Origin of the sequence: Flavobacterium flabelliforme (genome assembly GCF_017948675.1) — a bacterium.
In the GTDB taxonomy this organism is placed as follows: domain Bacteria; phylum Bacteroidota; class Bacteroidia; order Flavobacteriales; family Flavobacteriaceae; genus Flavobacterium; species Flavobacterium pygoscelis.
Window position 1 is genome coordinate 576,714 of record NZ_JAGFBU010000001.1, and the last position, 115,343, is coordinate 692,056.

The 115,343-nt window shown below is 32.2% G+C and carries 100 protein-coding genes and 5 tRNA genes (2 of these 105 cut by a window edge); 46 read left to right on the plus strand and 59 right to left on the minus strand.

Annotated elements, in window-relative coordinates:
* Positions 1–242, minus strand: the beginning of a protein-coding gene (locus tag J3S90_RS02505; protein WP_210644506.1) for a polyprenyl synthetase family protein. Its footprint begins 736 nt before the window's first position; the window shows 242 of its 978 coding nt (coding positions 1–242); its start codon is at positions 240–242; its stop codon lies off the left edge, out of view.
* Between the two features lie 193 nt (positions 243–435).
* On the opposite strand from J3S90_RS02505, the gene J3S90_RS02510 reads away from it, so the two are divergent.
* The 3 genes from J3S90_RS02510 to J3S90_RS02520 are packed head-to-tail and all read left to right on the plus strand — an operon-like array spanning position 436 to position 6,039.
* Positions 436–3,525 carry a SusC/RagA family TonB-linked outer membrane protein gene (locus J3S90_RS02510; RefSeq protein WP_210644508.1) on the plus strand — a complete coding sequence of 1,030 codons (3,090 nt, stop codon included), beginning with the start codon at positions 436–438 and terminating at the stop codon, positions 3,523–3,525.
* A gap of 10 nt (positions 3,526–3,535) precedes the next feature.
* A complete protein-coding gene (locus tag J3S90_RS02515; RefSeq protein WP_188048793.1) occupies positions 3,536–4,945 on the plus strand; it encodes a SusD/RagB family nutrient-binding outer membrane lipoprotein in 1,410 nt (469 codons plus the stop codon).
* A gap of 11 nt (positions 4,946–4,956) precedes the next feature.
* Positions 4,957–6,039, plus strand: coding sequence for an alkaline phosphatase family protein (locus tag J3S90_RS02520; RefSeq protein ID WP_210644511.1), 1,083 nt, complete (start codon positions 4,957–4,959; stop codon positions 6,037–6,039).
* 87 nt (positions 6,040–6,126) lie between these two features.
* Here J3S90_RS02520 and rlmN read toward each other — a convergent pair whose 3' ends face one another.
* A complete protein-coding gene (gene rlmN, locus J3S90_RS02525) occupies positions 6,127–7,170 on the minus strand; it encodes a 23S rRNA (adenine(2503)-C(2))-methyltransferase RlmN (protein WP_188048795.1) in 1,044 nt (347 codons plus the stop codon).
* A gap of 81 nt (positions 7,171–7,251) precedes the next feature.
* Here rlmN and J3S90_RS02530 point away from each other — a divergent pair, with 81 nt between their 5' ends.
* A complete protein-coding gene (locus tag J3S90_RS02530) occupies positions 7,252–7,893 on the plus strand; it encodes an O-methyltransferase (RefSeq protein WP_188048796.1) in 642 nt (213 codons plus the stop codon).
* A gap of 90 nt (positions 7,894–7,983) precedes the next feature.
* On the opposite strand, the gene J3S90_RS02535 is transcribed toward J3S90_RS02530, so the two are convergent.
* The 8 genes from J3S90_RS02535 to J3S90_RS02570 all read right to left on the minus strand — a co-directional run bounded on the left by J3S90_RS02535 (position 7,984) and on the right by J3S90_RS02570 (position 14,874).
* On the minus strand, positions 7,984–8,556 hold the full coding sequence (locus tag J3S90_RS02535) for a phosphatase PAP2 family protein (RefSeq protein ID WP_210644513.1): 573 nt from the start codon (positions 8,554–8,556) through the stop codon (positions 7,984–7,986).
* Entirely contained in the window at positions 8,556–8,957 is a 402-nt protein-coding gene (locus J3S90_RS02540; protein WP_188049495.1) for a Sec-independent protein translocase subunit TatA/TatB, read from the minus strand. Before J3S90_RS02540 ends, J3S90_RS02535 begins: the two co-directional genes overlap by 1 nt.
* A gap of 110 nt (positions 8,958–9,067) precedes the next feature.
* Positions 9,068–11,311, minus strand: a complete 2,244-nt coding sequence (locus J3S90_RS02545) for a M1 family metallopeptidase (RefSeq protein ID WP_188048798.1) — start codon at positions 11,309–11,311, stop codon at positions 9,068–9,070.
* A 62-nt stretch (positions 11,312–11,373) separates the two neighbouring features.
* The gene (locus J3S90_RS02550; RefSeq protein ID WP_188048799.1) at positions 11,374–11,877 is read right to left on the minus strand and encodes a DUF6702 family protein; all 504 of its coding nucleotides are present in this window, start codon (positions 11,875–11,877) and stop codon (positions 11,374–11,376) included.
* A complete protein-coding gene (locus tag J3S90_RS02555; protein ID WP_210644515.1) occupies positions 11,874–12,620 on the minus strand; it encodes a hypothetical protein in 747 nt (248 codons plus the stop codon). The genes J3S90_RS02550 and J3S90_RS02555 overlap by 4 nt, the downstream gene beginning before the upstream one ends.
* 71 nt (positions 12,621–12,691) lie before the next feature.
* A complete protein-coding gene (locus tag J3S90_RS02560) occupies positions 12,692–13,453 on the minus strand; it encodes a hypothetical protein (protein ID WP_210644517.1) in 762 nt (253 codons plus the stop codon).
* Entirely contained in the window at positions 13,440–14,168 is a 729-nt protein-coding gene (locus J3S90_RS02565) for a carboxypeptidase-like regulatory domain-containing protein (protein ID WP_317192518.1), read from the minus strand. Before J3S90_RS02565 ends, J3S90_RS02560 begins: the two co-directional genes overlap by 14 nt.
* On the minus strand, positions 14,158–14,874 hold the full coding sequence (locus tag J3S90_RS02570; RefSeq protein ID WP_236023872.1) for a hypothetical protein: 717 nt from the start codon (positions 14,872–14,874) through the stop codon (positions 14,158–14,160). The genes J3S90_RS02565 and J3S90_RS02570 overlap by 11 nt, the downstream gene beginning before the upstream one ends.
* 185 nt (positions 14,875–15,059) lie before the next feature.
* On the opposite strand from J3S90_RS02570, the gene pepE reads away from it, so the two are divergent.
* On the plus strand, positions 15,060–15,767 hold the full coding sequence (gene pepE, locus J3S90_RS02575) for a dipeptidase PepE (RefSeq protein ID WP_210644521.1): 708 nt from the start codon (positions 15,060–15,062) through the stop codon (positions 15,765–15,767).
* 150 nt (positions 15,768–15,917) lie between these two features.
* Here the strand turns inward: pepE and J3S90_RS02580 are convergent.
* Positions 15,918–15,990 (minus strand) — tRNA-Gly (locus J3S90_RS02580).
* A 41-nt stretch (positions 15,991–16,031) separates the two neighbouring features.
* Positions 16,032–16,104, minus strand: a tRNA-Gly gene (locus J3S90_RS02585).
* A 171-nt stretch (positions 16,105–16,275) separates the two neighbouring features.
* On the opposite strand from J3S90_RS02585, the gene J3S90_RS02590 reads away from it, so the two are divergent.
* Positions 16,276–16,725 (plus strand): GNAT family N-acetyltransferase, encoded by a 450-nt coding sequence (locus J3S90_RS02590; protein WP_210644523.1) that lies wholly within the window; start codon positions 16,276–16,278, stop codon positions 16,723–16,725.
* 227 nt (positions 16,726–16,952) lie between these two features.
* Here the strand turns inward: J3S90_RS02590 and J3S90_RS02595 are convergent, their stop codons facing one another.
* Positions 16,953–17,675 (minus strand): murein L,D-transpeptidase catalytic domain family protein, encoded by a 723-nt coding sequence (locus J3S90_RS02595; RefSeq protein ID WP_210644524.1) that lies wholly within the window; start codon positions 17,673–17,675, stop codon positions 16,953–16,955.
* A 187-nt stretch (positions 17,676–17,862) separates the two neighbouring features.
* On the opposite strand from J3S90_RS02595, the gene J3S90_RS02600 reads away from it, so the two are divergent.
* The 3 genes from J3S90_RS02600 (at position 17,863) to gpmI (ending at position 24,456) form a co-directional block, all read left to right on the plus strand.
* Positions 17,863–20,256 (plus strand): DUF5916 domain-containing protein, encoded by a 2,394-nt coding sequence (locus J3S90_RS02600; protein WP_210644527.1) that lies wholly within the window; start codon positions 17,863–17,865, stop codon positions 20,254–20,256.
* Between the two features lie 124 nt (positions 20,257–20,380).
* Complete coding sequence (locus J3S90_RS02605) at positions 20,381–22,798, plus strand: DUF5916 domain-containing protein (RefSeq protein WP_210644528.1); 2,418 nt, start codon at positions 20,381–20,383, stop codon at positions 22,796–22,798.
* A gap of 140 nt (positions 22,799–22,938) precedes the next feature.
* Positions 22,939–24,456: a 2,3-bisphosphoglycerate-independent phosphoglycerate mutase gene (gene gpmI, locus J3S90_RS02610; protein WP_210644531.1), complete on the plus strand. Its 1,518-nt coding sequence runs from the start codon at positions 22,939–22,941 to the stop codon at positions 24,454–24,456.
* 169 nt (positions 24,457–24,625) lie between these two features.
* Here the strand turns inward: gpmI and J3S90_RS02615 are convergent, their stop codons facing one another.
* A complete protein-coding gene (locus tag J3S90_RS02615; RefSeq protein WP_236023873.1) occupies positions 24,626–25,813 on the minus strand; it encodes a DUF445 domain-containing protein in 1,188 nt (395 codons plus the stop codon).
* 212 nt (positions 25,814–26,025) lie between these two features.
* Here J3S90_RS02615 and map point away from each other — a divergent pair, with 212 nt between their 5' ends.
* The 5 genes from map to pruA all read left to right on the plus strand — a co-directional run bounded on the left by map (position 26,026) and on the right by pruA (position 31,336).
* Positions 26,026–26,844, plus strand: a complete 819-nt coding sequence (gene map, locus J3S90_RS02620; RefSeq protein WP_188048810.1) for a type I methionyl aminopeptidase — start codon at positions 26,026–26,028, stop codon at positions 26,842–26,844.
* Positions 26,844–27,614, plus strand: a complete 771-nt coding sequence (locus J3S90_RS02625) for a class I SAM-dependent methyltransferase (protein ID WP_210644535.1) — start codon at positions 26,844–26,846, stop codon at positions 27,612–27,614. The genes map and J3S90_RS02625 overlap by 1 nt, the downstream gene beginning before the upstream one ends.
* Before the next feature lie 78 nt (positions 27,615–27,692).
* Complete coding sequence (locus tag J3S90_RS02630; protein ID WP_210644537.1) at positions 27,693–28,949, plus strand: type IX secretion system plug protein; 1,257 nt, start codon at positions 27,693–27,695, stop codon at positions 28,947–28,949.
* A gap of 81 nt (positions 28,950–29,030) precedes the next feature.
* Entirely contained in the window at positions 29,031–29,417 is a 387-nt protein-coding gene (gene apaG, locus J3S90_RS02635) for a Co2+/Mg2+ efflux protein ApaG (RefSeq protein WP_188048813.1), read from the plus strand.
* Between the two features lie 290 nt (positions 29,418–29,707).
* Entirely contained in the window at positions 29,708–31,336 is a 1,629-nt protein-coding gene (gene pruA / locus J3S90_RS02640) for an L-glutamate gamma-semialdehyde dehydrogenase (RefSeq protein ID WP_188048814.1), read from the plus strand.
* Positions 31,337–31,483: 147 nt separating this feature from the next.
* Here pruA and rsmG read toward each other — a convergent pair whose 3' ends face one another.
* Complete coding sequence (gene rsmG / locus J3S90_RS02645; protein ID WP_210644539.1) at positions 31,484–32,113, minus strand: 16S rRNA (guanine(527)-N(7))-methyltransferase RsmG; 630 nt, start codon at positions 32,111–32,113, stop codon at positions 31,484–31,486.
* A 105-nt stretch (positions 32,114–32,218) separates the two neighbouring features.
* Between rsmG and J3S90_RS02650 the strand changes: the two genes are divergently transcribed.
* The 5 genes from J3S90_RS02650 to J3S90_RS02670 all read left to right on the plus strand — a co-directional run bounded on the left by J3S90_RS02650 (position 32,219) and on the right by J3S90_RS02670 (position 38,875).
* Positions 32,219–33,310 carry a fatty acid desaturase family protein gene (locus tag J3S90_RS02650; RefSeq protein ID WP_188048816.1) on the plus strand — a complete coding sequence of 364 codons (1,092 nt, stop codon included), beginning with the start codon at positions 32,219–32,221 and terminating at the stop codon, positions 33,308–33,310.
* A gap of 103 nt (positions 33,311–33,413) precedes the next feature.
* A complete protein-coding gene (locus tag J3S90_RS02655) occupies positions 33,414–34,601 on the plus strand; it encodes a pyridoxal phosphate-dependent aminotransferase (protein ID WP_188048817.1) in 1,188 nt (395 codons plus the stop codon).
* Positions 34,602–35,026: 425 nt separating this feature from the next.
* A complete protein-coding gene (locus J3S90_RS02660) occupies positions 35,027–36,100 on the plus strand; it encodes a type I restriction endonuclease (protein WP_210644541.1) in 1,074 nt (357 codons plus the stop codon).
* Positions 36,101–36,276: 176 nt separating this feature from the next.
* On the plus strand, positions 36,277–36,735 hold the full coding sequence (locus tag J3S90_RS02665; protein WP_188048819.1) for a ferritin-like domain-containing protein: 459 nt from the start codon (positions 36,277–36,279) through the stop codon (positions 36,733–36,735).
* A 271-nt stretch (positions 36,736–37,006) separates the two neighbouring features.
* Positions 37,007–38,875 (plus strand): peptidase U32 family protein, encoded by a 1,869-nt coding sequence (locus J3S90_RS02670; protein ID WP_210644543.1) that lies wholly within the window; start codon positions 37,007–37,009, stop codon positions 38,873–38,875.
* A gap of 122 nt (positions 38,876–38,997) precedes the next feature.
* On the opposite strand, the gene J3S90_RS02675 is transcribed toward J3S90_RS02670, so the two are convergent.
* Positions 38,998–39,801, minus strand: coding sequence for a hypothetical protein (locus J3S90_RS02675; RefSeq protein WP_210644545.1), 804 nt, complete (start codon positions 39,799–39,801; stop codon positions 38,998–39,000).
* A 175-nt stretch (positions 39,802–39,976) separates the two neighbouring features.
* Here J3S90_RS02675 and purT point away from each other — a divergent pair, with 175 nt between their 5' ends.
* Positions 39,977–41,137 carry a formate-dependent phosphoribosylglycinamide formyltransferase gene (purT, locus tag J3S90_RS02680; protein ID WP_210644547.1) on the plus strand — a complete coding sequence of 387 codons (1,161 nt, stop codon included), beginning with the start codon at positions 39,977–39,979 and terminating at the stop codon, positions 41,135–41,137.
* Positions 41,138–41,139: 2 nt separating this feature from the next.
* Positions 41,140–41,457 (plus strand): DUF6370 family protein, encoded by a 318-nt coding sequence (locus J3S90_RS02685; RefSeq protein WP_210644549.1) that lies wholly within the window; start codon positions 41,140–41,142, stop codon positions 41,455–41,457.
* A gap of 39 nt (positions 41,458–41,496) precedes the next feature.
* Here the strand turns inward: J3S90_RS02685 and J3S90_RS02690 are convergent, their stop codons facing one another.
* The gene (locus J3S90_RS02690; RefSeq protein ID WP_210644552.1) at positions 41,497–43,140 is read right to left on the minus strand and encodes a hypothetical protein; all 1,644 of its coding nucleotides are present in this window, start codon (positions 43,138–43,140) and stop codon (positions 41,497–41,499) included.
* A gap of 214 nt (positions 43,141–43,354) precedes the next feature.
* Between J3S90_RS02690 and fabD the strand changes: the two genes are divergently transcribed.
* The gene (fabD, locus tag J3S90_RS02695) at positions 43,355–44,227 is read left to right on the plus strand and encodes an ACP S-malonyltransferase (RefSeq protein ID WP_210644554.1); all 873 of its coding nucleotides are present in this window, start codon (positions 43,355–43,357) and stop codon (positions 44,225–44,227) included.
* 87 nt (positions 44,228–44,314) lie between these two features.
* Here the strand turns inward: fabD and J3S90_RS02700 are convergent, their stop codons facing one another.
* The 4 genes from J3S90_RS02700 to J3S90_RS02715 form a co-directional block, all read right to left on the minus strand.
* Positions 44,315–44,632, minus strand: coding sequence for a hypothetical protein (locus J3S90_RS02700; RefSeq protein WP_188048826.1), 318 nt, complete (start codon positions 44,630–44,632; stop codon positions 44,315–44,317).
* Entirely contained in the window at positions 44,620–44,805 is a 186-nt protein-coding gene (locus tag J3S90_RS02705) for a hypothetical protein (RefSeq protein ID WP_188048827.1), read from the minus strand. Before J3S90_RS02705 ends, J3S90_RS02700 begins: the two co-directional genes overlap by 13 nt.
* 90 nt (positions 44,806–44,895) lie before the next feature.
* On the minus strand, positions 44,896–45,909 hold the full coding sequence (galE, locus tag J3S90_RS02710) for a UDP-glucose 4-epimerase GalE (protein ID WP_210644556.1): 1,014 nt from the start codon (positions 45,907–45,909) through the stop codon (positions 44,896–44,898).
* Between the two features lie 27 nt (positions 45,910–45,936).
* Entirely contained in the window at positions 45,937–47,097 is a 1,161-nt protein-coding gene (locus tag J3S90_RS02715; protein ID WP_394369398.1) for a DegT/DnrJ/EryC1/StrS family aminotransferase, read from the minus strand.
* A gap of 200 nt (positions 47,098–47,297) precedes the next feature.
* On the opposite strand from J3S90_RS02715, the gene J3S90_RS02720 reads away from it, so the two are divergent.
* The 4 genes from J3S90_RS02720 (at position 47,298) to J3S90_RS02735 (ending at position 51,597) form a co-directional block, all read left to right on the plus strand.
* Positions 47,298–48,539 (plus strand): 3-deoxy-D-manno-octulosonic acid transferase, encoded by a 1,242-nt coding sequence (locus J3S90_RS02720; RefSeq protein ID WP_210644560.1) that lies wholly within the window; start codon positions 47,298–47,300, stop codon positions 48,537–48,539.
* Entirely contained in the window at positions 48,526–48,972 is a 447-nt protein-coding gene (locus J3S90_RS02725; RefSeq protein ID WP_210644562.1) for a GNAT family N-acetyltransferase, read from the plus strand. Before J3S90_RS02720 ends, J3S90_RS02725 begins: the two co-directional genes overlap by 14 nt.
* A gap of 23 nt (positions 48,973–48,995) precedes the next feature.
* Positions 48,996–51,170, plus strand: a complete 2,175-nt coding sequence (locus J3S90_RS02730; RefSeq protein ID WP_210644564.1) for a S46 family peptidase — start codon at positions 48,996–48,998, stop codon at positions 51,168–51,170.
* 193 nt (positions 51,171–51,363) lie between these two features.
* Positions 51,364–51,597 carry a hypothetical protein gene (locus tag J3S90_RS02735; protein ID WP_188048833.1) on the plus strand — a complete coding sequence of 78 codons (234 nt, stop codon included), beginning with the start codon at positions 51,364–51,366 and terminating at the stop codon, positions 51,595–51,597.
* Between the two features lie 163 nt (positions 51,598–51,760).
* Here the strand turns inward: J3S90_RS02735 and J3S90_RS02740 are convergent, their stop codons facing one another.
* From J3S90_RS02740 to mutS, 4 genes are all read right to left on the minus strand, one after another.
* Entirely contained in the window at positions 51,761–52,108 is a 348-nt protein-coding gene (locus tag J3S90_RS02740; protein WP_188048834.1) for a DUF1508 domain-containing protein, read from the minus strand.
* Between the two features lie 270 nt (positions 52,109–52,378).
* Positions 52,379–52,464, minus strand: a tRNA-Leu gene (locus J3S90_RS02745).
* 11 nt (positions 52,465–52,475) lie between these two features.
* Positions 52,476–52,551 (minus strand) — tRNA-Gly (locus J3S90_RS02750).
* A gap of 148 nt (positions 52,552–52,699) precedes the next feature.
* Positions 52,700–55,306, minus strand: coding sequence for a DNA mismatch repair protein MutS (mutS, locus tag J3S90_RS02755; RefSeq protein WP_210644566.1), 2,607 nt, complete (start codon positions 55,304–55,306; stop codon positions 52,700–52,702).
* 167 nt (positions 55,307–55,473) lie between these two features.
* On the opposite strand from mutS, the gene J3S90_RS02760 reads away from it, so the two are divergent.
* Positions 55,474–55,926, plus strand: coding sequence for a DUF1573 domain-containing protein (locus J3S90_RS02760; RefSeq protein WP_188048836.1), 453 nt, complete (start codon positions 55,474–55,476; stop codon positions 55,924–55,926).
* A 69-nt stretch (positions 55,927–55,995) separates the two neighbouring features.
* Entirely contained in the window at positions 55,996–56,544 is a 549-nt protein-coding gene (locus J3S90_RS02765) for an RNA methyltransferase (RefSeq protein ID WP_210644568.1), read from the plus strand.
* Between the two features lie 22 nt (positions 56,545–56,566).
* Here J3S90_RS02765 and folK read toward each other — a convergent pair whose 3' ends face one another.
* On the minus strand, positions 56,567–57,703 hold the full coding sequence (gene folK, locus J3S90_RS02770; RefSeq protein WP_210644570.1) for a 2-amino-4-hydroxy-6-hydroxymethyldihydropteridine diphosphokinase: 1,137 nt from the start codon (positions 57,701–57,703) through the stop codon (positions 56,567–56,569).
* Between the two features lie 136 nt (positions 57,704–57,839).
* Here folK and sppA point away from each other — a divergent pair, with 136 nt between their 5' ends.
* Positions 57,840–59,600: a signal peptide peptidase SppA gene (sppA, locus tag J3S90_RS02775; RefSeq protein ID WP_210644572.1), complete on the plus strand. Its 1,761-nt coding sequence runs from the start codon at positions 57,840–57,842 to the stop codon at positions 59,598–59,600.
* Positions 59,601–59,787: 187 nt separating this feature from the next.
* Positions 59,788–62,415: an AsmA-like C-terminal region-containing protein gene (locus J3S90_RS02780; RefSeq protein WP_210644574.1), complete on the plus strand. Its 2,628-nt coding sequence runs from the start codon at positions 59,788–59,790 to the stop codon at positions 62,413–62,415.
* 54 nt (positions 62,416–62,469) lie between these two features.
* Here J3S90_RS02780 and J3S90_RS02785 read toward each other — a convergent pair whose 3' ends face one another.
* The gene (locus J3S90_RS02785; protein WP_188048841.1) at positions 62,470–63,264 is read right to left on the minus strand and encodes a DUF2797 domain-containing protein; all 795 of its coding nucleotides are present in this window, start codon (positions 63,262–63,264) and stop codon (positions 62,470–62,472) included.
* 221 nt (positions 63,265–63,485) lie between these two features.
* Here J3S90_RS02785 and J3S90_RS02790 point away from each other — a divergent pair, with 221 nt between their 5' ends.
* A complete protein-coding gene (locus J3S90_RS02790) occupies positions 63,486–65,012 on the plus strand; it encodes a GH3 auxin-responsive promoter family protein (RefSeq protein WP_210644576.1) in 1,527 nt (508 codons plus the stop codon).
* Positions 65,013–65,068: 56 nt separating this feature from the next.
* Here J3S90_RS02790 and serB read toward each other — a convergent pair whose 3' ends face one another.
* From serB to J3S90_RS02810, 4 genes are all read right to left on the minus strand, one after another.
* Complete coding sequence (serB, locus tag J3S90_RS02795; RefSeq protein ID WP_210644578.1) at positions 65,069–66,301, minus strand: phosphoserine phosphatase SerB; 1,233 nt, start codon at positions 66,299–66,301, stop codon at positions 65,069–65,071.
* Positions 66,302–66,463: 162 nt separating this feature from the next.
* A complete protein-coding gene (gene clpX, locus J3S90_RS02800) occupies positions 66,464–67,696 on the minus strand; it encodes an ATP-dependent Clp protease ATP-binding subunit ClpX (RefSeq protein WP_210644580.1) in 1,233 nt (410 codons plus the stop codon).
* 87 nt (positions 67,697–67,783) lie between these two features.
* Positions 67,784–68,461 carry an ATP-dependent Clp endopeptidase proteolytic subunit ClpP gene (clpP, locus tag J3S90_RS02805; protein ID WP_188048845.1) on the minus strand — a complete coding sequence of 226 codons (678 nt, stop codon included), beginning with the start codon at positions 68,459–68,461 and terminating at the stop codon, positions 67,784–67,786.
* Positions 68,462–68,771: 310 nt separating this feature from the next.
* Positions 68,772–70,097, minus strand: coding sequence for a trigger factor (locus J3S90_RS02810; protein WP_210644582.1), 1,326 nt, complete (start codon positions 70,095–70,097; stop codon positions 68,772–68,774).
* A gap of 536 nt (positions 70,098–70,633) precedes the next feature.
* On the opposite strand from J3S90_RS02810, the gene J3S90_RS16170 reads away from it, so the two are divergent.
* On the plus strand, positions 70,634–71,287 hold the full coding sequence (locus J3S90_RS16170; RefSeq protein ID WP_394369399.1) for a CPBP family glutamic-type intramembrane protease: 654 nt from the start codon (positions 70,634–70,636) through the stop codon (positions 71,285–71,287).
* Between the two features lie 547 nt (positions 71,288–71,834).
* Positions 71,835–73,001 carry a Na+/H+ antiporter NhaA gene (nhaA, locus tag J3S90_RS02820; RefSeq protein ID WP_210644587.1) on the plus strand — a complete coding sequence of 389 codons (1,167 nt, stop codon included), beginning with the start codon at positions 71,835–71,837 and terminating at the stop codon, positions 72,999–73,001.
* A gap of 95 nt (positions 73,002–73,096) precedes the next feature.
* On the opposite strand, the gene J3S90_RS02825 is transcribed toward nhaA, so the two are convergent.
* The 8 genes from J3S90_RS02825 to J3S90_RS02855 all read right to left on the minus strand — a co-directional run bounded on the left by J3S90_RS02825 (position 73,097) and on the right by J3S90_RS02855 (position 80,000).
* Positions 73,097–73,168: transfer RNA gene (locus J3S90_RS02825), tRNA-Glu, on the minus strand.
* A 217-nt stretch (positions 73,169–73,385) separates the two neighbouring features.
* Positions 73,386–73,517, minus strand: coding sequence for a hypothetical protein (locus tag J3S90_RS16020; protein WP_255462775.1), 132 nt, complete (start codon positions 73,515–73,517; stop codon positions 73,386–73,388).
* 590 nt (positions 73,518–74,107) lie between these two features.
* A complete protein-coding gene (locus tag J3S90_RS02830; protein ID WP_210644589.1) occupies positions 74,108–76,597 on the minus strand; it encodes a heavy metal translocating P-type ATPase in 2,490 nt (829 codons plus the stop codon).
* 86 nt (positions 76,598–76,683) lie between these two features.
* Positions 76,684–77,244 (minus strand): helix-turn-helix domain-containing protein, encoded by a 561-nt coding sequence (locus J3S90_RS02835; RefSeq protein WP_210644591.1) that lies wholly within the window; start codon positions 77,242–77,244, stop codon positions 76,684–76,686.
* Positions 77,245–77,246: 2 nt separating this feature from the next.
* Positions 77,247–77,831 (minus strand): DUF3347 domain-containing protein, encoded by a 585-nt coding sequence (locus tag J3S90_RS02840; RefSeq protein ID WP_210644593.1) that lies wholly within the window; start codon positions 77,829–77,831, stop codon positions 77,247–77,249.
* A gap of 220 nt (positions 77,832–78,051) precedes the next feature.
* Entirely contained in the window at positions 78,052–78,396 is a 345-nt protein-coding gene (locus J3S90_RS02845) for a phage holin family protein (protein WP_188048852.1), read from the minus strand.
* A gap of 53 nt (positions 78,397–78,449) precedes the next feature.
* A complete protein-coding gene (locus tag J3S90_RS02850; protein ID WP_210644595.1) occupies positions 78,450–79,208 on the minus strand; it encodes an alpha/beta fold hydrolase in 759 nt (252 codons plus the stop codon).
* 78 nt (positions 79,209–79,286) lie between these two features.
* Positions 79,287–80,000, minus strand: coding sequence for a pyridoxine 5'-phosphate synthase (locus J3S90_RS02855; protein ID WP_188048857.1), 714 nt, complete (start codon positions 79,998–80,000; stop codon positions 79,287–79,289).
* 114 nt (positions 80,001–80,114) lie between these two features.
* On the opposite strand from J3S90_RS02855, the gene J3S90_RS02860 reads away from it, so the two are divergent.
* The 8 genes from J3S90_RS02860 to murI all read left to right on the plus strand — a co-directional run bounded on the left by J3S90_RS02860 (position 80,115) and on the right by murI (position 88,463).
* On the plus strand, positions 80,115–80,774 hold the full coding sequence (locus tag J3S90_RS02860; RefSeq protein ID WP_188048858.1) for a CBS domain-containing protein: 660 nt from the start codon (positions 80,115–80,117) through the stop codon (positions 80,772–80,774).
* A gap of 102 nt (positions 80,775–80,876) precedes the next feature.
* Positions 80,877–81,761, plus strand: a complete 885-nt coding sequence (locus J3S90_RS02865; protein ID WP_188048859.1) for an NAD kinase — start codon at positions 80,877–80,879, stop codon at positions 81,759–81,761.
* Between the two features lie 161 nt (positions 81,762–81,922).
* Positions 81,923–82,597, plus strand: coding sequence for a type IX secretion system protein PorG (gene porG, locus J3S90_RS02870; protein ID WP_210644598.1), 675 nt, complete (start codon positions 81,923–81,925; stop codon positions 82,595–82,597).
* Positions 82,598–82,601: 4 nt separating this feature from the next.
* Positions 82,602–83,342, plus strand: coding sequence for an isoprenyl transferase (locus J3S90_RS02875; RefSeq protein ID WP_210644600.1), 741 nt, complete (start codon positions 82,602–82,604; stop codon positions 83,340–83,342).
* The gene (locus J3S90_RS02880; RefSeq protein WP_188048862.1) at positions 83,275–86,004 is read left to right on the plus strand and encodes a BamA/OMP85 family outer membrane protein; all 2,730 of its coding nucleotides are present in this window, start codon (positions 83,275–83,277) and stop codon (positions 86,002–86,004) included. The genes J3S90_RS02875 and J3S90_RS02880 overlap by 68 nt, the downstream gene beginning before the upstream one ends.
* A gap of 37 nt (positions 86,005–86,041) precedes the next feature.
* Positions 86,042–87,052 carry an OmpH family outer membrane protein gene (locus J3S90_RS02885; protein ID WP_210644602.1) on the plus strand — a complete coding sequence of 337 codons (1,011 nt, stop codon included), beginning with the start codon at positions 86,042–86,044 and terminating at the stop codon, positions 87,050–87,052.
* A 21-nt stretch (positions 87,053–87,073) separates the two neighbouring features.
* Complete coding sequence (locus tag J3S90_RS02890) at positions 87,074–87,574, plus strand: OmpH family outer membrane protein (protein WP_188049498.1); 501 nt, start codon at positions 87,074–87,076, stop codon at positions 87,572–87,574.
* 112 nt (positions 87,575–87,686) lie between these two features.
* Positions 87,687–88,463 (plus strand): glutamate racemase, encoded by a 777-nt coding sequence (murI, locus tag J3S90_RS02895; protein ID WP_210644606.1) that lies wholly within the window; start codon positions 87,687–87,689, stop codon positions 88,461–88,463.
* Position 88,464: 1 nt separating this feature from the next.
* Here murI and J3S90_RS02900 read toward each other — a convergent pair whose 3' ends face one another.
* Both J3S90_RS02900 and J3S90_RS02905 read right to left on the minus strand, forming a co-directional pair.
* The gene (locus tag J3S90_RS02900; RefSeq protein WP_188048865.1) at positions 88,465–88,983 is read right to left on the minus strand and encodes a gamma carbonic anhydrase family protein; all 519 of its coding nucleotides are present in this window, start codon (positions 88,981–88,983) and stop codon (positions 88,465–88,467) included.
* Positions 88,984–88,995: 12 nt separating this feature from the next.
* On the minus strand, positions 88,996–89,994 hold the full coding sequence (locus tag J3S90_RS02905; protein WP_210644608.1) for a PorP/SprF family type IX secretion system membrane protein: 999 nt from the start codon (positions 89,992–89,994) through the stop codon (positions 88,996–88,998).
* Positions 89,995–90,159: 165 nt separating this feature from the next.
* Here J3S90_RS02905 and J3S90_RS02910 point away from each other — a divergent pair, with 165 nt between their 5' ends.
* From J3S90_RS02910 to J3S90_RS02925, 4 genes are all read left to right on the plus strand, one after another.
* The gene (locus J3S90_RS02910) at positions 90,160–91,059 is read left to right on the plus strand and encodes a NifU family protein (protein ID WP_188048867.1); all 900 of its coding nucleotides are present in this window, start codon (positions 90,160–90,162) and stop codon (positions 91,057–91,059) included.
* A 99-nt stretch (positions 91,060–91,158) separates the two neighbouring features.
* Positions 91,159–91,359 (plus strand): dodecin family protein, encoded by a 201-nt coding sequence (locus J3S90_RS02915; RefSeq protein WP_188048868.1) that lies wholly within the window; start codon positions 91,159–91,161, stop codon positions 91,357–91,359.
* Between the two features lie 262 nt (positions 91,360–91,621).
* Positions 91,622–92,260, plus strand: coding sequence for a hypothetical protein (locus J3S90_RS02920; RefSeq protein WP_210644610.1), 639 nt, complete (start codon positions 91,622–91,624; stop codon positions 92,258–92,260).
* A gap of 78 nt (positions 92,261–92,338) precedes the next feature.
* A complete protein-coding gene (locus J3S90_RS02925; RefSeq protein ID WP_188048870.1) occupies positions 92,339–93,196 on the plus strand; it encodes a mechanosensitive ion channel family protein in 858 nt (285 codons plus the stop codon).
* A 20-nt stretch (positions 93,197–93,216) separates the two neighbouring features.
* Here J3S90_RS02925 and tsaB read toward each other — a convergent pair whose 3' ends face one another.
* The 3 genes from tsaB to J3S90_RS02940 all read right to left on the minus strand — a co-directional run bounded on the left by tsaB (position 93,217) and on the right by J3S90_RS02940 (position 96,710).
* Positions 93,217–93,885 carry a tRNA (adenosine(37)-N6)-threonylcarbamoyltransferase complex dimerization subunit type 1 TsaB gene (gene tsaB / locus J3S90_RS02930; RefSeq protein WP_210644612.1) on the minus strand — a complete coding sequence of 223 codons (669 nt, stop codon included), beginning with the start codon at positions 93,883–93,885 and terminating at the stop codon, positions 93,217–93,219.
* Positions 93,886–93,964: 79 nt separating this feature from the next.
* Positions 93,965–95,266 (minus strand): efflux RND transporter periplasmic adaptor subunit, encoded by a 1,302-nt coding sequence (locus J3S90_RS02935; protein WP_210644614.1) that lies wholly within the window; start codon positions 95,264–95,266, stop codon positions 93,965–93,967.
* A gap of 7 nt (positions 95,267–95,273) precedes the next feature.
* Positions 95,274–96,710: a TolC family protein gene (locus J3S90_RS02940; RefSeq protein ID WP_210644616.1), complete on the minus strand. Its 1,437-nt coding sequence runs from the start codon at positions 96,708–96,710 to the stop codon at positions 95,274–95,276.
* Positions 96,711–96,906: 196 nt separating this feature from the next.
* Here J3S90_RS02940 and J3S90_RS02945 point away from each other — a divergent pair, with 196 nt between their 5' ends.
* A complete protein-coding gene (locus J3S90_RS02945) occupies positions 96,907–98,316 on the plus strand; it encodes a DUF4403 family protein (RefSeq protein WP_210644618.1) in 1,410 nt (469 codons plus the stop codon).
* A gap of 27 nt (positions 98,317–98,343) precedes the next feature.
* On the opposite strand, the gene J3S90_RS16175 is transcribed toward J3S90_RS02945, so the two are convergent.
* The 15 genes from J3S90_RS16175 to J3S90_RS03020 form a co-directional block, all read right to left on the minus strand.
* On the minus strand, positions 98,344–98,493 hold the full coding sequence (locus J3S90_RS16175) for a hypothetical protein (protein ID WP_370566786.1): 150 nt from the start codon (positions 98,491–98,493) through the stop codon (positions 98,344–98,346).
* Between the two features lie 88 nt (positions 98,494–98,581).
* Positions 98,582–99,124: a DUF420 domain-containing protein gene (locus tag J3S90_RS02955; protein ID WP_210644620.1), complete on the minus strand. Its 543-nt coding sequence runs from the start codon at positions 99,122–99,124 to the stop codon at positions 98,582–98,584.
* Between the two features lie 2 nt (positions 99,125–99,126).
* Positions 99,127–99,813, minus strand: a complete 687-nt coding sequence (locus J3S90_RS02960; protein WP_210644622.1) for an SCO family protein — start codon at positions 99,811–99,813, stop codon at positions 99,127–99,129.
* Positions 99,814–99,824: 11 nt separating this feature from the next.
* Positions 99,825–100,466 (minus strand): hypothetical protein, encoded by a 642-nt coding sequence (locus tag J3S90_RS02965; protein ID WP_210644624.1) that lies wholly within the window; start codon positions 100,464–100,466, stop codon positions 99,825–99,827.
* A gap of 75 nt (positions 100,467–100,541) precedes the next feature.
* On the minus strand, positions 100,542–100,892 hold the full coding sequence (locus tag J3S90_RS02970; protein WP_188048879.1) for a cytochrome C oxidase subunit IV family protein: 351 nt from the start codon (positions 100,890–100,892) through the stop codon (positions 100,542–100,544).
* A gap of 20 nt (positions 100,893–100,912) precedes the next feature.
* Positions 100,913–101,890 (minus strand): cytochrome c oxidase subunit 3, encoded by a 978-nt coding sequence (locus J3S90_RS02975; protein WP_210644626.1) that lies wholly within the window; start codon positions 101,888–101,890, stop codon positions 100,913–100,915.
* A gap of 42 nt (positions 101,891–101,932) precedes the next feature.
* Positions 101,933–102,520, minus strand: coding sequence for a cytochrome c oxidase subunit 3 (locus J3S90_RS02980; RefSeq protein WP_188048881.1), 588 nt, complete (start codon positions 102,518–102,520; stop codon positions 101,933–101,935).
* Between the two features lie 2 nt (positions 102,521–102,522).
* A complete protein-coding gene (gene cyoE / locus J3S90_RS02985) occupies positions 102,523–103,425 on the minus strand; it encodes a heme o synthase (protein ID WP_210644628.1) in 903 nt (300 codons plus the stop codon).
* 106 nt (positions 103,426–103,531) lie between these two features.
* Positions 103,532–105,685 carry a capsule assembly Wzi family protein gene (locus tag J3S90_RS02990; protein ID WP_236023874.1) on the minus strand — a complete coding sequence of 718 codons (2,154 nt, stop codon included), beginning with the start codon at positions 105,683–105,685 and terminating at the stop codon, positions 103,532–103,534.
* Entirely contained in the window at positions 105,675–106,418 is a 744-nt protein-coding gene (gene deoC, locus J3S90_RS02995) for a deoxyribose-phosphate aldolase (RefSeq protein WP_210644630.1), read from the minus strand. Before deoC ends, J3S90_RS02990 begins: the two co-directional genes overlap by 11 nt.
* Positions 106,419–106,629: 211 nt before the next feature.
* Positions 106,630–107,007 (minus strand): VanZ family protein, encoded by a 378-nt coding sequence (locus J3S90_RS03000; RefSeq protein ID WP_188048884.1) that lies wholly within the window; start codon positions 107,005–107,007, stop codon positions 106,630–106,632.
* A complete protein-coding gene (gene gcvH / locus J3S90_RS03005) occupies positions 107,000–107,380 on the minus strand; it encodes a glycine cleavage system protein GcvH (protein WP_188048885.1) in 381 nt (126 codons plus the stop codon). The genes J3S90_RS03000 and gcvH overlap by 8 nt, the downstream gene beginning before the upstream one ends.
* An 87-nt stretch (positions 107,381–107,467) precedes the next feature.
* Entirely contained in the window at positions 107,468–114,613 is a 7,146-nt protein-coding gene (gene sov, locus J3S90_RS03010) for a T9SS outer membrane translocon Sov/SprA (RefSeq protein WP_210644632.1), read from the minus strand.
* A gap of 25 nt (positions 114,614–114,638) precedes the next feature.
* Positions 114,639–115,220 carry a Holliday junction branch migration protein RuvA gene (ruvA, locus tag J3S90_RS03015; RefSeq protein WP_188048887.1) on the minus strand — a complete coding sequence of 194 codons (582 nt, stop codon included), beginning with the start codon at positions 115,218–115,220 and terminating at the stop codon, positions 114,639–114,641.
* Positions 115,221–115,311: 91 nt separating this feature from the next.
* On the minus strand, positions 115,312–115,343 hold the final stretch of the coding sequence (locus tag J3S90_RS03020; RefSeq protein WP_210644634.1) for an NADP-dependent malic enzyme. Its footprint extends 2,251 nt past the window's final position; 32 of the gene's 2,283 nt are visible here — the last part of the coding sequence; the start codon falls outside the window, past its right edge — the gene reads right to left on this strand; the stop codon is at positions 115,312–115,314.

Here is a 115,343-nt window from a genome sequence, read left to right on the forward strand (position 1 = left end):
GTATGAATCAGCTCTATGACACAAGCTCCACGGTAAGTTCGGTCATTTACGATGCCTTCTGAAACCATTTTGGATGTTAAAAAAACAAACATAGGTCGCATTTGTTTCCCCTTTCTATTGACAATGTAATAGGTAATTCTATTCAACAAAGCCACTTGCGAAGTCATCGATTCATAGAACTTTTTTTCAAAAAGTTCCATTTCTTTAAAAATGGGCTGTTTAATTTGAGAGGTGACATTCATTTCGCTTTCAAAGTTACATCTTTTCGTAGTTATAAACAGACTTAAAATAAATTTTACTAATCGAAATTAAAAAAACTTACTCTTAACATTGCTAACCAATTCTTAATTAACAATTCGTCATTGTTAAAGTTTCCTTAATTAGAACTTGTTATCTGACTTCTAAGTTTGCACCACAAACATAACTAGAAAAAAAATGAAAATTTTAAAACAAAATTTACTCTTAATTACATTAGTATTTTGTGCAAATTTAATGAGTGCTCAATCAAAAACTATTCAAGGAAAAGTAACTGATTCTTCTAAATTTCCACTGATGGGAACAACCATTTTAGTCAAGGGAACTAAAAACACAACCATCACTGATGCCAATGGAAAATTCTCAATTAATACTGAAAAAGGAAATACTTTAGTTTTTACCTTCATCGGTTTTGTAACTAAAGAAGTAGTTGTAGATCGTCAAGAAAATTTAGAAATAACACTTCAAGACGACTCAGTAGTTTTAGGAGAGGTGGTAATTACCGCTTTGGGAATAAAAAGAGAAAAACGCGCTTTAGGATATGCCTCTCAGGAATTAAAATCAGATGATATTAATAAAGTAAACTCTGCTAATTTCGTTTCAAATTTAACCGGTAAAATGTCTGGAGTACAAATTACAGGCTCTGGAAATGGGATTACGAGCTCTTCTAGAATTACTATCAGAGGCGACAAATCATTAAACATTAACAACAACGGACCCTTATTTATTGTAGATGGTATTCCCATTAACAATACCGTTTATGGCGTAGGAAGTTCTGCAACAAATCAAGCCGACTTACCTACTGATTATGGCAACGGAGCTTCGGAAATTGATCAAGAAAATATTGAAAGTGTTAACGTATTAAAAGGGGCTGCAGCATCTGCTTTATACGGCTCTAGAGCGGCCAATGGTGTAATTGTAATAACAACCAAATCGGGAAAAAAGAATAAAGGTTTGGGAGTGACTATTTCTTCTTCTTTTATGACCAGTGAGGCATTGCGACTACCTGAGATTCAAGATCAATATGGCGCGGGTTCTAAACAAGTGTATGACCCAGGAGCCGATACCAATTTAGGACCACGTTTAGGTTCTGGTCTTGCTATACTTCAGAACGGAAGTCCAGGTTATGCAGTGGGCCAAGGCCAAGTTTTACCCTTTGAATTTAGATACAACTTAAATGATTTTTTTAGAAAAGGAAGTTCAATTTCTAATTCTGTCTCTATTTCTGGATCGGATGAAAAAACAAATTTTAGACTTAGTTACGGAAAAACGACAAGCGAAGATATTGTTCCCAATTCTAATTTAAGAAGAGAAAACATAAGTTTAAATCTAAATTATTCTATTTCAGATAAATGGAAACTCGCAACTGTTGCCACTTATACTAAAAGCAACAGCGATAACACTCCTGTTACAGGTTATGGTAGCCAAGGTATTATGTATAATTTGCTTTGGAATCACACTAATGTAGATTTGGATTGGTTAAAAGAGTATTGGATTATAAAAGACGTGAAACAAAACAGCATGTTTGGCTGGGGAGACAATCCTTTTAAAATTGCTTATGAAAATATAAATGCGTTTAAGAAAGGACGCATTTTTGGTAATGTTTCTTCTACGTATCAGATCAATACTGATTTTTCCTTAATGGGTAGAATAGGAATGGATAATTCGAATGATTTTAGATGGTCTCGCAGGCCAATTGGATCCTCACGATATACACAAGGAATGTATCGCGAGCAAACTATAGGATTTACAGAATACAATGCCGATATGCTGCTTTCTTACGATCATACTTTTGGTGATTTTTCTGTTAAAGTTTCTTATGGAGCCAATAGCATGAACCAATACACATCCGAAAGTAAAATTGAAGGACAAGGAATAAGTATTCCTGGTATATATAATTTGCAAAACATCAATGTACTGCCTATTCAATCTAGAAATATTTATAAAAAGCGCATTAACAGTATTTACAGCTTAGCCAACATAGGCTATAAAGACTACTTGTATTTAGACCTAACAGCAAGAAATGATTGGTCCTCTACGCTTCCTGTGAATAATAACTCCTATTTTTATCCATCTGCTTCTTTGAGTTTTATTCCAACTTCTTTGTTTGAAATGAATGATAAGATTGATTTTTTGAAATTGAGAGTAAACGCAGCATCTGTAGGTAACGACACCGATCCTTATCGATTAGTAAAAACCTATTCTAACGGTTCACTTCCTGGAACTTTGACTAATCCTGACGCAATTTTAAACAGTAATTTAAAACCTGAGATTGCCACATCGTATGAAGCAGGAATTGAAGCCCAACTTTTCAAGAAGAGAGTAACACTTGATGTGAGTTATTATGTCACTAATTCTAAAAATCAAATTGTAGGTTTAGATATTTCACAAGCTTCTGGATTTAATTCGAATGTTATTAATGCGGGTAAAATTCAAAATAAAGGTCTAGAATTGGGATTAGGAATTACACCTATTAGAACTAAAGATTTTGAATGGTCGATAAATGCAAATTTCACTAGAAATAGAGGAACTGTAAAAGAGTTAACACCAGGAATTGACAATTACATCATTGCTCAAGGCCCAAGTGGCGGAACAATAGAAGCTCGTGTAGGAGAACGAATGGGCGACATGTACGGGCGTGGTTATTTGAGAAGTCCAGACAATCAAATTGTATTTGACGATATGGGATCTCCGATACTTGATACTAAAATAAAAAAAATAGGAAACTACAATCCTGATTGGATGTTAGGTCTTACTACTAATTTGAAATATAAAAATTTCAATTTCAATGCTCTAGTAGACATAAGACAGGGAGGGAAAATATATTCGATGACAAATTCTATCGGAATGGAAAGTGGCATATTAGCCGTTTCATTACCTGGTAGAGAAACAGGAATAATAGGAAAAGGCGTTGTAAAAAATCCAGATGGAAGCTATAGTCCCAATACAACTTCAGTAAGTGCAGAAAACTGGTATTACTCTAATGCTTATAGAAGAGATAATATAGAAGCCAATACGTTTGATGCTTCGTATGTAAAATTGAGAGAAGTGAGTTTGAATTATAGACTATCAACTAAATGGATAACTACTTTTAAAATGCAAAATCTAAGCATTGGTTTGGTAGGAAATAATTTAGCCCTTTGGACAAAAGTCCCTAACATAGATCCAGAAACACAAGCAATAAGTGGTGGCACTTTATTGCCCGGTTTTGAAGTTTTACAACTTCCCTCTTCTAGAAATTACGGAATCAAATTAAATGCTTCATTCTAAAATAATAATCATGAAAAAAATAATTTTACTAATAACACTATTCACATTTAGTGTTTCTTGCACCGATGGGTTTGAAGAAATTAATACCAATAAAAACCAACCTACTACTTCACAGCCAAAGCAACTTTTACCAAATATAATATTCAATTTAGCAAATAGTAATGTTTCAGATTCATACAACTTTGGAGACATAGTAGCACAATACGGAGGCAATTATGAATACAATGAATTGGATATTTACAATTGGGGTTCAGATGATCGTTTTTGGGAAAAATACAAATGGCTGAATGACATATACGATCTTAAAAAACAAGCCATCGCTTTAAACGATAAAAACTATGAAGCTGTGAGTTTAATTCTAGAAACTTACTCGATGAGTTTAATTACAGATACGTATGGCGATGCTCCTTATTTGGAAGCTTCAAGAGGAGAAGAAGGCATTTTAAAACCCAAATATGATTCACAAGAGGAAATTTACACCCAACTGCTATTGAATTTAGATAAAGCCAATAGTATAATTGACACTAAATTAAAAATCGAAGGAGATTTATTGTTTAATGGTGACATGCTAAAATGGCGAAAATTTGCTAATTCACTACATTTAAGGTTATTGATGCGTATTTCTAATAAAAAAAATGTTAGCCTCACAATAAATGAAATTGTTAGCAAACCATCACAATATCCAATATTTCAGTCAAATGCAGACAATGCAACTTATTTTTATTCTGGAAGTTATCCTAACATTTCTCCAATGAGTGATGGTATCAATAGATTATACGGTTATAATATCGTAATTCCTTCTACTCATTTAGTAAACACCCTAATAGCAAATAGTGATACTAGACTTGACGAGTGGATTGACCCAATAGAAGGTAAAAATAATCATTTAGGGTTGTTACCAGGTCTTACATTAGATAAAATTGGAGAACCTACCAATTATTCTAGAAGAGCCGAAGATTATTTTTACACGAAAACAAAAATAGCCTCACTATTGATGACGTACAGCGAGTTAAACTTTTTATTAGCAGAAGCTAGTCAACGCAATCTTATTACTAATGGTAATGCACAAGGATATTATAATACTGCAGTAGAAGCTTCATTCAAACAATGGAATGTTACGATGCCTTCCAACTACTTAACAACTATTGCTCCTTATAATTCTACCACAGAAGTTTTATATGTACAAAAATGGCTGGCTCTATATCATACAGGAATTGAGTCATGGTTAGATTGGAAAAGAACAGGAAAACCTAGCTTTATAAAAGCAGGACCCGGATCCAAAAACAACGGTAAAGTTCCTAGACGCATCATGTATCCAAGTCTTGAACAATCTGTAAATGCAGAAAACAACAATAAAGCACTACAAAAAATGGGTGGTGATGATATTAACAAAAAAATATGGTGGGATAATTTTAATTAAATAAAAAAAAAATGAAAAAAATATTTTTGATATTACTACTTTTTAGTGCTATACATAGTAAAGCACAACAAGCCGAAAACATAATTATCATTACTACAGATGGTTTTAGATGGCAAGAAGCTTTCAAAGGAATGGACGAAAATTTAGCAAGAGATAAAAAATTCAATCAGAATGACAGCAGCTACATTTATAAAAAATATTGGGCTGAAAATCCCAAGGAACGACGAGAAAAACTTATGCCTTTTATGTGGTCTGTTTTAGCAAAAAAAGGACAACTGTATGGCAATAGAACTTTAGGAAATAAAGTTAATAATGCTAATCCGTATTGGTTTAGCTATCCTGGATATAACGAAATCATGACTGGATATGCTGATACATTAATCAATTCGAATAAATATCCTGCCAATCCTAATGTAACCGTGTTAGAATATCTAAACAAACAACCTAAAATTAAAGGAAAAGTAGCCGCTTTTGGAGCTTGGGATGCTTTTGACAATATTTTAAATGAAAAAAGAGGTGGTTTTCCTGTAATATCTGCATTTGATAAAACAGGAGGCAAAAATCCAACAGCGAAACAACAACTCATTAATGCCATGCTTGCCGATTCTTTCAAACCCTTTCACGAGGAAGAATGTCTAGATGTTTTTACCCATTATGGTGCATTAGAAGAATTGAAAACCAATAAACCTCGTGTGTTATACATCTCTTATGGAGAAACAGATGAATGGGCTCACGCTGGCTTTTACCGTTCTTATTTGGATGCAGCTCATCAAGTAGATGCCTGGATGAAGGAGATTTGGAACTTTGTGCAAAATGACCCGCAATACAAAAATAAAACTGCGTTGATTTTTACTACTGATCATGGACGCGGCGATCTCACAAAAGCAGAATGGACTAGTCATGGCCCTGATATAAAAGACGCCTCTGAAATTTGGTTTGCTGCAATGGGACCACAGATTGAAGGTAAAGGAGAGATGACTAATGAAAATCAATTGTATCAAAATCAATTTGCACAAACCATTGCCAAAATCATGGGATATACTTATGAAGCAAAGCATCCTATTTCAAAAGAAATTCCTGGAGTAATTAAATAATTCGACCGTTTAAAAATGTAAAAAAGGGTTTGACAACAGTGTCAAACCCTTTTTATTTTTATAATCTGTAGGTGTTTTTTATAAAAATTAAGCTTCTTTATTTGCTAACTGTCCACATGCAGCATCTATGTCTTTTCCCCTACTACGTCTCACTTTAACAACAATTCCGCTGGCTTCTAAAGCTTTAATATAAGCATTTATAGACTCTTCTGAGGCTTGTTGAAATTCTCCATCATCAATAGGATTGTATTCAATCAAATTAACTTTACAAGGAACATATTTACAAAACTTCACTAATGCATCAACTGATTCTTTATTATCATTAATTCCTTTCCAAACCACATATTCGTAAGAGATCTTGCTTTTTGTTTTTCTATACCAATATTCTAATGATTCTCTTAAATCTGCTAAAGGGAAATTAGCACTAAACGGCATTATTCGAGATCGAATTTCATCAATTGCGGAGTGTAAAGAAACAGCTAATTTAAATTTAACGTCATCGTCAGCTAATTTTTTTATCATCTTTGGTACTCCAGAAGTCGATACCATAATTCGTTTGGGAGACATGCCCAATCCTTCTGGCGAAATAATCATTTCGATTGCTTTCAAGACATTATTATAATTCATCAGCGGCTCACCCATTCCCATGAAAACAATATTCGATAAAGGATGATTGTAATACAACCTACTCTCTTTATCTATAGCTAATACTTGATCGTAAATTTCTCCAGGTTCCAGATTACGCATTCTTTTTAATCGTGCTGTGGCACAAAAATTACAATCTAAACTGCAACCTACTTGGCTAGATACGCAAGCTGTTGTTCGTGTATTAGTAGGAATTAAAACCGACTCTACAACTAAACCATCGTGCAAACGAACGGCATTTTTTACAGTTCCATCCTCACTTCGTTGAATCGTATCTACATTGATATGATTGATGACAAAATTAGCTTCTAGCTTATTTCTTGTTTCTTTTGAAACATTCGTCATATCCTCAAAACTATGCGCTCCTTTACTCCAAAGCCATTCATATACTTGATTCCCACGAAAGGCTTTATCCCCATTCGTAACAAAAAATTCTCTTAATGCTTCTTTCGACAAGGCTCGAATGTCTTTTTTATCAATTTCCATGATGCAAATTTAATGACAATTTCTTGATTTGTTGTTTTGATAATTTGATAACTTTGCTGACAATTGAAAATTATCTAAATAATGCATTTCATTTCCCAAGAACTAGAAGACTACATCGAGCAACATTCTGAAAAAGAACCTGCTTTATTAGCCGCTTTAAACAAAGAAACCTATCAAAAAATTTTACTTCCAAGAATGTTAAGCGGACATTTTCAAGGTCGAGTTTTAAGCATGCTTTCTAAACTTATTCGCCCTGTAAATATATTAGAAATTGGAACTTACACTGGATATTCTGCTTTGTGCTTGTGCGAAGGAATGCAAGAAAACGGGACACTTCATACCATTGATATAAAAGAAGAGCTGGTTGATTTTCAGCGAAAGCATTTTGACAAGTCACCTTGGGGAAAACAAATTTTTCAGTATTTAGGAGAAGCGGTAGATATAATTCCAACGCTACAAACTAAATTCGATCTTGTTTTTATAGATGCCGATAAAGAAAACTATATCAATTATTTTGAATTGATTTTACCAAAGATGAATAAAGGAGGCATTATTTTATCTGATAATGTATTGTGGAGCGGTAAAGTTCTGGAACCTATTCAACCGAATGATATTAGCACAAAAATAATAATGGAATACAATAAATTACTGAAAGAAGATCCTAGAGTAGAAACAGTTTTGCTACCTATTCGCGATGGTTTGACTGTTAGTAGGGTTTTGTAATTAAAAAAAAGCATCCAAAAATTTAGAACCTATCTAACAGATTTAGTCTATATTTATTAAAGAGCAATAGTATTATTAGACTTCTAAATATTATAAGTTTGGCTTTGGAAAATACTTTTTTTGTGCCACTTTATATAATTTATACATTAGGAAACCAAAAGTAAATCCGAACAAATAACCCATTAAAATATCTCCTGGATAATGCAATCCTAGATAAATCCTACTGTAAGCAAATATAAAAGGCCAAAGAAAGATTAACACAAAATATTTAAAATACGATCTTAAAGTAAAATATAAAAAAGAAGCAACTGCCATTGAATTTGCTGCATGTCCAGAGAAAAAACTAAAAGAATTTCGCACTTGCACCACTCTTATAAAAGAATTGATTTCAGGATTATTACAAGGACGCAATCTTTGAAATCCATTTTTAAATAAATTGGTCATTTGATCCGTAAACGTTACTAAAAGAGCCACAAACAATAAAAGATATAATGTTTGCTTCCCGCCAATTTTTTTAAAAATAACATACAACAAAAGTAAGAAAAGCGGAATCCAATTGCTTTGCTTGGTTATAAACAACCAAAGGGCATCGTAGGTAGGAGATCCTAAACCATTCAAAAAAACCAATAATTCAGTGTCTAAAGAAAGTATTTTCTCTAACATTACATTTGGCGTTTTATAGGTCCAGAAACATCTTCAATAATTTCTTTAGTTCCTTCTAACGAGCCATTAACATCGCCAAGTAAGTTTTCTTTAGCTTTATTAAGCTCAGTACTAATATTTACAGCAAAATCATTATACTGAGACGTATCACCCAATAAGTTATCCTTTACTTTATTAATTTCCGAAGTGATATTACCCTGTAAATCTAATAATGATTGTGAATCAAATCCGTTAGATTCAGCTCCTTTTTGAATTTCACTTTTTATATCATTTGTAGCATTCTTTAACTGTGCCATCGCTTTACCCATAGTTCGAGCGACTTCTGGAACTTTATCAGATCCAAACAGCATTAAGATTATAAACATGATAAAAATTAATTCGCCACCACCTATACCAAACATAATTTTATTTTTTAGTGTTACAAAGATATTAAATTTTGAACCTTGTACTTTTAAATATTTCATAAAAAAAGAGACTCTGAAAAGAGTCTCTTTTTTTATGAAATATTTGTTTAATCAAATTTAGATTTTACTTCTTCTTTTGGCCAAGTATTATTAGTTACATCAATATCAGCTGTTTCTAATTTTGGATCTACTTGTATTTTCTTAATTGCTTTTTCAGTAGCATATACTTTCTTAGCGGTATCATTGTTCTTTCTCCAGATTTGAGCAGGATATTTAAACATTTCGGTTGTATTGTCTTCATAAGTTAATTCAACAATAATAGGCATAATCATTCCGCCAGGTTTATTGAACTCTACTTCATAAAAATACTTCGGAGATTTTAATTTTGTTTTCTCGTCGGCTGTAAATTTTTTATTTACATAGTCTGAGAGTAAATTTACGTCTTCTATCTTAAATGCTTTTTTATTTTTAGCAGATAACTCTCCGCTTGTTCCAGGAACTAAATAAACGAAAGGTCCTTTTTCTTCACCAAAACGTCCTCTTTTTACTATTGCATCCTTTAATTCTTTAGTAGCGGTTTCAGAAACATAATATTGTTTTACCTCTTTTATTCCAATATCTACAAAATCAGTAGAATAAAACCAACCTCTAAAGAACCAATCTAAATCTACTGCAGAAGCGTCTTCCATCGTTCTAAAAAAGTCTTCAGGTGTAGGATGCTTGAACTTCCATCTGTTTGCGTAAACCTTAAAAGCATGGTCAAATAATTCTCGACCCATAATAGTTTCTCTAAGAATATTTAATCCCGTTGCTGGCTTACCATAAGCATTTGCACCAAACTGAGCAATGGTTTCTGAGTTAGACATAATAGGTTCTAAAAATTTCTGATCTCCACTCATGTAAGGAACTATTTTACTTGCTGGACCACGACTAGAAGGAAAATTTGTTCCTAATTCTTGTTCTGCCATATATTGCATAAAAGTGTTTAAACCTTCATCCATCCAAGACCACTGACGCTCATCTGAATTTACAATCATTGGAAAGAAATTGTGTCCTACTTCATGTATAGTCACACCAATCATTCCGTTTTTTATACGCTCACTTACCACTCCATTTTCATCTGGACGACCGTAATTCCAACAAATCATTGGGTATTCCATTCCTTGATCTTCTGCAGATACAGAAACTGCTTTTGGATAAGGATAATCAAAAGTATGAGAGGAATAACTTTTTAACGTATGCGCGACTGTTCTTGTTGCTGTTTCTCCCCAAAACGGATTTGCTTCTTTAGGATATATCGAAACTGCCATTACTGATTTCTCGCCCATCTTAACAGCCATCATATCAAGAATAAATTTTCTTGAAGTAGCTATTCCAAAATCTCTAACGTTTTTAGCGCTAAATTTCCATGTTTTTTTCTTGTTAGAAAACCCTTTTTCTGCTGCTTCTGCTTCCGCTTGGGTAACGATTACAACAGGCTTATCATAGGTTTTCATAGCCAATTCGTATCTTTTTACTTGCTCCGGCGTAAACACTTCGCTTCTATTGGTTAAATCTCCAGTAGCTTCCATAACATGGTCTGCAGGAACTGTAATATTAACATCAAAATTTCCAAAAGGAAGTGTAAATTCCCCTGTTCCCCAGAACTGCATGTTTTGCCATCCTTCAACATCATTATAAACTGCCATTCTTGGGTAGAATTGTGCAATTACATATAATTTATTTCCGTCTTTTTCAAATAATTCATAACCTGAACGACCTCCCTCTACTCTATAATTATTGATGTTGTAATTCCATTTTACACCAAAAGAGAATTTCTCTCCTGGTTTCATAGGCGTAACTAAATTGATACGCATCATAGTATGATTTATAGTATAAGACAATGGTTTTCCTGTTGCATCATTTACTGCTTCTATATTAAAACCACGCTCTAAATCTTGTTGTAAAAACTTATTAGCAAAGTTTGCTGCAGGAAAAACTTGCTCCATTCTTTGGCTATCAGCCAACGGAGTTTCTGACGTTTTTGCTGCTTGATTTTGATCTAACTGAACCCATAAATACTCTAAAGTATCAGGAGAATTGTTATAATAGGTAATCATTTCCGATCCTTTTATGCTAGATTTCTTGTCATCTAACTCAATATCTATTTTATAATCGGCTTGTTGTTGGTAATATGCTGGCCCTGGCGCTCCAGAAGCTGTACGAAACATATTAGGCGTTGCTAACAGATCATACATTTGACTAAACTTATTGTTGTCGTATCTTCCTGTTTGTTTAGTGGTTGTGGGTGGGTTTTTCTCCTGTGCAAATAATAACGCAGGAAGAAATAATAATAGGGATAATTTTTTCATAGGTTTAATTCTGGTTTTCAGTCTGTGAAAATAATAATTTTATATAAATTTATTGTTAATTATTAATATTTTAACAACCCTTTAGAAGAAGATTCACTAAAAAGTAAGGTGTTTTTGACTCCTAATACATTAAAATGCATAATATTTTGCTGCTCAGAGTTTCCTTCTGTTATAACTGCATTGTAAATATCTAACGTATTAATCTTATGTATATCTTTAATACTAAAATAACATATAAGCACATCACCTTCCATTTCTTTACTTAAAAACTGAATTGGTTTTGCATGACCATTTACTTTGATGTAAAACTTTTCGGCAAGATACTTCTTAAAGAGAGTAAGATCTTCCTCGGTTTCTTTATCAGAACCTAAATTAATTTTCTTTTGGTATTTTTTAGCTAATGAATTATTTAAATCATCTACAAAAATACGAGTGGTTATTTGTATCATTTTCTTTTCGGGTGCGTAATTAACTTGGTATAATGCCACATAAAATTTATGAACATCAAAAGAAGTTAATGTTAAAAATAACATTCCCAAAAAAGTAATTAAAATTGTTTTTTTCATTTTTCAAAAGTAGTTATTCTTTTAAACTCTTCATTCTTGGTGATTAGAAAATCAATCAACATAAACTCATCTTTCTCTTTCAAAAGATTTTTAGACCTTGGGTCGTTTTCACAATAATCCAGAAAAAGTCCAATTTCGCTCGTTTTTAATTTTAAGGTATTCGTAAAAAAATACGAATCTACTCCTTTATACACTGTCTCTGAAAAACTGACAGTCGAACCTGCTTTTTCAACATCTTTCTTGAACATTTTAGAAACCATCTTAAAAATCCGAACAAAATCCATTCCGTTTTCTATAGTTCCGTCAGAAGGCATCACTCTATTTTTTGGTGAGGTTGCAACATCATCAGTAAACTTTAGATCTACCATACTTTGAGAACTTGGTAGCGCAGGCTTAATTTCGGTTTTCCCTTTGATAATTACTTCCTTTAGTAAAGTAGTTTGAGATTCTAAATTAACAATAAACAAAGGTTTTGAAAAATCCTTTTCTTGCAATACAATCTTTTTAGATTTGAAAGAAGTACTCAAAACCAGCAAGGTATCTTTCGGCATGGCCAAAACATCAAAAAAACCTTGATTACTAATAAAGGTTCGCGTTTTCGAATTTAAATTAAAAACGTAACCGTTATCAACCAATGCGGTTTCGTTTTTGAATTGACCATGCAAGGGTTTTCTATTTTCATTTTGAGCAAAGATAAACTGAGTAAAAAAAATCAAACAAAGTATTTCGATTTTGGTTTTCATTTGGAGGTTGTTTTATATTATATTTTTAAGGAAGTAATTTAAAATTGCAACAAAATCTTTCTATAATTTATTTATTTTTCAAGAACGATAAGTGCTTTATATTCTTGAGCTAAGGTAATCATAAAAAAAGTAATTTCCTCTTCATTTTTAGAAGATAGCACTTTCAAGAAAGCATCATTTTCGACAATGTAGTATTTAAAACCACCAACATATTCAGAAGAAATACCTAATTTATTAGTAAAAAAATCTTCTGTATACAATTCTGATATCCTATTTAGATGTATTTCTTTTTTTTCTAGGACTACCAATTTCTTCAACCTTTTTGTCCTGCCATTAATCTTGTTTATCAATGGATCAAGCTCCATCGAACCACCCAATAAACCTAACAACATAATTGGTTTAAAATCACCAGCGGTTTGTAGTTGTCGCTCTGCTGGAGAAAAACTTTTTGGCGCTTTAGACATTATCCCTAATGAAACTGCCGAAAATTCCTTTTTACCAACAACCACTTCTTTAAGCGCTGTTGTTTTCGGAGACATTTTTACAAATAATACTCCAGAGGAAAAAGTAGTTAAATTAATTTGTAACCGATGGGATTCTAGGTTTAAGGAAGTAAAAACCAAAACATCATTTATTTTAGCAGAAATAATAAAATCACCAACTTTATTACTAACGGCTGTTTTATCATTTGCTGTGTTTAGAATATTTACACCGCTGGCAGCAATTGAGTCTACAATAATTTTACCTTGCAGCATTTTTTCAATACCATTTTGGCCAAAAGAAATTTGGCTCATAAAAGACACAAAACCTATTATCAGTCTATTTATTTTCAACAGCAATTATTTGTTTATAATTTTCTGCAAGTTTTACAACTAAAAAAAGAGTTAAGGTTTTATTTTTAGCAATTAATGCATTAGCAAAATCAGCATCATCAATGCAGTAATATTGAAATCCCTTAATGTAATCTAAAGGGATTTTTAGCGTTTCCAGATAATATTGCTCTTCATACAACACATCCATTCGCGCTAGCAATTGTACTTTTTTCTCTACTATAATTTCTTTTTTCAACATGGCTTTGCGTCCCGAAATAGAATTAAGTAATCCATCGATTCCTCCTCCAGAAGTTGCTGTATATAGTTTTCTTTCGGCGGCTGTATATTTTTTCTGGCCATAAGGAATAATTCCTAAACTTTCTGCTGTTATAGCAGATTCATTTATTAATACTTCTTTCAAAATAATACTTTTGGGATGCATCACTACTTGTAAGATCTCTTGAAGTAAATCTTGATCTGTAACTTTGCGACGTAGAGTTTCTAAATTTACTGCTGAAAAAACAATAATATCACCCGTTTTAAGAGACAGGATAAAGTTTCCTTGCGCATCAGAAACCGTGGCTTTTTGAGTTGTAAAATTCACGACATTTACTTTATCAACAGCAACAGAATCGGCAAAAATTCTTCCTTTTATTTCTTTTGTAATAACTCCTTGTCCCAATGCAGCATGCATCAAGAACAAAAACATCAACTGTAGCGTAATTTTAATTTTCACGGGCAATTATTTCTTTGTATTTATTTGCTAATTCTGTAAGCAAAAAGGTAATTGTTGATGGATTCTTAGATTTTAAAATCGAGACAAATTCTTCGTTTTCAACGGCGTAATATTCAAAACCTTTTACATATTCCGAAGGTATTTTTAATTTACTTACCAAATAATCATTAGAAAACATACTTTCTAATTGAAATAAATAAAGTTCCTTCTTTTCTACTTTAACTTCTTTCTTGAGCATTTTGGTTCTTCCAGAAATCCAATTAAGCAATGGATCTGCCGAAATAGAGCCACCTACCATTGTACCCGCATTTGCTGTTGCATTGAGATTATTAGCCGTATTTAACCTTCTTTCAGCCGGCGTATACACTCTTTGTCCACTTGGAATAATCCCTAAAGAAACAGCGTTAATACCATTTCTAACGACCACTTCGTTTAATTGATTGACTACGGGTTTCATCCTAACTACAAACAATGAAGTTTGAAAATCTTCATGAGACAAAACCACTATCGTTTCTCTAAATTCTGTTGCACTAAATAATAATGTATCACCAACTGTAGCATATAAAGAAAAGATACCGTCACGATCAGAAACAACTGCTTTTTGTGTCTTTTTATTTATAACGTAAACATCCTCTAAAACCATTTTTTCTGCACTCACTTTGCCTTTCAAAAGTACCTGATCCCTTTCTTGTGCCTTGATTTGCATGGTAGAAAAGATTAAAAATAAACACACAATTCTAATCATAGTTAGGAAGCTGAATTTTGATTCACGGTAAAAGTATCCTAATGCCTTCTAAATTAACTATTAATGACTTGGTAAAAAAATGTTAATTAAAAACTTGAAATATAAAAAAGGGATCAATATCTTTAGCCTAAATATACCTCTCTAATATGAAAAACATACTAATAGCAAGTACATCAACACTTGCAAACGAAGAATTCTTAGAATATTTATTACCCGAATTAGAGCATCATTTTCATAATTGCACAACAATTCTATTTATTCCTTATGCCAGACCTGGTGGAATTTCTCATGATGATTATACAGCAAAAGTAGCAATGGCTTTTGCCAAAATAAACAAAAAAGTAAAAGGAATTCATGAATTTGAAGATGTTACATTCGCGCTAAAAAATGCAGAAGGAATTTTTACAGGCGGCGGCAACACCTTTGTCCTAGTATCACAGTTGCATAAAAAAGGCCTAATGACAACTTTATCTGAAGTGATAAAAAATGGAACCCCTTATTTAGGAACTAGTGCCGGAAGTAATATTTGCGGACTTACAATGCAAACCACTAATGATATGCCAATTGTTTATCCACCCAGTTTTCAAACTCTTGGAGTTATTCCTTTTAATTTAAACCCACATTATTTAGATCCAGACTTAAACTCCAATCACATGGGAGAAACTCGTGAAACTAGGATAAAAGAATTTCATGCTTACAATACTGTTCCGGTTTTAGGACTAAGAGAAGGCAGTTGGCTTGATGTTAAAGGAGAAAAAATCACTTTGAAAGGAAATCTAAACGCTCGTGTTTTTAAACAAAACCAAGTACCAGAAGAATTAGAAGCAGAATCCGACCTTAGTTCTTTAAAATAAAACTTAAAAATAGAGACCAATCTGTTTTTTTTTATTTAAGATAGAAAATTAAAAAACCTCAGATGAAAGTTTGAGGTTTAAATAAAAAGATAATAAAACTCAAAAAGGTTTTTAAACAAAAAAGCCTTAAACAAAAGTTTAAGGCTTTAGAGCGAAAGACGAGGCTCGAACTCGCGACAACCAGCTTGGAAGGCTGGAGCTCTACCAACTGAGCTACTTTCGCATTATACAGTAAAAAATTTTCAAATTAAATTTGAAACTAAGAGCGAAAGACGAGGCTCGAACTCGCGACAACCAGCTTGGAAGGCTGGAGCTCTACCAACTGAGCTACTTTCGCATTAACAACGGTGCAAATATAATTAATAAGTTTGCTTGAATGCAAGTTTTTTTATTAAAAAATCTAAAACATAGCGCGAAATACTTTTCAATAAAAGTACTTTTAGAGGCTAATGAATTTAATATTAAAATATTATAACGCTAGAAGCTTCCAAAAATAATTTTAAAAAAAATGAAAAAAATAAAAAAAATCAGTGCTTTAGAGACTTATCCGGTAAGACATCCGGTGCTTCGTGAAGGAAAATCAATAGAAAGTTGTCATTTTGATGGAGACAATTTAGAGACTACGATTCATTTTGGATTGTATTTGCAAGATAATATCATAGGAGTTGTATCAGTATTCGAGTCAAAAAATGAAATTTTTACGAATAAAAAACAATTTCAAATCCGCGGAATGGCCGTTTTAAAAGAACAACAGAAGAAAAATTTTGGAGCAGAATTGATTATTGCTACCGAAAAACATTGTTTTGAACAAAAGCCCTGTTTAATTTGGTTCAATGCCAGAAAAGAAGCTATTGAATTTTATAAAAAAATGGGATATAAAACCAATGGTTTATCTTTTGAAATCAAAGACATCGGAACACATATTATTATGTCTAAAAACTGCTCTTCTTCATCTTAGAATTAAAAGAACAACTGGAATACGCACTAATTCAATGATAAAAAAATAGAATTATTTTGCCTTGAAATGAGATTATTAAAAGGATCAATACAATCGTTTTAAAATAAAATTTCCTTGTTGATTCCCTATTCAAAAAAAGGGAATCAACAAGGAAAAATAATATGGAAATAAAAACAAAATATTCAAAAGAAAAAGATGATTTTAATTTCAAATAAGAATGTTCGAATTTATGAAATTGATTTGATTCCGAATTTAGAATCTCTAGAAGGATGATAAATAAAGAAACAAGATTTATCTTTTATTACATTAATGATGTCTTTAGACAATTCAACTGGAACGGCAGGACAACCTTGACTTCTACCTAATCTATGATTGTTTTTTATAAAAGATTCAGAAACATAATCTGCAGCATGCATCACAACTCCTCTTGCTCTTGCGTTGTCATTAACTCCTTTTTCTAAGCCATCTAATCTAAGAGACATACCGTGTTTTCCGTTATAAATTTCTCCTGTTGAATAAAAGCCTAAACTACTTTTATAAGATTCATTGGCATTTGAGAAATTGGAAGCAAATTCTTCACCGGTATTTCTTCCATGAGCAACAAGAGAATTAAACAATACATCTCCCGTAATTACATTAATTACCCAAAGTCTTTTAGTATTAGAAGACAAACTAAAATCAATTAAAGTTAAAATCTCTTTTTTAATTAATCCTTTTTCTTTTAAAGAATAGTACCCTTTTAAAGCTACTGCAAAGCTTTCTAATTTTGGCAAGGCAAATTTACTGGAGTGCAAATTATTATAAGCTGATTCAATTTTAGCCTCTACATTGGTCTCTACGACTTTCGAATAAAGGATAGGTTTAGTAGTTTTAGTTTCAGAGAATGAAGCTCTATTAGTAGTAAAGGAAGCAAGTACAAATAAAATAGTAGGAATTATCGTATAAATCATTGATTTTCTTTTAGTTATAAGTGTTTGGGTTTGCAAACGTAAGAAAAAATAAAGAGCGAAAAATGTATTTAACACAATTATACTACTGTTACAAAGAAAAATAGTACTAATAATTCAACGAATCACTAAAAAAACAAAACTTCTTATGTTAATTTGGTTATTTTTGTTTGGATTAAACCATTAAAATATGTCAAAACCACATTCATTCTTGCTATTTTTTTTATTATTCTTAAATCTTAGCGCTTTTAGTCAAAAAAAGACACTTTTAACAAAATTTACTACAGAAAACATAATTATTGATGGAAAAATAGAGGAAGAAATATGGAAAACAGCAGCTCTTGCATCTGATTTTGTTATGTTTGAACCTGATAATGGCAAACCGATAAATGCAACAAAAAAAACTGAAGTGAAAATTGTCTATGATAACGATGCTATTTATATTGCAGCCTTACTTTATGATGATGAGCCTACTAAAATTAAAAAAGAAATCACCAATCGGGATGTTTTTGGTGTCTCTGATCATTTTTCGGTTTACATAAATGGATTTAACGATGGACAGCAGGATTTCCGATTTTTTGTAAGTGCAGCAGGCGTGCAAATGGATTGTATAGCCACTGAAGATTCTGAGGATTTTACTTGGGACGCTATTTGGGATAGTCAAGTAAATATAACTGATTTTGGTTGGATTGTAGAAATGAAAATTCCGTATGCTGCTTTGCGATTTTCTAAAGCGAATAAACAAACATGGGGTTTGAATTTTATGCGAGAAATTAAAAGAGACGTACAAAAATATACCTGGAATCACATTGATACAAAAATTGGAGCAGTGATTCCGCAAGCAGGAATACTTGAAGGAATTGAAAACATAAAAACACCTACTCGCCTATTTCTGATTCCTTACACCTCAGCCTATTATCAACAAAGTGACATTGGCTCTGACACCACCCTAAAAGCGGGACTTGATATCAAATATGGCATCAACGATTCCTTTACATTAGATGCTATTTTAGTACCCGATTTTGGACAAACAAAATTTGATAATGCTATTTTAAATTTACTCCCTTTTGAACAAAAATTTGAAGAAAACAGACCCTTTTTTACTGAGGGAACAGATTTATTTAACAAAGGAGGTTTGTTCTATTCCAGAAGAATTGGAGGAGAACCAAGTGCGTATCCTAATCTTACGGATGAGGAAGAAATAACAAACTATCCTAGCACAGTGAATTTATTAAATGCTGTAAAAATATCTGGGCGTACAGAGAAAGGATTAGGAATAGGCTTTTTGAATGCCATTACAGAAAAAACGAAAGCGACTATTTTTAATTCCTTGACCAACGAAAAAAGAAAAGAAGTTATTGAACCTTTAACAAATTACAATGTTTTAGTACTCGACCAAAGATTCAATCAAAATTCCTCTGTTTCTTTTGTAAATGCCAATACTACTAGAAATGGAGAATTTAGAGATGCTAATACTTCTGCCTTAGTTTTTGACCTGAACACAAAGCAAAATACCTATAATTTATATGGAGATTTTAAGTTTAGCCATGTAAATACGCTTGAAGATTATAATGGATACAAAACAGCATTAAACTTTGAAAAAACAAGTGGAAGATATCGTTATTTATTTTCAGGAAAATACATCTCAGAAAACTATGATATAAATGACTTAGGAATTGTTTTTTACACCAATTACCACAGTGCTCTTGCAAATGGAAGTTATAGAATATTAAATCCAACAAAAGTATTTAACACCTTAAAGATTGAACAAGAACTTAATTTAGAAATTCAAAATACTACGGGAAAAATTCAAGAAAACTGGTATAAAACGGTATTCAAAGGCACCTCATTAAACAATGATTATTTTGAGTTAGGAATTGTTTTAAACCCACTAGAATCCTTTGATTTTTATGAGCCACGCGAGTACGGAAGTTATGTATATATACCAAAAAGAATTGCTTCTTATTTTGGTTTTGAATTGAATAGAAATAATCCATTAACGCTAGACATGACGGTCAATTTCACAAAATATGATGAACAAAAAAGAATTACAAGCGGATTATACATAAGTCCAAAATATAGATTTAATGATAAAATATCATTGGCCTACGCATTAGAATACACCAAAATGAAAAACGATCGAGGTTGGGTTGACTCTAATAATTCAGGAATTATTTTTACCGAACGCAATCGGGAGATCCTTCAGAACGATCTTACCGGAAAATATTCGTTAAACAATAAAATGACTATAAATCTTACTGCCAGATATTATTGGTCCTATTCTAAAAACCATGATTTTTTTACTTTACAAAACAACGGTTACTTGGCTCCAAACAGCACTTACAATTTAAATAAAGACCGAAATTTTAATTCATGGAATTTTGATTTATCCTATTCGTGGTGGTTTGCTCCAGGAAGTGAAATTTCAGTTTTATACCGTAATTACGGTCTTGAGAGAGCAAGTACGGTAGAAAAAGAGGTGTCAAAAAATCTTAAAAACATTTTTAATAGTGATCTTACCAATGTACTTTCAATAAGCTTGCGTTATTTTATTGATTATAACGTTATAAAAAACAAATTTTAATTTTTCTATAATAAATTGTAACAATGACTTAAAAAGAGAGTCTATTAAAAAAACTATTAAGTACGTCGGCAACTTGTTCCTATCATGCTATTTTGGTTTTATAATCATCATTATCAATCAAAATATGAAGAACTCGCTTTTACTTTGTTTTTTATTCATTTCCTTATTTGGCTACAGCCAAAAAAAAATCTTACAGACTAAATTTATTTCAGAAAAAATTGAAATTGATGGAAAGCTTGACGAAACTATTTGGCAATCGGCTCCAATTGCTAGTGATTTTGTTATGTTGACACCGGATAATGGAAAAAAAATCCCAGAAAATAAGAGAACTGAAATTAGAGTATTATATGATAACGACGCTGTATATATAGGTGCTTTATTATATGATGAAAGTCCAGATAAAATCTTAAAAGAAATTACTCAAAGAGATAATTTTGGTACTTCGGATCTTTTTGGTGTTTTCATAAATGGGTTCAATGACGGGCAGCAAGATTTCCAGTTTTTCGTAAACGCAGCTGATGGTCAAGCCGATTGTATTACCACTGATTCTAATGGAGAGGATTATTCCTGGGATGCCGTTTGGAAAAGCAAAGCGGTTATTACAGACAAAGGTTGGGTTGTAGAAATGCGAATCCCTTATGCAGCGTTACGGTTTTCAGCAGAAGACAAACAAACTTGGGGTCTTAATTTTTTTAGAGAAATTAGACGAGATCGACAAAAATACACTTGGAATTTTATCGATACCAAATTAGGAACTTTTACCCAACAAACAGGAATTTTAGAAGGAATTGAAAACATAAAACCACCTACTCGTCTTTTCCTTTTACCGTATTCGTCATTTTATATAAATGCGAGTGACAAACAAAAAACAAAAGGAACTCTAAAAGGAGGTTTAGATCTAAAATACGGAATAAATGATGCTTTTACGTTAGACATGATACTTGTACCCGACTTTGGGCAAACAAAATATGATGACAAAGTCCTTGTTTTAGGTCCTTTTGAACAACAGTTTAATGAAAACAGACCTTTTTTTACAGAAGGGACAGATTTATTTAGCAAAGGCAACTTGGTTTACTCGAGACGAATTGGAGGAAACCCAAGCATCTATCCAGAAATTAATAATAATGAAGAAATAATTGATAATCCTGCAAGCGTAAATCTTATAAATGCTTTAAAAATATCAGGAAGAACAAAAGAGGGATTAGGAGTTGGAATCCTAAATGCCGTAACCGAAAAAACTAAAGCTACCATAAGAAATAATAACACACAAGAAGTAAGAAATGAAGTAGTTGAACCCTTAACCAATTACAATGTTTTAGTTTTAGACCAACGTTTTCGCAAAAACTCATCAATTACTTTTGTAAATACAAATGTAACACGAAATGGCAGTTACAGAGACGGAAACGTGAGTGCTTTAGTTTGGGATTTAAATACTAAAAAAAATACATACAGCCTAACTGGAGATTTTAAATACAGTTTCGTCAATGATATCGAAAACAAAAAAGGAGTTAATTCTCAATTGAATTTTTCTGAAACTAGTGGAAAGTTTCGTTATGGAATTGGTGCAGACATCACTACCAAAGATTTTGATAATAATGATTTAGGAATTAATTTTGAAACTAATTATTATAGTTTATACGGAAATGCCAGTTATAGGATTCTCAACTCTACCAAACATTTCAATAGTTTTAGCGCACGATTCGATACCTATTCTCAATTTCATAAAGAGAGTGGAAAAATTCAATCGGGAAACCTGAACTTTCAAATTAATGCAAATGATAAAAAAAATAGATCTTTATCAATAGGAATTGATGCTAACCCAGTAGAAACTTATGATTACTACGAATCTCAACAAGCTGATAAATATGTAATTCTTCCTGCTAAAATTGGAGGATTTATTTATATATCAACGAATTATAACAATAGGTTTGCAATAGATTTTAATCCCTCTTATGCTATTTTTAATGAATCTGGACGAACAACCTATGGTTTTGATTTCGGTCCTAGATACCGTTTTAATGATAAGTTATCCATTAATTATAATTTCAGCTTTTTTAGAAGAAACAATAACAAAGGACGTATCGACAGTATTGACGATGATCTAAATACAAACACACCAAACACCGTCATTTTTGCAAATAGAAACGTTATAACATATGCCAATACTTTTTCAGGAAAATATGCTTTAAATAGTCAAATGTCTTTTAATATTTCTTTACGTCATTATTGGTCTTATGCTGAAAATAAAAACACCTTAGCATTACAAAATAACGGAAGACTTACGGATTTTGCAGGATACACCACTAATAAAAATTCTAGTTTCTATTCTTGGAATGCTGATTTATCTTATTCGTGGTGGTTTGCGCCAGGCAGTCAAGTTTCTGTCTTGTATCGAAATAACGCAGGTGCTTTTGAAAGAAACATTAATAAGGATTTTAGAAATAATGTAACTAATTTATTAACTAATGACGCTTTAAATCATACCTTTTCAATTAGCGTTCGTTATTTTATTGATTACAATCAAGTTAAAAATAAATTCTAAATCCATTTATTTTAAAAAAAAGCCCTTTTGATTTTATATTAATCATTTTATTTTAACCAAATCTATATATCTTCAATAGTTAACTGAATTGGCGCTAAGGTTTTTAGAAATACTTTATCTTTGTTTAAAATAACTTAGTGATGAATAAAAAAGTAATTCTTATGATTTTGGACGGTTGGGGAAAATCTCCAGATCCAAAAATTTCTGCAATCGACAACGCTAATATTCCTTTTATAAATAGCCTATATAAAAATTATCCACATGCTCAACTTCGAACAGACGGTTTGAATGTAGGATTACCCGAAGGTCAAATGGGAAACAGCGAAGTGGGACACATGAATCTTGGAGCTGGTAGGATTGTATATCAGGATTTAGCCAAAATTAATTTGGCCGTGGCCAATCATACTCTCGCTAAGGAACCTGTATTAGTAGATGCTTTTAAATATGCCAAATCACACAATAAAAAAGTACACTTTTTAGGGTTACTTTCAGATGGTGGCGTACATTCGCACACTTCGCACTTACGAGGTTTAATAGATGCTACGCAAGAACATGGATTGCAAAAAGTTTATGTTCACGCCTTTACTGATGGTCGAGATGTGGATCCGAAATCAGGCAAACATTACATTCAAGACTTACAAGATTATATAGCCAATACTTCCGTAAAACTAGCTTCGATCATAGGTCGTTACTACGCCATGGATAGAGACAGAAGATGGGAAAGAATAAAACTAGCCTATGATCTATTAGTCAACGGAATTGGAACTCATGTTACAAATGCCGTAGCATCTATCGAAGAAAGTTACGAAGTTAATGTCACCGACGAATTTATTCATCCTACCGTTATCGTAGATGCATTTGACAAACCACTCGCCACTATAGAAGAAGATGATGTGGTTATTTTCTTTAATTTTAGAACAGATCGAGGTCGTGAGCTAACAGAGGTTTTAACTCAAATGGATTGTCACGAACACAACATGCACAAATTAAACCTGTATTATGTAACACTCACTAATTATGACGAAACTTACAAAAATATAAAAGTCGTTTATAATAAAGACAATATTACAGAGACCCTTGGAGAAGTTTTAGAGAAAGCGCACAAAAAGCAAATTAGGATTGCGGAAACAGAGAAATATCCGCATGTAACATTTTTCTTTTCTGGTGGTAGAGAATTGCCTTTTGAAGGAGAATCTCGTATTTTAAAAAATTCTCCAAAAGTAGCTACTTATGATTTACAACCAGAAATGAGTGCTTTTGAATTAGCAGATGCATTAGTCCCTGAACTGAATAAAGCAGAAGTAGATTTCGTTTGTCTTAATTTTGCAAATGGCGACATGGTTGGTCATACCGGAATAATGAGCGCTGCAATACAAGCTTGTGAAGCGGTTGATAAATGTGTCGAAAAAGTAATTTCAGCTGCCTTAGCCAATAATTACACCACTATAGTTATAGCAGATCATGGTAATTGCGAAACTATGATTAATCCTGATGGAAGTCCAAATACAGCACACACCACCAATCCGGTACCAATTATTTTAGTAGATAAAGAGTTGAAAAAAATTCAAAATGGGGTTTTAGGAGATATAGCACCCACTATTTTAGAGTTAATGGGAATTGAAAAACCTGAAGTTATGACACGTCATTCTTTATTATAAATAAAAAATAAATGCAAAAATGCTATCTCAAAAGGATAGCATTTTTTTTATAGAATACTTTAGTTATACATTTTGTTAAACTAGTACTTCTGAATTCTGCCAAACAACGTAGTTAAGGTACCTCAAACATGAAGAATAGTACAAAAATACAGTGAAACTAATTCATAAATTAAATAAACTGCTCTACAAAATAAATAAACAGACCAACTATACCACCAACAACAGTTCCATTAATTCTGATAAATTGTAAATCCTTGCCTACTTCTAATTCTAACTTATCAGCAATTTCTTTTTTGTCCCAACTTTGCACGGAATTAGCAATCAAATCTCCGATGGCTTTTTTATTTCGAAGTAAAACGCCTAACAAATCAATCTTTAAAAAATTATTAATTTTAGTAGTCATGACTATATCATTTTGAATGGTTAATCCAAAATTACTAATCATTCGAGCTAAACTTATTTTAATTTTTGATTCCTCACCGTTATTTATATCCTCAGTAACTGCTTTTTTTATTTCCTGCCAAATTGATCCAATATAATTCTGAAACTCTTCTTTCTGAGTAAAATTTATAATTATGGAGTTAATCTTTTGTTGCATTTCGGGAGCGTTTTTTAACTCTTCAATAAAATTAAATACATATAAATTTATCTTTTCACGAATAGTACTATCAGGCTCTTTTGCACTATTCAAAAATTCATAAAGTCCATTATAAACCCCTTTTGCAATTTTTTTATCAGCAACGCCCATGGTGTACCAAGGTGTAGCACTTTTAACTTTCTCATCAATTTCAATCCTATTCGCTTCTAATTCTGCGGCCAAAACGGTCAATACATTGGTTATAAATTCAGTTTGTTTATCACTTTTTGATAGTGATTCTAAACCCAAAGCAATCCATTCACTAAAATTTAGCTGTTTCAATTTGATTTCAAACTGCTGCTGAATAAAATTTTTAACATCGGTATCATCAATAGTTTTTAGAACAACGGGAATTACATTTTCAACTAATAAAGAAGCAATTTTAGTTGAATTTTCCTCGTTTTTCAACCAATTAGTTGCTTTAGTAGCAAAATCAAATTCGTCTAATTTTATCTCTAATTTCTCTTTAATTAAAAATTCATCCGAAACAAAACTGCCTAAATTCTGACCAATAGCGTCTTTATTATTAGGAATTAAAGCGGTATGCGGAATTGGAATTCCTAATGGATGTTTAAACAACGCTACTACAGCAAACCAATCAGCAATTCCGCCTACCATAGCGGCCTCACTAATTGCTTTAAGCCAACCCACTTTATAATGATGCGCTACAAAAAAACAAACCACCGCTATTCCCAAAACAAATAGCGCAATGTTTTTCATCTTTTTTAAATTTGTTTTTTTGGTTTCATTCGAATTCATAAAATTATTTATTTTTTATTTTACACTAATTTACTGTTTTGTTTTCAAAGCATTTATTTGATTTCTATCTAATTTTAAAAAAAGAGTATAATAAAAACGCTTTTTATAAATACCGTATGAAACTAATTAAATAATTATAAAATCGTACTTTTGCAAACTGAAAAACAAGTATTATGATTATTGTAAAATCACGTGAAGAAATAGAATTGATGCGCGAAAGTGCGTTGATCGTATCAAAAACATTAGGAATGGTAGCTTCTGAAATAAAAGAAGGAGTTACTACTTTATATTTAGACAAATTAGCCGAAGAATTTATTCGTGATCATGGTGCAGTACCTAGTTTTCTAGGATTATATGGGTTTCCAAACTCATTGTGTATGAGTCCAAATTCTCAAGTGGTACATGGAATTCCAAATAACAAACCATTAGAAAGTGGCGATGTAATTTCTGTAGACTGTGGCGCTTACAAAAACGGATACCATGGTGATCATGCCTATTCCTTTGAAATTGGCGAAGTAGCTCCAGAAACCAAAAAATTACTACAGATTACTAAAGAATCTTTATATGTAGGAATCCGAGAATTAAGATTGGGAAACCGCGTAGAAGATGTTGGAAATGCCATTCAGAAATACACAGAAGCTCATGGTTACGGAGTAGTTCGTGAATTAGTAGGACACGGCGTGGGTCAAAAAATGCATGAAGATCCTGAAATGCCTAATTATGGTAAAAAAGGAAGAGGAAAACTTTTTGTAGAAGGAATGGTGGTGGCAATCGAGCCCATGATCAATCTTGGAACAAGAAATATAAAACAACACAAAGACGGTTGGACTATTACAACAGCCGACGGAAAACCGAGTGCCCATTTTGAGCATGACGTTGCTATAATTGATGGTAAACCAGAGATATTATCCACTTTTGCTTATGTGTATAAAGCGTTAGGAATTGTTAGTAATGAAGAAGATGAATTTAGAAAAACACCTTTAGTTCTGTAATGAAGAAACTTTTTAAACTCGTACTCAACACCATACCGCGCCCATTACTGATTCGTTTAAGTTACGTGGCACGTCCTATTATCGCTTTTTCATTAAAAGGAAACAAATTTACCGATCCTATTGACGGAAAAAGTTTTAAATCGATGTTGCCTTATGGCTACGAAACGCAAAGAAACAATGTTCTTTCTCCAAGTACACTTTCACTAGAAAGACATCGATTATTATGGTTGTATCTTAAAGATGAAACTGATTTTTTTACTTCTAAAGAAAAAAAGAAAGTATTACATTTCGCACCAGAACAAGCCTTCTATAAACTATTTAGAAACCAGAAAAATTTAGATTACACTACTACGGATTTATTTTCTCCTCTTGCAGATGTAAAAGCAGACATCTGTAATTTACCTTTTCAGGACAATCAATACGATGTTATTCTTTGCAATCACGTATTAGAGCACATTCCGGATGATACCAAGGCAATGCAAGAATTATATCGTGTTCTAAAACCGGGCGGAATGGCTATTTTGCAAATTCCTCAGGATTTAAAAAGAGCAGTTACTTTTGCAGATGATACGATTACCGATCAAAAAGAACGTGCTAAAATTTTCGGACAGTACGATCATGTTCGCATTTACGGAAGGGATTATTTTGATAAATTAAGAAGTATTGGTTTTACCGTAGTTGAAGAAGATTATACTAAGAAAATTGCACCCGAATTAGTAGAAAAATATTGCTTAGCTAAAGGAGAAATTATTCCTGTTTGTTTTAAATAAGATAGTGTTTTAGCAAAAAAAGATTCAAATCTGAATTCTATATAATTTGTTATATTTACCTCTCAGACATTTAGAAAGATGATTAAAACTATTTTCGCCAACTTTTTTCTGCTTTTTACAGTTAGTTCTTCTTTTGCACAAGCAGAAAAAGAGGTGGTTCCTCCTTACAATATCAAAACAATTTCATTTGTTCAAAACGAACAAAATATAATTCCAATCTTAAATTTGGGTGAAGGTTTTCAGTTTCAATTTGATGATCTTTTTGGCAACGAAGCCAATTACTATTATGAAATAATTCACTGTGATTATAATTGGATTCCTTCTGGATTACCCAAAAATGAGTATCTAGAAGGTTTTGACAATCAACGCATTCAGGATTACACCAATTCTTTTAATACGTTACAAATATATTCGCATTATAAACTATCGATTCCCAATCAATTTACGCGGAAATTAAAAATCAGCGGCAATTACATGATCAAGATTTTAGACGAAAACAAAGAAGTTGTTTTTTCTAGAAAACTTATATTATGCGAAGATTTAGTTTCAGTTCCCCTGCAAGTTAAACGCGCACGAACGGTTACTAATATGGATACGAAACAAAATTTAGATTTTGCCATTAGATCCAATACGATTACTTTTCAAAACGCATTAAAGAACGTAAGAGTGGTAATTATGCAAAATGGTCAACTAAATAACGCCATCAAAAATGTAGTGCCACAATATACAATTGGGAATGAGTTAATTTATAAATACGATGCAGAAACACAATTTTGGGCTGGTAATGAATTCCTGTATTTCGAGAATAAAGACATCAGAGCTGCCGCGAATAATGTTGGAAAAATAGACTCTGACACAGCCATTTATGGTTCTCGATTGTACACAAATGCTGCAAGAGCTAATTTCCCTTATTCTTTCAGTCAAGACATCAACGGAAATTTTGTTGTTAAAAATATAAATGCATCAAATAGCGAAATCGAAGCAGATTACGCTTGGGTTTATTTTAGCCTTTCGGCTCCCAGTTTTAGACTTAACAAAGATATTTATGTTACGGGAATGTTTAACAACTACAATCTTACACCAGAATATAAACTCGATTACAATCCTAAAAAAGCAACTTACGAAAAGGCGATTTTAATTAAACAAGGATTCACAAATTTTCAATACACCATTGCAGACAACAAAGGAAACATTGATTTTGAAAATGCGATTGATGGTAATTTTTATCAAACAGAAAATAATTATACCGTTCTGGTTTATTATAGAGAAGGAATAGACCGTTATGACAGAGTAGTTGGAATAGGTAGCGCAAGTTCTGTAAATAGTACCAACTAAAAATTCTTTTTTGATAATTGCCAAATCGACATCTATTTTTTGTAATTTTGACGACAACAAACACGATTTTACACACTTATTATGGTTTCTCAAATAACAAGAGGCATAAAAATATCTGTATTAACTAGTTTTGAAGGAACTTACTTCAAGAACTACAAGTTACACTTTGCCTTTAGTTACCAAATTACAATAGAAAACCACAGTAAAGATTCTGTACAATTAATTTCTCGTCATTGGGAAATTTTCGATTCATTAAATGATATTGAGGTTGTAGATGGCGAAGGTGTAATAGGAAAAAAACCTGTTTTAAAACCAGGTGAATTACATACCTATAGTTCCGGTTGCTTGCTCTCCTCTCCCTATGGCGCTATGAAAGGGTATTTTAACATGATCAACTTTACCTCTACCAAAAACTTTAAAGTTATTGTACCGTCTTTCAGATTGTGTGCTCCATTTGCTTTAAATTAGATTTTTAAACTCTGTTAGAAGCCAATCCTGCTCTCCAATACAAGTTTTCATGTTCTCGTTTGTTTTTTTCTAAGCAAAATAAGGAGCTTCTAAAGTCGCTCTTATTTTACAAGAAAAAATACAACGATACCACAAAAAGCTTTCCTTTTCTATCAGGGCTAAAAAGCAACTATATACAAGTTTAGTCTTTACTTAACAACATAAAATATCATTTCTTTAAAGAATCCTTCGTACTTTTGTTTTTTATTTAAAAACACAACGAAGATTTTTAATTTTATAATTTTACAACTATGTTAAAAGGATTTTTTCATGTACCAAAAGCGGTAAACGAGCCTGTAAAAAGCTACGCACCTAATTCACCAGAAAGAGCAGCTGTACTTGCAGCTTACAAAGCAATGTGGAATTCTAAAATTGACGTTCCACTTTATATCGGAAGCGAAGAAATTAGAACTGGAAATACTAAAACAATGTCAGCACCTCACGATCACCAACATATCGTAGGTACGTACCACTTAGCAGAGAAATCTCATATCGAAGGCGCAATAGCAACAGCACTAAAAGCAAGAAAAGCATGGACAAATATGGCATGGGAACACCGCGCAGGTATTTTCTTAAAAGCTGCTGAATTGATTGCTGGACCATATAGAGCAAAAATCAATGCTGCAACAATGATTGCACAATCTAAGTCTATTTATCAAGCAGAAATTGATGCTTCTTGTGAGTTGATCGACTTTTTACGTTTCAACGTACAATACATGACGCAAATTTACAGCGAGCAACCAAAGTCGAATTCAGACATGTGGAATCGTGTTGAATACAGAGCATTAGAAGGTTTTGTATACGCTATTACTCCATTTAACTTTACTGCAATTGCTGGAAACTTACCTGCAAGTGCCGCATTAATGGGAAATGTAGTCGTTTGGAAACCAGCAGCTACTCAAGTATATTCAGCTAACTTGTTGATGCAAATCTTTAAAGAAGCAGGATTACCTGACGGTGTAATCAATATGGTAATGGGAGATTCTGGAATGGTAACGGAAACGTTATTAGCAAGTCCAGATTTTGCAGGAGTTCACTTTACAGGTTCAACAGGAGTTTTCAATGATATTTGGGCAAAAATTGGAACAAACATCAGCAAATACAAAACATACCCTAGAATTGTAGGAGAAACTGGAGGAAAAGATTTTATTATCGCGCATCCATCTGCAAACCCAAAACAAGTTACCACAGGAATTGCTCGTGGTGCATTTGAGTACCAAGGTCAAAAATGTAGTGCTGCTTCTCGTGTATATGTGCCACAAAGTTTATGGCCAGCGATTAAAAGCCAATTAGAAACGGATTTGAAATCGATGAAAATGGGTTCTCCAGAAGATATGAGCAACTTTATTACTGCTGTTATCTCTGAAGCTTCATTCGACAAATTAGCTAAATTTATTGATCAAGCTAAAAAAGATACAGATGCTGAAGTGATCATTGGTGGAAACTATGATAAATCAAAAGGATATTTTATCGAACCAACTGTCATCTTAACAACAAACCCTAAATACACTACAATGGAAACTGAATTATTCGGACCAGTTGTAACTATTTATGTGTATGAAGATGCTAAATGGGCTGAGACTTTAGAATTAGTAGACACTACTTCTGAGTATGCTTTAACTGGTGCAGTTTTCAGTCAAGATCGTTATGCAATTGAAGAAGCTACAGTAGCGTTACAAAATGCTGCAGGTAATTTCTATATCAATGACAAACCAACAGGAGCTGTAGTAGGAATGCAACCATTTGGTGGAGCTAGAGGATCAGGAACGAATGATAAAGCAGGTTCTATGCAAAACTTATTGCGTTGGACATCTGCTAGAACAATCAAAGAAACTTTTGTAACTCCAGAAGATTATAGATATCCGTTTTTAGGAGAGTAATTAATTGTCTTAAAGTTTTAAAGTCGAAAGTCTTAAAGCTTTATACGAGTATAAAAAGCCGAATCTAACTAATTAGATTCGGCTTTTCACTTTAAGTTATTTCCTTGGCTGTTCTATCGACTTTACGACTTTCAACTTCACGACTTATTAAACCACAAACTTCAATGGTAAGTGCACTACTTTCTTAGTTTCAAAAAACTCATCCTCAAAGAAATCAGCTAAATTATACTCCGTTGCTTTTGGAAAGTCTTTTAATTCTTCCGTTAAATCGCCACCTTTCAAATACAAAATTCCATTTTTCAATTCGTGTTTGTTATTCTTTTTAATTTTGGTTTTTACCCAAGAAACGAAATCCGGCATATTGGTAACGGCACGACTCACAATAAAATCGAAATCACCTTTTACCAATTCAGCACGCAATTGTTCTGCTTTTACATTTTTTAATTCTAAAGCATCTACAACTCCCTGCACTACTTTTATTTTTTTGGCAATAATATCAATTAAATGAAATCGCGTTTCGGGAAAAAGAATTGCCAACGGAATTCCAGGAAAACCTCCGCCTGTACCCACATCAAGTACATAAGTTCCAGGTTCAAATTTTATAATTTTAGCAATTCCTAACGAATGCAAAATATGCTTGGTATATAAAGCATCTATATCTTTTCTCGAAATAACATTAATTTTTTCATTCCAATCATGGTATAAAAAATCTAGTTTTTCGAACTGCTCTTTCTGAATATCAGTTAAATTGGGAAAATATTTAAGAATCTCGTCCATCACTTATTTTTTTAACAAAAGTAACACTTTAGAGTTAAAATTTTTATCTCATTTTTGCATATCCAAAAATTTATAATAATTACCTTTGAAACTTATTAAAGACATATGAATAATACAGCTCCAACTTTTGCAAAGCAAGATAATCTGAAATTTTTCAGAACCCTTAACTCTCGGGTTAACAATTACTTTAAGGAAAATAAAATCCAGAAAACAGGTAATTGGAAATTATACTTAAAAACAATAATCTTATTTACTGTTTTTCTAGCACCCTATTTCTTAATCCTAACCTTAGATATGCCTTTTTGGGCGCATCTTCTATTGACAATAGTAATGGGAATTGGAATGGCAGGCGTAGGAATGAACGTAATGCACGACGGAAATCACGGATCCTATTCTAATAAAAATTGGGTTAATAAATTTATGGGAGGAACTATTTATGTTCTTGCTGGAAATGTGTACAACTGGCAAGTACAGCACAATGTGTTACACCATACGTATACCAACATTCCAGGACACGATGAAGACTTAGATGCCGGACGCGTTATTCGTTTTACAAAAGATGCCAAATGGTACAATTTTCACCGTTTTCAACAATATTACTCTGTTTTTCTTTATGGTTTACTAACTTTCAATTGGGCTATCACAACAGATTTTAGACAAATGAGAAGCTACTTGAAACGAAAATTATCTTACGGAGAAGCGAAAAGCCCAAAAATACTTTGGACCACTTTAATAATCACAAAAGTAATTTATGTGACTATTTGGATTGCTTTACCTATTATCATAGGAATCACGTGGTGGAAAGTGCTTATTGGTTTTTTTATAATGCATTATACTGCTGGATTAATTTTGAGTGTTGTATTTCAATTAGCACACGTTGTAGAGGAAACGACCAATCCTTCTCCAAATGAATTAGGCGAAATGGACAATACTTGGGCCATTCACCAATTGTTTACCACAACGAATTTTGCTCCAAAAAACAAAATTGTTAACTGGTATACAGGTGGTTTAAATCACCAAATTGAGCATCATATTTTTCCAAATATCAGCCACATTCATTACGGTAAAATTGCCAAAATAGTAAAGGAAACAGCTCAAGAATGCAACCTGCCTTATTACGAATATAAAACGATGAGAAGCGCTGTTATTGCACACTTTAAACATCTAAAACAATTGGGTATGAAACCTGCTCTATAAAAACAGCATTTAAAAACTCAATTTTCTTTTACAAGACCGCAACATAACTATTATTAACCACCCTGATTTTTACAGCAACTCAGGGCAATCAACACTATTTATAATGAACAACCCACTTTCAGACAGAATTAACAACCTATCTACATCACAAACATTAGCAATGGCAGCATTAGCTAGAGAATTAAAAGCAGAAGGAAAAGACATCATCAGTTTAAGTTTAGGAGAACCTGACTTTAATACACCTGACTTTATCAAAGAAGCAGCAAAACGAGCCATTGATGAAAATTATAGCACTTATTCTCCCGTTGATGGATATGTAGAACTGAAAGAAGCAATTTGCAGAAAATTTAAAAGAGACAACAACTTAGAGTACAAACCTTCTCAAATTGTAGTTTCTACTGGAGCAAAACAATCTTTATATAACATTGCACAAGTCATGCTTAATGATGGAGACGAAGTTATTTTGCCCGCTCCATACTGGGTTTCCTATTTCGAAATTGTAAAATTATCTGGCGGAGTTCCTGTAGAAGTTCCTACATCAGTAGAAACCGATTTCAAAATTACACCAGAACAATTAGAAGCAGCAATTACTCCTAAAACAAAAATGATGTGGTTTAGTTCTCCCTGCAATCCTAGCGGATCTGTTTACAGTAGAGACGAACTAACAGCATTAGCTAAAGTATTAGATAAATACCCAAACATATATGTTGTTGCTGATGAAATATACGAGCACATTAATTTCTCGGGAACTTTTTGTAGCATCGCCTCTATACCAGGAATGTTAGAAAGAACAATTACCGTAAACGGAGTAGCTAAAGCCTTCGCAATGACAGGATGGAGAATTGGTTACATTGGCGCACCAGAATTTATCGCAAAAGCGTGTACAAAAATTCAAGGTCAAGTAACTAGTGGAGCCAACAGTATTGCACAACGCGCTACCATAACTGCCGTTGACGCTGATCCTTCTGTATTAAACGATATGGTTCAAGCGTTCCATAGTCGTAGAGATTTAGTAGTAGGATTAATCAAAGAAATTCCAGGAATGAAAATTAACGTTCCAGAAGGTGCTTTTTATGTATTTCCAGACGTTTCTGCATTCTTCGGAAAAACATTAAAAGGAACTTTAATCAAAGATGCGAATGATTTCTCTATGTACCTTTTAGGTGAAGCTAACGTAGCAACAGTAACTGGTGAAGCTTTTGGTAACGCAAACTGCATCCGTTTCTCTTATGCAACTAGCGAAGACATTCTTAAAGAAGCCTTACGCAGAATAAAAGAAGCTGTCGCTTAATTAAAACACACTTTCACAATATAAAAATAGTTTAAGATTCGAAGTTTTATCGCTTCGATCTTAAGCTATTTTTTTTGGGCGTAACCCTGCTTTCACTAAAGTTACAGCACGGTCGGGCTATACGCTTCAATCTTTTTATTATTTCGCTATCGCTTCATAATAAACAAGGATTTTCACTACTATCCCTTACGCAAATCTACAAATTGTTTATGTTTATATAAATTAACTTTCTTTACCTAATCAATTTACTAAAGAGTACAGAAACGACTTAAAATCCAATAAATCAACAACATAATTATTTTTTATTACATCTATTTAAACAACAAAATTAATTTTGGTAAGAATATATTTCTATATTTGATTTAATAAACTATTTATTAACTTATTTTTAAATTACTAATTATAACCTATTTCAATATAAAAATATGGAAGCAGAAATTAAATTAAAGTTAGAACAATTACACAGTAGAGTTGATTCATTAAAAGATCAAATTAATACTGAAGAAGCTACTAAAAATGCTTTTGTAATGCCATTTATACAAATTTTAGGTTACGATATTTTTAATCCAACAGAAGTAATTCCAGAGTTTATTTGCGATATAGGAACTAAAAAAGGGGAAAAAATAGATTATGTTATTAAAAGAGATGGTGAACCTATATTAATAATTGAATGTAAAAATTGGAAAGAAAATGTAGATGCACATAATTCACAGCTACACAGATATTATCACGTTTCGAAAGCTAGATTCGGTGTTTTGACTAACGGGCATATTTATAATTTCTACGCAGATTTGGAAAAACCTAATATAATGGATGAAAAACCATTTTTCACTTTAGACTTATCTAATCTAAAAGATACTAGTTTAAAAATATTAGATAAATTTACAAAAAACGGATATAATTTAGAGGCAATACTAGATTCAGCAGAAGGATTAAAATATATAAAAGCAATAAGAAATGAATTTGAAAAAGAATTAAAAGATCCTTCAGATGAAATAGTTAAAATGTTAGTTAGTAAATTTTATGAGAAGCCATTAATAGCGTCTAGAATGACTGCTTTTAAAGAATACACTAAAAAAGCATTTTCTAATTCTATTAATGAGTCCATAAATTTTAGACTAAAGAATGCTTTAGATATTAATGAGACTATACCAACCAAAACTGACGAAAAGATTTCATCAATAGACGACAGCTCTGAAGCACCAAAATTTGTAACCACGGAAGAAGAGCGTGAAGGTTCTCAAATAATAAAGGCAATATTAAGGGAAATGTTACCTACCTCAAGAATCGGATTTAGAGATACCCAATCTTATTTTGGCATTCTGTTAGATGACAACAATCGCAAACCTATTTGTCGTCTTCATTTTAATTCAGCAAATAAATATATTGAGCTTTTTAATAATGGTAAAGACAGTGGAGAAAAAAAACTATTAAATTCGTTAGATGATATTTATAACTATAAAAAAGAGTTATTACATACTTTGAAAAATTACGAATAAATAATATTAGTATTGCTAAATAAATAAAGCAATTTGAATTATATTTTAAGCTAAATTACAATATTCAATCTAAAAAAATCACTAAAGAATACTATAAATATTTTTTAAAATTGTGTAATACAATTTATTACAAGTTTCTCCAACTTTGTATTATACATTAATTAAAAAATTATACCATGTTAAATACAGATGAAACCACAAAAGAAACAGTAAGCACATTAGAAGGATTAATTTCAATTCTAGAGGATGGAAAACTAGGATATACCAATGCAGCAGAACACGCTGAAGAGGCATCAATAAAATCTGATTTTATACAATATGCTCGTGAACGTTCCCTTTTTATTGTAGAACTTCAAGATGAAATAAACAGACTAGGAAAATCAACTGATGAGTCTGGTGGAGGAGCTTTAGGAGCGCTACACCGTACTTGGATTGACATTAAAGCGTCGTTTACTGGCGGAGATACAGAAGCAATTATAAACGCTTGTATTACTGGAGAAGAAGCTGCAATTGAGAAATATGAAGAGGTTTTGAAAAAAGACCACTTACAAACCAACCAAATTGCTATGATCACTAAACAATTAAATAGCATACAAAGTACTTTAACTAAAATTAAAGCAAAAAAAATATCTTAATTACTATTAGAATATTTTTATATAAAAACCACTTAGCTTATGCTAAGTGGTTTTTATTTTTTAATAACTATTTACATATATGGTTTACTGAACTCCAATTTTAATCGAATTAACAAACCGTTATAAAAAACTCTTTTTATAATTCTATTTATTTTTAAAAAAACAGCTATTCGTTAGAAATCTTGGATAATTAATTAGACATTTGCAGACTTTTTTGAGGGAACTCTAAAAAGACTAAAGTTTTAAAAATTAACAATTTATCATCAACTAGATGAAAAAGAAAATAGAAATACTTGCTCCAGCAAAAGATTTAATACACGGAATGGCAGCCATCAACAGTGGAGCCGACGCAGTATATATTGGAGCACCACAATTTGGAGCACGCTCTAATGCAACGAACTCGATCGAAGATATAGCTGAATTAGTAAAATATGCTCACTTATTCCACGCCCAAGTTTTTGTTGTAATCAACACCATCTTATACGATAATGAATTGGAAACGTGTCGTCAGATGATTTGGAAATTGTACGACATTAAAGTAGATGCGCTTATCGTGCAAGATATGGCAATCATGGAAATGGATTTACCTCCAATCGTTTTACATGCAAGCACACAAGCAAACAACCGCGACGCTGACAAAATTAAATTCCTGAAAGATGCTGGAATGAAACGTGTCGTTTTAGCTCGAGAATTAAACCTTCATCAAATAAAAACAATTAGTACAGCATCAGATGTAGAATTAGAGTTTTTTGTAACAGGCGCATTGTGTGTTTCCTTTAGTGGAAACTGCTACATGAGTGTTGCCAATGGAGAACGCAGCGCCAACCGTGGTTCATGCGCTCAAAACTGTCGTTTGCCTTACAACTTAATTGACGGACACGGTGAAACATTAATCAAAAACAGTCACTTACTTTCTATCAAGGATTTTGATGTTTCAGACCAAATCCCAAACTTAATCGAAGCGGGAGTTTGCTCTTTCAAGATAGAAGGCCGATTGAAGGATATTGTATATGTAAAAAATAATGTTTCATATCTAAGACAAAAACTAGATGCTTTTCTAGAAGGAAATGACAGCTACACTAAAGCTTCTTCGGGAAAATGTACTTTTACTTTCGATTCTGCTTTAAACAAAAGCTTCAATCGGGGATACACCGATTATTTTGTAAACGGAAGAGACCAATCTATCGGGTCTTGGGAAAGTCCAAAATCAAAAGGTCAATATATTGGTAAATTAATCAAAACAGTTAGTAACGCTTACCAAATTGAAAATGGAGAACTACTTAACAATGGCGATGGACTTTGCTACATAAACGACAACAATGAAGCAGATGGAATCTATGTAAATAAAGTCGAAAACGGCTTAGCCTATCCCAATGTTTTAAAGGAATTAAAAGAAGGCACTTTTATTTACCGCAATAATGATGCTGCCTTTATCAAAATCGTAGAGCGCGAAGATAGTGCGGTTCGAAAAATAAGTACTACTTTACTATTGACCGAAAATGAAAATGGTTTCGAATTAATCGCTACTGATGAAGACGGTTTTGTGAGCACAGTTCATTTAGAACATGCTAAAGAGCAAACTAAAAACAACGAATCTATTGCCGAAAATATAAAAACACAATTGGCTAAAACAGGATTCACTCCTTATAAAGCCGATGAAATTAATGTGATGTTTTCAGAAAACTGGTTTCTACCTATTTCAAAAATCAATGAAATGAGACGTACTGTTTTTGAACAATTATCAGCAATTCGTATGGCTGGCTACAAAGTTGAAGAACACCAATTGGTTAAAACTTCACATCCTTATCCTGAAACTAAATTAGATTTCATGTACAATGTATCTAACAAATTGGCACGTAAATTTTATGAGCGTCACGGTGTTACGGAAATAGAAAAAGCATTTGAATTACAATGGGAACCAGGAAAATCTCGTGTAATGACCACTAAATATTGCATCAAATACGAATTAAAAAAATGCCCTATACATCAAAAAGAAATTATGGGTGAGAAGTTAAAAGAACCTCTAGTCTTAAAGCAAGGCGAACTAGAATACAAATTGAAATTCAATTGCAAGCCTTGTGAAATGGAAATTTGGGAAAAAGATGCTGAGTTTGAAATTGAAGAAGATCATTTTCATTAATTGAGAAGTAAAATAAAAGCGTTCAAAAATTTATTTATAAATTTTTGAACGCTTTATTATTTCTAAAAATCATTAATTTATCGATTTTTATTAAAGAATCTAATAAATAAAATCAATTGCTCTTATTTATTTTTTTTAGTCGGTTTCTTTTTTGTAACCTTGGTTGCTTTTGGCTTTGCTTCCTCTTTTGCATCCGATTTTACCTCTGCTTTTACTTTAGACTTTGGTTTAACATTATATAAGTTTACTACCTCTTCTATATCATCATACTTATATTCTTTTTCTTCAATCTTTTTCGCAATTTCTTGATTATCATTAAAATAATAAACTCCGAATTCCCTAAAAAAAGTATTAAATCCTACAGAAGCTCCGTTTGAACTCATAGATACAAGTGTTGGGTAATCTTCGTTTTTTCTTTTTAAATAGTGATTTACTTGTTTAGAAACCACTTTCATTTTCCTGATTTTTATTTTATCTGCTTTTGTATTTCCTTCTTTAATAACATCACCCTCAACCTTATCGTCTTTAATTCCATAAGCTACTCCTCCTAAATACAAGGAAACTTTACCTTCGATTGTTTTACAAATCCAGCCTTCTTTTGCAATCTTTGTCTCTTTTCCTTTCGCTTTATATACTTTTGTTTTAGTATAAAAGAAAGTATAAATCACCTTTTTATTTTCATCAAATATCTGTACAGAGTCAATGTCTTTACCAGCAAATTTTTCGCTTTTATCTGCCACTCTTACTTTAATTTTCTTGTCTTCAAATCCCGGAAAATGCACTGTTCCGCTAACATTTTGATTGTCTTTTTTAAAAACAATTCCTTCTGCCTTCTGTTGCCCCATTCCAACATAGAACGTGATTTGAGAGTATCCTAATGTAGTAAGGAATAAAGCAGTAATCAATAAAAAAAAATTTGTCTTCATTATTTTTTGAATTATAATTATGATTTAAAAACCCACAAATATATAAATATAGTTGCTTTTTTGTGAGAAAATTCAATTTAAGTTATTCAAAAGTTATAACCATAAATTAAAATAAATTTTAACGCATTATAAAAAGTGTTTTTCTATTTTTACTACTCAATTAAGATGAGATAAAATGAAAATATTACTTCTAGGTTCTGGCGAGCTGGGTAAAGAATTTACCATTGCAGCACAAAGAATCGGACAAACAATAATTGCTGTCGATAGCTACGCAAATGCACCAGCGATGCAAGTTGCGCATGCTTTTGAAGTTATCAATATGTTAGACGGAGCAGCTTTAGACCGTCTTGTTGCCAAACATCAACCTGACTTTATTGTCCCAGAAATAGAAGCGATTCGTACGGAACAGTTTTACAAGTACGAAAAGCAAGGAATTGTAGTTGTTCCTTCGGCGAAAGCGGCCAACTTTACAATGAACAGAAAAGCAATTCGGGATTTAGCTTCAAAAGAATTAGGATTAAAAACAGCTAATTATCGCTATGCAACCACCGCTGAAGAACTACATAAAGGAGTTGAAGCAGTAGGAATGCCTTGTGTTGTAAAACCGTTAATGAGTTCGTCTGGAAAAGGACAATCTACAATAAAGACAATTGCCGATATTGATAAAGCATGGAATTATGCCGTTGAAGGTTCCCGTGGTGATGTAGTAGAAGTAATCGTCGAAGCATTTGTCCAGTTCAATTCGGAGATCACTTTACTAACTGTTGTTCAAAACAACAATCCCACCTTATTTTGCGCACCTATTGGTCATAGACAAGAACGTGGCGATTATATGGAAAGTTGGCAACCTGCACGTATTTCCGACAAGGACTTGTATGAGGCACAAGATATGGCCGAAAAAGTTACCGAAGCATTAGGTGGCGCTGGTCTATTTGGCGTTGAGTTTTTTCTAACAGATGAAGGCGTTTATTTCTCGGAGTTATCACCTCGTCCGCATGATACAGGAATGGTCACCTTAGCAGGAACCCAAAATTTTAATCAATTTGAATTGCATTTAAGAGCAATTTTAAGTTTACCGATTTTTGAGATTACTCTAGAAAAAGCAGGTGCTAGTGCTGTTATCTTAGCTTCAGAAAATTCAGAAAATCCAAGCTATTCCGGAATCGAAAAAATAGCAGCTTTACCAAAAACTGACTTTAGAATCTTTGGAAAACCAACTTCGAGACCATACCGTAGAATGGGAGTTGCACTTGCAAATGATATTCTAGAAACACCAATTGAAGAAATTGTGGAAAGAGCAAAAAATGCTGCTACCTTAGTAACCGTAAATTTATAATTATGAAAAAAATAATAGTAGCAACATTTTTATTTTTCGCAGTAACAATAAGTGCTCAAGAAAAAAAAGAGGAAATAAAACCACAAATTGTAGAAGCCGCTTGCGGTCAATGTCAATTTGATATGAAAGGACATGGCTGCGATTTAGCCGTTCGCATTGATGGGAAATCCTATTTTGTAGATGGCACTTCAATAGATGCACATGGAGATGCACATGCTGATGACGGTTTTTGTGCTGCAGTCAGAAAAGCAGAGGTAGTTGGAAAAATAGTTGACGATAGATTTAAAGTGACTTCTTTTAAACTAGTACCTAAAAAGTAAAAAAAGGCTTGCAATAATCACTGCAAGCCTTTCTTTTTACTACTTCTTTTTCATACTCGATTTTAGATTAATATTTTCGAATGTTGAAATATCAATTACTTCTTCTAAATCTAAATCAAAGGAAACTGAAATACTATCTCCGATAATTGTTACGGGCAACTGACTTGATATTTGAGAAGAACCCACGAAAATATTAGGATAATCTTTCACTTTAAAATAATAAAAGCTATTTCCGTTTTTAACATCATTTTGAATTCGAGTAACTACTGATTTTACTGTTTTTTTATTAGAGACACTATTGGGATTTATCTTGTTATCCGCCATATTATAGACGTTTTTAAAAGCGGTCAATGTTTCTCTCATCGTATTTCCTACTCCAACAATTGTATAATCGGAAATATCAACCATAGCAAACATTTTTACCAACCCCCCATCATCTTTAAGCGTCATGACATAAGCAGGTATATTATTGATGTTATACGGGATAGGCAGCGAAGCTTTATATCCTTTTTCCTGAACTTTCCCTTCGGCTGAACTTTGAGCAGCATATTCTGTCGCTCCACTTTGCTTGTAAAAGGTCGCTTCTTTTGTTCTTGTATCGACCAATACAAAACCTACTGCAGACTCATCTTTCCCTACAGAAGTCAATCCGGTGTACCAATAGGATTTGTTATCTTTTCCGTACACTAAAGTCAAACCTTCTGTGGTTTGTAATTTATCTGCATTGGAGAAGTTCCAATACCCATGCACATATTCTCCCCAATCATTTAATTGGTCTTCTATAAAACCTAAAGGCTGAATGCGATCTACCCATAGTGGCGTTTTAGCAATTGAATATTCAGTCATAGCTCCCGATTGTGCATCAACAACAACAATTCCATTAGCTTCTTTTCCAGAAAAACCAATTCTCTTTTCATATTTAGTGATCACCCAAAATGGATTTCCAGCATCATCAATCTCAAAACTAAAATCGGCTAAACCAGCAGTGGCATATCCATTAAAATAAACATGGCGATGCAATTCACTACCAAAATAAGCACCGGGTTGGTACTTAATCTTTATCGCTTTTCCGCCCACATGTTGCACTAATTTCACATCACGCTCATTGGTTGCAGAAACCATTACATATCCTGCAGTTCCCTCTTGGTTATTAAACCATTTTAAAAGTCCAGAATGTAATAAGGGCGCAACCCAATACAACTCATCATTTACTTTTTGAATGCAAAAATCTCCTAATTCTACTTGACTTCCAAGTGCAGGCTGAGAACCTAATATTTTCTCTCCTAAAAGATAAGCTAACTTTTCATCGACCACTCTAATTTTATCTATAGAAATTGGAGCAATATGGTTTGTAATTTTTTCTCCATTTTTAACTTCACCAATTAATTTCTGATAGGAATCGCTTCTAAACATTTTCGTACTAGTAATAAGTGGTAATAAAATACAGTATGATAAAAGTATAGCTACTAAAACATATAAATACTTACTTGGCATAGCTGCAAGCTTTACCTGTTTTGTTTTTTCTGAAACCGTTAAACCACTAGAATATACAATAACTAGCATAACCAATACTAATAAAATAAAAGCAAATCCAGTAAAACCATAGTTTATTACTGGCAAATTGATGTAAAATAATATGAAGGCTACAATAGCAAGTGCTATAACGGATAGAATTTTTTTCATGACTTTCTTTTTATACTTCATTAGTATAAAAGTTAAATATATGTTACAAAAATTGCTGACAGAATTACAAGGACCAAGCATTCTGTCATGAATATTGCTATTTTTTATTCCTTAAGGTAAACAAAAGAGATTTTTTTAAATAGGGTAAAAAATAGTATTTTTGCATTTGATTCCTTTTTAATAGAAGAAATTTGTAAACAATAAAAAGATAAATATGAAAGCATATGTATTTCCGGGTCAAGGCGCACAATTCACAGGAATGGGCAAAGACTTATATGAGAATTCTCCACTAGCAAAAGAATTGTTTGAAAAAGCAAACGAAATATTAGGTTTCCGCATCACAGACATTATGTTTGAGGGAACTGCAGAAGAATTAAAAGAGACTAAGGTTACGCAACCAGCAGTTTTCTTGCACTCAGTAATTTTAGCAAAAACGTTAGAAGATTTTAAACCAGAAATGGTAGCAGGTCATTCATTAGGTGAATTTTCAGCATTAGTTGCTAACGGTGCTTTGTCATTTGAAGATGGTCTTAAATTAGTTTCAAAAAGAGCACTTGCTATGCAAAAAGCTTGCGAAATTAAGCCTTCAACAATGGCAGCAGTTTTAGGATTAGCAGACAATATCGTAGAAGAAGTTTGCGCTTCGATTGACGGTGTTGTAGTAGCAGCAAACTATAACTGTCCTGGACAATTAGTAATTTCTGGTGAAACGTCAGCAGTTGAAAAAGCGTGTGAAGCCATGAAAACAGCTGGTGCAAAAAGAGCTTTATTATTACCTGTAGGCGGAGCATTTCACTCGCCTATGATGGAACCAGCAAGAGAAGAACTGGCGGCAGCTATTGAAGCAACTACGTTCTCTACTCCTATTTGCCCCGTTTATCAAAATGTAACTGCAACAGCAATTTCATCACCAGAGGAAATCAAGAAAAACTTAATAATCCAATTGACTGCTCCCGTAAAATGGACACAATCGGTACAGCAAATGATCGCTGATGGCGCCACTTTATTTACAGAAGTGGGCCCTGGAAAAGTATTAGCCGGTTTAATTGGAAAAATTGACAAAGAAGCGGTTACCGCGAATGCATAATATTAGTTAACAGTGATCCGTTTTTATGGGTCAGTCTATTTTAAAATAAAAAATCCTCATAAATACATTTTTATGAGGATTTTTGTTTTATAATCTATTCGCTTCTTCGCAATGATTATTTAATATTCCAGTAATCAAATAATTTTTGCCAGAATTTTCGAAAAAAACATACCAAGTGGTTCGTTTATTAGAGTTGTAAAAAATATAATTTGAACCAAGATATTTTAATTCTTGCGGAGTTTTCCGATTTGGAAAGTCTCTTATATTATCAGAAACAAATTGTATTAATTTTTCTAAATACTTGTCTGCATTTTCTTGATAAGAAAAGTATTTTTTATTGAATAATAAAAATACTAAATCATCGAAATAATCTAAAATATCATTTTTATAAATTATTTTTTCCAAGGATACTTACTTATTCGTTTCTTCATTTCTGATAAAAGCTCTTCAGGTGTATATCCATTTTTGAATTCCTTATCAAAATCGAAATTTTCTCCAATACCCTTTTGTTTTAAAGTAGTTTTGTAAGCCGTAATTGGTTCTTCCGCTTTGTTTGAATTTTCTATTTTATCGTTCATAATGAATGTATTAGCGAAACAAATTTACAAAAAAATCCCAAACCATCATTTTGATAATTTGGGATCTTTAATAAATATCAATTTAAAAATCTAACCTCTAATTTTCTGTTCCCATTTCCAAGCACTTGCCATCGCTTCTTCAAGCGTAGATTGTGCTTTCCAACCTAGAACATTATTTGCCTTGTCCGTATTGGCGTAAGCCGAAGTAATATCTCCTTCTCTGCGTCCTACAATTTTGTATGGCAATTTTTTACCGCTCACTTTTTCAAAACTATTTATCACTTCTAAAACAGAACTTCCTGTTCCTGTTCCTAAATTAAAGGTTTCTACTTTTGCTGTGTTTTTTTTGTTTATTAAACGCTGTAAAGCTATTACATGGGCTTTCGCCAAATCTACAACGTGAATATAATCACGAATAGCCGTTCCGTCTGGTGTTGGATAATCGTCGCCGTACACAGCCAATTCTTTTCGCAATCCAAAACCTGTTTGAGTAATAAATGGTACTAAGTTTTGAGGAACACCAATAGGCAATTCACCAATTTCAGCAGATGGATGGGAACCAATAGGATTAAAATAACGCAACAAAATAGCATTAATATTGGTCACTTTTGCGGTATCAGTTATGATTTCTTCTCCTACCGCTTTTGTATTTCCATAAGGAGAAACGGCCTGTTGAAGTGCTGCATCCTCCGTAATTGGCATCTTTTCGGCTTGACCGTAAACCGTACAAGAAGAACTGAAAATAAAATTGGCTTCGGGTTTTTGTTGTAATTGTTGTAACACATAAATCAGTGCACTGATGTTATTTTCATAATACAACAAAGGATCTTCAACACTTTCACCTACCGCTTTTGAAGCTGCAAAATGAATTACACCAGATATATCACTATTCCTTTTGAAAAAATCTTGTACTTTCTCTTTTTCGCGTAAATCTAAGTTTTCAAAAATGGGCTTTTTGCCTGTAATTTTTTCAATTCCATCTAAAACACTCAAAGAAGTATTAGAAAGGTTATCTACAACAACAACCTCAAAACCTTCGTTTTGCAATTCAACCACGGTATGAGAACCAATAAAACCTAAACCTCCTGTTACTAATACCTTCATTTTTATTAATTATTTTGCTTCAAGAATCTACTTTAAAAACTCTAAAACGCTGTCTGTAATGTATTTAATTTGTTCATCATCTAATTCCGTATGCATTGGCAATGATAACACTTCTTGCACTAATTGATTCGTTACTGGAAAATCTTCTTCTTTGTAACGCGTATCTAAATAAGCTTTTTGAGAATGTAATGGAATTGGATAATAAATAGCACATGGAATTCCTTTGTCTAATAAATGCTGCATTAATCCATTTCTATCTGCCGCAATAATACGCAATGTATATTGATGAAAAACGTGACAATCACAAATATCACAAATCGTTGGTGAAATGATATTTTTATGTCCTTCAAAAGCAGCTGAATATTTTCTAGCGGCGTCTTGTCTTGCTTTGTTGTATTGGTCTAATAAAGGTAATTTAGCATTCAGAACAGCTGCTTGAATACTATCTAAACGAGAATTAACACCTACAACATCATGGTGGTAGCGTTCGTACATTCCGTGATTTACAATTCCACGTAATTTATGTGCTAAAGCGTCATCATTAGTAAAAATAGCACCTCCGTCTCCATAACAACCAAGATTTTTAGAAGGAAAGAACGAAGTTGCACCAACATGACCTATCGTTCCTGCTTTCTTTTTTGTTCCGTCAGAAAACTTGCAATTAGCGCCAATTGCTTGCGCATTATCTTCAATTACATATAGATTATGTTCTTTGGCAAGAGCCATAATAGCTTCCATATTAGCGGCACGACCAAATAAATGAACCGGTACAATTGCTTTAGTTTTTGGAGTAATGGCTTTTTTGATTCCTTCAATAGAGATATTCATGTTAACTAAATCAACATCTACTAAAACGGGTGTCAATTGTAGCAAGGCTATAACCTCAACAGTAGCAGCAAAAGTAAAATCGGCAGTAATTACCTCATCTCCTGGTTTTAAATCTAGACCCATCATTGCAATTTGCAAAGCATCGGTTCCGTTTGCGCATGGAATTACGTGTTTTACGTCTAAATAAGTTTCTAGAGATTTTTGAAACTGATGAACTTGAGGTCCATTAATATAAGTATTGGTTTCTAAAACTTCTTGAATTGAACTATTTACACTTTCTTTTATCTTATCGTATTGACTTTTTAAGTCAACCATTTGAATTTTTTTCATTGATTTTGCTTGTTTAAAGTTCGAAAGGATACTGTTTTTAAAAACAACGAACTCTTTCTAAAAACGAAGAACAAAAATAGTTATTATTGAGTTCAAACCAATGAACACCACTTAAAATAAATTCTATTTTGATGAAATAAAAAAGTGAAGCTGTAACAAAATAAATTTTAAGCATTTCATTCGAAGAAACTAAAATAAAGAAACCGTATTTTAGCCCCAAATTCTAAAAGATGCTTTTTCTCTATAACTTAGTGGTTCAATTTGCTGGTTTTTTATTAAAAATCACAGCCATTTTCAGTCCTAAAATGAAACTTTTTGTAGAAGGACGAAAAGATGTTTTTTTAACATTGCAACAAAAAATAAATCAATCCGATCAAACAATTTGGTTTCATGCCGCTTCTTTGGGCGAATACGAACAAGGTTTACCTGTTATAGAAGCTGTAAAAAAACAATTTCCGTCTCATAAAATCATTCTTACTTTTTTCTCGCCTTCTGGTTATGAGGTTCGTAAAAACAACTCTGTAGCAGATGTAACAGTTTATCTTCCATTAGACACCAAGAAAAATGCGGATACATTTTTAGAATTAGTGCAACCCGATTTAGTTTTTTTTATTAAATACGAATATTGGCCCAATTATTTAGCGGGGCTTAAAAAACGAAATACAAAGACTTATTTAATTTCTGGAATATTAAGAGAAAAGCAACTTTTTTTTAAATGGTATGGTGGTTTTTACAGAGAAGCATTAAACGCTTTCACTTACTTTTTTGTACAAAACGAAAAGTCTAAAAAACTCTTGCAAAGTCTAGGCAAAACAAATGTTTCAATTTCTGGAGATACTCGATTTGACAGAGTGGCTACCATTTTAGAAAAAGACAATTCATTAGATTTCATTTCTCAATTTAAAGACAACAAAACCACAATTGTTATAGGAAGTTCTTGGCCAAAAGATGAAAACTTATTGATTGATTTTATCAATTCAAACGCAATGAAAATTAAATTTATAATTGCGCCTCATAACATCAAGAAAGAACAAATTCAACAATTAAAGAGTAGCATCACTAAAAAAACGGTCTTATTCACTGAAAAAGAAGGACAGAATTTAGCTGATTTTGATGTTTTTATTATTGATACTGTTGGTATTCTAACAAAGATTTATAGCTATGCAGATATTGCTTATGTTGGTGGAGGTTTTGGAAATCCTGGTGTTCACAATTTATTAGAACCAGCTACCTTTGGTGTTCCAATTGTCATCGGACCTAACTATTCTCATTTTCCAGAAGCAACCGCATTAGTCAATATAGAAGGTTGTAGTGTTATAACAAATGCTAAAGAATTAAAAGAAACCTTCATAAACCTAATTCGGAATGATGATATTAGGAATGAAAAAGGACATATTTGCGAAACTTTTGTACAAATGAATAAAGGGGCTACTTCTATAATTTTAAAAAATATTTTAAATGATACATTTTAAACCATTAGTCACTACAGATATAGAAACCATAGTGTTGTTGATGCAGGATTTCTATGCGATAGACAATTATCCTATTGACCTAAAAGTTAGTAAATCTTTATTTAAGGAATTCATTGCCAATGAAAATCTGGGAAAAGGATGGCTTATTTTGAACGAAGATGAAATTGTGGGTTATGTGATTCTAACTTTTATTTTCAGTTTTGAATACCAAGGAAAAATTGCTTTTTTAGATGAATTGTACCTAACTAAACAAGCTAGAGGCAAAGGAATTGGAAGTCAAACTGTATCATTTGTTAAGGATAAAAGTAAAGAATTGGGATTAAAATTAATCTACTTAGAAATAGAAAATCACAATCAAAATGCACAAAAATTGTATATTGCCAACGGTTTTGAATTGCATAATCGAAAATTAATGGCCCACAAAATCAAGTAAAATTGCAAACTAAATACATAAACATGAAATTTTTAAAACTATTCCTATTATTATTTGTTATTCAGACACAAGCCCAACAAGGCGGTATGTGGATTCCTTCCTTACTAAAAGGCATGAACGAAACAGAAATGAAAAATCTAGGCATGAAAATGTCTGTGAAAGAGATTTACGATGTAAACCAATCTAGCATGAAAGATGCCGTTCCTCATTTTAACGGTGGTTGTACTTCTGAAGTAATTTCTCCAAAAGGATTAATACTAACCAATCACCATTGTGGATATTCTCAAATTCAATCGCACTCTACAGTAGATCACGATTACCTTGCAGATGGTTTTTGGGCTTATAAAATGGAGGACGAATTACCAAACGAAGATTTGACCGTAACATTTATTGTAAAAATTGAAGATGTAACGACAGCTGTATTGAACGGAACAGCTACACTTACAAATGAAGCAGAAAAACAGAAAAAAATCCAAGAGAACATTTCAGCATTAAGCAACTCTCTACCAAAGGAAAGTTGGCAAGAAAACAAAATTCGTACATTTTATGAAGGCAATCAATACATGCATTTTGTAACAGAAACTTTTACCGATGTTCGTTTGGTGGGCGCTCCACCGACCTCAATAGGAAAATTTGGATCAGACACTGACAACTGGGTTTGGCCACGTCATACAGGAGATTTTTCTTTATTCAGAATTTATGCGGACAAAAATAATCATCCAGCAAAATACTCAAAAGACAACGTGCCTTATACACCTAAACACTTTTTACCCATTTCACTTGATGGTGTAGCCGAAGATGATTTTACTTTAGTATTTGGTTATCCAGGAAAAACAAATGAGTATTTACCCGCAGTTGCAATTGAGCAAATTGTAAATGAGTTAAATCCAGCAAAAATAGAAATTAGAGACAAAGCCTTGAAAGTTGCCGATGGTTTTATGCGAAAAGACAATGCTATCAAAATTCAGTATGCTTCAAAATATGCTAGTATTGCTAATTATTGGAAAAAGTGGATTGGAGAAACTCAAGGATTAAAAAAATCAAATGCTGTAGCTGTAAAAAGAGAAGCTGAGAAAGTTTTTCAACAAAAAATAGTTAAAGCAGGGAAAGAAAAAGAATACGGAACACTATTAGCTGATTTCGAAAAGAACTATGCTGCAATCGCTCCTTATGCCGTTGCAAGAGAATATTTTATGGAGACAGTGCAACGCAATACAGAAATGCTTAGCACCGGATTTAAATTATACCAATTAGAACAAGTTTATAATGCTAAAGGCGAACAAGCTTTTAACGACAGAAAAACTAATTTAATTAGTAGTTTGGCAGATTTTTATAAAAACTTTAATGCGACAGTTGACGAAAAAGTTTTTGAACAATTGATTGATTTGTATGCTAATCAATCATCTAAGCAATTTTTACCAAAAGGATTAACGAACATTAATGCTAAAAATTTAGCTTCAGAAATCTATAGTAAATCCAAACTTAAAGATTACGACAGCTTGAAAAAATTACTTTCTGGCGATGCAAAAACTGTAATAGCAAACTTAAATGCAGATCCCGCTTTTATCTTAGTAAAAGAATTATCAGATAAGTACACTAAAGAGATTGCACCAAAATATGATGAAATCAACTTAGAGATCACCGCATTGCAACGTACTTACATGAAAGCACAATTAGAATTAAACACGGACAGCCGTATTTTTCCAGATGCCAATAGTACTTTAAGAGTTACTTACGGAAAAGTAAAAGGATACGAACCTAAAGATGCTACTCTTTATACACCAATAACGTATTTAGACGGTGTAATGGAAAAGTATATTCCTGGAGATTATGAATTTGATGTTCCTGCAAAACTAATTGATTTATACAAAACTAAAGATTACGGTCCGTACAGCGAAAATGGAAAAATGCCAGTGAATTTTATAGGCACCAATCATACTACAGGAGGAAATTCAGGAAGCCCTGCAATTGACGCTTATGGGAATTTAATTGGACTTAATTTTGATCGAGTTTGGGAAGGAACAATGAGCGATATCTATTATGACCCTAATATTTGTAGAAATATAATGGTTGACATAAGATATGTTTTATTTATTATGGACAAATATGCTGGTGCTAAAAACTTAATTAGCGAATTAAAACTAGTTCACCCAAAACAAGGTAAAACACTAAAAAAGAAGACCTTAAGTAAAAAATAAATTAAAAAAAGGGTTAAATTAGCGATATTAAAAACTAATTTAACCTTTTAATCAACTGGCATAATAATTGCTATTTAAATGAACGTTGGTGAAAAATATTATTTTTTAAAAAAAAAATAAAAATATATTTTACATATTAAAAAATTTATATCTTTGCCACGAATTAATAATTAACCTTTTATAATAAATTAAGATGAAAAAAGTATTTTTAAGTTTAGCTGCTGTTGCTGTATTAACTGTTGTATCATGTAAAAAAGCTGACGCTTCTGCTGAAGAGTCTGCTAACGCTGTTGATTCTGCTGCTATGGTAGTTGATTCTGCTGCTATGGTTGTTGATTCTGCTGCTACTGTAGTTGATTCTGCTGCTGCTGTTGCAACTGATGCTGCTGCTACTGCTACTGAAGCTGCTGCTGAAGTAAAAAAATAATTAGAACTTAAATTCTAAAAATTTTAAAGCCATCCCGCTAAGCGAGATGGCTTTTTTATTTCCTATCACTAGACTTCATAAAGAAACAAAGTGATTAATAAAAAAAAAGAGAATGTCTTTACTAATAAAGACATTCTCTTTTTTTTATTAATCAAGAACAAGGTTAGTCCTGAAAAATAAAATCATTGCCTGAAAAATCTAATATTTCAGAAACCGATCCATAACGTACAATTTCGTCGATCCCTTTTTGCAAACGCAATGAAGTTGTATATTTTCTACTAGTGGCAAAATGAACGCCATCCAACATTAGTTTAAAATAGAATTTTCCAGTTGAGGATTTAAATTTTAAAAAATCTGCTGTTTCTATTTCACGCTTAAATCTTTCAATATCTTCTTCACACTCAAACTTAAGCTCATAACTGAGACTAGTAAAAACCACTTTCCCTTTTCTAGAAGTAAAAACAAATTTATACTCATCATTAAATCTTCTACTAATAACAAAAGCCCCCATAATTTACTTTAAATAAATTTGACAATCAAACCGAATAAACACATCACTACTCGCTTCATTTTTTAAATTATGACATATCACCCATAAACTTCTTTATCTACTATAAAACACAGTCATTTGATGCTAAAAACTAATTATAACATTAATTAATGTAATTTACTAAGCACGATAAAACATAGAGATTGTATTACTTTGAATCACACCAATAAATCTGAAGTAGTCATTTTATAAAATAAAAAAAGCTCCAAACAGAGTTTGAAGCTTTTTTAGTACTCAGAGCGGGACTTGAACCCGCACGAACATTGCTGTTCACTGGATTTTAAGTCCAGCGTGTCTACCAATTTCACCATCCGAGCATTATGTGGTGTGGAGCGAAAAACGGGGCTCGAACCCGCGACCTCGACCTTGGCAAGGTCGCGCTCTACCAACTGAGCTATTTTCGCATTTTCAATTCTTTAAAAGAACCACAATACTTGTTGTGTATTGCGGATGCAAATTTAGGACTTTTATTGAGTTACGCAAGATTTTTTTATAAAAAAATACAATAAAAAAGCTAAACTTCTGATAACCTATTATTTAAAAACAATAAAATTATTTCCTAACTAACATTCTCTTAATTTCATTGAGTTTCATCAAGGCCTCCATAGGAGTAATAGTATTTATATCTAGATTTAAAATCTCTTCTTTTATCTCTTCTAACAAAGGATCATCTAAATTAAAGAAACTCATTTGCATTTCGTCTTTAGCCTCTTTAATTCCATTTAAGGCATCACTAGAATGATTTTTCTCTAATTTTTTCAAAAGCTTTTGCGCTTTTAAGATTACTATTTGTGGCATTCCGGCCATTTTCGCCACATGTATTCCAAAACTATGAGCACTCCCTCCTTTTACTAATTTTCGAATAAAAAGAACAGTGTCTTTGAGTTCCTTTACTGCCACGTTATAGTTTTGAATTCTAGGTAAAGATTCACTCATTTCATTCAATTCGTGGTAATGGGTAGCAAACAAGGTTTTAGGTCTTGAAGGATGCTCATGCAAAAACTCTGCAATTGCCCAAGCAATTGAAATTCCGTCATAGGTACTAGTTCCTCTTCCGATCTCATCTAACAATACCAAACTTCTATCTGAAATATTATTCAAAATTGAAGCCGTTTCATTCATTTCCACCATAAAAGTAGATTCACCCATCGAGATATTATCACTCGCTCCTACTCTGGTAAATATCTTATCAACAATACCCATTCTAACACTCTCTGCAGGAACAAAACTTCCCATTTGAGCCAACAGTACTATTAAAGCAGTTTGGCGCAAAATAGCCGACTTACCAGACATATTAGGACCGGTAATCATAATAAGCTGCTGTGTTTCTCTATCCAAGAAAACATCATTAGCAATATACGGAGTACCTACAGGCAATTGTTTTTCGATAACAGGATGTCTTCCGTTTTTAATTTCTAGTTCGAATGTCTCGTCTAATTCTGGGCAAACGTAATTATTTTCTATGGCGAGTTGCGTAAAAGAACATAAGCAATCCAACTGCGCTACCAAGTTCGCATTCATCTGTACTGGCTTAATATAAGTAGCAATCCAACCAACCAATTGCTCGAACAACTCTGCTTCAATTTTATGAATTTTCTCTTCAGCTCCTAGTATTTTCGTTTCGTATTCCTTAAGCTCTTCCGTAATATAACGCTCAGCATTAACTAAAGTTTGCTTGCGAATCCATTCCGCTGGAACTTTATCCTTATGCATGTTTCTCACTTCTATATAATAGCCAAAAACATTATTAAAGGAGATTTTTAATGAAGAAATTCCCGTTGCTAGAGATTCTCTTTTTTCAATTCCATCTAAGAATTCCTTACCAGAAGTTGATATAGCTCGCAAATCATCCAATTCTGCATGAACGCCTTTAGCAATAGCATTTCCTTTAGCAATAGCTACCGGAGCATCTTGATTCAATACCGTTTTTATTTTCTCACGCAACAATTCGCAACTATGCAAACTATCACCAATAATTTTTACTGCTTCTTGCGGACTTTGCAAGGCTAAATCTTTAATCGGAATAATAGCATCCAATGATTCTTTTAGATAAACCACCTCACGAGGAGATACTTTTCCGGCTGCTATTTTAGAAATTAAACGTTCTAAATCAGATATTTGTTTGATTTGATTTTGAATATTCTTTAAAACATCTTGATTGGCTTTTAAATAAGAAACTACCTCATGACGACTTTTTATTTTAGCATTATCTTTCAATGGCAGAGCCAACCACCTTTTTAGCAAGCGGCCTCCCATTGGCGAAAGCGTTTTATCAATAACATCCAACAAAGTAACAGCATTTGGATTGTAACTGTGATATAATTCGAGATTACGAATTGTAAAACGATCCATCCAGACATAAGCGTCTTCGGCAATGCGTTGAATACTCGTGATGTGTTGCACTCTATTGTGTTGCGTTTCAGAAAGATAATATAAAATTGCTCCCGAGGCAACAACGCCCTCTTTAAGCTCTTCTACTCCAAACCCTTTCAAAGAAACAGTTTGAAAATGCTTTGTTAATGTTTCAAAAGCATAATCTTCCTTATAGATCCAATCTTCTAAATAAAAAGTATGGTAATCCTCTCCAAAAGTTTCTCGGAAATCATTCTTATTATTTTTCGGAATTAAAACCTCACTAGGATTAAAATTCTGTAACAGCTTATCTATATATTCTGCGTTTCCTTGAGCCGTTAAGAATTCACCTGTAGATACATCCAAAAAAGAGATTCCTATTGATTTATTGGCAAAGAAAATAGCAGCCAAAAAGTTATTTGTTTTAGACTGTAAAACCTCATCATTCATAGAAACACCAGGCGTAACAAGCTCAGTAACTCCTCTCTTGACAATTGTTTTAGTCATTTTGGGATCTTCTAGCTGATCGCAAATTGCTACACGAAGTCCTGCTTTGACTAGTTTTGGCAAATAGGTGTTTATAGAGTGGTGCGGAAAACCAGCCAAGGCAGTCTCTGTTTCAGAACCTGCTCCGCGTTTGGTTAGAGTAATACCTAAAATCTTTGAAGCCCGTACTGCATCATCACCAAAAGTCTCATAAAAATCCCCAACACGAAACAACAAACAAGCATCAGGATACTTTCGTTTAATCTCGTTATACTGCTTCATTAAAGGCGTTTCCTTAACCAATTTATCTTTAGATGCCAACTTGCTTTATTTTAAAAATGAATGAAAAAAATTCTGTGAGCGAATTTATAGATTTATAGTCAATTATTAAAGATCCAAAAAAATATTAATGATTTTTAAGATGAAATTAAGCTATTGGCATGATTTTTTCTTTAAATTTGTCAAACCAATTAAAAAAAACAAATAAAATGAAAAAGATAATTACACTAGCATTATTACTAGTTGTAGGAGTTACGGCTTCTAACGCTCAAGAAACTTCAAAAGCACCTAAGAAAATCAAAGCTAAAACTACAGCAGTTGCAAAAATTGAAGGTGCAGGAATGGTTTTTCAAACAGAAACTATTGATTACGGAACTGTTGCTTATAATTCTGATGGTAAACGTGAATTTGTATTTACTAACAACGGAAACAAACCATTAATCATTACTAATGCACAAGGTTCATGTGGTTGTACAGTTCCTACTTATCCAAGAGAACCAATTGCTCCAGGAGCAAAAGGAGTTATTGGAGTAAAGTATGATACTTCTAGAGCAGGACAATCATTTAATAAAACAGTAACTTTGACAACTAACGCTGTTGAACCAACTAAAGTACTTACAATTAAAGGAAATGTTTTAGCAGCTGATGCCGCAAAAAGCTAATTAATATAAATAAATAAGAAGAAAGCTTCCCATGAATAGGAAGCTTTTTTTTTGAATAATAGCCAAAATATGAGAAAGCTTGAAAATAGCGAATTGAATCGAAAATCTGTTGAAGGTTTCAAAGAATCCGAAAAAACGCCGATTATTTTAATATTAGATGACATTCGTAGTTTACACAACATTGGTTCTGTTTTTAGAACAGCAGATGCTTTTTTGATCGAAAAAATATACCTCTGTGGCATTACTGCTACGCCTCCCAACAAAGAAATACATAAAACGGCTCTTGGAGCTACAGAAACAGTTGCATGGGAACATCATCAAAACGTTCTTGAAGTTATAGAAAACTTAAAAAAGGAAAACGTAATGACGCTCGCAATCGAACAAGTAGAAAGCGCTGTTTTTCTTCAGGATTTCAAAGTTGAAAACAAAAAGAAGTATGCTTTAGTTTTTGGAAATGAGGTTTATGGAGTTTCTCAAGAAGCAGTTGCACTTTGTGATGGATCAATTGAAATTCCACAATTGGGAACCAAACATTCTTTAAACATTTCAGTTAGTGCCGGAATTGTAGTTTGGGATTTATTTGTTAAAATCAAGCAGTTAGAAAATAAGGTAGATTAGAAAATGTGAAAATTAATATTTTCTACTGATTTGTTTTCTTTTGAATTTCATCTAAAATAAAAAGGTAGTCTTCTTGATTTTTAACGAAATCCCTATCGGAAACATCAATTATCAAAACGTTTAGTTCCGTTTGAGATTTTATATAATCCAAATACCCATTGTTAATCTTATCCAGATAATCTGCAGGTATTTCTTGTTCGTAACTTCGTCCTCTTTTTTTTATATTTTGAAGCAAACGCTCTGAATTTTGATATAAATAAACATACAAATCGGGCTTTGGCATTTCTTTATAGATGATATCAAATAGATTGCGATACAAGCGATACTCATCATCAGCCAAGGTAATTTTAGCAAAAATTAGCGATTTAAAAATATGATAATCTGCAACTATAAAGTCTTTGAACAAATCAAATTGAGCTAAATCATCTGATAATTGTTGGTATCGATCTGCTAAGAATGACATTTCTAAAGGAAAAGCGTATCGGTTTTGATCTTTATAAAATTTAGGCAAAAAAGGGTTATCCGCAAAACGTTCTAAAACAGTTTTTGCATTAAAATCCTCTGCAATTTTAGTAGCTAAAGTCGTTTTTCCCGCTCCGATATTCCCTTCAAAAGCAACATAATTAAATTGCTCTAAAGGAATATTTCCCAAAGGGCTTTTTAAATTTTGAACTATTTTGCATTCATTTTCATCAAGAGAAGATTCTAATAATTCTACAATATTTTTTTTAAAAATAGGATGCTTCCAATCTAGATTTAAATCCCGAATTGGCAATAGAACAAATTTCCTATCTTGCATCAAAGGATGCGGAATCTGTAACTTTTCAGAATTAATTATTGCTTCATCAAATGCAATAATATCAACATCAATAATTCTAGATTGATATCCTGGAACTACGCCACGAACTCTTCCCAACTTTTTTTCTACTTTTAGAACTTGCGACAAAATTTTAGAAGCAGAACTTGTTGTATGCATCATTAAAGCACAATTGTAAAAAGCATCACTATCAAAACCCCAAGAAGGACTTTCGTATAACTTAGAAACCTTAATTACAGTTCCTATTTCTTGATGAATTAATGCTATACAGTTCTCAATAGTTTCCAATCGATTGCCTTGATTACTTCCTAGCGATAAAATGACCTGATGTTGTGATTTCATATTAACCGCAAATTAACTAAAACAAATTTAGATAAGTCGCATCTTTATAAAGCTTGTTAATAACTAATTTTAGAATTATAACCTTTAAATTTGTAACATATTAAGCGCATCGAATACTTATTAAAAAAACACAAATATGAAATTTTTAGGAAATGTATTAGCGACCATCATAGGGATTTTTGTAATCTTTATGTTGTTCTTCTTTGGAATACTACTTATTGGAGCCGCTTTTGGTGGTGAATCGGAAGTTGTTACTGTAAAAAGCAACTCCGTAATCGAATTGAATTTAGACAGAATACAAAATGACTATGCAGGAAAATATAAAGATCCTTGGGTCACTATCTTTTCAGATAACAAAAAAATAGGATTAACTGATATCATTAATTCAATTGAAAAAGCAAAAACAGATACTGATATCAAAGGAATATCTATCTTAAATGACAATTCATCCTTAGGAATGGCACAAAGCAAAGCACTTAGAGATGCGCTAGAAAGCTTTAAAAAATCTGGAAAATTTGTAATGGCTTATGCTAATTCTTATTCACAAAAAGAATATTACTTAAACTCTGTTGCCAATACGATTTACATAAATCCTGTAGGCGATATGGATTTTAAAGGTCTCTCGGCAGAAATTATGTTTTTCAAAGACTTTCAAGAAAAATCTGGCCTTAAAATGGAAGTTATTCGTCATGGGAAATACAAAAGCGCAGTAGAACCCTTTTTAGAAAATAAAATGAGTGATGCCAATAGAGAACAAACTACAGCATTACTAAATTCTGTTTGGAGTTCTGTCGTTTCTGATATTTCTAAAAGCAGAAACATTTCAGTTACCAAATTGAATGAAATTGCAAATGGACTTTTGGCTCGAACACCAGAAATGGCAAAGGCAGAAAAACTAGTTGACATTATCGCTTATGAAGACGTGTACCACAGTGCCATCAAAAAAGCATTGAAAGTTGCTGAAAATGAAGACTACAACAAAGTAAACATAACCGATTATGCTCAAAAAATAGCCACAACGGCTCAGTCTTTTGACAGTAAGGATGAAATTGCAATTATTTACGCACAAGGAGAAATTATGAGTGGCGAAGGTGATGTAAACGTTATTGGCGAGGGTTCTATGCGTCGTTCTTTACAACAAGCCAGAAAAAATAAAAATGTTAAAGCAATTGTACTGCGTATTGATAGTCCAGGAGGAAGTGCATTGACTTCTGATTTGATTTGGAGAGAAATAGAATTAACCAAGAAAGTAAAACCAATAGTGGTTTCGATGGGTAATTATGCTGCTTCTGGCGGATATTATATTGCATGTAATGCAAATACCATTTTTGCAGAGGCAAACACAATAACAGGTTCTATTGGTGTTTTTGGTGTACTTCCTAACTTTACTGCATTAGCAACTAAAATAGGAATTAACACTGAACAAGTTAAAACGCATGAAAATGCGGCAAATTATAGTCCATTTGTCCCTATTGATGAAAATTTTAAAGCAGTGACATTAGAAGGCGTAGAACACATTTACAAAACTTTTGTAACGCATGTTGCAGAAGGTAGAAAAATGACATTCGACCAAGTAGATGCTATTGCACAAGGTAGAGTTTGGACAGGTTCCGAAGCGTTAAAAATTGGTTTGGTAGATAAAATTGGCGGATTAAATGATGCTATTGCAAAAGCGGCCTCTTTAGCTAAAATCACCAAATACAGCACTCAAAATTATCCAGAGTATCAGAAAAATTTGGATGATTTATTGGCTAATTTGCCTTTTGCTACCTCCAAAGCAACTTTTATAAAAGAAGAAATTGGAGAAGAGAATTATCGCATTTTACAAGAAATTAAAAGATTGCAAACCCGATCAGGCGTTCAGGCTATAATGCCTTTTGAAATTAACATCAATTAATTTTTATACTACTTAACTACAATCCGTTTGAAAGAAATTTTAAACGGATTTTTTTATTTTAATTTTAGCCCTATCAAGCTAGAGTCGATATAATACTAATGCAATAGACACTAGTAAATTATAATTACTATTTTTGCTACAATTACATACATTATTATTGCCTTATAAATCTAAACAAAACTAAATTATGTTAAAAACAATATTAAAAGTTATTGGCGCCTTCATCATACTTTTTTTGATTGCTTTATTTACTATTCCTTATTTTTTTCAGGATCAGATAAAAGCAAAAATTGCGGAAGCTATCAACGAAAAAGTTGATGCAAAAGTTAGCTTTTCGGATGTAGATTTAAGCTTAATAAAAAATTTTCCTGGTGCTAATGTTACCATCAGCAAATTGGCAATTATAAACAAAGCTCCTTTTGAAGGTGACACACTAGTATCATTAGGCGAGCTTAATTTAAAAATGTCTATTAAAGAATTATTTAAAGATAAAAAAGAAGCGATTAATATTGATGGAATTTCATCAAAAAACGGATTAATCAATATCATTTTCAATAAAGAGGGAATTGGTAATTTTGATATTGCTCTAAAAAACAAAGAGACAAAAGACGAAGGAAAAAGCGATCCTTTATTATTGAAAATTAAAGATTACAAAGTAGAAAATTTTCAATTTCGCTATTTTGATGAAACATCCAAAATAAAAATGGTTATTGATAGTTTAAATCATCAAGGAAATGGAGACTTTGCTTCGCAGAAATTAGATTTAGTCACTAAATCAACTGCAAAAGTTTCATTAGACATGGATAAAGTCAACTACATGAAAAATGTTGCCTTAACCCTAGATGCAGTTTTAGGCATTGATTTAGAAAAAAGTAAATATACTTTTAAAGAAAATAAAGCGCTTATTAATCAGTTGCCTTTGCAATTTGATGGTTTCATTCAAATGGTAGAAGCGGGTCAAGTTTATGATTTGAAATTTAAAACGCCAACTTCTTCATTCAAAAACTTCTTAGGAGTAATTCCTGCTGCTTATTCTGCCAGTTTAGACAATGTAAAAACAACAGGTGATTTTACAGTTGTAGGATTTGCAAAAGGATTGTATTCTGATACAAGTGTACCAAAATTCAATATTGATATTAATTCAAAAAACGCCTCATTTAAATATCCTGACTTACCAAAAACAGTACAAAATATAATTATTGATACTAAAATCATAAATGAAACAGGAATTCTAAATGACACTTACGTAAACATTGGTCAGCTATCTTTTAGAATAGACCAAGATGTTTTTAATGCAAAAGCAAAGATTACAAATGTTACGCAGAACGCAATCGTTGATGCCGCATTAAAAGGAACCATAAACTTGGCTAATTTAACAAAAGCGTATCCTGTTAAATTAGAAAAACCTTTATCTGGAATTTTAAAAGCTGATGTTACGACTAAATTTGATATGGAATCGGTTGAGAAAAGTCAATATCAAAACATTAACAATGCGGGAACAATGAGCTTATCTGGTTTTAAATACGCAGATGAGAACGGAAAAACCATGAATATTAGTACTGCGTTGGTTCAATTTAACCCAAGTCAAGTTAACTTGAAACAATTTGATGCCACGACTGGTAAAAGCGACATTAGTGTAACAGGAATTCTAGAGAATTTCTATGGTTTTATATTCAGAAACCAAGAATTAAAAGGAAATTTCTTTATGAACTCGAAACAATTAGCTGTTGATGATTTTATGACCAAAGGAGAAGAGTCTAAAACCGATGCTAAAAAAGCAGAAGCAATGAAAATTCCTGCTTTCTTAAATTGTACGCTTACCGCAAAAGCTACTACGGTTTTATATGACAATTTAACCCTGAAAGATGTTTCTGGAAAACTGATCGTAAAAGATGAAAAAGTAACTTTAGAAAACGTAAAAACTTCCATATTTGGTGGTACAATCGGTTTGAGCGGAGACGTTTCGACTAAAGGAAAAATTCCGACTTTCGACATGAATTTGAATTTGAATCAAGTGGATATTGCTCAGACTTTTACTCAACTAGATATGTTGAAAAAAATAGCACCAATTGCAGGAATTGTTAATGGAAAATTAAATTCGACCATTAAATTAAATGGAAATCTTGATGCAACTGAGTTTACACCTGATTTAAAAAGTATAACTGGTGATTTATTAGGGCAACTACTTTCTACCACTGTAAACTCTAGCAATTCAACTTTATTGACAGCATTGAGTTCTAATATTAAATTTATTGATGTAAGTAAAATTAACTTGAATGACATCAAAGCTGCTATTACTTTCAAAGATGGAAAAGTAAATGTAAAACCTTTTGACATCAAATATCAAGATATAAAAGCAACAATAGGCGGAACACATGGCTTTGACCAAACTATGAATTATAATTTAAAGTTTGATGTTCCTGCAAAATATTTAGGATCTGAGGTAAATGCTTTAATCGCAAAATTAGCACCAGCAGATGCAGCAAAAATAGAAAGCTTTCCTGTAACCGCCATATTAGTAGGTAATTTTACAAATCCCAAGATTACAACCGACATTAACAGTGCAGTAACTAAACTTACAACACAATTAGTGAATCAGCAAAAGGATCGTTTAGTAAAACAAGGAACCTCAGCACTGACAGATTTGTTAAATAAAAATAAAAAACCTGGAGACACCGTTAAAACAGTTATTCCGGCAACAAAAGAGGAAGTAAAAGCAAAAGTAAATGAAGAGGTAAAAAAGAAAGCAGCCGATATATTGAATGGTTTTTTCAATAAAAAGAAAAAAGTAGCCGATACAACAAAGGTGAATTAAAAATTGAGTTATTTTAAAAAAGGCTAAAAAGTAAATTACTTTTTAGCCTTTTTTTTATACGTTTATGTTTACAATATATCCTTCTGAACTACGAACATTGAATACAGTTCCGTCATCAAAAATTAAATACTGCCCTTTTATACCTTTTAATTTTCCTTGAAATTGTGGTGTTTTATCTAAACTTAAACTAGCCACTTTCGTTGGATATTCTAAAACAGGATAGTGCATTTCATACAGATCATTTTTTTGACTAAAGAAATATTCTTGCACTTCTGTTGGAATTAATTTTTCTAACTTCAATCTTTCTGCAATCAAATCTACATGTTCTACTGAATTAGTTAGCATTTTTCTCCAATTCGTTTTATCGGCATAATGATTCTTCAAGGCTACTTCTGTAATTCCAGCCAAATATCGATTGGGAACTTCAACAATAGAAATCGCTTCATTAGCGCCTTGATCAATCCATCGTGTGGGCATTTGAGTTTTTCTAGTTACACCTACTTTCACTTCACTTGACAAAGCTAGATACACAATGTGTGGCTGCAACTGTACTTTCTCTTCATAGGCTAAATCTCTGTCGGCAATACCCAAATGAGCCGTGCTTAATTCCGGTTTCATAATCCAATCTCCAACCGAAGCACTTGAATAAAAGCAATCGTAGCAAAAACCTTGGCGAAATATTTTTTTCTTTTTACCACAATTCAAACATTGGTAACCCACAAAGTTAATCTCTATATTTTTATCCAATAATTGATTAACATTTAGAAAACTATTTTCGAAAACCAAGTAATATTGTATTGGATTTCCAAATTCGGTTTGCATTTTGGTTAGAACACCTTCGTAAGTCATTGCGATTATTTATAGTTGTTGAATGAAAGTAAACTTATGATTTAAACTCACTTTGTAGAACACAATATGTTCTTTTGTAATTGTGATGTTCAATCTTTAGTACAATATAGAAGTGTTTTTTATAAAAAAACACTATTTTTGATACTTTGACAAAGTTAGTATTTGTCAATCGATATTCAAATCTTAAATTAACAATCGTTACTCTAAAATCAGAAATCTAAATGCCACTAACCATAATCAATTCGTTTGCTTCTTGGGTTCTCAAACAACGAATCCATCAAATCGAACTTTTCTTGAAATACCCAAATGAAGTTCAAGAAGAATTACTTATGAATTTAGTGCAGTCCTCAAAAAACACGGTAATTGGTAAAAAATACGATTATACTTCTATCAATTCCTACGCTACTTTTGCAGCTCGAATTCCAATTTCTTGTTATGAAGAATTACAACCGTTGATAGAAAGAACGCGTCAAGGAGAACAAAATGTTTTTTGGGAAGAGCCGATAAAATGGTTTGCTAAGTCTAGCGGAACTACCAATGCCAAAAGCAAATTTATTCCGGTAAGCAACAAAGCATTAGAAGAGTGCCATTATAAAGGAAGTAAAGATTTATTGTGTTTGTATTTAAATAACAACGAAGATTCTTCACTTTTTACTGGTAAAAGTTTACGCTTAGGCGGAAGCTCACAGATTTACGAAGACAATGATACTTTTTTTGGTGATTTATCTGCTATTTTAATTGAAAACATGCCAATTTGGGCAGAATTCAGTAGCACACCAAGTAATAAAATTTCGTTGATGAGCGAATGGGAATCTAAAATAGCTGCCATTATAAATGAAACCAAAAATGAAAATGTAACTAGTTTTGCCGGTGTTCCTTCTTGGATGTTAGTTTTAATGAATAAAATGCTAGAGGAAACGGGCAAAGGAAATTTACTTGAAATTTGGCCTAATCTAGAAGTATATTTTCATGGAGGAGTAAATTTCGAACCTTATCGAGAACAATATCAAAAAATATTACCCAAAAAAGATTTCACATACTACGAAATATACAATGCCTCCGAAGGTTTTTTTGCCATTCAGGATGTAAACAATTCTAGTGATTTATTGTTAATGTTAGATTATGGAATATTTTATGAATTTATTCCGATGGACACATTTGGAACACCCAACCAAAAAGTAATTCGATTAGCAGACGTAGAATTATTCAAAAATTACGCTTTAGTAATTACTACTAATTCTGGATTATGGCGTTATTTAATAGGCGATACCGTTCGTTTCACTTCATTAAACCCATATCGCATTCGGGTTACGGGTAGAACCAAACATCACATTAATGTTTTTGGCGAAGAATTAATGGTCGAAAACACCGATCAGGCTATTGCCAAAGCGTGCCGATTGACTAATACACAAGTTGTTGATTATACTGTAGCACCCGTATTTATGGAAGGTAAAGAAAAAGGCGCTCACGAATGGATGATTGAATTTAAAGAAAACCCACAAGACCTAACTAATTTTCAAAAAATATTAGACGAAGCGATACAATCTCTAAACTCTGATTACGAAGCCAAAAGACACAATAATATGACGCTAAATCCGCTAATAATAAATGTAGCACGCAAACATTTATTTTACGACTGGCTGAAAGATCACAATAAACTGGGCGGACAACACAAAATCCCTAGATTGTCTAATCATAGAGATTATTTGGAACAGTTAAAAAATATGCAATTTAGTATCGTAGTTTAAATTTATAGATTTATAAAGGAAAATTCACTGATTGGTTTGATTACTTTTTTTATACATTACTCCATCATATCAATATGTCGGTCATGGTATCCTAAAAGATATAGAACACCATCCAATCCTAAGCTTGAAATAGAACTTCCTGCTTTTTCTTTAACGGATGGTTTTGCATGAAAAGCAATTCCTAACCCAGCTAAACTTAACATTGGTAAATCATTAGCGCCATCTCCTACTGCTATCGTTTGATTAATATGTATCCCTTCTTTATCTGCAATAGCTTGCAAATATTCGGCTTTCTTTTTGCCATCTACAATTTCGCCGAGATAATTCCCTGTCAATTTACCATCAATAATTTCGAGTTCGTTTGCGTGAACATAATCGATTCCTAATTCCTTCTGTAAGTATTTCCCAAAAAAGGTAAATCCACCAGATAAAATAGCCGTTTTATAACCGTAATATTTCAAGGCTTTCATCAAGCGATGCGCTCCTTTTGTGATTGGTAAATTTTCTGCAACATTTTGTAATACATCTTCGCTTAGCCCCTTTAATAACGCCATACGCTGTTTAAAACTTTCACTAAAATCTATTTCGCCGTTCATAGCTGCTTCGGTGATCGCGCGCACTTGTTCTCCTACACCTGCTAATTCTGCTAATTCATCTATAACTTCAGTTTGTATCAAAGTAGAATCCATGTCGAAACAAACTAAACGACGGTTTCTACGATACATATTATCTTCCTGAAAAGAAATATCAACGTTTAAGGTTCGTGAAATTTCCATAAAACTAGCCGTCATAAAAGTTTTATCTACTATTGTACCGGTTACGGAAAGTTGAATACAAGAACGAGGAAATTCTTCTTTTTCAACAATAGAAACCCGACCTGTTAATCTTTTAATGGCATCAATATTTAACTTTTGATTGGACAAAATTCTTGTCACAGCCGCCAATTGAACAGCAGTAAGTGTTTCTCCCAAAACATTGATGCTGTAACGTTGTTGTCGTTGCCCTTTTACCCAAATTTCATAATCAGCAATAGAGATCGGAATAAACTTAACTTTGACTTCTAATTCATAAGCTTTAAATAACAAATCTTTCAATACAGGCGCAGAAGTGGATCCCGCTTTTATTTCAAATAAAATCCCTAAAGAAAGTGTGTCATGAATATCAGCTTGACCAATATCTAAAATTATTGCATCATAGTTAGCCAACACAGAGGTTAATCCTGCCGTTACACCTAATTTATCTTGACCAGAAACTTTTAATAAAATGACCTCTTTATCCTCTACTTTCATCCTGCATTATTTTGATTATGAAGTAACAAAAATCGGCATTCTAATCATGATAAAAAAAAATAATGCTTCTTTTTAGACACAATAACAAATAGTGCAAAATTGACACAAAAAAACCCGCTCAATGAAATGAACGGGCTAGTCTTTTTATCAAATATGCAATTTTTAAGAGGCAATCTCTAATCGCTTCAATAAATTTTTATTTAATGTTTCTTGTGCATACTTCACATCAATTTCTAATGTTTTATCATCAGAACTTGGCAATTCATACATCGCATCGGTTAAGATTGCTTCGCATAAAGAACGCAATCCACGAGCTCCTAATTTGTATTCTAATGCTTTATCTACAATAAAATCTAACGCTTCATCAGTGATCGTGAAAACAACTTCATCCATCAAGAATAACTTTTCGTATTGTTTGATTAATGCATTTTTAGGTTGCGTCAAAATTGCTCTCAACGTTTCTCTGTCCAAAGGATCCATGTGCGTCAATACAGGCAAACGACCAATTATCTCCGGAATTAAACCAAAATCTTTGATGTCTTTTGGAATAATGTATTGCAACAAATTGTCTTTGTCTATATTATCTACATTTTTTGATGTAGAATATCCAACAGCCTGACGATTCAATCGTTTAGAAATAATTCTTTCTATACCATCAAAAGCACCACCGGCAATAAACAAGATATTTTGCGTATTTACTTCAACAAATTTTTGGTCTGGATGTTTACGACCTCCTTTTGGTGGTACGTTTACAACAGTTCCTTCTAATAATTTCAGTAAAGCTTGTTGCACCCCTTCTCCAGAAACATCACGTGTTATTGATGGATTATCACTCTTACGGGCAATTTTATCAATTTCATCAATAAATACGATTCCTCTTTCGGCTTTGGCTACATCATAATCGGCTGCTTGCAAAAGACGAGTCAAAATACTTTCGACATCTTCTCCTACATAACCCGCTTCTGTTAATACGGTTGCATCAACAATTGCTAAAGGAACGTCAAGCATTTTAGCAATAGTCTTCGCTACTAATGTTTTTCCTGTTCCTGTTTGTCCCACCATTATGATGTTACTTTTTTCAATCTCTACTTCGTCATCTAATTGCTGTTGCATTAAACGTTTGTAGTGATTGTAAACCGCAACCGACATTACTTTTTTAGTTTGATCTTGACCAATTACGTATTGATCTAAGAACGCTCTAATTTCTTTAGGTTTTTTCAAAATCAAATCACCAACAGCTTTTGAACTTCCGCCAGATTTTAATTCTTCTAAAACAATTCCGTGTGCCTGTTCGATACATTTATCACAAATATGCGCATTGATTCCAGCAATCAGCAAGCTGGTTTCTGGTTTCTTTCTCGCACAAAACGAACATTCTAATACTGCTTTTGCCATTCTTTTAAGTCTAAAGCCAAAAAGTCATAAAGTCAAAAGTCATTCGCATTGCTCCTGACTTTCGACTTTCGACTTTCGACTATATTTTTACTTTCTTATTAAAACCTCATCAATCATTCCGTATGCTTTTGCTTCTTCAGCAATCATCCAATAATCACGTTCACTATCTAAATGAACTTTATCAAAAGTTTGTCCTGAATGTTGAGAAATGATATGGTACAATTCATCTTTCAATTTCAACATTTCACGCAAGTTGATTTCCATATCAGTAGCAACTCCTTGTGCTCCTCCTGATGGTTGGTGAATCATAACTCTTGAATGTGGCAATGCCGAACGTTTTCCTGCTGCTCCTGCACATAGCAAAACCGCACCCATAGAAGCTGCCATTCCTGTACAAATGGTTGCTACATCTGGTTTGATGTATTGCATCGTGTCATAAATTCCTAAACCAGCGTAAACACTTCCTCCTGGAGAGTTCAAATAAATTTGAATATCCTTTGAAGCATCAGCGCTTTCAAGAAACAATAATTGTGCTTGAACGATGTTTGCAATTTGGTCGTCAATTCCTGTTCCTAGGAAAATAATACGGTCCATCATTAATCTTGAGAAAACGTCTAATTGTGAAATATTCAACTGACGTTCTTCTATAATATAAGGAGTCATATTAGTTGGTGGAGTCATTGCACCTACGATTTTATCGTAATACATTGAGTTCACTCCTTGGTGCTTTGTAGCAAATTTTTTAAATTCTTTACCGTAGTTCATTTATATAAGTTTAAAAGTTTGAATGTCTTAAAGTCAAAAAACATAACGCAAAGGTCGTACCTTTTTATAGTTAATGTCAATATGTCTCGTTTTTAGCCCAGGTAGCAGTGAAAAGCTTTTTGAAATCGTGTTGCTTTTTTTCTTGCATGAAAAGAGCGACTGGAAGAAGCTCCTTTTCTTGCTTAGAAAAAAGCAAACCCGATGAAAAAACTTGCAACGGATAACTGGATTAGCTCCTGACAGTATTATAAATAAAAAGAGCGCCAAAAAATATTTATTTTGACGCTCAAATATACTTATTATTTAGAAATTATTCTCCGTATGAAGCGGCAATAAATTCTTCATAAGTCACTTCTTTAGTTGTTGGATTTGCTTTTTCTTTAAATAAGTCAAGCATTTTCTCTCCTACCACTTGGTCAGAAAGTCTTTTTACTTCGTCTTGGTTAGACAACACTCTAGCCACAATTCCTTGCACTTCTTCGTCCGTTGGATTTGTTTGACCAAATTGAGCCATTTGTTGACGGATATTTTTTGTAGTGAATGATTTCAAATCTTCAAAAGTAACTTTGATTTCGTTTGTAGCCATTGCTCTACCTTCGATCAACTGAAAACGCAATCCTCTTTCCGATCTTGCATATTCTACTTCAGCTTCTTCAGGAGTCAATTTTTTCTCCCCTACTGTTTGCAACCATTTTTTTAAGAATTCAGCTGGCAAATCAAATTTCGTGCTTTCGATCAAGAAATCTTGAACATCAGCTAATAACTTTTGGTCTGCTTGTTGCGCGAATTGAGTTTCAGCATCTTCTTTGATTTTAGCTTTCAACTCCTCTAATGTAGCTACATTTCCAGCTCCAAACAATTTATCGAACAACTCTTGGTTTAATTCTGCCAATTCTGAACCGTTGATTGCTTCGATTGTAAAATCTACATCAACAGCGATTGTGTGAACATCATCATGACCAATTTTCATTACGTCCATCAATTGATGTGCGTCTTCAAACAAACCATTTGTATTTACAGTCACAACGTCACCAACTTTTTTACCGATGAATTTATCAGCAGTCGCTTTGTCTTTGAACATATCCAAAGAAATAGTCGTTGCATTGTTGATTCCAGCTTCTTCGTTTGCGAAAGTTCCCGTAATATCTGAATCTGCCACCACAACTTCTTGAGGAATTGCAGTACCAAATTGTTTTTGGATACGTGCTACTTGACCGTCAATCAATTTATCGTCAGCTTTAACTACATATTTTACAATGTCGTTTTTACCTTCAAGATCCAAAGTAAAGTTAGGAACCAATCCAATTTCGAATTCAAAAACCAATTCTTCAGCATCCCAAGAAAAGTTCTCGTTTACTTTAGGAAGTGGAGTTCCAAGAAGGTTTAATCTTTCTGATTGCACAAAACGCTCCAAAGCTAAGTCAACCACTTTTTGAACTTCTTCTTGTTTGATTGCTTTTCCGTATTGTTTTTCAACAAGATCTTTAGGCACAGCCCCTTTTCTAAATCCTTTAACGGTTGCCAAAGGCATTTTTTCGTTTATTCTTTTTGCTACTTGACCTTTGTAATCCATGTGAACTACAGTCATTACAATTGTCTCGTTTACAGCGTCTATTGCTACTCTTTTGATATCCATCTTCTTCTTTAATTTATTATTATAAATTCGGACTGCAAAATTATAAAATTTTTACAAGTTCCACAAGCTTTTTACTACTGAACCTTATGAGTGAATTCTGAGGTTAAAAATCTAGAATATGCGGTCTGTTTTGGGCGTGTCCCACCTCTGTTCCGCTGCGGAGGGTCAGGCTTTTCGTTACAATTTTTTTAATCATTCTGCTAGCGCTACATGATAAAAAAGGATTTTAACTGCAAACGAAGTTCACTGAATACCAAAAAATAAAATATAATGAAGTAATCCTTCACGCGGGTTGTGTGTGGAATTGGTGTTTATTTTAAAAATTTCAATATCGTAATTGCTTCACTTTGTATATAAAAAAAATACTTTTTTGTAAGATTAATATTTATATTTGCTAATAATATAAACTTGTATTATTGATTATACTTCTGCAAGTGAGATAACGAAAGAGTTAAATATGTGGTAGCTGAAATTGAGCAAAAAAAAACACAGAATTTAACAATCTAACATAAATGTAGACAATGTATAATAATTTAATGAAAAATGATTTTTTGTGCTTTTTAAAAAATCCAAATCAAAAATTCCATGGAATCTTTAGACAAGATTTTACGTTATTTATAGTACTAACCATCCTAAATTTTTTTGCGGGATATATTAAGTCGTTAATTACTCACGAATCGTTTATTGATCAAAGCGATTTAGATAAATTTAATTTATCTAAAATTTTCCCTTATCTATTTCTCATTCCATTAATTGAAGAATTAATATTTAGGGGGTTTTTACAATACAAGTCCCGATTGGTTTTAATACTAAGTTTTATCTCAATCATATTTTTTTTAACTTCCTATTTCAAACAAAAAACCACAATTTTATATATTTTTATAGTGGTGATTATTTGTGGCCTATTAGTGCTTTTCAACAAAAAATTATATGAAAAAATGTTACTTTTCATAGAAATAAATTCAATAATAATCATTTTGATTTCTTCTATAATTTTTGGATTTATACATTTATTTAATTACGATAATTTCTCTTGGGCAAACTTAATACCCATCTCTGAAAAAATTATTGCTGGAGTATTCCTATGTTATATTGCTAAAAAATACAATATTTGGCGTTCTTATTTTTTTCATATAATTAATAATTCATTGCCTTTTTTGATAATTATATTATACAAATTAATCCAATAAAATTTTGCTCAAGCTGGCGCGAATGCAATGTAATTAAGTTAAAAATAATAATTAAAAAAGCTGTTTTTTGGTCATTTCAACAAACTATAGCAACATACAAAGATTCTTCCTTCGTCAGAATGACAAAGTTGGAGGGTTAAAACCTCAACTAAATAACTTTGGTTTCAGCGGGATGCTCGCACTAACTAAAACTTATAAAATATAATAATCTTCGATTTTGAAAAAGAAATAAAAAAATAAATTAAATTCGATTTTAAAAAAAAGTTGACTGAATTTCCCGCTACTTTTAAAAATCTAAAAAAATGGAACAGAAATACAGTATAAAAAACGGCGAAATAATATTTGATGAAATTTAATATTAAGCTTCGAGATAAAATGCTCAACTTTAAAACAAACACCAAACAAGATTTATTTAAACTATTAAAAAGGTATATTTGGTAAAACCGTAATGAATGCGGAAAACCAAAGGTTTCTATTTGTATAATTTAAAGTCTCAAGCTTGTTTTGCTGGGATTTAGAATTTCAAAGATTCCATAAAAACAAATCCATGAAGATCACTGCTCTATTTAAAGAATTTTACGAAAGCGAAAAAGCAGGAGGTGTTATTTTACTTTTTGTAACCATTATTTCTCTTGCCTTAGCCAACTCCCCTATTCAATCTAGTTATATTGACTTTTGGCAATTTGACATAGGCGGTCACAGTATTACGCATTGGATAAATGATGCGTTAATGGCAGTTTTCTTTTTGTTAATTGGTTTAGAATTAGAACGCGAAATCTACAAAGGAGAACTCTCTGATATAAAAAACGCTTCTTTTCCTCTTATTGGAGCCATGGGAGGTTTTATCATTCCGGCATGTATTTTTCTTTTATTTAACTTTGGTACTGCAACACAAGCTGGAGCAGGAATCCCAATGGCTACCGATATTGCATTCGCTATTGGAATTCTTTCTTTATTAGGCAACAGAGTTCCGCTATCATTAAAAATATTCTTGACTGCATTGGCCGTAATAGATGACTTAATTGCTATTATCGTTATCGCAATATTTTACACAAAAACCATTATCTGCACAAACTTATTATTGTCTCTAGCAGTGTTTGCAGTTTTACTACTACTCAACCGTCTGAAAGTTAAAAACCTAATTCCTTATCTCGTTGGAGGAGTTGTAATGTGGTATTTTATGTACAACTCTGGAGTTCACGCCACCATAACTGGAGTTTTATTAGCGTTTGCAATTCCGTTTGGTAATGGTGATAAAAAATCAACTTCTTATGTTTTGCAACATTTTTTACACAAACCGGTTGCCTTTATAATTCTACCGCTTTTTGCAATTGCTAATACCAGCATCGCTATTGGCGCTAATTGGCAAAACGGCTTAGGCGAATCAAACAGTATTGGTATTATGGCAGGCTTAATTTTAGGAAAGCCTATCGGAATTGTAGCTTTTGCTTTCACTGGAGCGTTAATTGGATTATGCAAACTACCAAAAGGATTGCAATGGAAGAATATAGTTGGTGTTGGTTTATTAGGAGGAATTGGATTTACAATGTCCATTTTCATAACTATTCTTGCCTATGATGATGTCGCCTTAATAAATAGTTCAAAAATTGCTATCATACTTGCTTCGGTTACCGCAGGATTGCTAGGTTTTCTATTTTTAAAATTCACACTAAAACCGAAAAGCAAATTTAAAAAGCCATCAGAACTTGAATAGCGTGCTCACATTTAGTGAAACCGAAAAGCATAAAAAAAGCCTCAAAATAAAATTATTTTGAGGCTTTTTTTTTAAGAAAATAAAAATTAATTTAGTAGCCCGTAGCGGAATCGAACCGCTCTTACATGGATGAAAACCATGCGTCCTAACCGATAGACGAACGGGCCTTACTTTTCAATTCGAGTGCAAAAGTATAACTATTTTTCAGATTTGCAACGCTTAAACTAAAAACTAAAGAGCTTTAAATACATTTTATCTACCTCAAATCCATAACCAATTCATAATTAGCAATTAGCATAGAAAAGAATTGTATTTATATTTTTAGATAAATACAATTCTTTTCAATCGGAGAATATTAATTTAAAAATGGAATATTCTAACAAATTATTTTCTTTTTCTATACAAGTGAGCTGCCGCTAATATTACGCCAGCAAAAATCAATATTGAAACCCACCAAAATAAGGGCAATCCAAAAAATGAATTTCCATCTGTAGTTACTTTTACTGTATCAATCATAATGCTATTTTTTATACAATTTACGCAATATTATTTAATTCAAATTATATCAAACGAATTGTTATTTTAGTTCAAAAAGAAAAGTTTTAACACCAATATGAAATACAAATAACACAACCTAATTAGACTTCATTGAAGATACTACATATTTAGATGTGTATTTCAATTATAATAATACCTACAAGGTCCTAAAAAGACCTTGCAGGAAATTGAAAACTAAATTGATTGTCATGTACTTCATTAAATTATCATACTGACTAAAACCACTATAGCACTCCTAAATGGCACAACCTAATTAGATTTCATTGAAGATACTACATATTTAGATGTGTATTTGAATTGTAATAATACTTACAAGGTCCTAATAAGACCTTGCAGGAAATTGAAAACTAAATTAATTGTCATGTACTTCATTAAATTATTACAATAACGAAAAGAGTAAGGCACTCCTGCAAGGTTTTGAAAACCTTGTAGGTATTATTATTTATTAAAGTTAACAGCTAAAAATCACAAAAAGAATTAGGAGAAATCTGAAAACTAATTTAGTTAATAATTTAATCCTCTAATTATAAAAAAGCTTTTAAATAATACTACAACTTCACATTACGCAATCGCAACGCATTTACTATTACCGAAACCGAACTAAAACTCATTGCCAACGCAGCAATCATTGGCGAAAGCAAAATTCCAAAAAATGGATATAAAACACCCGCAGCAATTGGAATACCAAGCACATTATAAAAGAAGGCAAAAAATAAGTTCTGATTGATATTTTTCATCACCGCATGACTGAGATTTTTAGCTTTTACAATGCCTTGCAAATCACCTTTTACCAATGTTATTTTGGCGCTTTCTATCGCTACATCAGTTCCAGTTCCCATGGCGATTCCAATATCGGCTTGCGCCAAAGCTGGAGCGTCATTGATTCCGTCTCCCGCCATAGCCACAATTTTGCCTTCAGCTTGCAAACGTTTTATTTCATTTAATTTATCTTCTGGTAAACAACCCGCTTTAATAGAGGTTAAATTCAACTCTTTTGCTACTGCTTTTGCTGTGTTTTTATTGTCACCAGTAAGCATAATCACTTCTACTCCTTGGCGTATTAATTCCTTTATTGCCGCTACACTTGTTGGTTTAATAGCATCTCGAATAGCAATAAAACCACAAGTCACACCGTCAAGGCTAATATATGAAACCGTTTTTCCAAGTTTCTGTTCTGCTATAACTTTATTCTCTAAGTCGACCGCTATTTCATTGCCAATCGTTTCCATCAAACTTCTATTTCCAAAAGCTACTTTTTTATTCGCTACAGTACCAACCACTCCTTTTCCTGAAATAGCTTGAAAATCTTGAACTTCTATTAATCCAATTTCTTTTAGTTCGGCAAACTTAACAACTGCTTGCGCTAAGGGATGCTCACTATATTTATTTAAAGAGGCGCAATTTTGCAATAGCTCCGCTTCATTATGTTGCGTTGAAAACACCTTCTCTACCGATGGTTTTCCTTCCGTGATCGTTCCTGTTTTATCGGTTATTAATACATTTACTTTGTTCATATTTTCTAAAGCTTCGGCATTTTTTATCAAAATACCAGAGTGTGCTCCTTTTCCAACACCTACCATTACAGACATTGGCGTAGCTAATCCCAATGCACAAGGACAAGCAATAATCAAAACAGCAATCGCATTTATAAATCCATAGACCAAAGCGGGTTCAGGACCAAAATTTGCCCAAACAATAAAAGTTATAATTGATGCTAGCACAACTGTAGGTACAAAATATTTTGCAATCTTGTCAGCTACTTTTTGAATAGGCGCTCTAGAACGACTGGCAGCATTTACCATTTGTACAATTTGCGAAAGCAGTGTTTCCGAACCCACTTTTTCAGCAATCATTACAAATGATTTATTTCCGTTGATGGTTCCCGCTACAACATCATCATTCACTTTTTTATCAACCGGAATGGGTTCACCCGAAATCATTGATTCGTCAATAGTACTTTCTCCGCTAGTAATTTTTCCGTCAACTGGAATTTTATCTCCAGGTTTTACACGCAGTAAATCTCCTTTTTTTATATCATGAATGGCTATTACTTTATCTACACCATTACTTACTATTGTGGCTTGCGTTGGTGCTAATTTCAAAAGTTCTTTTATCGCTCCACTCGTTCTACTGTGGGCTCTTGCTTCTAACAACTGACCTAATAAAACTAAGGTTAAAATAACTGTTGTAGCTTCAAAGTAAAGATGAACCGTCCCGTGATGCGTTTTAAATTCAGCTGGGAAAATTGCTGGAAAAAACAAACCGACTAAACTAAAAAGAAATGCTACCCCTGATCCAATTCCTATTAGCGTAAACATATTTAGATTCCAAGTAACAATAGATTTCCATGCACGTACAAAAAACATCGAACAAGCATAAAAAACCACCGGAAGTGATAATATCAATTCTACCGAATTCCATGTTTGCGTATCCACAATTTTGTTCAATGGATTATTCGGAATCATATCTGACATTGAAATTATAAAAATAGGAATTGTAAACAGAAGCGAAATCTTCATTTTACGCCAAAGCTCATTATAGGCTTTATTTTCTTCACCATCTTTTGGTTCCATTGTCACTAAGTCCATTCCGCATATAGAACAATTTCCGGGATGATCTTGTATTATTTCGGGATGCATCGAGCAAGTAAACATGATTTTGGTTGCTTCTAAATCCGGAGCTTTTACCAAATCCATTCCACAAACTGGACAGTCGCCAGCATCATCATATACTTTTTCGCCCTCGCAAAACATGGGACAATAATATTTTCCTGCGGCATTTTTAGGAAGTTCAACAACCACTTCTTCTATTGGTAATTTTAAATCATTGGGATTAAAAACCTTTATGGAGTATTTTCCAGCAGCAGTAAGTACTTCTTGAAATTCAGAAGTTTGAATTGGTTTTTGCATGGTGATAGTAGCAATTGGCGGATCTAAAGTAACCGTTGCTTGTATTTCTTCCATTGCATTCAATGCTTTTTCTACTTTGGTTCTGCAACCATCGCAAAACATTCCAGTAATTGTATATTTATAGGTCATTATTTTATAGGATTTGATGTGGGAAGCAAAATTACCATAAATAAAGACGAAAGAACTTGTACAATTCTGGATCTCTTATGTAATATTTATAGGTTTTCTATGAGGTGTCTTTTTGGCTCTTTTGAACTTTTAAAGGATGTTGGCGTTAGACCAGTTATTTTTTTAAATTGTTTACTTAAGTGGGAAGAACTGCTATAGTTAAGTTGTAAAGCAATTTCATTTAAAGTTAACTCATCATAAACAAGAAACTCTTTGACTCTTTCAATTTTTTGAAGGATGTAATAGTGCTCAATAGTTGTGTTTTCTTGTTGCGAAAAAACACTGCTAATATAACTGTAATCTTGACCAATAACGGCAACTATATAATTTGATAAATTCATCTGGAATTGATTGTCTTTAAAATAAACTAAATCAATGATCAAATTTTTTACTTTCTCGACCACTCGGCTTTTTTTATCATCAAGGATTTCAAAACCTAAGGTTATTAATTTCGCATTGAGTTGCTGCTCCTCTTCTTTGTCTAAAGTTTCGGAAATAACTGCGATTCCCAATTCGACTGAAATGGGATGGAGTCCAAACTTTACAAGTTCAGACTCCACGACCATGATGCACCGGCTGCAGACCATGTTTTTAATATACAGCTTCATTATTATTTAATAGTCTCTACAACTTCTCCACATTTTAGCATTTTAGTTCCATAATACGGATTTTTTACTGCATTTTCCTTACTTAACCAGTTAGCTCCTTTTCCGTCATTTGCCATAGGGCAAAACTGGTAATAAACAGGAGTTTGAAACTTAGCTACTTTAACCAAATCATACATTTTTTTAGACAAAGACACGAAAAGCAGTCTTTGTGCTTTTACATCTTGAGTTGCGGCAATACCTTTGGCATCAGCCATAACATTTTTCATTACTTTCATCCAAACTTTATGAACGTCTTTTGAAAGTTCACCCATCTTTACTTCGCTCAAAGAAGTGACTAACAATTTTGCTTTAGCAGCAGCTGTTACGCCATCAGTCTTCACCAATTCATCTTTAAGTAGAAAATAATTCTCAAAAACACCATTTAATTTAGCATCCAGCATATCAGTTTTGAATGAAGAGACAGAGCTGCTTCTTGTTTGCTTAGGCATTTTGACTTTATCAGTTGAAGATTTTAAGTTTGTTGCATTTACATTTGAAATGAAAAATAAAACCATAATTGCAATCACAGATTTTTTTATAGTACTCATTGTGTTCTTTATTTAAAATTATATTTGAGTATAAATTTAATGATTTTAAAGTATCAAAGTGGCAGAATTTTATTCTTTTTAGTTTTGATAAAAGTCAGACTCCATTTTTTAGTATCAAAAAAAAACAAACTAAAAAGAGAAACTGGAATACCCTATTTTTAAAAAAAAAGCTCAGTATCGTAAGACACCAAGCTTTCCTATAAAGAAAATGAGCAAATTATTACTTTCCTTCTCCTAGAATCCCATTCATAACAGACTGCAAAACGGACAATACAATACTAAATAACAAGGCTGTAAAAAAGGTGTCTACTTTAAAACCACCTACAATATTGGTACATAATATAATAATAAGTGCATTGATGATTAGCAAAAACAATCCTAAAGTAAGAATCGTAACTGGCAAAGTAAAAAGCACTAAAATTGGCTTGATAAAAATATTAAGCAATCCCAATACTATTGCCACAATTAATGCGGTAGAAAAACCAGCGACATGAACCCCGGGCATAAAATTTGAAATAAGCAAGACTAAAGCTGCTGTAACTATTATTTTAATCAGTAAATTCATTTTTTGTGTTTTTTAAGTTTTAATAAATGTAGTAATAATTAAAGTAGGTTTTACTATTGTAAAAAAGCAGTTACTTTTTGATAAAATTCTGCTGGATTTTCTGCATGCAACCAATGTCCAACATTTGGAATAGTTTCTATAATTGAATCAGGAAAATGCTTTTTGATGTTTTCAAAATCGCGATCTAATATATATTTCGAATTTCCACCACGAATAAATAATGTGGGTTTGCTAAAAACGAGATCTTCTGGAAGCGCAACCCCAATTTCATCCATTTTATGATTAAAAACAGCTAAATTGAATCGGAAAGCCAATTGACCTGGCTCTACCCAATATAAATTTTTCATTAAGAATTGGCGTGTTCCAAAATCAGGAATGAAGTTTTTCATAATCTCTTCCACATCCGAGCGACTTGGTTTTATAGAGAAATCAACGGCATTTAATCCTGCCAAAATATCCTGATGATGCTGTGGATAAAACTTGGGTCCAATATCAGCAACAATTAATTTGCTTACTAATTCAGGATGTCTTGTTGCTAAAAGCATCGCTACTTTTCCGCCCATGGAATGCCCAATGATATTAATGTTTTCGAGATTATGAAGTTGACAATAGTCGAAAACATCTTCAACCATGATTTCATAACTAAACTCTTCCGACTGTAAACTGCGACCGTGGTTGCGTAAATCTAATGCATGGACTTCGAAATTTACAGCGAACTGTGTGGCTAAGGTTTTCCAATTGTCAGACATTCCTAGAAATCCATGAAGGATTAATAGTGGCTGACCAGAACCTTCTATTTTTGAATATAACATTATATTTTAGATTGTAGAGTAATGATCAAAGATTATAGATCTAAATAAGCGTCTAAAATCATTACCCTTTTTAATGAATTATTTCATTTTTTGTAAATACATATTTACCACATTTTCTAAACCCAGATATAAAGCTTCTGAAATTAATGCGTGGCCAATAGATACTTCTAGCAAACCAGGAATATTTTGTTTAAAAAATTGAATGTTATCCAAACTTAAATCATGACCAGCATTGATTCCTAAATTTAATTCATTTGCAAAAATAGCCGCTTTGATATACGGATCAATTCCTCTTTCGTTGCCTAAACTATATTGGTGTGCAAAGGCTTCTGTGTATAATTCGATTCTATCGGTTCCCGTTTTTTTAGCACCTTCGATCATTTCATGAATAGGATCTACAAAAATAGAAGTTCGAATACCGTGACGTTGAAACTCTTGAATCATCTCTGTCAAATAGGCTTGATTTTTTACTGTATCCCAACCTGCCGAAGATGTAATGGCTCCAATAGCATCAGGAACTAAAGTTACTTGCTCTGGTTTGCATTCTAAAACTAAATCTATGAAATTATGTTGTGGATTTCCCTCAATATTAAATTCCGTGTAGACGATCGGTTTCAAGTCACGTGCATCTTGATAACGAATATGACGTTCATCTGGTCTAGGATGAATGGTGATTCCTTGCGCTCCAAATTTTTGAATATCGGTCGCTACTTTTAACAAATCGGGCACATTTCCACCGCGAGCATTACGCAAAGTGGCTATTTTATTGATATTTACACTTAACTTTGTCATGAAAACTAATTTTTATTTTGATACTACTATTTAGTAGAAGCAAAAATACAAAGTAAAATCTAGGACTTTTTGCTTATTTTTGATTATTTTGCATCGAATATTGAGGAATGATTTATGACAGAAATTACAGAATACATCACTAATGATTTTAAAGCGATTGACAGTCAAGATACCATATCTACTGTTCAAACGTTTTTTGACGATTTACATTTTTCGCATTTTCCAATTATCGAAGAGGGTATTTACATTGGGAGCATCGCAGCAGAAGATATTGAGACCTTTGATTTTGATAAAAAAGTAACCGATTATCGTTTTACATTAGAAGGTTTTTTTGCAAGAACTACAACAATTTGGCTTGATGTTTTAGAAGTTTTTGCCAAAAATCACACTAATTTAGTTCCCGTTTTGGATGAGAACAATACTTATGTGGGATATTATGAAATAGAAGACATCATGAAATTTTTTCATGAAACTCCTTTTTTGAAAGAACCAGGTGCCATCATCATTGTCAAAAAACCCATATTGGATTATTCTATGAGCCAAATTACTCAAATAGTCGAAAGCAATAATGGTAAGATTCTAGGAGTATTTATTTCCGAAGCAGATGCTTCAAGTGTAGAGGTGACTTTAAAAATAAGTTTAGGAGCAATGAATGAAATCATCCAAACTTTTAGAAGATACGATTATGAAATCATGTCCGACCATCAGGAAGATAATTACATCAACAATTTAAAGGAACGTTCTGAATATTTAGACAAGTACCTTAATATATAACAACAAATTTAGGAAATGGTTTTCATTAAAAAAGAAATGACTATTTATTGGTCCTCTTTTTTCAATTAACAACTATTTATCTCACTATCAAATTTAAAAAAAATGAAAGTAGCGATCTACGGTCAATATTATCAAAATAGCACACAACCCATTATAAATGACATTTTTGTTTTTCTCACCAAAAACAATGTAGAGATGATCATAGAAGCAAATTTTCTGTCGATGCTTTACGAACGTAAATTAGTAGAGAATAAATATAAAACTTTTACTTCTCACTTAGAATTAGATTCTAGTTTTGATATGTTAATTAGTATTGGCGGAGACGGAACAATTTTAAGAGCTGCTACATTAGTTCGTGATTCTGGAATACCAATCTTAGGAATTAACGCAGGCAGGTTAGGTTTTTTAGCAAGCGTTCAAAAAGAGAATATATCTGAATTCCTTCAATTTGTGTTAGATAAAAAATACACTATTTCTCAAAGAGCACTAATTAGCATAGACTGTTCTACGCCAAATGAGTCTATTGAAGAAATGAATTTTGCGATGAACGAAATCACAGTGAGCAGAAAAGATACTACAGCGATGATAACCATTGACACGTATTTAAATGGAGAATATTTAAATTCCTATTGGGCAGATGGCTTAATTATTTCAACACCTACAGGAACAACTGGCTATAATTTAAGTTGTGGCGGACCTATCTTGACTCCAGATGTAAAAAGTTTAGTAATAACTCCTATAGCACCACACAACTTAACCACTAGACCTCTTGTTGTACCAGATAGTACCGAAATTCGATTAAAAGTTTCAGGTAGAGAGGCCAATTATTTAGTCTCACTAGACTCCAGAGTTACGTCGGTAAAGAATGAGTCGATACTGACTTTAAAGAAAACACCTTTTAATATCAATATGGTAGAAATACCAAGAGAAACTTTTGTACAAACATTACGCAACAAATTACTTTGGGGAGAAGACAAAAGAAATTAATTCATTTTGAAAGAATGCGATACGATTTTATCCTTTTTTAACGTTTAAATAAACAAATACTTATTTTGTATTAAATAACTATGATAAAAAAATAGAGAATTAAACGAATGGGTATTGAAACGAATTGATAATTATTATATTTGCACGCAATTTTTGATTAAATGAACAAGATTTTTTATTTTTTTATTTGTCTTATCCCATTCATGGGTGCTCAAGCTCAGATTCATGAGGTTGGAGTATTCTTAGGAGGTAGTAATTATATTGGAGAAGTAGGACCTACAACGTACATCGCTCCAAATAAATTAGCATTTGGTTTACTCTATAAATGGAATAAAAGTCCTAGACATTCCTTTCGAGCTTCCTATATTCAGTCAGAGATTACTTCAAATGACTTAAATTCTAAAGAAAACAGTAGAACTCAAAGAGGATACCGTTTCGATAATGATTTAAAAGAATTTAATTTAGGTTTAGAATTCAACTTTTTTGATTTTAATCTTCACAATTTAGACAGAAAAATAACACCGTATGTTGCCTCTGGAGTCAGTTACTTTTTTAGCAAATACGAAATATCAGATCCTCAAACAGGCGCTAGATCTGGTGGAAGAACAGAGAGAAGAAAATCTATAGCAATTCCTATGATAGTCGGAGTAAAATCAAATTTATCTCCGCATTTAATTCTTGCTCTTGAAACCGGAGCACGATATACATTGACAGATAATATAGATGGCAGTTTTAATAACAATTTCGGAAATATAAATAATAATGATTGGTATGTATTTTCAGGAGTTACACTAACGTATACTTTTGGAGAAAAACCCTGTTATTGTGCACAATAAATAAATGAATTTACTACAGGACATTGACCCGTTAAGACTACCAAAACATCTAGCCATAATTATGGACGGAAATGGTCGTTGGGCAAAACAGCAAGGACTTTTGCGAGCTTTAGGTCATGAAAGCGGAACAAAATCTGTAAAAGTAATTATAGAAGCTAGTGCTAAACTTGGCATTGAGTTTCTTACTTTATACGCTTTTTCTACTGAAAATTGGAACAGACCAAAATTAGAAGTCGAAACCTTGATGAGAGTATTGATTAATTCTTTGAAAAAGGAATTAACTACTTTGCAAAAAAACAACATAAAGCTTACTGCAATTGGTAATTTAGAGCAATTACCAAAATCGGCACAAAAGGAACTTCTTGATGTAATTGACAAAACAAAAGACAATACGCAAATGACTCTAACCTTGGCCTTAAGCTACGGATCTAGAGAAGAACTTGTCAATGCGGTAAGAAATATATGTAGTAAAGTTAAAAATAATATAATTTCAATAGACAGTATTGACGATTCAATTATTAATGAGCATCTTTACACGCAAAATTTACCAGACGTAGATTTATTAATACGAACAAGTGGAGAACATAGAATAAGTAACTTTTTGTTGTGGCAGATTGCTTACGCAGAATTATATTTTACTGACATATTATGGCCAGACTTTAAAGAACAAGATTTATATGAGGCTATCGTTAGTTATCAAAAAAGAGAACGTAGATTTGGAAAAACAAGTGAACAAATTAAATAATTTTTTAGTGTTAAATAAAAGCATAAAAATAGCCCTTACCGTTTTGATTTTTGGAAGTTTTTCATCAGTGAAAGCCCAAGAAAGAGTTCCTTTTGATCAAGGTAAAAAATACATTTTAGCCGATGTTGCTATAATCGGAGATATCAGTTTCAATTCACAAACTGTCGTTACTTTTTCTGGTTTACAAAAAGGACAAGAACTTACTATTCCAGGTGAAGAAATCAGTACTGCTATCAAAAAACTAGGAAAACTTGGTCTTTTTGATGAAATTACTTTTTATGTAAATAAAATACAAAATGACAGTATCTATCTTGACTTAAACCTTATCGAATTACCAAAATTAAATGAGGTAAAGTTTGTTGGGGTTAAGAAAAACAAAACAGAATCTTTAATCAAAGATAATAGTCTTACTAAAGGTAAAGTGGTCAATGAAAACTTGATAACAACTACTAAAAATTATATTGAAAACAAATATAAAAAGGACGGTTATTACAATACTAAAGTTAATATCAACACAGTAAAAGATACCACTGTTGCCAACCAAGTCAATATGCTTGTTACTATTGACAAAGGAACAAAAGTAAAAATACATGAAATTGACTTTGTAGGAAATACAAAATTATCGGATAAAGTATTGCGTAAAGCGATGAAAGATACTAAACAAAAAAATCCTATCCGTATCCTAAAAGCATCCAAATTTATAAAAGAAAAATACAAATCTGATTTAGAAAAAGTGGTTGCTGCTTACAAGGAAAAAGGATATAGAGATGCTCGTATTATTTCAGATTCTGTAACTTATAATAAAGCTAAAAAAGCACTAGATATAAAAATTAATGTAGAAGAAGGTAATAAATATTATTTTGGAGATATTAAGTTTTTAGGAAATACTATTTATAGTGATCAAGGTTTGAGTCAAATTTTAGGCGTTAAAAAAGGAGACGTTTATAATGGAGTTTTACTTGAAAAAAGAATAGCCGATAAGACTAAGCCTGACGGAGAAGACATTACCAATTTATACCAAAATAACGGTTATTTATTCTCTAATATCAATGCCGTAGAAGTTAGAACAGCAAACGACACTATTGACTTCGAAATTAGAGTTACAGAAGGACCAATTGCTTATTTTAATAAAATCACCGTAGTAGGGAATGACAAAACTAATGACCGTGTAATTTATCGTGAGTTAAAAACTAAACCGGGCGAAAAATACAGTAAAGATTTATTAGTAAGAACAGTAAGAGAAATAGGTCAGCTTGGATTTTTTGATCCAGAAGCAATAGATCCTAAATTTAAAAATGTAGATTCATCAGCAGGAACTGTTGATATAGAATACAATCTTGTTGAAAAAGGGTCCAGCCAAATCGAACTTCAAGGAGGTTATGGTGGTGGTGGTTTCATCGGAACACTAGGATTGTCATTTAATAATTTTTCTGCTAGAAACTTATTAAACAAAGATGCTTACAAACCATTACCAATGGGTGATGGTCAAAAAGTATCATTGCGTTTACAAGCGAGTACGTACTTTCAAACTTATAGTGTTTCCTTTTCGGAGCCATGGTTTGGTGGTAAAAAACCAGTTTCTTTTAGCACATCATTATCTTACAGTAAACAGTTTTTAAATAACTACATTACACAGAGAGCAGATAAATCAAAAAGTTTTGACATCCTGACTTTATCTGTAGGAATTGCAAAAAGATTAACTGTGCCTGATGATTATTTCGTATTGTCTCAAGCTGTAAGTTACCAACACTACTCTTTAAATAATTACAACACTGGATTATTTACTTTTGGAGATGGTACTTCTAGAAACTTAGCTTATACAATAGGATTAACAAGAAGTAGTAAAGGTTTAAATCCTATTTTCCCGACTTATGGTTCTGAGTTTAGTATAACAGCAAAAATGACACCTCCTTATTCTTTATTTAATGGGATCAATTATGCTACTTTAGGAGATCAACAAGAATACAAATTAAAGAACACTGTAGACAGACAAAATATACCTGACACAAACGGTAATATTGTAAATATTGGAGATTATATCGACAGTAATGGAAACAAGGTTGCTGACTATACTCTTGCTGCAGCAGATCCTAGTAAAGTGGATCAAAAGAGATTTAATTGGTTAGAATATTATAAGATAAAATTTAAGGCTGATTGGTATAGTAAAATATACGGGAAACTAGTTCTTAAAACGATGGGTGAATTTGGTTTCCTTGGTGCATACAATCAAGAAAGAGGAGCAGTTCCTTTTGAGCGTTTCTATCTTGGTGGTGATGGGTTAGCAAATTATTCAATGGATGGTAGAGAAACTATTCAATTAAGAGGATATCCTAACAATTCATTGACACCTACAAATAATGCAGGAGAGCAAATTGGAGCAACTGTATTTAATAAGTTTTCAATGGAAATGCGTTATCCTATAACCCTAAAATCATCGGCATCAATTTATGCATTAGCCTTTGCAGAAGCAGGTTCATCATATGCTAGTTTCAAAAGCTACAATCCGTTTGCTTTAAACCGTTCTGCTGGTGTTGGTTTACGTGTCTTTATGCCGGCATTTGGATTATTAGGAATTGATTTTGGATATGGTTTTGATAGCCTTCCTGGAGAAACAAAAGCACATGGATGGGAACCTCACTTTATTATTGGTCAACAATTTTAATAAAAAGTGCTCATGATTTCTAAATAAAATAGCTTTTATGAAAAAACAATTTTTATCTGTATTTTTAGCATTGATCACATATTCTGGGGTTAATGCTCAAGCCAAAGGAACGAAATTAGGCTTTATTGACATGGAATACATTTTAGAAAATGTATCCGATTATACGGAAGCTAAAAATCAGTTAGATCAAAAAGCCAATAAGTGGAAATTAGAAATTGAAACAAAAAAAATTGAAATCAATAAATTAAAAGAAGCCCTAAAAGCAGAAAAAGTTTTATTGACTAAAGAACTAATAGAAGAGAGAGAAACCGAAATTGCGTTTCTTGAAAATCAAAACTTAGAATATCAATTAAAAAGATTTGGGCCTAATGGAGATTTAATGATTCAAAAATCTACTTTAGTCAAACCAATACAAGATCAAGTTTTTACTGCAGTTCAGGATATAGCTGAAAGATTAAAATATGATTTCATTTTTGATAAATCTTCAGATCTAACAATGCTTTTTGCAGCCAAAAGATTTGATATTAGTGAGCAAGTTTTACGAGTATTAAACCGAACAGAAAAAAGAGAGCAACTCACTAAAAAACAGCAAAAAGAAGCTGAAATAAAAGAAAGCAAAGAAGATGCCTTGGATGATAATCCAGATTTAGCAGAAAGAAAAAAACTTATAGAGGAGAAAAAGACGGCACGTGAACAAATTCTAGAAGAGAGAAAATTGCTTCAAGAACAAAAGAAACAAGAATTTGAAGATAAAAGAAAACAAATTCAAGCTGAAAGAGAAGCTAAAAAAGCTGGCACGGTTTCTGCAAATATCAAAGAAGACAATGCGGTAACCACTCCTAAAAATGTTGAAACTAAAAAAGAATCCTTGGAGGAATCTAAGCAAAAAGAAAATGATGCGAGACTAAAAATTTTAGAAGACCGTAAAAAGGTTATTGAAGATCGCAAAAAAGAATTAGACGAAAAAAGAAAAAAAACAATAGAAGAAAGAGAAGCTCTTAAAAAGGCTAAAGAAGAAAAAACAAAAGAAAATACAAACAATAATTAATTACTTAATATTTTTAAAATGATGAAACAAATCAAAACTCTACTAATTGCTGCGATATTAATGTTAGGAGCAAATCAAACTATTAATGCACAAGCAAAAACAGCTCATGTTGATGTAAGTGAAATTATGACAAAAATGCCAGCAATGTTAGATGCTCAAAAACAACTAGATAAATTGAGTGGTACATATGATGTTGAATACAAAAAAATGGTTGATGAATACCAAGGAAAATTAAAAAAATACGAAGCAGAAGCTGCAACAGTAACAGAAGCGATCAATGGAGACCGTTCTAAAGAAGTTCAGGACATGCAAAAAAGAATTGTTGATTATAGAGATAATGCTCAAAAAGAATTACAACAAAAAGAATCTGATATCGTTAAACCATTAATGGAAAAAGTAAGAGCTTCTATCCAAAAAGTAGGTAAAGCAAAAGGATTCCAATATGTATTAGACGGTTCTTCTCTTTTACTTGCTGATGGTCCAAACTTGACTGCTGATGTAAAAAAAGATTTAGGTTTCTAAAAAATAGAACATTTATTTGATAAACCGCTCCAACTATTATTAGCTGGAGCGGTTTTTTTTTGGACTAATAATTTTTTAGGAATTTTAAATCAGAGCACTTAACTTTGTTTTAATGGAAAACAATGAAGCAATAGGAATATTCGACTCTGGTATTGGCGGCACCTCTATTTGGTCGGCTATTCACGAACTACTACCTAACGAAAAAACGATATATCTAGCAGATAGTAAAAATGCACCTTACGGACAAAAAACGAAGGAAGAAATCATCGTTTTAAGCATGAAAAACACAGAGTTCTTACTCAATATGAATTGCAAGTTAATTGTTGTGGCATGCAACACGGCTACCACCAATGCAATTCAAGAATTAAGGGCAAAATATGATGTACCATTCATTGGTATTGAACCTGCTATAAAACCAGCTGTATTGCATTCTAAAACACAAATAATTGGGGTCTTAGCGACACAAGGCACCTTAAGCAGTACCCTTTTTAATAAAACCACAGAGAAGTATCAGGACACCAAAATAATTGAACAAGTAGGCAATGGATTAGTACAACTGATAGAATCTGGACAAATCAATTCTCCTGAAATGACTCAATTGCTCAACTCCTATCTTAAACCAATGATAGAAGCCAACATAGATTATTTAGTATTAGGCTGCAGTCATTATCCTTATCTAATCCCACAGATTAAAGCTATTCTACCTAATCATATTCAAATAATAGATTCTGGTGAAGCAGTTGCCAAACAAACTCAAAAACTATTGAGTGAGACCATAGGATTTAATTCATCTACTACAAGTGAAACAGTATTTTATACAAATACTGACTCCTCTGTTCTTAAACAAATTTTAGGAAATAAATATAAAGTACAAGAAAAGGAGTTTTAACCTATTTGTCTTCTTTTAACCAGCCAGAATACATAACATAGTTATTAGAAATACGTTCAATTTCTCCAGCAAAATCAGATTGATCGATATCTTTGACTTTTTTTGCAGGAACTCCTGCCCAAATTGTACCAGCACCAACAACTGTATTTTGAGTAATTACAGCACCTGCTGCCACAATAGAATTACTTTCTACAACACAATTGTCCATGACAATGGCTCCCATTCCAATTAATACGTTATCATGAATGGTACAACCATGCACAATTGCATTATGGCCAATTGAAACATTATTACCAACTACGGTAGCGTGTTTTTGATAAGTACAATGTATTACAGCTCCATCTTGAATATTGACTTTATTGCCAAATTTGATAAAATTTACATCTCCTCTAATAACAGCATTGAACCAAACACTACAATTTTCTCCAAAACTAACATCGCCAATAATTGTTGCATTTTCGGCTACATAACAGTCTTCAGGAATAGATGGCGTTTTGCCATTGACAGTTTTAATAAGCATAATAAATATAAATTAATTAATTGCGGGACAGTTACAATCGTATTTTACAGGTTTGCAAAACAAATCCATTCCCAAAGTGATTTGGTGATATCCACCGTTATCAAACTTAACGTTTCCTGATAATTGAGAATAAGTATAAGCGAACATAAATTTATTGAAATTTACACCGACAATTGGAGTAATATATTGTAATTTTTGTAAAGCAATACTGTTTCCATTTTTATATTCGGCACCATCAAAACTTCTTCGATAAGACAAGCCACCCCAAAGTCTTCCAAAATCTAAATTTTTATAAACTTTTAGATTTACGTCAATAGACTTCTCTTTAATTTTGTCGACCATTTGAAATAAAAGGGAAGGTTCCAATAATAGTTTTTCTTTATTACCAAAAATATAGCCTACGCTCAATAAATATTTTCTTAAATTATCACTTTCATACACGCTATAGATATCACGTCTAGTCTCAACAGCATTCTTGACTGTTGCATGCGCATAAAAATCTAGAAAATTATAAGAAGCACCAATATCTACATTAAAATAAGTGTCTTTTTGAACAATAGAACCATTGATATTAGGATCATAATCACCGGATTTTAAAAATTCAGTTTCGTCTAACTGACTTTGAATTAATCCTGCACTCATACCAAAAGAGAGTTGATTTAAATCAACTTCATCTCTAGAGAACATTAAGTGATAAGCGTAGGTAAGTTTAACTCCTTTTTGAGAATGATAACCATTTTTATCATTAAAAAGAATAATTCCTGCACCCGCTTTTTCTCCTACTCTACCGTTAAAACTAATTGTTTGTAACTCCGGAGCATCATCTTGATTGAACCATTGTTTCCTAGCTGTTAATCTAACTTTTGCACAATTAGATGCACCAGCCATAGAGGGATGAATCAAATAATAGTTGTCAGATAAATAATCCGAGTAAACCGGAATCCCTTCTTGTGCGAAACAATAAAAAGATAAAAAAAACAGTGAAATAGAAATTCTAAGTTTAAAAATCATTTAAGTATTATTAAGCAAATAAAGAATTTAAAATCAATATAATAATTCAATTAAAAAAAAAGTAATTGCATTAAATTTAAACTAAAGTTAATTTATTCATTAAAAAACCAAATATAGGTATTCGTAGAAAATAACTTTAGTAAATTTGTAAAAATTTGAAAAACAATGAAAACGATAACAATAAAAGAAACACAAAACCCAACTATATTAAAGTTTGAATTTCAAGACTTTATCACTCAGAATGAAAGTTTTGAATTTAAAAACATTGATGAAGCTAAACCATCGGCTTTAGCACAACAATTATTTTATTTACCATTTGTAAAAACAATTTACATTTCTGGAAATTTTATTGCTATAGAAAAATACAGCATTGTGGAATGGGATGATGTCAAAGATGCTGTTGCAGAACAAATAGAGAAATTTGTAAACGATGGCGGTACGATTATAACCGTAGATGAAAACAAATCTAAAAAACAACCTGTAACTGTTTATGGTGAAACAACACCAAATCCATCAGCATTAAAATTTGTAGTTAGTAAAATGCTAACTAAAAATGCTATTGAATTTAAAAACATAGATCAGACTTCGGCTTCTCCTTTAGCAAAAGAACTTTTTAAGTTTCCTTATGTAAAAGAAATTTTTATCGATGAAAATTATATTTCTGTAACGAAATATGAAATCAATGATTGGCAAGAAATAACGTTAGAATTAAGAAGCTTTATCAAACAATATATTGAAAATGGCGGAACTGTTTTAGACGAAAATTACGTTGCAACAGTAATTGCTGAAGAAAGCACTAAAGCTCAAGAATTTGATAATTTAGATGTAACCTCACAACAAATAATCAACATATTAGAAGAATATGTAAAACCTGCTGTACAAGCTGATGGAGGTAACATAGCGTTTGAATCATATAACGAAAGTGACAAAACTGTCAAAGTGATTTTACAAGGTGCTTGTAGCGGATGTCCATCTTCTACTTTTACTTTAAAAAGTGGTATAGAAAACATGCTTAAAAGTATGTTGAATGATGAAAGCATTAAAGTAGAAGCCGTAAACGGATAAAACCTTACTGAATTTCAACGTGTTATGTTAAATAAAATTAAATTTATTCAGTACATATAAATAAATTTGTATTTTTATAATTAACCAAAAACATAAATCATGTCTATATTAAAAGTAATAGAAGTACTTTCAAGCTCAGAGAAAAGTTGGGAAGATGCAGCTCAAAAAGGAGTTGCAAAGGCATCACAAACAATAAAAAACATTCGTTCTGTTTATGTTAAAGAACAAAGCGCTAAAGTTAGTGATGGTGGTATAACAGAATTTCGACTGAATATGAAAATAACATTCGAACTCGAATAAATTAATTATCGACTAGAAATAGAATAAAAAAAGCATCTCTTTAGAGGTGCTTTTTTTATTCACTATATCTTCATAAACATTTACAAAAGTAAAAGATAACTAAACAACAAAACAGCAGTATTGATTGAGTAGACATTATTATTCTTTTCATGAAATCAACAAAATCAAGATAGTATCTGATTATCAGCAAATTATTAGTGTTTTAATAAAGTAATGTTCACAAAAAAAGACTATTATTGCGTAACTAATCAAACAAAACAATATGGGACTATCATCATTTTTTAAGAATTTATTTGGCTCTGCCAAAGAAACTGCTATTGAATTAACAGATAAAGCAGAAAGTACTTTAGAGCAAGCAAAAGAATCTGCGGCTCCATATTTAGAAAAAGTAGAAAATTTTTCAGAAGAGACCTTAGAAAAAGCAAAAGAAACAGCAAAACCTTATTTGGAAAAAGTACAAACTATGGCTGAAGATACATTTGAAAAAGCCAAACAAACTACAACTCCCATTCTAGATAAGGCAGAGAATTATGCAAATCAAGCCAAGGAAACATTAAATGAATACTCTGAAAAAGCAGAAAAATCGATCGGCGATGTAGTAGATTCACTTAAAGAGAAGGCAGGAATGTCTAACGAAAAAGCAAATGAAATAGCAGTAGATACTACAACCAAAATTAATACTACTGCTGAAGCAATTAAAGAAAATGTACAAGAATTCACTAGTGATTCAGAAACCATTCTAAAAGACTCTGTGGATTCTTTAAAAGAAAAGACTAACACTGTTTCAGAAAAAGTAGAAGATTTTGCAGAAGAAGCTAAAAATACTATTGCAGACAATGTAGAAGAATTAAAAGAAGCAACTCAAAACACAATAAATAAAAAAGAAGAGAACTTAGATTAATTTAATAAAATGAATTAATTTGTATCTTTGTACATCAACCAAACCTTCTCCTATGAGAAGGTTTTTTATTTAGAAAAAATGAATTTAAATCCAGAACAAATAACAGATTACGCAAGCCATTTTTTAAAAGTACTAATTGATTATTCACCAAAATTAATTTCTGCCTTTCTTATCCTATTCGTAGGGCTTTACGTTATACGTTTAATTAATAGGTTTATACGAAAGTTAATGATTAGTAGAAAATTAGAACCTACATTAACAAAGTTCTTAGCAGATATATTACTTTGGGTGCTAAGAGTACTATTATTTGTATCATTTATTGGCAAATTAGGAATAGAAACCTCCTCATTTGTCGCTATTTTAGGAGCTATGGGACTTGCAGTAGGATTATCACTTCAAGGTTCCTTATCTAATTTTGCAGGTGGAATGCTAATTATTTTATTCAAGCCATTTAAAGTTGGGAATACAATTGAAGCTCAAGGTGTTGTCGGAACGGTTTCAGAAATACAAATATTTGTAACTAAATTAATTACAAGCAACAATCAAACTATTTTTATACCAAATGGATCTTTATCGAATGGAACAATTATCAATTACTCGTTACAAGAAACAAGAAGAGCAGATTTGAACATAGCGATATCCTACGACACCGATATCAAAAAAGCTAAAGAAATTATCATGACTGTTTTAAATAGCAATCCAAAAATATTAAAAACACCTGCAGCAGAAGTCTCTGTAAAAAGCCTAACCGATACCGGAATTCAATTAGCGGTTAGACCTTGGGCAAAAAACGAACATTTCTGGGGCGTTTATTCAGATACTTTAGAGGAATGTAAAAGAGCTTTTGATGCTGCAGGAATAACTATTCAACCATTTGTAATGGAACTTTCAAAAAGCACAGAAAACAATTCAAAAAAAGAGCAAAGCAATCAATAGATGTTCAAAGAAGTTTTAAATTACTTTTTTGAAGGAGTAATCATAAAATCTTTTAAGTAATAAGGTTCAAAATAAGCTACATCAACTGTGTCGTTTATTTTGAACTTTTCATAACTTATTGCACTCATTTCTTTAGCAGATGGGTATTTGATATTTTCTAAAAAATAAAAGTTTTCTTTAGTTAATACAGACTTGCATTTTTCGGCGCAGTCACCAACGAAGTAAAGTTTTTCTTCTAACTCTGAAAAAGAATCTTCTGAAATAATTTCGGCTAAGATTTCTCTTTTTTTATCAAATTTTGGATTAAAAACAGCACTGTAAACTTCCATTCTTCTGGCATCAATCATCGGAATTATTAATCCATCAGAAACTGAAACTTGCCTTGCTAAAACTTGTAATGTATCTACAGCAATCAAAGGAATTCCTAAAGCAAAACAAAGCCCTTTTGCAGCCGAAACTCCAATTCTCAATCCTGTATAAGATCCTGGACCTTGACTTACTGCAATTGCCTTTAAATCTTTTAAACTAATATCCGCTTCTTTAACAATTTCCTCTATAAATACGTGTAAACGTTCGGCATGAGAATACCCTTCCTCTGCAATTTCTTTACATAATATTGTTTTACCCTCTTTTGCTAGAGCTACAGAACAATTTTTGGTAGCAGTCTCAATATTTAATATATATTCCAATTTCAGATTTTATTTAAAAATGAAAATCACAATTATAAAAATTTTATAATTGTGATTTAAAAAATGATGCATTAATCAATTACTTTTTATTTTTTGTTTTTTCATTATCAGTTTTTAAAGAAACTAAATCTCCTGAATTCAAATCTTTAGTTACTGTTGCATAAGGTCCTGTAATAACAACATCGCCTTTTTGAAGCCCTGTTAAAACTTCAATATTTGTATCATCTTGAATTCCTGTTTTAATAATTCTAATTTTGGCCTTATCTCCTACTTTAACAAAAACACACTCGAATTTTTTATCTACTTTTGGAGCGTCCTTTTGTTCATCTTTAGGATCTACAACAGCAATATTTTTTACAGCAGTAGTATCCGACTTAACCACTACAGAACTAATAGGAACTGACAAAACATTCGCTTTTGTTTGAGTAATAATATCAACTGTTGCAGTCATTCCAGGTCTAAAAGGAGAATATGTATCCGGTTTTCCTTCTAATAAGTCTTTATAGGAATCTTTCAATATTCTTACCTTAACCTTAAAATTAGTTACTTGATCTGCTGTCAAAGCTGAACTAGCCGAATTGGAAATACTAGTTACAGTTCCTTTAAATTGTTTTTTCAAATAGGCATCAACTTCTACGTTTGCCTCATCTCCAACTTTAATCTTTACGATATCATTTTCATTAACATTAACTTCAACTTCCATATTATTCAAGTTGGCAACTCTTAAAATCTCAGTTCCTGTCATTTGTTGCGTCCCTAAAACACGTTCTCCTAGTTCAACATTCAATACTGAAATAGTTCCATCTGCAGGTGCATAAATTGTAGTACGCCCCAAATTGTCTTTCGCTTCGTTTACAGTTGCAGAGGCACTTTGTACATTAAAGTAAGCACTTTGTTTTGCTGCTTTTGCAACTTCATAGGAAGAAACTGCTTTATCCCAATCTGATTTTGAAATAATTCCTTTTTCAAATAAAGTTTTATTTCTATCATAACTTGATTTAGATTCATTGAAAGAAGCATCCGCTTGACTTAAATTGGCTTTGGTTCCTGATAAATTAGAAATGGAACGATTGTAACCAGAAGTATATAAATCAGGATTAATTTTTACTAATAAATCTCCTTTCTTTACTACCTGTCCTTCTTTTACATTCAAAGAAATAATCTCGCCTGAAACTTCCGACGAAATTTTAACTTCAATTTCTGGTTGAATTTTTCCAGTAGCCGAAACAGTTTCTACAATAGTCATTGGTACCACTTGAGCCGTTTCTATTTCGGTACCTTTCTCCTTATTACCGATTACTCCTGACTTTGAAAGAATTACTAGACTTGCAATTAGTACTACAGCACCTCCTATTAGGATATAAATTGTTTTTTTAGACATAATTAATTTAGTTTTTGATGAGAGAAATTCCAAAATAGAATTCTAAGATTTTAATTTTAAAAATGTAATCGTACTTAGTTCTAATAACTTCTGATTGCGCATTAGTTAATAAGGTTTGTGATTGGTTAAAATCGAAAGAGTTCATTAAACCAACATCATATTTTTCTTTTGCATAATCGTAGGCTCCTTGTCTGGCCTCTAAGGCTGCTAAAGAGGATTCATAAGTATTAAGAGCTCCTTTAGCATCTGCAAAAGCAGTGAAAACATTTCTCTGTAAATCTAAATCTTGTTGTTCTACTGCAATCTTAGATTTATCAAGACTTACTTTAGAACGCTCTATGTTATTGCTTACCGAAAATCCATTAAGGATTGGAATTGAAATTTGAACACCAAAAGATTGCCCTTTATTATTACTAAATTGATCAAAAAATGGTTCTGGTCCACCTAATACTCTACTGAAATTTGGAGCTAAAACATTTTGATTGGTACCTTCTACAAACCCCACTACTGATGTGGGACTTGCCGCATTTGGCACAACTCCAGTGATCCTGTCGCTATAAGCAACTCTAGAATTAAAACTATAAAAGCCTTGAATGGTAGGCATGTGAGCTCCTCTTGAAATTTCAAGATTTTTTTGTGCTATTTCTAGATTAGTTCTAGCAATTTTACTTTCTATTTTAGTTTCTAAAGCTTTACTATAAATTGCCGAAGGAGATTGAGATAAAATATTATTTTCATCATTAATATTGGTATCATCAACTACCTCAAAATTTTCAAAATCTTTAAGCTGTAATAGTTGACTTAAACTCAACTTAGAAATTAGCAAAGCATTTTCTGCAACAATAACATTTTGATTATTTAAGGCAACTGTAGCTTTAATATCTAATAAGTCACCTCTAGGAATAGAACCCGCATTCACCAATTCCTGTGATCTTGAAAATTGCTTTTCATTGATTCCTAATTGTTCTTTTTGAACCTTTAGATTTTCTTTATTAAAAAGAACTTGCAAAAAAGCATTAGCAACATTCAATGCAACATCTTCCTGCATTTTTACCAATTGATATTGAGAAGCTAAAATTGACAAATTCGCTTTGCGCAAATTATTTTGATTTTGTAAACCTCTATAAATATCAATTCCAACATTTACACCTGCAGATGTAAATTGTGTAGTTTGATTTTGAAGAAGTCCTGTTGTAATATCCTGATTCAAACCAATATTCCAAGAATGAGATGCACTAGCATTAACAGATGGAAGAAATTTACCTATAGCGCCTCTCTTATCAATTAACGCAACCTTAGAATCAAGTTCAGTTTGCTTAATCGAAATATTATTCTTTATAGCATATTGTACACATTCCTCTAAAGTCCATTTTTTGGCTTGTGCTTGTATGGTCACACAACCTGCTACAATAGTTATTAAACTGAGAAAAAATCTTTTTTTCATATTTTTTTTGAATAAAAGTGCAGAAACGATGCAAAACAAATTTAAGTTTTTATAACAAAGATCACTGTATTAATATAAAATATTTTACTCGTAATTACATTATAAAGCTATTAGACTTTAAGAAATAGCTTTTGTTACAAAAAACGATAAAAAAAGAATTCTTTTGTTAATTTTACTGCATTAAACTAAATTAAAAATGTCAAAATCAAGTTTTATATATAGCCTAGTTGGCTTCTGCATCTTCATGAGTAGTTGTGCACCAACAAATAAAATCGACGCTTTAAAACCAGAGCCTGATGATGCAACGCCATTAGTTTATGAGAACACGCCGTCCTTTATAAACATGCCTATTAGTGTAAAGATAAAAGACATTGAGTATCAAACAAACTCCGTCTTGAACGGACTTATATATGAAGATAATATTATTGAGGATGATGATATTGAAATGAAGATATGGAAGCTTGCTCCCATCACAATAAAAAATGACAACGCAGTAAAAGGCGAAAAAATCAAAACTACACTTCCCTTAAAAGCAGTAATTAAATACAGAATCGGAACCAAAAAATTAGGTATTGAAATGTATGACATCCGTGAATTTCATCTCGACGGAGTTGTTACACTAATTAGTGATGTAGCTTTGGTCAATTGGAAATTAACTACAAAAACAGAATTAAAATCTTTAGAATGGAATGAAAATCCAACGATGACTCTTTTTGGGAAAAATCTTCCAGTGACCTATCTAATAAATCCCGCAATCAAACTTTTTAAAACAAAAATTGAAACAAAAATTGATGCTATTATAGAAAAATCAATGGACTTTAAGCCAAATGTATTAGAAGCACTTGAAAAGATTTGCACACCATTTCAAATGAGCGAAAGTTATGAAAGTTGGCTTAGAATTGTTCCCATCGAAATATACTCTACGAATGCTAAGTTAAAAAATGATACTTTTATTTTAGACATGGGAATGAAATGCAATATGGAAACTCTTATAGGAAGACAACCAGAATCAAAATTTAACGCATCAAAAATTACCTTAAAACCTGTCACTACGATTCCAAATGCAATTTCTGCAAATATTGTTGCTGTTTCTACCTACAGAGATGCTTCGAAAATAATAACCAAAAACTTTTATGGACAAGAATTAGGTTCAGGATCAAAAAAAGTAAAAGTACAAGAAGTTTCTATTTGGCATAAAAACGGCAAAATGATAATCGCATTAGACCTTTTGGGAGCCGTGAACGGAACTATTTATTTATCTGGAACTCCTCAATATAATGAACAAACAAAAGAGATTTACTTCAATCAATTGAATTACGTATTAGACACTAAAAGTAAATTGATGAGAACTGCAAATTGGCTTGCAGAGGGTATAATTTTAAAGAAAATTGAACAAAGCTGTCGCTACTCTATAAAACCAAATTTAGAGGAAGCACAAAAAAGTATGATGACTTATTTAAAAAATTACTCGCCAATGCCAGGAGTATTTGTAAACGGCAAAATGGAAGAAATTCAGTTTGAAAAAATTCAATTAAACAACCAAGCAATCCTTGCCTTCATTAAAGTAAACGGCGTAGTGAATGTATCTGTCAACGGTATAAAATAATGATAGACAAGTTTCGAAATAAATTTATTAGCCCACTTTATTCTTTCTCATTCTATAAACAGCATACCCAATGCCTCCAACTAAAAGATAAGGAATTGCCATTAAATAAACTATCCCATCGTTAATAGCCTCAGCTTTTGCAGTATTACCTTCGCTAGTTAAGGCAGCACGACACATTGCGCACTGTGCATTTGAAGAAACAGAGAAAAGACCGAAAAAAAGAAGACAAAAATAAATTGACCACTTTCTTTTTATATTTTTTGTTTTAATATACATAATAAGGTGAAATCATTAAATAAACTACTACTCCAGTAACAGCAACATATAACCAAATAGGAAATGTAATTCGTGCAATCTTTTTATGCATTTCGAAATTTTGCGATAATGCCCTCACGTAAGTTATTAATACCATTGGTATAATAGCTATCGACAAAATAATATGAGAGGCTAAGATGAAAAAGTAGATATAACGAACAAATCCTAAACCGCCAAATTTTGTAGAATCGGCCGTCATATGATATGCAACATACATCACAAGAAAAGCAACTGACAAAGCAATTGCACCTGTCATTAAGCCTTCGTGGAGCTTTTTTTTACCATTCTTAATAGCAACAACTGCAGCGATTAAAAGTAAAGCGGTCAAACCATTAGTAGAGGCATAAATAGGAGGTAGAAAAGAAAGCGGCGCTACATCAAATCCAAAGTCTTTAAGTTTTACACCAAAAAGGATCGCAACAACAACTGGAATCACAATAGAAACAGCAATAATGAGGCTATTGTATTTTTGTTCTAATGAATTATTTTTCATTTTTATTCTGCTAATAATATATTAATATCTTGTTGAATATTTCTAACCCCTTTTTTATCTAAACCATCGTAATATAAAATTGGATTTCCATACTCATCATTTCTACAACGGATATTCCCATTTTTATCAATCAAAGCAAACAAACCAGAATGCTCAAATCCACCTGCAACTTTATTGTTTTGACCAGCATAAAGATTAAAACCTTTATTTGCTAATTTAAAAATATAGTCTTTATCACCTGTTAAAAAATTCCAGTTGGAGGATTTAACCCCTAAATCTTTAGCATGCTGCTTTAATACTTCAGGCGAATCGTGTTCTGGATTAATAGTAATAGACACAATTCCAAAATTGGGATTCCCAAAAAACTTATTTTCAAGAATAAGCATGCTTTCATTCATCTTTGGACAAATTGTTGGACATGTTGAAAAGAAAAACTCCAATACATACACTTTCCCTTTATATGTTTCATTGGTAATTTTCTTATTTTCTTGATTAACTAATTCAAAATTTGGAACAGCTCCAATTTTAATTAATTTACCTTCATCTGCAGTTTTAGGTTTAATACGATCTAATCGTTCTCCCTGAACCGTTTTATCATTTTTAATTCGTTCGACAATTTTTGGGATTGCATAAATTCCAAAAATTAAGATAATAAATGAAATACCTATATATGATTTATTTTTAAGCATCTTATAATAAATTAAATTTGTCTAGTAGCGTTTTTATTTTTTTTGTAGGCAGCACGATATTCATAAAGAATAACTTTAAAATCATCTAACATTTCGTTACTCAACTCAGCTGGATGAAAGGTATTATATCCTTCTTTAGTTCCTTTAACTAATTTTCTACCGCGAAGGTTTCTATTTTTATCAATAATATAAACTTTAGAAGTTCCAAGTTTATCGTCTAATTTCTCTACTAATTTTAATTGCGCATAATAGGCTTTAATCTCTTCTGGAGAGGCAAAAACAAAACGCCATTGAGAAACATCAGTAAACATAGCAAAAGCATCAACTACTTTCTTGGCATCACTTTCTGTTCCTATAGGACAGAGAATAACAAATTGAACATCTTTAAATTTATGATAAGTCTGATATATCTTTTGGTTTAAATTAAAAAAATTACCTCTATTTTTTAAAAGTTCAGTTCCTGAAAAACCAAGAATAGTCACTTTTCCATTTAAAGTAATTTCCTTACCATCTAAAGTATTCCAATGCCCAAAATCAGCAGTATTAGTAGTTAGGGTTGGCAACTTTGTATATCCGTTTACACCAGAAGCAAAGAATAAATAAGCTACAATAGGCAAAACAAATAGAACGAAAAGAACAATATTTTTTTTCATTATAACACCTTAATTTTACTATATAAAAAAAGGTACCCGCTAGAACGGATACCCTCTTTATGAATTAATATTTTTTTAAAAATTCCATTTAATGGTAGAGTTTTTAAACACCTCATAAATATAATCCCCTTCGGTCAAAAGAATAAAGAGTAAATATAAAATCAGAAAAATTACTGGAAAAACAACTGCACTCCTTAAAGTACTTTTTTCACCTTCCATGTGCATAAATGCCCAAACGATGTAATATGCTTTATAAAGAGTTAGCGCATAAAACACCCAATTAAGAATGTTCATACTCAGAAAATCGTTCATAAAAAGAAAATCTGGTTTTACTATTCCTAGATAAACCTCTACTATTGTAACGGCAGACAATATTCCGAAAACCTTCCAGATTCTACCTATGTTAGATACGTGTACGTGTGACATAACAAATATTTTTTTTGAAATTAAACTAGATAGAAAACAGTAAATACAAATACCCAAACTAAATCGACAAAGTGCCAGTAAAGACCCACTTTCTCAACCATTTCATAGCTTTTTCTTTTTTCGTAAGTTCCGATAAGAACATTGAAAAATATAATGATATTAATAATAATACCAGAAAAAACGTGGAAACCGTGGAAACCTGTGATAAAGAAAAAGAAATCAGCAAATAATTTATTTCCATATTCATTTCTGATCAAGTTTGCACCTTCAACAACGTAATGAGCATCGCCCAATCTTGCTTCAGATTCTTTTCTTGAAAGAATTGTTTTTTGCTTTTCTTTATTCACAACCTCTGTTCTAATCAAAAGTTCTGGATGCGCTTTAAAACCTGCCTGAACTTCCTCTACAGAGAATGAAGGTAAAGAAGGCTCACTCATAAACCATTTTGCTTTATCTCTAGTAAGTTGCTCTCTTCCTTCTGGCAAAGCAACTGCAAACTCAGCTAATGCTACACGTTTACCGTCCTTGTCAACAAATTGAAGTAAACTACCCCCTTTTGTCTCAATAGCACCATATTCACCTTTAATAAAGTTTTTCCATTCCCAGGCTTGAGATCCAACAAAGATTATACCTCCGATAATGGTTAAAAACATGTAAAGCGCTACTTTACCTTTTTTCATTTGATGACCTGCATCAACAGCTAATACCATTGTTACAGATGAAAAAATCAAAATAAAAGTCATTAATGCAACATAATACATCGGAGCAGATACTCCGTGCATAAACGGGAAGTGAGTAAACACTTCATCGGCTATAGGCCATGATTCAATAAATTTAAACCTAGAAAAACCATACGCCGCAAGAAACCCTGAGAAAGTTAAAGCATCCGATACGATAAAAAACCACATCATCAATTTGCCATAACTAGCCCCCATTGGCTCATTGTTGCCTCCCCAAGTTTTCTCTTCACTATTAGCAGTAGTAACTGTCGATTCCATATAAGTTATTCGTTAAAAAGTTCACAAATTTACGTTTTTTTCTTATTTAAAGAAATATAAAAATAAAAACAAATAAACCCACAATAAGTCTAGAAAGTGCCAATACATTGCACCTAGTTCAATTCCAAGGGTTTGAGATGAATTGTATTTTTGTTTAAAATGATTATAAATTATAATTAGAAGTGAAATCATACCACCAGCAAGGTGAATCAGGTGCACAACCGTTACAACGTACAAAAAAGTTGTCGTTATTGAACTTCCACTTCCAGTGAAATAATAACCACTATTTACTATTTGTCCGAAACCTACAAATTGTAAAATTACAAACAAAATTCCAAGAAATAAGGTACTCAAAAGAAAAACTGAAGTTTTACCCTGATCGTCTCTCATTATTGCTTTTTTAGCCAAATAAAAGGTAACACTACAACCAATAATTGCTGCAGTACTATAATAAAATGCCGAAGGCAACTGAAAGTCTTTCAACCAATCTACTCTTGATTTACTTACTACAAAAGCACTTGTAAGCCCTGCAAACATCATCGTCATACTGACCATAGAAAATAGCAAAATCAATTTATATGATCGTGCAGTTCTAGATTTCTGTTCATCTGTTGTCATTATCATTTCCATAACTATCTTAAAAATTTATCTATTATATAAACCAGTTGCAACAATGTAATATACAAAACACTGACCAACATCAATGTACGTGCTGCTTTAGCCGTTCTTAACTTGTACAATCTAAAAGCATAAAATAACATCCATAACCCCAAAATAAGTACTACAACTGCAGCAACTGGAGTTATATATAATCGTCCAGTAAATCCTAAAACCGGTAATAAAGACGCTAAAATAAGCCAAATTGTATATAAAATAACCTGCAATGCGGTTCCTTTATCTTTTTTTCCTGTTGGTAACATAAAGAAACCTGCCTTCTCATAATCTTCATACAAAAACCAACCTATTGCCCAGAAATGAGGAAATTGCCAAAAAAATTGAATTAAAAATAATGTACCTGCCTCAATACCAAACTCTCCAGTTGCTGCTACCCAACCTAACATAAAAGGAATAGCTCCAGGAAAAGCACCAACAAAAACCGACAAAGAAGTCATGGTTTTTAGCGGAGTATAAACACTAGTGTATAAAAATATTGATATCGCCCCAAACATAGCTGTTTTAGGGTTAATTGTATAAAGAAGTACTAATCCTATTACTGTTAAAAAACTCGCTACTAACAAAGCGCTCCCTTTAGACATTCTTCCAGAAGGAACAGGACGATTTTTAGTTCTATCCATTAAGGCATCTAGGTCTTTTTCGATAACCTGATTAAATGCATTTGATGCACCCACCATGCAATAACCTCCAATAGCTAACTTAAACAAAATCATCCAGTTTAAAGAATGAAGATCGTTTATCCCTAGCATAAATCCAGCTAAAGACGAAAAAACAACACTCACAGCTAGACGCGCTTTAGTGATCTCGCGAAAATCTATATAAATGGATTTGAAGGAAAGGGTACTTTTAGTTGCGTTCAATGCTAGTAATTATTTTAGTTGTAAAAACTTTTGCAAAAGTAGGTTATCAAAAGGGATTTGACAAAAAACAATTCACAAAAAGAGTATTTAAGATTCAAAATAACGATTAATAATCAAAATACCAATTAAAAATATCTGCACGCAATCCTATACTGAACCAATTTGTACTTTCAGTAAAGTTAACTGCCGTATTCGTATTGGGGTCAAAACTCCTGTAAATATAACTTCCAAACAGTTTTAAATTAGTAGCTGGATTAACCAAATACCCTCCTTGAATATCGGCAATAAAAATTGCAGTTTTATTTCCTTGACCTACTTTAACACCACTATCTAAAGGACGCTGTTCGTCATAATCTTTATAAATATTTCCTCCATAATTAAAACCATCTTCTGCAGAATCAAAATCTAAACCTCGAGTACCAATTGTAAATTTAGCATCCGCAAAATATCTGCCTTTATGATATCTTGCAATGGCTAGAAGTTCATTAAAATTTCCTCCCCATTGATGCCCTAAACTCTGATTGTTATGACCATAATTGGTAATTGGCATGCTGTGCGAATACACATAAGGACGAACATGATTGTATTCTAGTTGCAATAATAAATTATCAATTTTGAAAGCATTATAGTATTTCACTCCAAGCTGATATCCGTATTTATTTTTCCAACTATTATCTCTTTTTTTAACATCACCCAATGAAAATTCATCTAAGATAAATTGACCATAAAAATTAATTTGATCACTCCATTTGTATTTATATGTCAATCCCAAAACTGCGTTTCCACTTCTTGCAGAAGAAGCGAATTCTACAGATCGATAAAAAATAATTGGATTTACAAAGCTTACATCAAAACCTCTATTATTTGTATTGGTCCAAATCACAGACTCAAAGAAACCTAGATTTAGTCTATTAGAAACATTCCAACTCAAATAATGATTTGCCATAAACTTTGTAGCATAAGTTCTTTCTACCGTAACTTCAGGTCTTACATCCTTCAGCCACATATAGGTATTGGTATATTTAATTTTCCAAAAATTTGTATTTAATTTAAAATAAGGATATGGACTTGCGCCATCGCTTTCTAATAAAGATCGGTATCCATCACCGATAAAATTTCTTCCGTAACCCAATTGCAAGTCGATGAATTTGCTTGGAGCTAAAGTCAAATTAGCTTCTGCTAAAGGGAAATCAAATCCATCTGTTTTAAAATCTTTAGCAATTCCCATTCCAGGAACTATAGCGGGATTTCCCCCGGCGGGTTTTATTGATTGCGCATAACTGTTATAGTAACCTGCAAAACGACCTTGACTTTCAAAAACTGTAGTTGTAAAATTAAGCATCTTACCCAATCCCCCACGAAAATTAATTCCTCGAGTATTCACATAAGTGTAAGAAGACTCACTATGAGATGCTTTTCCAGCCTGTAAATCAAATATCGGGTTCAATGTAAACCAATAGTCATCTCCCTTAATTTCTACCATACTTTCATTCCATAACTTTCTTTCCCACCAACTAGATCCTTTCTTTTTTAAATCTTCATTTACTAATTTGAGATTATAATATTTAGACACCTCAGAATATGTGTATGGTTTTGAAGCAGTATGATTATTAGTTCCTATTTGATTTAAGGAAGCATCAAATTGCGCATAATAACTATGAGAAAAAGGAACATTTAAGTGACTTTCAAATTCAGGATTATCAAATTTTTGATAGACAATATTATCTAGTTCCGTATTTTTTTTAGTATAATTAGGCATAATTTTAGCCTTAGCCAAAGCTTCTGAAGCTATCACTTCTTTTGATTTCAATGGAATTAAAATCAGCAGTGTAAATTTAGCGTAAGTAGGATTACCATTGTAAGTAGCTGGTAGGATTTTAGGAAATTTATCAAAAACTCTTTTCGTTTCTTCAATCAATTTTTCCTCTGCAGCATCAATATATATAACTTTAAAAGATCCTTCTCGATCAACCTCGAAAAGCACTTTTACATTTCCTTTAAAATTAGTGTCTTTTAATTGTTGTGGAACTTTAAAATTTTCAAAAACAAAATCTTGAATTTGATCATAAAAACAATTTTCTATTGCCTTTGATTCTAAATTCACACAAGTTGAAAAAACAGGAAAACGCTCAGCAGAATTTAAAGACTGCACAGAACTACTTGTAATCTCTTGTGCAGTCACTGAAAAAGAAAACAACATTAAAAAAAATAAAATTATTCCTTTGTTGCAGTTTATAGTATTCTTCAATTTAGTATTCATTGTTTGAATTTTCGCCATTAGCAATCAATTTTGCACCAGAAGTACCAATTCTTTTAATCCCAAGTTCTATCATAGCAACAGCTTCATCATAAGTCCGTACTCCTCCAGCAGCTTTAACAGGAAGTGGCGATGCATTTTCAAGCATCATTTTGATAGAAGGAATTGTAGCTCCATTTGGCAAGTTATTTTCCGTTTTATAAAAACCCGTAGATGATTTTACAAAAACTTTTGAAAATAATTCTTCATGAAAATTAGAAACAATTACATTTTTGATCAAACTTGACAATTGAATAATTTGTTTTTCATTGAGTGCTGCCACTTCAATTATCCATTTTACAACTTTATTATTCTTTAAACCTAATTGTGTTCCTTTTAGGATTTCTTCTTTTAACAATTCAACATCTCCATTTTTAAAAGCTTCATAATTACAAACAAAATCAAGATCATCAGCACCATCCTCAATAGCTTTAGCAGCTTCTTTAAGTTTATCTTCAATCAACGATTTTCCTTCTGGAAAATCAATTACAGTACCTATTTGCAAATTTGATTTTTCTTTAAGAATCATTTCTTTTGCTAAAGAAACCCTATCTGGCCTAATCATAATAAGTTTAAAATGTTCTTCGATAGCTTCTTGGATAAAACCTTTAGCGACAAGAATATTTTCCTTTTCGCTAATACCTGCTTGTGTAGCTGTTTTTAAATAGGTAGAATCTAAATATTGCTTTATATTCATAATGTTTTGATTTGATAATTGTAGCAAATTATGACTTACAAAAATACATTATATCTTAACATATCTTTCAAATAAAATTTTCTATTTGTATTATACAATCTAAAAATAGCCTTTGTTATATAAATTCAAATGTGAATTAAAAAATTATAAACGAAAGAGTTACATCCATATAATAAAAAAGTCCCACATAAGTGGGACTCAAATTTTAATTTTACTTCGTTTTATTATTAAAACCAAATAAAGTAATAAGAAGTAATGATAAGCACGCACCTGAAACATTTGCCATAACATCAAATATATCTGCTTGTCTGGTTGTAGTGAAAAAACCTTGAGCTAATTCGATTCCAATTCCAAAAAAAAGAGAAAAAAGAAATGAAAAAACTAATGGTTTATAACTAACTACTTCTTTATACTGATTCTTAAAAAATAAAAAGCAGAAGGTTGTTAACACAAAATGAAAAAACGCATGAACGAATTTATCTATATTTGAGACATTCCCTAAAGGAACACTACTAAACTGTGCTAAACAAAAATAAGAAATAATCAAAGACCAGATTAGTGCGGCCCAAAAATAGAGCTGTTTACGCACCTATTAATTCTTTGTAAGCTTCACTAGAAAGCAATCCTTCTACTTCACTCATGTTTGCTATTTTTATCTTGATCATCCACCCTGCACCATAAGGATCAGAATTTACGCTTTCTGGATTACTTTCTAAATCGTCATTGAAAGCAATAATTTCTCCTGCTATAGGAAGAAACAAATCTGAAACGGTTTTTACTGCTTCTACTGTCCCAAAAACTTCATCTTTCTCTAAAGTTTGATCTAAAGTTTCCACTTCAACATAAACAATATCTCCTAATTCTTTTTGAGCAAAATCTGTGATTCCTACTGTTGCGATATCGCCTTCAATACTAATCCACTCGTGATCTTTTGTGTACTTTAAATTTGCTGGTAAGTTCATCTAAATTGTAATTGATAATTATTAATTGTGTTCTTTGTTACAAATGTAACAATCTTCTATTCATTTCTGGTTGAGATTCAAAAAAAATTAATTCCCAAAGTTATAACGAAGGGTAAAGCCTGAACGAATATTGGTTAACGGAAAAGAAGTAGATATTACTGCTTTTGAAAACGAATGGTCATAATAGAAAATTGCTGTCAAATTTTTACTAAAAGAATAATCTGCTTTTATTTTTAGTGACCATATATTCTGTCCTCCCGCTAATTGATTGTTGTTATAATCTAAATAGCGAACAATGGTCTGATTATTTCTATACGCTACATCAGCTGCGATATTTATATCACTTTTTATTATCCCTGTTGGACTATCTGCCAATCTCGATGAGAGTACAACATCCTTAAAACGATATCCCATTCCCACTATATATTCAACACCTTTTACTTCGGTTAAAAGATTATTATCAAAACTCATTGACAACGCTCGGTCTTTTTTGATTTCAGTAAGGACTTTAAAAGAACTTTTCAATTCGAAATCCATTCTAATTAGCGGACTAAATTGTTCTACTAAATTTATATTAGACATAATAGTCTGATTTAAAAAATTACCACTTAGATCTACTCCATTAGGCGTTTTATCATAATCAAAATTAGATCTAAAAGCATTTATGGTGTAGGAAGCTCTGTAATTATGCTGCAAAGAAAAGCGTTTAAAATTTTCTTTAAAAAGACTATAACGCATCAAGCCATTGTATTTAACCGCCCAATTGGGTATCGGAAAACTTCTAAAAATACCTAATGAAACCGCTGAGGCATCGCCACCAGAATAAGCCGCCAAAAATGCTGGCAATAATACTGACTGATTGTTTTTACCATATCCTAAAGGAAATCCTTCTGGATCTCTATTCAATGGGTTATTAATATCAATACCTCGTTCTGTGGCTAATCTATTTGCAATTGTAAGACGGTTGGCTCTAAAATCATCAAAAGCTGCCGAACCATTTTCATCACTAGTAGAAAATGAAGTTTTTATTAACACAGTTGAAATTGAAAAAATACCTGTATTGTAAGGAGATCTAGCGTTATAAACACCATTTGTAACATCATATTGTTCTGATGAGTTTTCAGATATAGATCTGTCTAATGTTAAATCAATCTTCAAGTCTGGAAACAAATCTATATTGGCTGTGGCTTTAAACAACTTGTTACTTACCTGAGTGAAATTTTGGTTAAAATCAGGGTAATCCGTTAACCATCCGTTTTTTGCAGCTTCATATCGAATATCATCTTGGCTTCCAAAAATAAAACCTAAAGAAGGTCGTGAGGAACCTAAAAATCCAATGCCCGGCGTATATCCTGGTAAAACCGTACCACTATTATAGGTGTAATTGACCTGAATGTTTTTTACACTAGTTAGAACCCCAAGCAAACCATCCATAAAAGGATTGTTTTTTGGAATTTGATTCGCATTAGCATTTACTATTTTCTCCCCAGGTTTTGGCAATACTGTTTTTGCTTTAGGAGTTGTTTTAGAGTTGTTTTTTGAAATCCCCAAATACTTATACAACATCTCCATATTGAATGTGGTATTTATATTATTTGAATTCGCATTTTGAATCGTATTTCCTAAATTATAATCAGTACCGTCAATACTAATTTGCGAAAGCGCGTTAGAAGCACGTTGCCAAGTATAATCACCCGTATAAGAATAATTTGCTTTTACAAAACTAAATAATGGTATTTTATTAATTGGTATTTCATAATTTACTACCAATTGTTGCATGTGCTGATTTGGATCTCCTATATCCCAATAACTATCCCAAATGGTAAAACTATCAATAGGTTCATTGTCTTCATTTAAATAATTTTTTACAATATTACTTGAAGAAGCTGTGTAATTTAACTTTAACGATTTAGTTAAATTATAATTAAAACCATATTGATAATTAAAAGCAAAATTTCTACGATATAAAGGATCTAGACCAATACCTTCTACTTCTACTTGCCTAAATTGCTGACGATTATATTGTCTATTTATATTGGTATTGAAAGTTATATTAGAAGGCAAATAATTAAAATTAAAGTCACTCAACAACTTCCAGTAATTACTTTTTTTCAAAAACTCGTTCTTTTTAAAAGGTTCGATTGGTTTAGATTGAAAAGTATATCCATAATCTACTGATGAGTTGGCTTGCTGATCTACATAATCTTCTATTTCAAAATCATGTCTTTCTACTTGATTAAAAGACTGAGAAAAAGTAAAGTTTTCAGGATCATACAAATGTTGTTTTTGCTCTGGCTGACGTTCTTTTCTTACTCCGATAAAGTTTATACTTTTCCTTTTAGTATAATCTACGGCTCTATTAATTATATTATCTCTCTTATTTTGATCAGTGGTGTTTTCTAGTAATTGCTTTAGCTTTATATCTTGATTAAAAGGGTCGTACTCCGGGGTAATTGTTTCTTCGCCAATAGCATAATTAAAAGGTAAATTAACGCCCCATTTTTGTGGCAATAATTTTCCTAAATTCACATTAGTTACAATATTATATTGTCTTGTATCTTCTCTACTTCGTTCGTTTGGTCCTTGTTCTAAAGATCCAAAACCTATAGTGGTTTTTCTACCGGAAGCAGAAATAGTAGCAAAATCAGCAAGGTTGGTATCAACATTAAGAACTGCTGCCATTCCTCCGTGATTATCCATATCTGCCAATCGAAGTTCATTAAACCACACTTCTCCTTTTATGTCATTACGGGCATCACTATTTTTTACACCTACCATAAGTGTTCGTACTAATCCAAAATTTGGATTCCCTTTTATACCTAATTTCAACCCATTACTTCCATCTCCTTCTGGTCTATTTGGATCTGAATCTGGATAATAAATTCCGTCAGCAGGCAAAGTCATCGGATCGATGCTCATTGCTATAATTTTTAATTTAGTCAACAATGCCAATGATAAATCGATTTGATTTTCCTCTGGCCAAACTGCTTCGGCGCTTAAAGAACTACAATCAGAATTAGAAATTCCTGCAGGAACCGTTACTTTTAATGGAATTTCTATTTGGTAAAAGTTTTGTGTAAAGTCATTTCCAAAACGAATAAAACCTACCATTTGGTTGTCTTGAAGAGCGATTTCTCCTGGTAATGATTCGGCATGCAAGAACATTTTTAATTTCTTGAACTGACGCATATCAATACTAACATTTTTAAAAACAGCTCTTGAATCTCCAGGTTCTAAACCGTCACCCGAAACTCTTAAAGCCAGCGCCTGTTCATTTTGATTAATAATGGTATTGTTATTATAAAGTTGCTCTCTTTGAACTCCTGGAGGCGAAATATAATTCACGGGGCATCTTTCATTATTTTCTTGCACACTCACAGCCTGAACATCTAAAATAGTATTGTCATCTGCCAGATTTAAATCATTAAAATCAAGAGCATTTGTATATCTTCTCCATTCACCACGAACCAAATCTAAGGCTCCAAAACGAACTGTAACCTCAGACGTAAATCCAGTCATAAACATTCTCATGAAACGAATTGATCTAAAATCAGAAATGTTTCCTATTGTATTCTCTGGTTGAGAAACAGGCACTTTAAATTGCAACCACCTCGCTTCTGTGGTAGAACCATCAGGCAAAGTAACTTGTGTATTTCTTACATCAGTTACATAATTTTGACCAACATTCATACCCGGCTCAATAGCAACACTATATTCATAGTAAGCATTGATGGTATTCATCGTATTGTCTCTATTAATATCCTCAACATCAGGCAAAGTTGTCGCTCCTCTATTAGGATCATTTATATTAACAGCCGAATTTCCTTCGGTACCATTATAATTTTTATACCTATCTAAAATGCTTCCAGTAGTATTTAAATAATAAATGTAATCATCTGCTGCAGGATCTAGTTCAGAGGCAAAATTAGTATAAACAGAACCTTCATTCGCATTAGACAAACCATCTAAACCTATATCTTGGTTTTTTCTGTTATCAGCATTGTTATCAAAGGCATAAATCAAGGATTGAGACGCAGGAACATCTCCCCATAAAGGTCTTGGATTTGTTAATATTTGATCTGGACCTAAACCATTTTCATATTGTTTTCTTCCATCTTTTAGAACATCTTCTGATATTTCACCTAAATTAAAATAAATTTTTCCTGTATTTGTCAAAGGCGATTGTCCTTTTCCTACATATGGATCTAAAACCCAAAACTGAATATACTCTACATTACCTTGTTCAAAATTGGTAGCATTCAAAGACCTCATGATTCCTCCAAAATTACTAGCTGGATCCGAAGCGGTAGTAGTACTATTATTATAAGAACCTCTTTCGGAGGGATAATAACTTAAATCTAATGTATTTACAACTTGGGTTTGCCCTTGCGCGATATCTGTAAGTGGATACAACTCCCTACTAAAAATTCTTCTGGTTGAATTAAGTGAAAGATCTTCATTAGAAATTCCAGATGGTTTTTGAGTATAAAAAATTGGGTCAATAGAATACCATGATAATTTGGCTCTTTTGAATCCATAACTTAAATCATTTGCATCAGCATTAAAATTATAATTACTTTTTGCATTTCTAGCAGGAGTAGATGCTAAACTCCAAGAATAAGCAGAACGCATGTCTATAGTAGATTGCGAGCCTTCAAAATCATCAACATAAATAGTAGATTCTCCCTGAAACTTATCTGCTTTGGGCGAATCAGGTTTCAAAAAAGCTACTTCACCTCTTATAGAAAGATTAGAGGGAACATCAGTATCAATATTTGGCAATTTATTTACTAAGCGTGTTAAAAAAGGAACCGCAGTAGAGAAATTAGTATTAAATCCAAAAATAGTGTTATTAACAGATTCTTGACCAAAACTTGATTTTTGTGTAAATGGCTTTTCAGACATTTTTAAAAATGTACCACCAACTAAAAAATTATCAGAAATTTTATGTTCTACATTAACTCCCATGAAACGTCTGGTTTGCTGACCAAAAATTGAATTATTCTCTAAAGAAACTTCAATTGGTGTATTAGAAGCTTGTAAAGAAGGATCCAATATTTGAACACGACCTAATTGATAATTAACACTATAATCGACTCCTTCAACCAAAACTCTTCCCGCAGCAGTAACTACTACTGAACCTTGAGGAACATTGAATGCTCCAATTGGAATACCATCGCCACCACTAGACTTATACTTACCTCTTAATAGAAATTTATTTTTATCACTGTCTTGCAAAGCACCTGATTGTGTATTTCGGTACATACTTCGAAAAACATATTTCTTTTGATTTTCATTATAAGTTGTCGTATTATTATAATTTTCTGCTGATCCAGTATTTGTTAGTTTTGAAAATAATAATTCACCAAAAGGTTCTTTAGTTGTAAATATAATTCTCCCGTTCTGAGCATCAATTGTTAGACCAGGCATGAAATCAAAAAAACCATCTCCTCCATCTTGAGGATCGTTGTTATAATTTAACTTATCTAAATTAAAAACTTTTAGCAAAGGCGTTTCAGCAACTTTATGTTCTTTGGAAGGATTGGCAGGAAAAGGACTTCCCGCAACTGGACTAATATAATTTAGTGGTGAAGGATCAGAATACAGGATATTAAATCTAAAATCTTCTTGCTTTAATTGGTATCCTCCTTGAATTTGGTAGATATTTTTCATCATCAAATTCCAAACGGGATTTTTTACGTTTGTCAAATTGCTTTTCAGCATTTTTAATACTAAACTTTGTGAAATAATTGCTTGATTAGATGGATTCGTTCCTGTTACCACTGTAGCATCTACACCGTCATTACCAAACTCCCCTACTTGATAAACTTTATCACCAATTGTATATTGATAGGCAACAGCAAGCACTTCATCATTAGCTAATCTTTGTTGCAAGGAAATATACCCAAGTTGCGGATTAAAGGTATATTCATTTGGATTAAGTTTTCTTGCATTTTCAAGTTTAGAATAATCTTGACCTTCGCTAATCGTAATATTAAAACCAGAATTAGCCGTTACAATTTCACGAATATTAGCATTCAGTAATCCTGTTCCTAATGTAATTTGCGCTGGATCATAATCATTATTCGAGTTGTCCGTTGGAGAATCTGGCGGATTATTAAAAATGCCATTAGAAGGATTTAAAACTACCACCTCGGTATCTGGTAAACCAGACAATTGTCCTTCACCTAAATCCTGAAGCGCAATAATATTTCTTAAGTTATTGTTTGTTGTAGTTACCCTATTTTGCTTATTTGTTACCCAGATTTCAATTCTAGAAATTTGAACTCTACTATCTATAAATGGGTAATTTGCAAGTGATTTATCATATCTGTTTCTAAAATACTGGGATAAGAAAAAGTGTCTGTCTGAATCATAATCTAATGCAAACATCTCGAAATTTTCAATAGTACCTCCACCCTCTGCAACTAAACTTTTTGTTTGTGATTTTTGTTCCGAAAATACACCTGTTATGGTTGTCTTACCAAATTGAAGCTTGGTTTTGACACCAAATAAACTCTGTGCCCCTCTAATCAAAGAACTATTTAACGGCATACTCACATTTCCCACCTCTATTTTCTGAATAATATCATCCTCTGAGGGGGAATAATCTAGTTTTATTAAATTCTGAAAAGCAAATGTTGATTGTGTATCGTAATTAGCATTTACATTAAGTCTAGTTCCTACTTTACCCATTAAACTCATACTAATTCTTTGATCAAAATCAAAAGTTAGATTAGAACGATTTCTTGGAGAAAAAGAGGGATTATCTTGTTTTGTATACCGCATACCAATATCCATCTCTACAGATCCGGTAGGCTTTACATCAATTGTATTACTTCCAAAAATTGATTCGAAAAGACCCGATTTAATGTAATATCTTGGCAATAAATCCTTTTTTGCCAGATCGCTTCCTTCTTTTTTACCATCAACAGCATCGACTTTTTTCTTAAAATAGTCTCTCATCGACTCTTTTAAAACTAAATTCTCGTATTCTTTTGGAGTTAAAATTATTGGATAGTTGATAGAAAACCCTTCTACAGAATTGGTATAAATATACCGATCAGTAACAGGATCATAAGTATATGCAGAAATAATACTTTTTGGATTTTTTAGTTGAATTTTCCCTTTAGAAAATCCATTTTTAGTCGTATCCTGAACAACTTGTTCTACTTGAGCTTGTGATACAAAACCACAAAATAAAACAAGCAAAAAAATACAAATTTTATGCATAGAATTCGTGTTTCTTATGTAGCTTTTAAAGGCTTTTTAATGCTTTTTTAATAATTGTCTCTACAGAAGCATCTGGATCTTCTTTGACAATTTTTTCAATAATTTTCTCTGAAGTTTTACGTACAAATCCTAAAACTTCCAAAGCAGATAACGCTTCATCTCGATTTGTATTGCTTTGTGACATAGAAACTTCGTCTAAATCATATAATTTTAAGACTTTCTCCTTTAAGTCCAATATCACTCTTTGAGCTGTCTTACTTCCAATTCCTTTTATGGACTGGATTGTAACCACATCTGCAGACCCTATAGCGTTGGTAATTTGTTTAGGATCTAGCGAGGATAACATCGTTCTAGCGATACTCGCTCCAATTCCTGAAACGGATAGCAATAATCTAAAAATTTCTCTCTCTGATTTTTCTATAAAACCAAAAAGTGTATGCGCATCCTCTTTAATTTGAAGATGCGTATACACTTTTATAAAATCTGTATTGGGCAGTAAAGAATAAGTATGTAAAGAAATATTAATATGATAACCAACACCACCACAATCAATAACAATATGCGTTGGTGACTTCTCTACTAATTTCCCCTGTAAATGTGCTATCATACTTAAAATATATTTTCAAATATAATAAAATTAACAGAGGATTAACTTAAAATTATAACTTTAACTATATTGCTACAGCATAAATATTGATTTAGTTTCTCTTTTTAATTGCTTTTTCTTGAG

What these genes read in the sequence shown, in the direction of transcription:
- J3S90_RS02535 (WP_210644513.1), bottom strand. Translation starts at nt 8,556, where the DNA reads ATGTTAGAGAAAATACTTTCTTTAGACACTGAATTATTGGTTTTTTTG.
- J3S90_RS02960 (WP_210644622.1), bottom strand. Translation starts at nt 99,813, where the DNA reads ATGCTTAAAAATAAATCATATATAGGTATTTCATTTATTATCTTAATT.
- J3S90_RS02935 (WP_210644614.1), bottom strand. Translation starts at nt 95,266, where the DNA reads ATGTCTAAAAAAACAATTTATATCCTAATAGGAGGTGCTGTAGTACTA.
- J3S90_RS02925 (WP_188048870.1), top strand. Translation starts at nt 92,339, where the DNA reads ATGAATTTAAATCCAGAACAAATAACAGATTACGCAAGCCATTTTTTA.
- J3S90_RS02685 (WP_210644549.1), top strand. Translation starts at nt 41,140, where the DNA reads ATGAAAAAAATAATAGTAGCAACATTTTTATTTTTCGCAGTAACAATA.
- J3S90_RS02650 (WP_188048816.1), top strand. Translation starts at nt 32,219, where the DNA reads ATGAATAATACAGCTCCAACTTTTGCAAAGCAAGATAATCTGAAATTT.
- J3S90_RS02530 (WP_188048796.1), top strand. Translation starts at nt 7,252, where the DNA reads ATGCATTTCATTTCCCAAGAACTAGAAGACTACATCGAGCAACATTCT.
- J3S90_RS16020 (WP_255462775.1), bottom strand. Translation starts at nt 73,517, where the DNA reads ATGATTGATACAGTAAAAGTAACTACAGATGGAAATTCATTTTTTGGA.
- J3S90_RS16170 (WP_394369399.1), top strand. Translation starts at nt 70,634, where the DNA reads ATGAAAAATGATTTTTTGTGCTTTTTAAAAAATCCAAATCAAAAATTC.
- J3S90_RS02540 (WP_188049495.1), bottom strand. Translation starts at nt 8,957, where the DNA reads ATGTTTGGTATAGGTGGTGGCGAATTAATTTTTATCATGTTTATAATC.
- J3S90_RS02595 (WP_210644524.1), bottom strand. Translation starts at nt 17,675, where the DNA reads ATGATTTATACGATAATTCCTACTATTTTATTTGTACTTGCTTCCTTT.
- apaG (WP_188048813.1), top strand. Translation starts at nt 29,031, where the DNA reads ATGGTTTCTCAAATAACAAGAGGCATAAAAATATCTGTATTAACTAGT.
- J3S90_RS02865 (WP_188048859.1), top strand. Translation starts at nt 80,877, where the DNA reads ATGAAAGTAGCGATCTACGGTCAATATTATCAAAATAGCACACAACCC.
- J3S90_RS02910 (WP_188048867.1), top strand. Translation starts at nt 90,160, where the DNA reads ATGAAAACGATAACAATAAAAGAAACACAAAACCCAACTATATTAAAG.
- J3S90_RS02860 (WP_188048858.1), top strand. Translation starts at nt 80,115, where the DNA reads ATGACAGAAATTACAGAATACATCACTAATGATTTTAAAGCGATTGAC.
- J3S90_RS02765 (WP_210644568.1), top strand. Translation starts at nt 55,996, where the DNA reads ATGAGAAAGCTTGAAAATAGCGAATTGAATCGAAAATCTGTTGAAGGT.
- J3S90_RS02980 (WP_188048881.1), bottom strand. Translation starts at nt 102,520, where the DNA reads ATGGAAATGATAATGACAACAGATGAACAGAAATCTAGAACTGCACGA.
- J3S90_RS02885 (WP_210644602.1), top strand. Translation starts at nt 86,042, where the DNA reads ATGAAAAAACAATTTTTATCTGTATTTTTAGCATTGATCACATATTCT.
- gcvH (WP_188048885.1), bottom strand. Translation starts at nt 107,380, where the DNA reads ATGAACTTACCAGCAAATTTAAAGTACACAAAAGATCACGAGTGGATT.
- J3S90_RS02875 (WP_210644600.1), top strand. Translation starts at nt 82,602, where the DNA reads ATGAATTTACTACAGGACATTGACCCGTTAAGACTACCAAAACATCTA.
- J3S90_RS02725 (WP_210644562.1), top strand. Translation starts at nt 48,526, where the DNA reads ATGATACATTTTAAACCATTAGTCACTACAGATATAGAAACCATAGTG.
- J3S90_RS02790 (WP_210644576.1), top strand. Translation starts at nt 63,486, where the DNA reads ATGCCACTAACCATAATCAATTCGTTTGCTTCTTGGGTTCTCAAACAA.
- porG (WP_210644598.1), top strand. Translation starts at nt 81,923, where the DNA reads ATGAACAAGATTTTTTATTTTTTTATTTGTCTTATCCCATTCATGGGT.
- J3S90_RS02955 (WP_210644620.1), bottom strand. Translation starts at nt 99,124, where the DNA reads ATGAAAAATAATTCATTAGAACAAAAATACAATAGCCTCATTATTGCT.
- galE (WP_210644556.1), bottom strand. Translation starts at nt 45,909, where the DNA reads ATGAAGGTATTAGTAACAGGAGGTTTAGGTTTTATTGGTTCTCATACC.
- clpP (WP_188048845.1), bottom strand. Translation starts at nt 68,461, where the DNA reads ATGAACTACGGTAAAGAATTTAAAAAATTTGCTACAAAGCACCAAGGA.
- J3S90_RS02850 (WP_210644595.1), bottom strand. Translation starts at nt 79,208, where the DNA reads ATGTTATATTCAAAAATAGAAGGTTCTGGTCAGCCACTATTAATCCTT.
- J3S90_RS02690 (WP_210644552.1), bottom strand. Translation starts at nt 43,140, where the DNA reads ATGAAAAAAATTCTATCCGTTATAGCACTTGCTATTGTAGCCTTCATA.
- J3S90_RS02655 (WP_188048817.1), top strand. Translation starts at nt 33,414, where the DNA reads ATGAACAACCCACTTTCAGACAGAATTAACAACCTATCTACATCACAA.
- J3S90_RS02970 (WP_188048879.1), bottom strand. Translation starts at nt 100,892, where the DNA reads ATGTCACACGTACACGTATCTAACATAGGTAGAATCTGGAAGGTTTTC.
- J3S90_RS02975 (WP_210644626.1), bottom strand. Translation starts at nt 101,890, where the DNA reads ATGGAATCGACAGTTACTACTGCTAATAGTGAAGAGAAAACTTGGGGA.
- rsmG (WP_210644539.1), bottom strand. Translation starts at nt 32,113, where the DNA reads ATGGACGAGATTCTTAAATATTTTCCCAATTTAACTGATATTCAGAAA.
- J3S90_RS02630 (WP_210644537.1), top strand. Translation starts at nt 27,693, where the DNA reads ATGATTAAAACTATTTTCGCCAACTTTTTTCTGCTTTTTACAGTTAGT.
- J3S90_RS02705 (WP_188048827.1), bottom strand. Translation starts at nt 44,805, where the DNA reads ATGAACGATAAAATAGAAAATTCAAACAAAGCGGAAGAACCAATTACG.
- J3S90_RS02550 (WP_188048799.1), bottom strand. Translation starts at nt 11,877, where the DNA reads ATGAAAAAAACAATTTTAATTACTTTTTTGGGAATGTTATTTTTAACA.
- sppA (WP_210644572.1), top strand. Translation starts at nt 57,840, where the DNA reads ATGAAATTTTTAGGAAATGTATTAGCGACCATCATAGGGATTTTTGTA.
- J3S90_RS02990 (WP_236023874.1), bottom strand. Translation starts at nt 105,685, where the DNA reads ATGAATACTAAATTGAAGAATACTATAAACTGCAACAAAGGAATAATT.
- J3S90_RS02835 (WP_210644591.1), bottom strand. Translation starts at nt 77,244, where the DNA reads ATGAAGCTGTATATTAAAAACATGGTCTGCAGCCGGTGCATCATGGTC.
- J3S90_RS02845 (WP_188048852.1), bottom strand. Translation starts at nt 78,396, where the DNA reads ATGAATTTACTGATTAAAATAATAGTTACAGCAGCTTTAGTCTTGCTT.
- ruvA (WP_188048887.1), bottom strand. Translation starts at nt 115,220, where the DNA reads ATGATAGCACATTTACAGGGGAAATTAGTAGAGAAGTCACCAACGCAT.
- J3S90_RS02760 (WP_188048836.1), top strand. Translation starts at nt 55,474, where the DNA reads ATGAAAAAGATAATTACACTAGCATTATTACTAGTTGTAGGAGTTACG.
- J3S90_RS02615 (WP_236023873.1), bottom strand. Translation starts at nt 25,813, where the DNA reads ATGAAAAACATTGCGCTATTTGTTTTGGGAATAGCGGTGGTTTGTTTT.
- J3S90_RS02965 (WP_210644624.1), bottom strand. Translation starts at nt 100,466, where the DNA reads ATGAAAAAAAATATTGTTCTTTTCGTTCTATTTGTTTTGCCTATTGTA.
- map (WP_188048810.1), top strand. Translation starts at nt 26,026, where the DNA reads ATGATTATTGTAAAATCACGTGAAGAAATAGAATTGATGCGCGAAAGT.
- clpX (WP_210644580.1), bottom strand. Translation starts at nt 67,696, where the DNA reads ATGGCAAAAGCAGTATTAGAATGTTCGTTTTGTGCGAGAAAGAAACCA.
- J3S90_RS02520 (WP_210644511.1), top strand. Translation starts at nt 4,957, where the DNA reads ATGAAAAAAATATTTTTGATATTACTACTTTTTAGTGCTATACATAGT.
- J3S90_RS02920 (WP_210644610.1), top strand. Translation starts at nt 91,622, where the DNA reads ATGGGACTATCATCATTTTTTAAGAATTTATTTGGCTCTGCCAAAGAA.
- J3S90_RS02880 (WP_188048862.1), top strand. Translation starts at nt 83,275, where the DNA reads ATGAGGCTATCGTTAGTTATCAAAAAAGAGAACGTAGATTTGGAAAAA.
- J3S90_RS02945 (WP_210644618.1), top strand. Translation starts at nt 96,907, where the DNA reads ATGTCAAAATCAAGTTTTATATATAGCCTAGTTGGCTTCTGCATCTTC.
- J3S90_RS02670 (WP_210644543.1), top strand. Translation starts at nt 37,007, where the DNA reads ATGAAAAAGAAAATAGAAATACTTGCTCCAGCAAAAGATTTAATACAC.
- J3S90_RS02940 (WP_210644616.1), bottom strand. Translation starts at nt 96,710, where the DNA reads ATGAAAAAAAGATTTTTTCTCAGTTTAATAACTATTGTAGCAGGTTGT.
- J3S90_RS02735 (WP_188048833.1), top strand. Translation starts at nt 51,364, where the DNA reads ATGAAAAAAGTATTTTTAAGTTTAGCTGCTGTTGCTGTATTAACTGTT.
- deoC (WP_210644630.1), bottom strand. Translation starts at nt 106,418, where the DNA reads ATGAATATAAAGCAATATTTAGATTCTACCTATTTAAAAACAGCTACA.
- J3S90_RS02730 (WP_210644564.1), top strand. Translation starts at nt 48,996, where the DNA reads ATGAAATTTTTAAAACTATTCCTATTATTATTTGTTATTCAGACACAA.
- pruA (WP_188048814.1), top strand. Translation starts at nt 29,708, where the DNA reads ATGTTAAAAGGATTTTTTCATGTACCAAAAGCGGTAAACGAGCCTGTA.
- J3S90_RS02625 (WP_210644535.1), top strand. Translation starts at nt 26,844, where the DNA reads ATGAAGAAACTTTTTAAACTCGTACTCAACACCATACCGCGCCCATTA.
- J3S90_RS02890 (WP_188049498.1), top strand. Translation starts at nt 87,074, where the DNA reads ATGAAACAAATCAAAACTCTACTAATTGCTGCGATATTAATGTTAGGA.
- J3S90_RS02915 (WP_188048868.1), top strand. Translation starts at nt 91,159, where the DNA reads ATGTCTATATTAAAAGTAATAGAAGTACTTTCAAGCTCAGAGAAAAGT.
- J3S90_RS02555 (WP_210644515.1), bottom strand. Translation starts at nt 12,620, where the DNA reads ATGAAAACCAAAATCGAAATACTTTGTTTGATTTTTTTTACTCAGTTT.
- rlmN (WP_188048795.1), bottom strand. Translation starts at nt 7,170, where the DNA reads ATGGAAATTGATAAAAAAGACATTCGAGCCTTGTCGAAAGAAGCATTA.
- J3S90_RS02810 (WP_210644582.1), bottom strand. Translation starts at nt 70,097, where the DNA reads ATGGATATCAAAAGAGTAGCAATAGACGCTGTAAACGAGACAATTGTA.
- J3S90_RS02830 (WP_210644589.1), bottom strand. Translation starts at nt 76,597, where the DNA reads ATGACCTATAAATATACAATTACTGGAATGTTTTGCGATGGTTGCAGA.
- J3S90_RS16175 (WP_370566786.1), bottom strand. Translation starts at nt 98,493, where the DNA reads ATGTGTCGTGCTGCCTTAACTAGCGAAGGTAATACTGCAAAAGCTGAG.
- sov (WP_210644632.1), bottom strand. Translation starts at nt 114,613, where the DNA reads ATGCATAAAATTTGTATTTTTTTGCTTGTTTTATTTTGTGGTTTTGTA.
- serB (WP_210644578.1), bottom strand. Translation starts at nt 66,301, where the DNA reads ATGAAAGTAGAGGATAAAGAGGTCATTTTATTAAAAGTTTCTGGTCAA.
- gpmI (WP_210644531.1), top strand. Translation starts at nt 22,939, where the DNA reads ATGAATAAAAAAGTAATTCTTATGATTTTGGACGGTTGGGGAAAATCT.
- J3S90_RS02785 (WP_188048841.1), bottom strand. Translation starts at nt 63,264, where the DNA reads ATGACTTACGAAGGTGTTCTAACCAAAATGCAAACCGAATTTGGAAAT.
- pepE (WP_210644521.1), top strand. Translation starts at nt 15,060, where the DNA reads ATGAAAAACATACTAATAGCAAGTACATCAACACTTGCAAACGAAGAA.
- J3S90_RS02600 (WP_210644527.1), top strand. Translation starts at nt 17,863, where the DNA reads ATGTCAAAACCACATTCATTCTTGCTATTTTTTTTATTATTCTTAAAT.
- J3S90_RS02905 (WP_210644608.1), bottom strand. Translation starts at nt 89,994, where the DNA reads ATGATTTTTAAACTTAGAATTTCTATTTCACTGTTTTTTTTATCTTTT.
- J3S90_RS02605 (WP_210644528.1), top strand. Translation starts at nt 20,381, where the DNA reads ATGAAGAACTCGCTTTTACTTTGTTTTTTATTCATTTCCTTATTTGGC.
- folK (WP_210644570.1), bottom strand. Translation starts at nt 57,703, where the DNA reads ATGAAATCACAACATCAGGTCATTTTATCGCTAGGAAGTAATCAAGGC.
- J3S90_RS02900 (WP_188048865.1), bottom strand. Translation starts at nt 88,983, where the DNA reads ATGCTTATTAAAACTGTCAATGGCAAAACGCCATCTATTCCTGAAGAC.
- fabD (WP_210644554.1), top strand. Translation starts at nt 43,355, where the DNA reads ATGAAAGCATATGTATTTCCGGGTCAAGGCGCACAATTCACAGGAATG.
- J3S90_RS02840 (WP_210644593.1), bottom strand. Translation starts at nt 77,831, where the DNA reads ATGAGTACTATAAAAAAATCTGTGATTGCAATTATGGTTTTATTTTTC.
- J3S90_RS02740 (WP_188048834.1), bottom strand. Translation starts at nt 52,108, where the DNA reads ATGGGGGCTTTTGTTATTAGTAGAAGATTTAATGATGAGTATAAATTT.
- purT (WP_210644547.1), top strand. Translation starts at nt 39,977, where the DNA reads ATGAAAATATTACTTCTAGGTTCTGGCGAGCTGGGTAAAGAATTTACC.
- nhaA (WP_210644587.1), top strand. Translation starts at nt 71,835, where the DNA reads ATGAAGATCACTGCTCTATTTAAAGAATTTTACGAAAGCGAAAAAGCA.
- J3S90_RS02660 (WP_210644541.1), top strand. Translation starts at nt 35,027, where the DNA reads ATGGAAGCAGAAATTAAATTAAAGTTAGAACAATTACACAGTAGAGTT.
- J3S90_RS02590 (WP_210644523.1), top strand. Translation starts at nt 16,276, where the DNA reads ATGAAAAAAATAAAAAAAATCAGTGCTTTAGAGACTTATCCGGTAAGA.
- J3S90_RS02855 (WP_188048857.1), bottom strand. Translation starts at nt 80,000, where the DNA reads ATGACAAAGTTAAGTGTAAATATCAATAAAATAGCCACTTTGCGTAAT.
- J3S90_RS02510 (WP_210644508.1), top strand. Translation starts at nt 436, where the DNA reads ATGAAAATTTTAAAACAAAATTTACTCTTAATTACATTAGTATTTTGT.
- murI (WP_210644606.1), top strand. Translation starts at nt 87,687, where the DNA reads ATGGAAAACAATGAAGCAATAGGAATATTCGACTCTGGTATTGGCGGC.
- J3S90_RS02515 (WP_188048793.1), top strand. Translation starts at nt 3,536, where the DNA reads ATGAAAAAAATAATTTTACTAATAACACTATTCACATTTAGTGTTTCT.
- J3S90_RS02665 (WP_188048819.1), top strand. Translation starts at nt 36,277, where the DNA reads ATGTTAAATACAGATGAAACCACAAAAGAAACAGTAAGCACATTAGAA.
- J3S90_RS02675 (WP_210644545.1), bottom strand. Translation starts at nt 39,801, where the DNA reads ATGAAGACAAATTTTTTTTTATTGATTACTGCTTTATTCCTTACTACA.
- J3S90_RS02780 (WP_210644574.1), top strand. Translation starts at nt 59,788, where the DNA reads ATGTTAAAAACAATATTAAAAGTTATTGGCGCCTTCATCATACTTTTT.
- J3S90_RS02720 (WP_210644560.1), top strand. Translation starts at nt 47,298, where the DNA reads ATGCTTTTTCTCTATAACTTAGTGGTTCAATTTGCTGGTTTTTTATTA.
- J3S90_RS02570 (WP_236023872.1), bottom strand. Translation starts at nt 14,874, where the DNA reads ATGCAAATCAAGGCACAAGAAAGGGATCAGGTACTTTTGAAAGGCAAA.
- J3S90_RS02545 (WP_188048798.1), bottom strand. Translation starts at nt 11,311, where the DNA reads ATGAAAAAATTATCCCTATTATTATTTCTTCCTGCGTTATTATTTGCA.